We start from the raw sequence: 115,343 nt of genomic DNA, 5'->3' as shown, positions 1-115,343 counted from the left end.
TCTGCAGGCGGCTGCGCAAGCCCTCCACCAAGGACACCGGATAGGGGCCGGCTTGCGCAAAGCCGCTCCAGTTCCGCAAGGCCTCTTCGGCCTCGGCTTGCTGCCTCAGCCTCTGATCGCGTTCCCCCGCAAGATCCAGCTGCCAGGCGTAAGACGCCACCAAGCGTTCCAGCAAGGCGCGGCGAAACAACAGCTCGCCCGGGGTGACGCCGGCCGGCAACTTGTCCAGCTTGATGGTTTCCAATTGATCCAGCGCCTGCTGCGCCTCGGACAGCTTGTCCGCCACGCTGACCGCGGGCGCCGAAGCCGCCGGCTTGGCCGCGGGTTTGGACGCGGCCGGCAAGGCGGCGTAAGCCCCGGCGCAGGACAAGAGCCCGGCAAACAGGCAACAGACGGCAAAGAAGCGGCTCTTCACGCTAGGCATTTCATTGAACAAGCAGTGGACCTTGCCCCGGCGCAGACCGCCGGCGGCAACTCGACGGCGCATTTTCGCACGAATCCGCGCGCGGCACCCAGGCCCAAACCATGCCAAAGGCATTGCCTCGCCTCAGATCACGCCCGCCCCGCGCAGGCGGGCAATGTCCTCGGCGCCGTAGCCTGCCTTCTCCAGCAAGGCGTCGGTGTGCTGGCCCAGCCGGGGCGGCGCCTCGCGATATTGCGGCGGCGTGTCCGACAGTTTGATCGGGCAGGCCACCAGGGGCACGGCCTGGCCGTCCAGACCCGGCAGTTCGATCTGCATCTGACGATGCCGAATTTGCGGATCGGCGAAGGCCTCGTCCACGGTATTGATCGGCCCGCAGGGCACGCCTGCTTGATCCAGCCGCGCCAGCCAGACGTCGCGCGGCTGAGCCAGGAAGCCGGCGGCCAGCAAGGGCACCAGTTCGTCCCGGTGCGCGACGCGCTGCGGATTGCTGGCGAAACGGGAGTCGTCGGCCAGTTCCGGCCGGCCTATCAGCTCGCACACCGAGCGGAACTGGCGGTCGTTGCCGCAGGCCAGGATGAAGTGGCCGTCGCCGGCGCACTTGAACACTTGGTAGGGCACGATATTGGGATGGGCGTTGCCCAGGCGCGGCGGCACCGCGCCGCCCACCAGCCAGTTCATATTGACGTTGGCCAGCATCGCCAGCGCGCAGTCGAACAAGGCCATATCGATATGCTGGCCGCGCCCGCTGCCTTGCCGCGCCCACAAGGCGGCCTGGATCGCGTTGGCTGCGTAGAGCCCGGTGAACAGATCGGTGACCGCCACGCCCACCTTGTGCGGCTCTCCGTCGGCCGGGCCGGTGATGCTCATCAGGCCGGACATGCCCTGCACGATGTAGTCGTAGCCGGCCATCTGCGCGTACGGCCCGTCCTGGCCGAAGCCGGTGACCGAGCAATACACCAGCCGCGGGTTGAGTTCGGCCAGGCTGGCGTAGTCCAGCCCGTATTTGGCCAGCCCGCCCACCTTGTAGTTTTCGATCAGCACGTCGGCGTCGGCGGCCAGCCGGCGGACGATCTCCTGCCCTTCCGGCTTGGCGATGTCCACCGTCAGCGATTTCTTGCCGCGGTTGGCGCACAGAAAATAAGCGGCGGTGCCGTCCGGCAGGCTGGGCGGCGCCCATTGCCGGGTATCGTCGCCGCAACCCGGGCGCTCCACCTTGATCACTTCCGCGCCCAGGTCGGCCAGCAACTGGCCGGTCCACGGCCCCGCCAATACCCTGGACAAATCCAATACCTTGATGCCTTCCAGCGCGCCCGTCATCTGCGTCTCCCGATACATGCAGCCCATCGAAAAAAAGCGGCCCGGCAAGCCGGGCCTCCAAGGACAGACAGGAATAACGGCGCGGCCGGCCTCCCGGCCGCGCCGGCTTATCAGGCAAACGCCTGAATACCGGTCTGGGCTCGGCCCAGAATCAAGGCATGCACATCGTGCGTGCCTTCGTAAGTGTTGACCGCCTCCAGGTTCATCACATGGCGGATCACGTGGAATTCGTCGGCAATGCCGTTGCCGCCGTGCATATCGCGCGACAGCCGGGCGATGTCCAGCGCCTTGCCGCAGTTGTTGCGCTTGATCAGCGAGATCATTTCCGGCGCGGCCTTGCCTTCGTCCATCAGGCGTCCCACGCGCAGCGCCGCGTGCAGGCCCAGGGCGATCTCGGTCTGCATATTGGCCAGTTTCAGCTGGATCAGTTGATTGGCGGCCAGCGGACGGCCGAACTGCTTGCGGTCCAGCGTGTACTGGCGCGCCGCGTGCCAGCAGAATTCGGCGGCGCCCAGCGCGCCCCAGGCGATGCCGTAGCGCGCCTTGTTCAGGCAGCCGAACGGCCCCTTCAAACCCTTGACGCCCGGCAGGATGGCGTCTTCCGGCACCAGCACGTCGTCCATCACGATCTCGCCGGTGATGGAGGCGCGCAGCGAGAACTTGCCGTGGATCTTGGGCGCGGACAGCCCGGCCATGCCCTTCTCCAGCACAAAGCCGCGGATTTCGTCTTCGTCGTCCTTGGCCCAGACCACGAACACATCGGCCTGCGGGCTGTTGGTGATCCACATCTTGCTGCCGTTGAGCAGATAGCCGCCGTCCACTTTGCGCGCCCGCGTCTTCATGCTGGCCGGGTCCGAGCCGGAATCCGGTTCGGTCAGGCCGAAACAGCCCAGCCATTCGCCGCTGGCCAGCCGCGGCAGGTATTTATCCTTCTGCGCGTCCGAGCCGTAAGCCCAGATCGGATGCATCACCAGGCTGGACTGCACGCTCATCGCCGAGCGGTAGCCGGAATCCACCCGCTCCACTTCGCGCGCCACCAGGCCGTAGGCCACGTGGTTGAGGCCGGCGCAGCCATAGCCTTCTATGGTGCAGCCGAGCAGGCCGAGCTCGCCCATCTCGTTGATGATTTCGCGGTCGAAGCGTTCTTCGCGGTTGGCGCTCAACACCCGCGGAAACAACTTGTCCTGACAGTAGTCATGGGCGCTCTGCTGCACCATGCGTTCTTCTTCGCTCAGGCATTCGGCCAAAAGCAAAGGATCGTCCCAGCTGAACGGCGCGCGACTGGAGGGGGCTGCCATAGGTTCTGTCTCCGCGTTACTTGTTCCGCATTGCGGAACTTGGTTTCACATTGCAGAATAGGCTAATCGTCGCCTGGACGGATGTAAAGCGTTTTTGCGAAACTCGACGCCCGCCCCCGGCGCGCAACCCAAGCGGAGGCTCACGAGACAAGATGGATTCAATGGATTTGGAAACGGACAAGGACAGGCTGTTCGTCACCGCGCTGGCGCGCGGACTGGAAGTGCTGGCGGCGTTTCGCCCCGGTGAACTGGCGCTGTCCAATCAGGAGCTGGCCAAACGCACCGGCCTGCCCAAATCAACAGTGTCGCGTTTGAGCTACACTCTGACCCGCCTGGGCTATCTGGCGCAGGACGAAGCCAGCGGCCACTACCGGCTGGGACTGGCGGTGCTGGCCTTGGGCTCCACGGTGCTCGCCAGCTACGACATCCGCCAGATCGCCGGACCGCTGATGCGCGAGTTCGCGCTGGAGCAAGGCCTGTCCATCAGCCTGGCGCTGCGCGACGGCAGCGATATGGTGTATCTGGAAACCTGCCGCAGCCCGGCCCGCATTTCGGTGCAATTGACCGTGGGCTCGCGGGTGCCCTTGGCCACCACCGCCATCGGCCGCGCTTATTACGCCGGCTTGCCGGCGGCGGAGCAGCTCAAGCTGCAAGCGCTGCTGGCCGCGCGCTACGGCGCGGAGTGGCCGGAAATAGGCGCGCGCCTGGAGGAGGCCCGCCAGGCCTATCTGCGCCAGGGTTATTCAGCGTCTTTCGGAGAATACGAACCGGATGTGATGGCCGTGGGCGTACACTTGGCCGTGCCCGGCCAGGCGCCGATGGCCTTGAACGCCAGCGGCCCGGCCTTCGCCTTGAGCGAAGGCGCGATGCGCGAACGCATCGCGCCGGCCTTGAAGGCCTTGCGTCAGCGGCTGGCGCCGCTGGGCTGAGCGCGCGGCTCCGTTCGCCGGGCTCAGGCGGACTGGATGTAATGGACCAGGTGGTTGATCACCTGCTCCTGCTCTTCGATGGTGGCGCGCACCAGGTCGCCGATCGACAACATGCCCATCACGTCGCTGCCTTCCAACACCGGCAGGTGGCGAATGCGCTTTTCCGTCATCAGGCCCATGCAGTCGTCCAACGTCTGGCTGGGCGTCACGTAGACCACGCGGCTGGTCATGATGTCGCGCACCTTGGTGCCGGCCGAGGTGCGGCCCTGCAATACAATGCGCCGCGCGTAGTCTCGCTCGGAGAAGATGCCGACGATGCCGCCCTCCTCCATCACCAGCACCGCGCCGATGTCGTTTTCCGCCATCACCTGCAAGGCCTGGAACACCGTGCTGTCCGGGTTCACGTAGACCAAGGCTCGGTTTGGCTTGCTGTCCAACAACTGTCTTACCGTTTGCATGCATGTCCCCTTTCAAACCGGCAATCCGGCCGTTCCCGTGGCCCCGCCCGCCGCTTGGCGACGCGGACGAGCGCCTACCAATCCACTATAGCGCAGGCTGCGGCGCCTCGGTAAGCGCGCGGCGCCCTGCCGGGGCGGAGTCCCGCCTCAAGCCCGGATCATGGTGCCGACGCCGGCGTCGGTCAGGATCTCCAGCAATAGCGCGTGCGGCACGCGGCCATCGATGATGTGCACCGCGTTGACGCCGTTGCGCGCCGCGTCCAAGGCCGAGCTGATCTTGGGCAGCATGCCGCCGTGTATGGTGCCGTCGGCGAACAAGCCGTCCACCTGCTGCGCCGACAGCCCGGTCAACAGCTTGCCGTTCTTGTCGAGCACGCCCGGAGTATTGGTCATCAGCACCAGTTTTTCCGCGCCCAGGGTCTCCGCCAGCTTGCCGGCCACCAGATCCGCGTTGATGTTGTAGGCCTCGCCGTCTTCGCCAACGCCTATCGGCGCCACCACCGGGATGAAGTCCTGGCTGTCCAGCAAGGACACCAGCGCCGGATCGATGCTGGAGATTTCGCCCACCTGGCCGATGTCGATCTCATCGTCGGTCTCGGACTTCAAATACATCTTGCTGGCGCGAATGAAATGTCCGTCCTTGCCGGTCAGGCCCACGGCCTTGCCGCCGTGCTTGTTGATCAGAGACACGATTTCCTTGTTCACCAGGCCGCCCAGCACCATTTCCACCAGGTCCATGGTGTCCGAATCGGTCACGCGCATACCCTGGATGAACTCGCCCTGCTTGCCAACGCGGTTCAGCAGCTCGTTGATCTGCGGTCCGCCGCCGTGCACCACCACCGGGTTGATGCCCACCAGCTTGAGCAACACCACGTCCTTGGCGAAGCCCTCTTTCAAAGCCGCGTCGGTCATCGCGTTGCCGCCGTACTTGATGACCAGGGTCTTGCCGGCGAAACGGCGGATATAGGGCAGGGCTTCGGCAAGAATCAGGGCTTTTTCTGCTGCGTCGGTCGGCACGGCGTTCTCCATGGTTGCGCCGGCCGTTGCCGGCCGGCGAGATGACGGTTCTGACCCAATGGTCTGATCTGTTGCATTTTAATCAAGCTTGTTAATGAACTGTGATTTATTAATTGCAGAACAACGGCATTATGCAATACAGTCCACATCATTAATGAACCAGAATTCAGCTATATCACCATGGCCCAAGCCCCCGCCTCGCGCTGGCAGCGCAAAAAAGACGCCCGCCCCAGCGAAATCCTGGACGCCGCGCTGGCCCTGTTCGTAGAGAAAGGCTTCAGCGCCACCAAGATGGAAGACATCGCCCGCGCCGCCGGCGTGACCAAGGGCACGCCCTATCTGTACTTCCAGAACAAGGAAGAAATCTTCAAGGCCATGGTCCGCCACCATCTGTCCAGCCGTCTCGGCGCCTTTGTCGAACTGGAGCAGCAACACACCGGCCCGGTGGGCGAGCTGCTGCAGATTCTGCTGCTCAAATGGTGGGACGAAGTGGGCGCCACGCCGGCCGCCGGCCTGTGCAAGCTGGCCATCGCCGAAGCCACCAATTTTCCGGAGCTGGCGCGCTTCTACACCACGGAAGTGATCTCGCCCTGTCTGCGCATGGTCGAGCACATTCTGCGCCGCGGCATGGACAGCGGGGAATTCCGCGTCCTGCCCATCGCCAGCAGCAGCGACGCCCTGCTGGCGCCGCTGGTGATGGCGATGACCTGGGCCCACTCCTTCGCCAAGGTGGTGCCCGATGTCTGCGGCTACTCGCATCAATACTCCCGCGCGCACCTGAGCGAAGCCCTGCAGTTGGTGCTGCAGGGCCTGAAGAATCCTACCTACGAGAATTGACATGAAAACTGCCGCTCATTGCCTCTGGCTGGGCATCGCCAGCCTGACCCTCGCCGCCTGCAGCAAGCCGGAGGCGCCGCCGGAAGCGCCGCGCCCGGTCCGCTACGTGGTGGCCGGCGCCGCCGCCCAGCAGCAGGGCGATAGCTACGCCGGCGAAATCCGCGCCCGCCACGAGACCAATCTGGCCTTCCGCGTGGCCGGCAAGGTGGTGGCCAAGCTGGCCAATAGCGGTGACCGGGTGAAGAAAGGCCAGACGCTGGCGCGGCTGGACCCCAGCGACTACGCGCTGGACCTGTCGGCCAAACAAGCTCAACTGGCCGCCGCGCAGTCCGATCTCGGCCAGCAGGAACTGAATCTGAAACGCTACCGCGAGCTGCTGGCCAAGCAGTTCGTCAGCCAGTCCCAGGTGGACGGCCAGCAAAACGCGGTCAACGCCGCCCGCGCCAAGGTGGACCAGGCCAGGGCCCAGCTGGCGGCCAGCCGCAATCAGACCGGCTACACCAGCCTGGTGGCGGACGCCGACGGCGTGCTGAGCCAGATGGCCGCCGAACCCGGCCTGGTGGTGGCCGCCGGCCAGCCGATGGCGCGTCTGTCCCAGGACGGCCCGCGCGAGGCCGCGATCCAGGTGCCGGAAAACGCGCTGGACAAGGTGCGCCGCGCCGGACAGTTCCAGGTGCGCTTGTGGAACGGCGGCGCGCCGATGACGGGCACGCTGCGCGAACTGGCGGCCGACGCCGACCCGGCCACCCGCACCTATCCGGCGCGCGTCGCCATCGGCGGCGATTCCAGCCGCCTGCAACTGGGGATGACCGCCAGCGTCGCGCTGCCGGACGCCGCCGACGCGCAGATGCGGCTGCCGCTGACCGCGCTGCTGGACGAGCAGGGCAAGCACTATGTCTGGCTGATCGCCGCCAACGGCAAAGTCGCCCGCCGCGCGGTGACGGTCAGCCGCGTCGACGCCGACTCCGCCACCTTGTCCCAGGGCGTGCAAGCGGGCGACAAGATCGTCACCGCCGGCATCCATCTGCTGCGCGACGGCCAGGCCGTGAAACTGTTGGAGCGCTGAGACGGCCATGAAAAAACTGAACCTGTCGGAATGGGCGCTGCGCCACCAGTCGCTGGTGCGCTATTTGATGGTGATGCTGATGCTGGCCGGCGTCTGGGCTTACACCCAGCTGGGCCAGAAGGAAGACCCGGAATTCACCTTCAAGGCCATGCTGGTGCAAGCCTACTGGCCGGGCGCCGGCACGCTGGAAATGGAACAGCAGGTCACCAACAAGCTGGAGGAGAAGCTGCAGGAAATGGGCGAAATCGACTTCGTCCAAAGCTATACCAAGCCCGGCGAGAGCCTGTTGCTGATTTCGGTGCGCGAGGACGTGCCGCCCAAGAACGTGCAGCAGCTCTGGTATCAGGTGCGCAAGAAGATAGGCGATATCCGCGCCACCCTGCCGGCCGACATCCAGGGGCCCTTCTTCAACGACGAGTTCGGCGACACCTTCGGCAATATCTACGCCTTCGCCGGCGACGGCTTCAGCTACGAGGAAGTGCGCCAATACCTGGAGGACGCCAAGCGCGAGATCCTGCGCGTGCCGGACGTGGCCAAGGTCAGCCTGCTGGGCGTGCAGGAGCAGCGCGTCTACGTGGACCTGTCCACCGCCAAGCTGGCTTCGCTGGGCCTGGACACCGGCGCGATCTGGAAAGCCTTGCAACAGCAAAACGCGATGACGCCGTCCGGCGTGTTCGAAACCGCCAGCGACCGCATCTGGGTCCGTCCCACCGGCAACTACGCCAGCGTGGAGGCCATCGCCGCCACCCCGGTCACCGTCAACGGCAAAACCTTCCGCCTCGGCGACATCGCCACGGTCAAACGCGGCTACATCGACCCGCCGCAAAATACCATGCGCTTCAACGGCAAGCCGGTGCTGGGCATGGCCATCACCATGAAGGCCGGCGGCGACGTGCTGCACCTGGGCAAAAACCTGGACGAGGCCATGCGGCAGATCCAGTCCAAGATGCCGGTGGGTCTGGAGATCCACTCGGTATCGGACCAACCCAAGGTGGTCAAGAACGCGGTGAGCGAATTCATGCGTTCTCTGGTGGAGGCGGTGGTCATCGTGCTGGCGGTCAGCTTCTTCAGCCTGGGCCTGCGCACCGGCATCGTGGTGGCGCTGTCCATCCCGCTGGTGCTGGCGATGACCTTTCTGGCGATGTATTTCTTCAACATCGACCTGCAACGCATCTCGCTGGGATCGCTGATCATCGCGCTGGGCCTGCTGGTGGACGACGCCATCATCGCGGTGGAAATGATGGCGCTGAAACTGGAGCAGGGCTGGAGCAAATTCCAGGCCGCCACCTTCGCCTACACCAGCACCGCCTTCCCGATGCTGACCGGCACCCTGATCACCGCCGCCACCTTCCTGCCGGTGGGCATCGCCAAGTCCAACGCCGGCGAATACGTATTCAGCCTGTTCGCCGTGGTGGGCATCGCGCTGGTGCTGTCCTGGATCGTCGCGGTGGTGTTCACCCCCTATCTGGGCTACAAGCTGCTGCCGGAAAACCTGCAACACCACGAGGCGCACGATGTCTACGACAAGCCGTTCTACCGGCGCTTCCGCCGGGTGGTGGAGTGGTGCCTGGAGCGGCGCAAGACCGTGATCGCGCTGACGCTGGCCGCCTTCGTGCTGTCCTTGCTCGCCTTCAAATTGCTGGTGGCCCAGCAATTCTTCCCCTCCTCCAACCGGCCCGAGCTGATGGTGGACATGTGGCTGCCGCGCGGCGCCAGCCATCAGGCCACGGAGCGCGAGGTGGAAAAACTGGAAGCGCTGCTCAAGCGCGACCTGGACATCGTCAGCGTCACCAGCTACGTGGGCAGCGGCAGTCCGCGCTTCTATCTGCCGCTGGATCAGCAGCTGCAGCATCTGAACTACGCGCAGCTGATGTTGATGACCCGCGACGAACATGTGCGCGAAGACGTGAAGAAACGGCTGGAAAAGCTGTTCGACAACGACTTCCCCAATGTCCGCGGCCGGGTGACCCGGCTGGAAAACGGCCCGCCGGTGGGCTACGCGGTGCAATTCCGGGTAATGGGCGAGGACCACGCCAAGGTGCGCGCCATCGCCGCCCAGGTGGAGGCGCTGATGCGCGCGCATCCGTCCACTCGCCAGGTCAACATCAATTGGGGCGAGCAGGTGAAGGCGCTGCGCATCCGCATCGATCAGGACAAGGCGCGCGCGCTCGGCCTGTCCTCGCAGCAATTGTCCCAGCAATTGCAGATGCTGATTTCCGGCGCCGCCGTCACCAGCTTCCGCGAAGGCGACCAGGCCATCGCCATCGTCGCCCGGCTCAATCCGGACGAGCGCAAGAACGTCGCCGGCCTCGGCAATTTGATGATACAAACCGGCAGCGGCCGCTTCGTGCCGGTGTCGCAAATCGGACACATCGAATACCAGCCTGAGGAAAGCATCATCTGGCGGCGCAACCGCCTGCCCGCCATCACCGTGAGCGCGGACCCGGCGGAAGGCGCCCAGGGCGCGGACATCTCCCGGCAGTTGCAGCCCAAGATGCAAGAATTGGAGCGGACGCTGCCGCTGGGCTATCACATCGAAACCGGCGGCAGCATGGAGTCCAGCGCCAAATCGCAAAAAGCCATCGCCGCGGTGGCGCCGCTGATGCTGGTGGTGGTGGTGACCCTGCTGATGTTGCAGTTGCACAGCGTGCAGCGCACCATCATGGTGCTGCTGACCGCGCCGCTGGGCATGATAGGCGTGACGCTGACCCTGATCGCCTTCAGCGCGCCCTTCGGCTTTGTCGCCATGCTGGGGGTGATCGCGCTGTCCGGCATGATCATGCGCAACTCGGTTATCCTAGTCGATCAGATCGAGCACGATATTCGCGACGGCATCGATCCCTGGCATGCGATTGTCGGCTCCACAATTAGACGTTTTAGGCCTATCATGCTGACGGCATTGGCGGCGATCCTGGCGATGATCCCGCTGAGCCGCAGCACGTTCTGGGGACCGATGGCCGTGGCCATCATGGGCGGGCTGCTGGTGGCCACGGTGCTGACCCTGCTGTTCCTGCCGGCGCTGTACGCGCAATGGTTCAAGATACGGCGGCCTCAGGCCTGACGGCGCCTTGCCGCCACACACAAGCACACAAAACAAACCGAGCAAATAAACACCAATGAACAAGACCCGATTCCGCTCGCCCCTGCTGGGCAGCCTGTTGCTGCTGGGCTTCGCCCTGCCGGTCCACGCTTTCGACCTGGTGGAAGCCTGGCGCGCCGCCCGCGACTACAACGCCGACTTCGCCGCCGCGCGCTCCGACCTGGACGCCGGCCGCGAAAAAGCGCCGCAGGGCCGCGCGCTGCTAATGCCCCAGGTCGGCGCCACCGCCAATTACAATTACACCAATCCGATCGCGCCGGCCGGCCAGGGCCGTTACGACTCCACCACCTACGGCGTCAATCTGCAGCAGCCGCTGTTCGACGTGGGCAAATACACCGGCTATCAAAAAGGCAAACTGGCGACGCAGCAGGCGGAAACCAGCTTCAGCGCCGCCGAACAGCAGCTGATCCTGGACACCTCGCAGGCCTATTTCAACGTGCTGCTGGCCAAGGACACCCTGTCCGCCACCAGCGCCAGCAAGAAAACCTTCCAGCAACAACTGGAGCAGGCCAAGACCGCCTTCGAAGTGGGCACCGCCACCATCACCGACACGCACGAGGCCCAGGCAGGCTACGACGGCGCGGTGGCCCAGGAAATCAAGGCGATCAACAGCCTGGAGCTGGCGGAAAACAATCTGCGCCGCGTCACCGGGCTGGACCCCAAGACCATCCAGCCGGTGCTGGACAAACTGCCGCTGGAACTGCCGACCCCGGCCACGCTGGAAGCCTGGATCGGGCTGGCCCTGCGCAACAGCCTGAGCATCAAGACCGCCGAGCAGGCGCTGGAGATCGCCGACAAAAACGTCACCGAGAAAAAGGGCGGCCACCTGCCGGTGATCAGCCTGACCGCCGGCTACAGCGACACCCAGACCCGCGCCCCGATGCAGCAGCCGCACACCCGCGGCAGCAGCATAGGCGTCGGCGTCACCCTGCCCCTGTTCGCCGGCGGCGGCATCAATTCGCAAGTGCGCGAGGCGGCGGCGCAGCTGGAGTCCGCCAAGGACAAGCTGGAAGCCACCCGCCGCCAGGTGCGCGAAGACGTGCGCCGCACCTTCCTCGGCGTCACCAACGGCGCGGCGCTGGTGCGGGCCCAGGAACAGCTGCTGATCTCGGCCAAGAGCAAGGTGGAATCCACCCGCCTGGGCAAGGAGGTCGGCATCCGCACCAATATCGATCTGCTGCAGGCCGAACAGGCTTACTACTCGACGCTGACCAGCCTGGCCACCGCCAAGTACGAGTATCTGATCGCGCGGCTGTCCTTATCCCAGGCCGCCGGCCAGCTGGATAGCGAGGTGCTGGGCAAGGTCAACGCCGTCATCCGCCGTTAAATCCGCTTCTCCGCGGCCATGCCAACCGGCATGGCCGCCGCCTTCTTCCGCTGCTTTCCGCCCCTCTCCCTCCCCCGCTGACGTCCACGCAACAGGTGTTTAATTTTTTAGGGCATGTGTAGCTTTTTGCTAAACACGAACATAGAATGCCTGAGATGGTCAGACAGCAATAATGAAAGCAAAAAACCACGGAGCGGCAACCGGCGCCATGACAGACCGGCCCCGTTCCGACACCGATTCGCGGCGGCCCGTCCGATGCGGCGCCGACCGCACAACGTCGAGGAGAGAGCAGATGAGCAATAAGGATTTGATGCAACGCAAGGCCGACGCCACCCCGCGCGGCGTGGGCGTCATGTGCGGCTTCTTTGCCGAGCGCGCCAAGAATGCCGAAGTCTGGGATACCGACGGCAAACGCTACATCGACTTCGCCGGCGGCATCGGCGTCTTGAACACCGGCCATCTGCACGACAAGGTGCAGGCCGCGGTGGCGGAACAACTGTCCCGCTTCAGCCACACCTGCTATCAAGTCGTTCCCTACGAATCCTATATCCGCCTGACCGAACGGCTGAACCAGCTGACCCCGGGCCAGCACGCCAAGAAAACCGCGCTGTTCACCACCGGCGCCGAAGCGGTGGAAAACGCGGTGAAAGTGGCGCGCGCCGCCACTGGCCGCGCCGGCGTGATCGCCTTCGGCGGTGCCTTCCACGGCCGCACCCTGCTGGGCATGGCGCTGACCGGCAAGGTGGCGCCGTATAAAGTGGGCTTCGGCCCCTTCCCCAGCGACGTCTATCACGCGCCTTATCCCAACGCGCTGCACGGCGTGTCCGTGGAAGACTCCCTGCACGGTCTGGAAAAGCTGTTCAAATACGATGTCGATCCCAAGCGCGTCGCCGCCATCATCTTCGAACCGGTGCAGGGCGAAGGCGGTTTCTACGCCGCGCCCAGCGAATGGGTGGTGCAGCTGCGCAAGATCTGCGACGAACACGGCATCCTGCTGATCGCCGACGAGGTGCAATCCGGCTTCGCCCGCACCGGCAAGCTGTTCGCGATGGAACACTACCCGGTGCAGGCCGACCTGATCACCATGGCCAAATCGCTGGCCGGCGGCTTCCCTCTGTCCGCGCTGACCGGCCGCGCCGAGCTGATGGACGCTCCGGCGCCCGGCGGCCTGGGCGGCACCTATGCCGGCAACCCGCTGGCGGTGGCCGCGGCGCTGGCGGTGATCGACGTCATCGCGGAAGAAAAGCTGCTGGAGCGCGCCAACCGCCTGGGCGAGCTGCTGAAGGAAAAACTGCACGGCCTGAAGAGCGCGGTGCCGCAGATCGCCGAAGTCCGCGGACTGGGCGCGATGCTGGCGGTGGAGTTCAATCAGCCCGGCAGCCCGCAGCCTGATCCGGACTTCGCCAAGAAAGTGCAGACCAAGGCGCTGGAATCCGGCCTGATCCTGCTGACCTGCGGCGTCTACGCCAACGTGGTCCGTTTCCTGTTCCCGCTGACCATAGAAGACGCGGTGTTCGAAGAAGCCCTGGCCAAGCTGGAAGCCGCGCTCAAAGCTTAAGCGCCTGTTCAAAGTCCAAGGCCCGCGCCGCCCGGCGCGGGCCTTATCCGACATCTTCCGCGTTGGAGAGCCGCATGTTGAATTTGAAAGACCCCTCGCTGCTGAAACAGCAGTGCTATGTGAACGGCGCCTGGCTTGACGCCGACAACGGCGAAACCATCCCGGTGAGCAACCCGGCCACCGGCGAAATCATCGCCAGCGTGCCCAAGATGGGCAAGGCCGAAGCTGAGCGCGCCGTGGCCGGCGCGGCCGAGGCCTTCCTCGTCTGGAAACGCAAGCCGGCGAAAGAACGCGCTGCCCTGCTGCGCCGCTGGTTCGATCTGGTGATGGCGAATCAGGACGATCTGGCCGTCATCCTCACCTGCGAACAGGGCAAGCCGCTCTCGGAAGCCAAGGGCGAAATCGCCTACGGCGCGTCCTATATCGAGTGGTACGCCGAAGAAGCCAAGCGCCTGTACGGCGACACCATCCCCTCTCCCGGCGCCGACAAACGCATCCTGGTCAACAAGGAGCCGATAGGCGTGACCGCCGCGATCACGCCGTGGAACTTCCCCAATGCGATGATCACGCGCAAAGCGGCCCCGGCGCTGGCCGCCGGCTGCCCTATGGTGGTGCGCCCGGCCAGCCAGACCCCGCTGTCCGCCTTGGCCCTGGCGGCGCTGGCCGAGCGCGCTGGCATTCCCGCCGGCGTGTTCTCGGTGCTGACCGGCGGCTCCAGCGAAATCGGCGCGGTGCTGACCGGCAGCGACACCGTGAAGAAATTCTCCTTCACCGGCTCCACCGAAGTGGGCCGCAAACTGATCGCCCAATGCGCGGACACCGTCAAGAAAGTGTCGATGGAACTGGGCGGCAACGCGCCCTTCATCGTCTTCGACGACGCCGACCTCGACGCCGCGGTGGAAGGCGCCATCATCTCCAAATACCGCAACGCCGGCCAGACCTGCGTCTGCGCCAACCGGCTGCTGGTACAGGACGGCGTCTACGACGCCTTCGCCGAGAAGTTCGCCGCCGCGGTGGCCAAGCTCAAGGTGGGCAACGGCCTGGAGGCCGGCGTCACCCAGGGCCCGATGATAGACATGAACGCGGTGAGCAAAGTGGAAGAGCACATCGCCGACGCGCTGGCCAAGGGCGGCAAGCTGGTGGCCGGCGGCAAGCGCCACGCGCTGGGCCACAGCTTCTTCGAACCGACGGTGATCACCGACGTCACGCCGCGGATGAAGGTGGCCAAGGAGGAAACCTTCGGCCCGCTGGCGCCGCTGTTCCGCTTCCACAGCGAGACGGAAGCGATCCAGATGGCCAACGACACCGAGTTCGGCCTGGCCAGCTACTTCTACGCCCGCGACATCGGCCGCATCTTCCGCGTGTCCGAGGGCCTGGAATACGGCATGGTGGCGGTCAACACCGGCATCCTGTCCAACGAGGCCGCGCCCTTCGGCGGCGTCAAGCAATCCGGTCTGGGCCGCGAAGGCTCCAAGTACGGCATCGAGGACTATCTGGAAATCAAATACGTGCTGCTGGGCGGCATCGACCAGTAAAACGTCGCGCCAATACAAAACGGGCTGGAAATCCAGCCCGTTTTTTTTGACCACTTCAGCCCTGCACCTAGTGGAACTTGGCCAAGGTCTCCGACAAGGGGATGCCGGCCTCTTTCAGGCATTCCGCCAGATCGCGCCAGGCCTCGTCGCGCTCAGGCGCCACGTCCGGCGTCACCAGCCACGGCGCGTGCGCGGCGGACTCCTCGCGACCGCGCAGGCGGAAGCCCACCTCATAGCCCTGCAATTCCGGCTGGTATTCCGCCACCGCCTCCAATTCCTGCACCCCGCCGGCGCTCGCGGCCAGCAGCGCCGCGGTCACGCCCAGGCGCTTGCGGTTCCAGGCTCGCACGCCGGTCTGCACCGCCTCCCACCAAGGCAGCGGCGCGAACAGCTCGGCCTCGCCGTATTCCATCTCGGCCCCCACCGCCTGCTGCACCAGCGGCATCGCCGCGTCCAGCGCCTTGCGCGCCAGACGGCGCGCCTGCTCCGGCGGCAAAGCGCCGCGCTCCACCAGGAAGGGAATCCAGGCCAGCACCAATTGCGGCTCGTTGGTCTTGCGCGCCGCCTCGTAAGTGGCGCGCGAGGAGTCCGGGTCCAGCGGCGCGAAATCGCAGCCGGCGTCCATCACCGGCGCCAATTGCACCAAGTCCTGGCAGGCGCGCTCGTTCAGCATCTCCAGCGTGAACAAGGTGGGAGAAATCCACAATATCGACTGCTCCGGCACCTCCAGCGCGTCCGCCAACGCCACCTCCAGCCGCTCCAGCTGCGGGAAATGCCACCACACCCCGCCCTGGGCGCGTGAAAACGCGAACGGCAAGGCCCACAGCTCGAACGACACCACGGCGCCGTCCTTGCGCATCACCTCGGGGAAGGCGATCGCGTCGCGCGCGCAATTCACCAGCAACTGCCTCGCGGCCGGCTGGGACAACAGCGCCAACTGCGATTCGGTGAACACCGCCTGATCGCCTGCCGCCAGCGCCATCTGCACCTCGCCCGCCAGCTGCGCCCGGTCCATAGGCTGATCCACCGCGCGCCGCGCCAGTTCCACCAACTGGTTCACCGCGCGGCCGCGCTCCGCCGGCGGCAGCGGCTCGGTGGGGCCGGCGCGCATCTCGCGCGGCACCGGGCCGGCGGCCTCGCGGTCGGCGTAAGCCTTGTGCAGGCGCTGATAAGCCTGCATCGCCTCGTCGCAGATCGCCTGCAACTGGCCCACGGTCGGCATCTCGTCTTCATTGCTGAAGTTGAAGTCGAACAAGCGCAGGCGCAGATTGCAGACATAGACTGTCACATTGTCCGCCTCGTCGAACAGCATGGCGCTGACCAGGCCTTCCCGCTCGCGGCCGGGAAAGTCGGTGTCGTCGTCGCCAAGCAGGCGGCAGACAAAAGCCGGCGTTTCCGTGTGAATCAGGTACTCGGAACCTTCCAGGCCCTGATCGTCGACGGCATCACCAAAAATGAAGCGGTTGGGCAAGAACGGCTCGCCCTTGATGCGGGCATTACGCGGCAGGGATTTCATCTGGCAAGCAAATCTATTCAATAAATCAAACACTCATTGTACCTGCCTAGCGGGGCGGCTTGAAGTCCGCCGGCAAAATCAATCCCCGTCCCGCCATTGCGCCAGCGTCCGGCGCTGCCCGCCCGCCGCGTCGAAGTTGTCCGCGGACAGCCAGGCTTCGAAGCCTTGCCGCAAGGCCGGCCACTCCTGATCCAGGATGGAAAACCAGGCGGTGTCGCGATTGCGCCCCTTGTAGACCATGGCCTGCCGGAACACGCCTTCGAAGCGGAAGCCCAGCCGCTGCGCCGCTCGCTGCGAAGGCAGGTTCAGCGCGTCGCACTTCCACTCATAACGGCGATAGCCCAACTCAAAGGCCTGGCGCATCAACAGATACATCGCTTCCGTCGCCGCCGGCCGACGCTGCAGCAAGGGCGAGAAATTCAGATGCCCGACTTCGATGCAGCCCATGGCCGGATCGATGCGCAGATAGGCGGCCACGCCCAGCGCCTCCCCGCTGACCGCGTCCACGATCGCGTAAAAATGCGGATCGCGCCGCCATTGCTGCTCGGCCAGCCAGCCGTAGTAGTCGGCGTAATCGGCAAACGGCCCGTAACTCAGATAAGTCCAGTTGCGCGCCTCCGCGTCCGCGCCCATCGCCGCGAACAAAGCGGGACCGTGCCGCTCCGCCTGCAACGGCTCCAGCCGGCAGAAGCGTCCCTGCAGATCCGTCTTAGGCGGCCAAGCCGCCTCGCGCCAGTCGGCCACCGGCCATCCCACCGCCTGCCCCAGAGCGTTGGCCTCGCCCGCCTGCGCCATGCCCGTTTCCAACATCGCCTCCCCTTTCAGCATGCGCAGGACACGGCGACGCCGGCGCGCGCCGTGGTCGCATAGCCATCGCGCACCCACCAATCCAGGCCGCCTTGCAGTTCGCGCACATTGAAGCCGAGACGCGCCAGCTTCAAAGCGCCCTTGGTCGACGCGTTGCAGCCTATCCCGTCGCAGAACGACACCAGGACCGCATCCTTGGGCAAATGCGCGGTGCTCGCCTCATCCATGGTCCGGTGCGGCACGGACACGGCGCCGGGCAGGGTTTCCTTGCGGAAGGCCTCTTCCGCGCGGGCGTCGATCAGGACCAGTTTCTCCCCGGCTTGCAAGGCGCTCCAGACATCGGCCGCGTCCATCTCATACGCCAGCTTGGCGGCGTAAAAATCCTGCTGACTCAACATTTTTTTCTCCTGCGGCTCTGGGAATGCTGTTAGCCTAAGCGACAAGTCATACCCCAAACAGTGCCACCATGCAAAATCCGAAGGAACCACTTTGTCCGCCGAGTGGTTGATCGATTTCCTGCGTCAGCGCTTGCAACGCCAGGGCGCCGAAAGTTTGGCGCGCCAGCTCTACCGTTTATTGCGCGAACTGATCCGCGCCGGTCAGCTGGCCGGCGGCGCGCCCTTGCCCGCCAGCCGTGCGCTGGCGGCGGAGCTGGCGCTGGGCCGCAACACCATTCTCAACGCCTACGAGCAACTGGCTGCCGAAGGCTATCTGGAAAGCCGCCACGGCTCCGGCACTTATGTCGCCGCCCTGTTCAGCCCCAGCGCCTCGCCGCCTCAGCGCGCTCCGCAACACCCGGGGCTGTCTCAGCGCGGCCAACGCGTCTCCGGGCAGTGCTCGCTGCCCACCGGGTTGGCTGGCGCCTTCGCCCCCGGCACGCCGGAACTGAAGCAATTCCCCCACGCCCAGTGGCAGCGTTGCCTGCAACACCATATCCAGCGTCCGCAACTGGATCATCTTCATTATCGCCACGACGGCGGCCTGCCCGAGCTCAAGCGTTCCCTCAGCCAATACCTGTATCTATCGCGCTCGGTGCGCTGCCAGCCGGAGCAAATCGTCATCATCCAGGGCGCGCAACAAGGGCTGGAATTACTCGCACGGCTATTGGCCGACCCCGGCGACGCCGCCTGGGTGGAAGACCCCGGCTACAGCGGCGCACAAGCCGCGCTGCGCGCGTCGGAATTGGACATCGTCCCGATCCCGGTCGACGCCCAGGGCATGGCCCCGACGCCCGCACATCAGACCGCGCCGCCGCGCCTGATTTACATCACGCCGTCCCACCAATACCCGACCGGCGTCGTCATGTCGCTGGCGCGGCGGCTCGCGCTGCTGCAATTAGCCAAACAGCACGACAGCTGGATCATCGAAGACGACTACGACAGCGAATTCCGCTACGCCACCCACCCCATCGCCTCCCTGCAAGGCCTGGCCGACAGCGAACGCGTCATTTATCTCGGCACCTTCAGCAAAGTGATGTTTCCGGCGCTGGGCCTGGGCTATCTGATCCTGCCGGAAGAATTGGTGGAACCGTTCCGCCGCGTGCAGGCGCGCTTGTACCGGGAAGGCAATTATCAGGTGCAGGCGGCCTTGGCCGATTTCATCGAACAAGGCCATTTCGCCCGCCACATTAAACATATGCGCGAACTCTACCAACTGCGGCAACAACTGCTGCGCGGCACCCTGCAGCGCGCCTTGGGAGACGCGCTGCCGCTGTCCGCAGGCGAAGCCGGCCTGCACTTGGTCGCGCAACTGCCCGCCGGCTTCGACGAAGAGGAACTCAGCCAGGCCGCCGCCCGGCAGCAACTGTGGCTGCGCCCGCTGGCCAAGCACTTCATCGGACGGCCGGACCGCAGCGGGCTGGTGCTGGGCTACGCAGGCGTGGAGGAACAAGAACTTCACGCCGCAGCGCTCAAGCTGGCGGCGCTATTGGAAACGCGATGGAAATGAAACCGACTTTGCTGGTCAGCGCCTGCCTGCTGGGGCAGCCCGTGCGCTACGACGGCCAGGCCAAACCGCTGGCTGAACGGGACTGGGCGCGATTGCGCCGGGATTTCACCCTGATCTCCGCCTGTCCCGAATGCATGGGCGGGCTGCCCACGCCTAGGCCGGCGGCGGAACTGCGCGGCGGCGACGGCGCGGCCGCCTTGCGCGGCCAGGCCACCGTGGAAACCGCCGCAGGCGAAGACGTCAGCGCCGCCTTTCTGCGCGGCGCCCAGGCATGCCTGCGTCTGGCGCAAGCCCATGGCTGCCGACAAGCGCTGTTGAAAGCCAACAGCCCCTCCTGCGGCACGCGCCGCATCTACGACGGCGAGTTTTCCGGCACGCTCAAGGACGGGGAAGGCGTGGCCGCCAGCCTATTGCGGCAGGCCGGCATCGAGGTCTGTTCGGAGGAAGACATGGCGGGGCTGAGAGCGCCGGCGAGCTGAACGCCGCCGGCCCCCTATCGACGGCGCTTACAGAAACTCGAGGCGGCCGCCGCTCAAATGGTACATGGCGCCGGCGATCTTGATCCGGCCCTCCTTCTCCAGCTTGGCCAGCACATCGCTGCGCTTGCGGATCTGATCAATGGTATGCAGCACATTGCTGCGCGCCACCGCGTCGACAAACTCCGCGTTCTTGCTGCTGCGCTCGCCCTCGTAGCGGGTCTGCGCAATCGCCGGGCGGATGCGCGCCAGCAAGCCGGTCAGATTGCCCAGCTCCACGTGGTCTATCGCCCCCTTGATCGCCCCACAGGCGGTATGCCCCATCACCAGCACCACCTTGGCGCCGGCAACCGCGCAGGCGAACTCCATGCTGCCCAGCAAGTCGTCATTCACCACATTGCCGGCCACCCGCGAATTGAAGGTGTCGCCTATGCCGGCGTCCATCACGATTTCCGCCGGCGCGCGCGAGTCTATGCAGCTGAGCACCACCGCGGCGGGGTATTGCCCCTCGGCGCTGGAACGCTTTTGCGCCAGGTAATCGTGCTGCATCGGCTTGCCGGTACGGAAACGTTCATTGCCCTTGGCCATCTCCGCCAGCACCTGCTCCGGCGTCATCGCGTCCCGCTGCGTCTTGCTCAAAGACGCCGCGTAAGCCACGCCGTTCACGCCCCCGTTGGCGCCGATGGCAAATAGCGCCGCCGCGCCCAGCGCGGTTTTCATCACCGTCCGCCGGCCTATGGTTTCGCCGCAATGGCCTTCCCGACACAGATGCTCGCTCATTCGCGTCCTTTCCTAGTGCAGTGGTATAAAGTTTTTTAATTTTATTCAGTAACTATTTATTTAGATGATCACCGGCGACTTAGTTCATCAAACCCGCAATTAAGACATGGGTATGGCGTTTGCCGCATCAGCACCCAACAACAAGCCAGGAAAAGAGAAGGAAAACGGAAGATAAGGAGAAGCGGCGGCTCCGTCCGGACGCAACAAAGCCTCCCTTTGGGGAGGCTTCCGTGTCGCCGTTCAACAGCACAATGCATAAAGCCCAGCTCGAGTGAGCTGGGCTTTGCAATGGGGCGTCTGGCGGTGTCCTACTTTCACATGGCGAATGCCACACTATCATCGGCGCTAAGGCGTTTCACGGTCCTGTTCGGGATGGGAAGGCGTGGGACCACCTCGCTATGGCCACCAGACATAAACTGGTACAAACTTGAAGAAGCCTAGGTCGATACTCGATCAACCCACATATATTCGGTATTCAATTGTGTCGCACAACCACTATCTCGTCACTCGGTTTCCCAAGCCACTCAAATGATAGGATCAAGCCTCACGAGCAATTAGTATCGGTTAGCTTAACGCCTCACAGCGCTTCCACACCCGACCTATCAACGTCCTGGTCTCGAACGACTCTTCAGGAGGGTCAAGCCCTCAGGGAAGTCTCATCTTCAGGCGAGTTTCCCGCTTAGATGCTTTCAGCGGTTATCTCTTCCGCACTTAGCTACCCGGCAATGCGACTGGCGTCACAACCGGTACACCAGAGGTGCGTCCACTCCGGTCCTCTCGTACTAGGAGCAGCCCCCGTCAAACTTCCAACGCCCACTGCAGATAGGGACCAAACTGTCTCACGACGTTTTGAACCCAGCTCACGTACCACTTTAAATGGCGAACAGCCATACCCTTGGGACCGGCTACAGCCCCAGGATGTGATGAGCCGACATCGAGGTGCCAAACACCGCCGTCGATGTGAACTCTTGGGCGGTATCAGCCTGTTATCCCCGGAGTACCTTTTATCCGTTGAGCGATGGCCCTTCCATTCAGAACCACCGGATCACTATGTCCTGCTTTCGCACCTGCTCGACTTGTCGGTCTCGCAGTTAAGCTACCTTTTGCCATTGCACTATCAGCACGATTTCCGACCGTACCTAGGTAACCTTCGAACTCCTCCGTTACACTTTGGGAGGAGACCGCCCCAGTCAAACTGCCTACCATGCACTGTCCCCAATCCGGATCACGGACCAAGGTTAGAACCTCAAACACACCAGGGTGGTATTTCAAGGACGGCTCCATGAGAACTAGCGTTCCCACTTCATAGCCTCCCACCTATCCTACACAAGTCTGTTCAAAGTCCAATGCAAAGCTACAGTAAAGGTTCACGGGGTCTTTCCGTCTAGCAGCGGGGAGATTGCATCTTCACAAACACTTCAACTTCGCTGAGTCTCAGGAGGAGACAGTGTGGCCATCGTTACGCCATTCGTGCGGGTCGGAACTTACCCGACAAGGAATTTCGCTACCTTAGGACCGTTATAGTTACGGCCGCCGTTTACTGGGGCTTCGATCAAGAGCTTGCACCCCATCACTTAACCTTCCAGCACCGGGCAGGCGTCACACCGTATACGTCCACTTTCGTGTTGGCACAGTGCTGTGTTTTTGTTAAACAGTCGCAGCCACCGATTCTCTGCGACCTCTCAAAGCTCCTCCCGCAGGGGATTCACTCTAAGAGGCATACCTTCTCCCGAAGTTACGGTATCAATTTGCCGAGTTCCTTCTCCTGAGTTCTCTCAAGCGCCTTAGAATTCTCATCCTGCCCACCTGTGTCGGTTTGCGGTACGGTTCTTATGCAGCTGAAGCTTAGTGGCTTTTCCTGGAAGCGTGGTATCAGTCACTTCAGGTCCGTAGACCCTCGTCATCACGTCTCGGCCTTAAGGGGCGGCGGATTTGCCTACCACCCCAGCCTACCGGCTTAAACAGACTATTCCAACAGTCTGATGACCTAACCTTCTCCGTCCCCACATCGCACTGCATAAAAGTACGGGAATTTTAACCCGTTTCCCATCGACTACGCTTTTCAGCCTCGCCTTAGGGGCCGACTCACCCTACGCCGATGAACGTTGCGTAGGAAACCTTGGGCTTTCGGCGAGCGGGCTTTTCACCCGCTTTATCGCTACTCATGTCAGCATTCGCACTTCTGATATCTCCAGCATCCCTTACGAGACACCTTCACAGACCTACAGAACGCTCCCCTACCATCTGCACTTACGTGCAAATCCGCAGCTTCGGTTATCAGTTTGAGCCCCGTTACATCTTCCGCGCAGGACGACTCGACCAGTGAGCTATTACGCTTTCTTTAAATGATGGCTGCTTCTAAGCCAACATCCTGGCTGTCTATGCCTTCCCACCTCGTTTACCACTTAACTGATCATTTGGGACCTTAGCTGGCGGTCTGGGTTGTTTCCCTCTTGACGATGGACGTTAGCACCCACCGTCTGTCTCCCATGCTCGCACTTTCCGGTATTCAGAGTTTGCCATGGTTTGGTAAATCGCAATGACCCCCTAGCCATAACAGTGCTTTACCCCCGGAAGTGATACATGAGGCACTACCTAAATAGTTTTCGGGGAGAACCAGCTATCTCCGAGTTTGTTTAGCCTTTCACCCCTATCCACAGCTCATCCCCTAGTTTTGCAACACTAGTGGGTTCGGACCTCCAGTGCGTGTTACCGCACCTTCATCCTGGCCATGGATAGATCACTCGGTTTCGGGTCTACGCCCAGCAACTAAAGCGCCCTATTCGGACTCGGTTTCCCTACGCCTCCCCTATTCGGTTAAGCTCGCTACTGAACGTAAGTCGCTGACCCATTATACAAAAGGTACGCAGTCACGGAACAAGTCCGCTCCCACTGTTTGTATGCATCCGGTTTCAGGTTCTATTTCACTCCCCTCCCGGGGTTCTTTTCGCCTTTCCCTCACGGTACTGGTTCACTATCGGTCGATCATGAGTATTTAGCCTTGGAGGATGGTCCCCCCATCTTCAGACAGGATTTCTCGTGTCCCGCCCTACTTATCGTACGCCTAGTCCTTGGAATGCGTTTTCGTGTACGGGGCTATCACCCACTATGGCGGTCCTTTCCATGAACCTTCCACTAACACAATCCATAACACGTACAGGCTCTTCCGCGTTCGCTCGCCACTACTAACGGAATCTCGGTTGATTTCTTTTCCTGCAGCTACTTAGATGTTTCAGTTCGCTGCGTTCGCCTCCTCAGACCTATGGATTCAGTCTGGGATCTCCTTGCGGAGGGGTTTCCCCATTCGGACATCGCGGGATCAAAGCTCTATTGCCAGCTCCCCCGCGCTTTTCGCAGGCTTACACGTCCTTCTTCGCCTATGATCGCCAAGGCATCCACCAGATGCACTTAGTCGCTTGACCCTATCATTTCAGTAACCTAGATCACCAAAACAACAAGTGTGTTTGTGCGACGACTACACCGCCCCTTTTGATATGGCGACGTAGCCTAGATACAATCAAATACCCAAGATGACGATCCGTCCGCGTAAAGAGTTAACTCTACGCTTCCTTCTCGCCGTCTTTATATATTCGGCTTCTTCAGTTTGTTAAAGATCAGTGCGTTCAAACAACGCGATCACAGTACTCATCCAAGCACTCTGATCGCGAGACTCAAACTCGCGAATAACCGATAGGCTGTAAGTACTCGATCAACAACCTTCTCTAGAAAGGAGGTGATCCAGCCGCAGGTTCCCCTACGGCTACCTTGTTACGACTTCACCCCAGTCATGAATCCCACCGTGGTAAGCGGCCTCCTTACGGTTAGCCTACCCACTTCTGGTGAAACTCACTCCCATGGTGTGACGGGCGGTGTGTACAAGACCCGGGAACGTATTCACCGCAGCATGCTGATCTGCGATTACTAGCGATTCCGACTTCACGCACTCGAGTTGCAGAGTGCGATCCGGACTACGATCGGTTTTATGAGATTGGCTCCACCTCGCGGCTTCGCGACCCTCTGTACCGACCATTGTATGACGTGTGAAGCCCTGGTCATAAGGGCCATGAGGACTTGACGTCATCCCCACCTTCCTCCGGTTTGTCACCGGCAGTCCCATTAGAGTGCCCAACTTAATGATGGCAACTAATGGCAAGGGTTGCGCTCGTTGCGGGACTTAACCCAACATCTCACGACACGAGCTGACGACAGCCATGCAGCACCTGTGTTAACGCTCCCTTTCGGGCACCACCACATCTCTGCGGCGTTCGTTACATGTCAAGACCAGGTAAGGTTTTTCGCGTTGCATCGAATTAATCCACATCATCCACCGCTTGTGCGGGTCCCCGTCAATTCCTTTGAGTTTTAACCTTGCGGCCGTACTCCCCAGGCGGTCAACTTCTCGCGTTAGCTACGCTACCAAGGATTCAAACCCCCAACAGCTAGTTGACATCGTTTAGGGCGTGGACTACCAGGGTATCTAATCCTGTTTGCTCCCCACGCTTTCGTGCATGAGCGTCAGTGTCATCCCAGGGGGCTGCCTTCGCCATCGGTATTCCTCCGCATCTCTACGCATTTCACTGCTACACGCGGAATTCTACCCCCCTCTGACGCACTCTAGTCGTGCAGTCTCCAATGCCGTTCCCAGGTTAAGCCCGGGGCTTTCACATCAGACTTGCACAACCGCCTGCGCACGCTTTACGCCCAGTAATTCCGATTAACGCTTGCACCCTACGTATTACCGCGGCTGCTGGCACGTAGTTAGCCGGTGCTTATTCTTCCGGTACTCTCAGACCCAGCGGTTATTAACCACTAGGATTTGCTCCCGGACAAAAGTCCTTTACAACCCGAAGGCCTTCTTCAGACACGCGGCATGGCTGGATCAGGCTTGCGCCCATTGTCCAAAATTCCCCACTGCTGCCTCCCGTAGGAGTCTGGGCCGTGTCTCAGTCCCAGTGTGGCGGATCATCCTCTCAGACCCGCTACTGATCGACGCCTTGGTGAGCCTTTACCTCACCAACTAGCTAATCAGACATCGGCTGCTCGTATAACGTGAGGCCTTTCGGTCCCCCACTTTCCCCCTCAGGGCGTATGCGGTATTAATCCGGCTTTCGCCGAGCTATCCCCCATTACACGGTACATTCCGATGCATTACTCACCCGTTCGCCACTCGTCAGCGGTGCAAGCACCCTGTTACCGTTCGACTTGCATGTGTAAAGCATGCCGCCAGCGTTCAATCTGAGCCAGGATCAAACTCTTCAGTTCAATTCCAAGCAAATTTTCTGGCACGCAAGATCAAAGAAACATCGAGACATTTCTCGTCTTGCAGTGCAAGTGTTTGGTCATCGACCGAGCACTTACACCTATCGGTTATTCGTTCTGTTAAAGATCGGTGCAGATCGCTGCGTTTCGTTTCCGTCGCTGCGTTGTCTGCTGAGGAGGCGAACTATACGTCAGACCCCTAAACCCGTCAACACCTTTTGCGAGAAAAACCTCAACAAAAGCGGGCACCGCAGGGCAAACCCTTGATGCGGCAAGCAATATCCGGAAAGGGTATTTGCCGACACGTCTTCCCTACCCCGCCGAACCATGAAAAACGGGCCGGCGCTTCGCCGGCCCGCACGGTTGCGGAGGCCTGAAACCGCTTAATCCTTTCTCACATCCAGCAGTTCTTGCAGCTGATTCAGCGTGGAATCGTCCTTGACCACGTGCAGCAGCCATTCTTCCAAGCTCATCTCGGCCCAGCGCGCCGCGCGTTCGGCCAATAAGGCCACCGGGCTATGCGGTTCGTTGCTGCGGAAGTAACGGGCGACTTCGCTCAACATCTGCACCGCCTCCTGGCGGCTACGGATCTGACCGTTGAAGGCGACGGGCGCCGCCGAAGCGGCGGGGGTGGGCGCGCTATAGCTTTGAGTCACGGCTTTTCTTTCCACGGCGGGTTCGACGGGAGCCGGCGTAACGCCGGCCGGCGCGGTTTGTTGACGGTAGCGCAACACCAGATCCTGGCAGGCGTAGATGCCGTTGCGGATCTCCGCCAGGCTGGGCGCTTCGCCGCCGAAGCGCTGGTCCACTTGCTCGTCCAGCGCTTCATAGCGGCCCAGTGCCTGGACCAGCGCCTCAGCCTGGCTCTGGAACCAGGCGTGGCCGGACAGGTTGGCGCTCTTTTCGAACTCGTCGCCGGAGAGCTTGCCCTCGGCGATGGCCGCGGCCTTGGATTCGGCGTCTTTCAAGCCCAGGTTTTCCACGTCGCGCGATTGCTGCCAGTCGTTCCAGCCGTAAGCGCCGAACTCCGGTTTCAGCAGCGGCACGTTGCGGATGGCCAGGCCCAGTTGCTGATTCAGCCACTCCAGCTTGCCGACGCGCTCGTCCAGATCGTGCGGGTCCAGTTCAGGATAGCCGCTGTCCCAGTATTGGCGCAGCCAGCCTTCCAGCGCGGCCAGGCCCAGGGTCAGGCCGGGAACGCCGTTGGCCTGGACCTGGGCTTCCGCGTACCAGGCCAGCAGTTGCAGGTCTTTGCTGTTCTGACTCAGCGCGTCTTCGCACAGGCGGATGACTTTGGGCCATTCCGCCGTTTTGAGCGTCTGTTCCCAATCGCCTTGGGACAGGCCCGGGTCGTCGCTGCGGCGGGCTTCGCGAATCTGGTCGAAAAGCGTGGAGTAAGCCAGGTCCTCCCCCGCCGGCCAGCCGCCGGGGATGGGGACCAGCAATTGCTGCACTGTTTGTTCGATGTTTTCCATGCTTTGTGGCTTCTATATATAGAGGTGTTGCGATCAGCCCTTGCCGACTTCCGGCATGGTGGAGATCAGCGAGGCGCCGCAGCTGACTTTATGGCCTTCCAGCGCCACCGGCTTGCCGCCGACCACCCAGCTGGGGTCGCCTTCCACGATGGTGCAGTTGACGTGCCCTTGCTGCGGGCAGGTGACGGCGTCGCCCAGACAGGCGACCTGCTTGCCGAACAAGGTGGTGCTGGATGCGGCGCTGACGACTTTGCCGCCATGATCGGTGGGGTCGCCCAATCGGATCACGCGTTTCATGCTGTGGCCTCCTCGCGCGGCGGTCTGGCCATGGCCAGCGCCACATGATCGTTGCTGAATTGAGTAATGAGGGCCGGAGCGGCCAGGCGCGCGCTGTGGCTGACGGCGGCGGCGGCCAGCATGGCGTCGGCGGCGACGCCGACGTCGCCCCACTCCCGCGCCAGATTGCTGGCCTCGTCGATGGGGTGCAGCTCCACCGCGTGGCGGTTCAAGGCGCTGGCGATGGCGGCCAGGCGCACGCCGCCGGCGTCTACGTCGCCGCCGTTGTGCACCAGCCAGCCCAGGCTGGCCGCCTTATCGTTTTCCGGCTTGGCGTCCTCCGGGCTGAACGGGTAGTCCAGCAGCGCGGCGTTGACCAAGGCGTTGTCCAGCACCGGTTGCAGTTGCCGCGTCAGTTGCAAGGCGCGCTCCTGCGGCGCAGCGGCCGCGCTGGACTGGCCCAATTGGGCCAAGACCGGCAGCTCGGCCAGGCCGGCCTGATGACGGGCCGGCACCACGCCCCAACTGCCGCCCGCGCGGCTGAAGTCTTTTTCCCAATAAGGCTGATAAGGATCGGCGCCCTCGGCCACGGCGACGGGGCCCAAATCGGGCTCCGGCAATTGCTCGCGCAGGAACAGCATGACGGCGACGGCTAGGCCCGGCTTGCCCAGCCAGCGCAGACGTTCCGCCGTGGCGGGGTCGCTCTCGTCCAGCTCTTCGCCGCCCCGCGTCAGCAAGGGTGCGTCGGCGCCCAGCATGATCACGCCCGGCAGTTCCGGCTGTTGTTGCAGCAACTGCCGCGCGCGGTCCGCCACCGTGCCGGTGCCGGCGCCCGCCAGGAAGCGCGCTTCCGGCGCCGGCCATTCGCCGTCGTCCAGCGTTTCGGCCATGGCGACCGTCTGCCATTCCTTGACCGCGGCGATCTGTTCGATGCCGGACAGGCTGGGCACCACTTCCATCACCAGCGGCAGCCAGGCCGCGCCGGGCGCGACGGCGTAGAGTTCCTGCAAGGCCTCGGTCACATGCGGCCGCAGTCCTTCCAGCGCCTCGTCGGCGTCAAGGTCGGCCGCGTCCAGGCAGGACCACAGACAGCCGTCCGGCGCTTCCGCCAGCCAGTCCGGCTCGCCATGGGCCGGCACGGCGCGCGCCCACAACCAGCGGCAGTCCACCACGGCCTGGCGTTCGCGCAGCTCGGCCAGATGCCGTTCGCGCGCGGCCTCGCGCGCGGACTGGCGCTCGGCCTCGGCCGCGCTCTCTTGCTCGGCCTCTTCCTGCTTGGCGCGCTTTTCCTTCAGATAGCCCCATAGCTTGACGCCGGCGCTGAGCAACATCGGCGGCCCCAGGTGCAGCAGCAGAATGGCCGACGGGCTGATGCGCTGCCAGCTTTGCGGCAACACCAGCCACAGCAGCCCCCACCAGGCGACGGTGCTGACCCCGAACAGGCCCAACATTTTCCACATGGACGCGTTTCCTCAGCTCAACCGCACTTTGACCTGCTCGCCCTTGAGCGAGACGGCGATCTTCTTCACCGGGCGGCCGGAAGCCATGCGCGCCAGCAGGTCGCTGGAGATCTGCGCCAGCAGGGTGCGGGTCAGGATGGCGTCGGCGTTGCGCGCGCCGCTGTCCACGTCCAGGCAACGCGCCGCCATCTGTTCCGCCAGTTCCTCCGGGAACTCCACTTGCGCGCCGTGGTTGTCGGCGATGCGCTGGCGGATTTTGTTCAGTTTGAGGCCGACGATGGCGCGCAGCACTTCGTCGCTGATCGGCAGATAGGGCACGATGGTCAGGCGGCCGAGGAAGGCCGGCTTGAACACGCTTTGCAAGGTGGGCCGCAAAATCTCCACCAGGTCTTCCGGCGTCGGGTCGCGGGTTTCGCCCTCGACGGTGACGCCGTGCTCGCAGGCGCGCATCACCAGATCAGAGCCGGCGTTGGAGGTCAGCAGGATGATGGTGTTCTTGAAATCGACTTCGCGGCCTTCGCTGTCTTCCAGCAGGCCTTTGTCGAAGACTTGGAAGAACAGTTCCATCACGTCCGGATGGGCTTTCTCCACCTCGTCCAGCAGCAGTACCGAGTAGGGCTTGCGCCGCACCGCCTCGGTCAACACCCCGCCCTCGCCGTAACCGACATAGCCCGGCGGCGAGCCCTTGAGGCCGGAGACGCTGTGCGCTTCCTGGTATTCCGACATATTGATGGTGATCAGATTGCGCTCGCCGCCGTACAAGGCCTCGGCCAACGCCAGCGCGGTTTCGGTCTTGCCCACGCCGGACGGCCCCACCAGCAGGAACACGCCCTTGGGCTTGCCCGGGTCTTCCAGATTGGCCTTGGCGATCTGCACCCGCTCGGCGATCTGCTCCAAGGCGTGATCCTGGCCGATGACGCGCGCGCCCAGCAGCGCAGCCAGCTTCTGCACCTGCTCCAGCTCATTGCTGACCATGCGGCCCAGCGGGATGCCGGTCCAGCCGGAAATCACGTCGGCGATCACGCTCTCGTCCACGCACTCGAAGGCCAGCGGCTGGAGCTTCTGCAGTTCGCGCAGCGCCTTGCGCTTGGTCTGCAACGGGCTGAGCTTCTTGCCCTTGGCCGGCTTGGCCTCGGCCTGCCGCTGTTTGAGCTCGTCGATCTCCGCCACCAGCTTTTGCTGTTCGTCCCAGGCGGCGTGCAGTTTCTCCAGGTCCGCCTGCAGTTCGGCGCGCTGGGCTTCCAGCTCCGCGATGCGTTCGGCGTGGCCTTCTTCGCGCTGCAGCGCGGCCACTTCGCGGTCGATATTGTCTATCAGCACCGACACGTCTTCGATCGGCCCCGGCTTGCCGGCGCGCGACAGCGCCACGCGGGCGCAGGCGGTGTCGAGCACGCTGATGGCCTTGTCCGGCAGCTGGCGGCCGGCGATGTAGCGGCTGGACAGATGCACGGCGGCGGCCACCGCCTCGTTGAGGATTTCCACCTTGTGGTGCTCGGCCATCGCCGGGGTCAGACCGCGCACCATCTGCACGGCGATTTCCGGCGCCGGTTCTTCTACCTTCACCACCTGGAAGCGGCGCGCCAGCGCGGCGTCTTTTTCAAAGTACTTTTTGTACTCGGCCCAGGTGGTGGCGGCGATGGTGCGCAGCTCGCCGCGCGCCAGCGCCGGTTTCAACAGGTTGGCCGCGTCGTTCTGGCCCGCCGCGCCGCCGGCGCCGATCAAGGTGTGGGCCTCGTCGATGAACAGGATGATGGGCACCGGGCTGGCCTTGACCTCGTCTATCACCTGACGCAGGCGGTTTTCAAACTCGCCCTTGACGCTGGCGCCGGCCTGCAACAGGCCCAGGTCCAGGGTGCGCAGGGTGACGCCGGCCAGCACCGGCGGCACTTCGCCGTGCACGATCTTGCGCGCCAGGCCTTCCACCACCGCGGTCTTGCCCACGCCCGGCTCGCCGGTGAGGATGGGGTTGTTCTGCCGGCGACGCATCAGGATGTCTATCATCTGACGGATTTCAACGTCGCGTCCCAGAATGGGGTCGATCTTGCCGGCCTTGGCCTGGGCAGTCAGGTCTATCGTGTATTTGTCCAGCGCCGGGCTGCCGCGCTTGCCGGCCGCGGGCGCGGCCATCGTCGGCTCCGCGCCGGCTTCGGCGGCCGGCGCGTTGGCCGAGGCCTCGCCGCCGTGCTGACGCAAGGCGGCGTAAGCGCCCTGCAGGCGGCCGGCGTCCTGGCGCGCCAGCGCGGCGGAGCCGGACTGCAACGCGCCGCGCAGCGCCTCGTCCTGCCACAGCGCCAGCAGCAGGTCCAGGGTGGACACATCGTCCTGCCCCTGTTCCGCGCTGGCCAGCAGCCAGGCTTTTTCCAGCCACTTGGGCAGCCAGCCGGACAGCACCGGATTGCGGGTATTGCCGCTGCGGAAGGCGTCCAGCGCGGCTTCCAGCTCGCGCTCGATGCGCGGCAGGTCCGCGCCCAGCGCGTGCAGCGCCGCCAGCGCGGCGTTGTTGTCCTGGTCGAACATCGCCAGCAGCGCGTGTTCGATCTCGATTTCGAAATGCGTGCGCGCCAGCGCGCGGCTGGCCGCCTGCTCAATCGCCTGGCGGGCGGTGGGGGTCAGCCTGTCGATCAGGGCTTTCAGGGATACGGACATATCGTTCCAATACGCTCAAAATGAAAAGTCGATTCCGCTCGCGCCGCTCAATGCAGCAGCGCGTAGCGCATGTCTTCAGGATCTTGCTTCTGCGGGCCCAGCCAGCAATTGCCGCCCAGGCGCAGGTCCGCCGGGCCGCCCAGCTGCGCCGCCGGCACGTCGCGCTTGTCCAGCACCAGGCTGACGTCGGCCGCCAGATTGTGGCCGACGGCGAATTGCAGCAGCGCCTGCAAGGCCTGCGCGCCGGGGCCGCCGGGCAGCAGGGCTTCGAACTGGGCGCGGCGCATGCTGCCCAAGCGCAGCTGCAGCTTGGTCTGACGGTCCCAAACCCGGGCGCCGGCGAACAAGGACACGCCCAGCTCGCTCTCGCTGTCGCCAAGCCGGCTTTGCTCCGCAGCCGGCACCTGCATCCACTGGCCGATGAATTGCTCCAATGCGGCGTCCACGCCGAAAAAGCCCTGGATCAGCGTTTCCAGCGCCTGCGCCGACAAGGGCTTCTGGCTGAGCAGGCCGGCGTAATAGATGAACAGGTTTTCGTCCAGGCTCGCGTCCGGCCCCATCTGCTTGCGCAGCTGGGACAGGCCCAGGCCGCCCAGGTCCAGCAGATTGCGGGTGAAACCGTCGCGCTCGCCGGCCTCCACTTCCAGCCAATAGCGGTATTTGCGCCAGGCGCCGAAGAACAAGGCGGTAGCGCGATGGCTGAAGATGTCCAGGAAGGCGTGCAGCGATCCGTCCTTGTACTGCTGGCGGCGCTCCAGCAGCAGCTCGGTATAACTGGTGGGCAAGGCGCCGCTGGGCCCGGTCAGCCCGATGAAGCTGACCGTCATCTCGTCGGTGGCGTCCAGCTGCTCCGGCTCCTTGGCCGGCTGATAACGACACAGCTCGCTGGGCGGGAAGGACAGCGAGGCCAGCGAGCGGAAGCGCAAGCTGGCCGGCAGCCGGCCGCGGCGCTCGCCGCGCTTGCGCGCGGACAGGCCCAGGATGCGCACCGCCTGGAAAAAACCGAACTGGCTGGCGTCGCGCGCCAGCTCCAGTTTCAGATCACGAGGGCTTCGCCGGCTCGGGCTGGCCATGAGGCTACCTCCTCGTCTTGTTGAACCGCATGCACCCGCAGGCGGGTGAAACTATTAGGCGCGCAATACAGCGCGAAGAAACGCTCCAGCACCGCGGCGAACAGATAAACGCTGCCGCCGACGTAGTAATCCGGGTCCAGCGTCAGGCGGATTTCGCTGCCGCGGACAAAGCCGCTGAAATCGCGGCCGGACACGCGGGTCACCGCCGGCTGGCTTTCTATCCCCACCACGCCCTGGATCTGGCGCACGTTCACCGGGGAATCGGTCAGGTTGTACAAGGCCAGCATTTCCTGCAAGGCGGCGCAGCCGGAATCCACGATGGACATGTAGTTAAGCGACAGATGCGACACCAGCCGCCACTGCACCGCGCGCCCCAGCGGGCAACGCTGGCTGGCGCTGGGCTTGCGCAACAGGCGCACGCGCTTGACCACGGAATGGCCCGGCAGCGAGAAATCCGTCCGCTGGGTGGACTGGCTGCCGCCAAAGGGAATCTGCTCCGGCAGATCACGGTTGCTGCACAGCAGTTCCAGGCTCAGCACCTCGGTGGCCGGCCGCACCGCGTTGAACTCCAGGTCCGCCAGGTGCAGCTCCAGATCCGTGCCCTTGTCGCTCTGGCGCGGCGAGGGCTCCCGGCTGGCGTGCCAATAAAAGCGCGGCGTCTTTTTTTCGCTGCCGTGGCGTATCGCGTAGAAGGACGGCACTTCCTCGCTGCTTTCGCCGTCGCCGGATTTCTCCACCCTCACCACGCGCTTGATCTGGATCGCCTCGTAAGCCTGCTGCTTGCGCGCGTCCACCAGCACCGGGTAACTGGCTTTCTGGTGGGTGACGCGGATGGGCTCGCCCGGCTGGGTGAACAGGTTGACAATGGGCGTGCAGCCCAGCTTCATGTGCTGGGCCTGCAACTGGGTCTGCAGCCGGTTGTGACGCTCGCTGTCCGGGTATTCGTCCAGCAAGATCCGCAGCACCAGCTTGTCGCCGTCCAGCCGCGCCACCGCCTTGTCCAAGCGCAGCAGATCGACGAAGAGGAATTTGTCCGGATAGCAGAAGTATTCGGTCAGCAGCCGGTAGCCCATGAAGGAGCGTTCGTCGTAGTCCAGCAGACCTTCCTCGCGGCCGAAACCCACCGCCCGCAGGCTGTCCGCCGGCAGCTTGCGCGTGCGGGCCGGGTCTTCGCTGCCGTCGCCCACGCTGACGCTCAGGACATTGGACAGCAGCATTTCGTACAGCAGATGCATCAGCGCCGGCTCGCCGTCCAGGAAGAAGCGCAGCGATTGCAGGCCGATGGCGTTGAGCGCTAGGCCGCCGTGAGTATGGAACTCCAGCGTCAGCACCGCCGCCGCGTCCGGCGCCAGCTGGCGCAGATAGGGCGAGCCGCTGGTCAGCTCCAGCTTGGCCTCGGTCAGCGACAGCGGATACAGGTCCACCGGATAGGCGCTGCGGAATTTGCACACCACGCCCTGCATCGCCGGCGCGTGCACCGGCTGGCCGCGCTCCACCCGGTAGCGCTTGGCGATTTCCGGCCGCTGCGGATCGCATTCGAACTGCACGATGGTGGCGGAAGGAATCGGCTGCAGATAATGCGGGTAGAGCACATTGAGGAAGCTGGCCGCCACCTCCGGATATTCGTCGTCCAGCTTCTTGTGGATGCGCGCGGCCAGGAAGGCGAAGGACTCGATCAGCCGCTCGGTGTGCGGGTCTTCGCACTGGTCGCCTTCCATTTGCAGACGGCCGGCGATCTTGGGATAGCGGCGCGCGAACTCGCCGGACAGCTGGCGCAGGTGTCCGAGTTCGCGTTCGTAATACGGCAATAAGGATTCAAGCATTAAGGCTCACGTCACATCTATTGTTGTCCGGTTGCGCCGGCGGGCTGGCCGCCGGCGGGAAACCGCTACTTCTTGGTTTTGAAATACTTTTCCAGGTCATGGTTCAGCGGCTCGCGCAGCAGCAAACCGCCATCCTCGCCCAGGCCGAAGATCAAGGAGGGAATCGCCGGCCGGCTCAGCCCCAGGTCGTCGACGGCGATGGCCAGCAGGCGGTCCGCGCGGCGCGCGGCCGGCACCTCCAGCCAGGTCCAGGCATCGGCGCTGCCCTGACGCCGCAAGGCCACGCGGGTCCAGTCGTCGGCCTTGCCGTCCCAATCCAGGATCGCATCGCCGCTGGCCTGGCTGACCGCCTGTCCCAGCGTTTTGCCCGCCGCCTCGAAGCGGACCTCGATGCCGGCCGCCCCGCCCACGCGCGGCTGGCCGACGATGGCGATCAATTGCCGCGCCGTGGCCGGCTGACGCACATTCATTTCCGCATCCGACATCAGGCGGTACTTGGGCGCCTGAGCAGGCAATTGCGCCTCCACCGTCACCAGGCCGTTGCTCACCCGCCAACGGCCCTCCAGATAATAAGCGCGGCTGGCCAACAAGGACCAGGAAGCCTGGCCGTCAGCCTGCAAAGCCAGCTCGGACTCCGTCCGGCTCTCCATCCGATAATGCCCGGCCAATTGCGCCGCCGTCAGCGGACGGTCCAATTTGCGGTAGCGCAACGCGGAGCGCACCGGAATCTCAGGGGCCGGCTTGGGCATCGTCAAGCCGCCGTCCGCCTGGATCTCCAGCTCCGCCTGGCGGAACAGGGGCTGCACCGCGTCGGCGTTGCTCAGCTCGAAACCGGCCGCCCGCTCCGTCCTGCCGGCGGCGTCCACCTCGAACCACTGCCAAGCTTGCCCGGATCCGGCCAGGCGCAGGCCCACCTTGCGCCACGCTCCCCATGCCTTAGGCTGCCAGGCGATCAGATAGCCCGGCGTCCGGGTGGCCTCGGCCTCCACTTGCCGGCCTTGATCGTCTTCCAGCAGGGCCTCCGTTCCCGCCACGCCCATGCGGCCGGCCGCCAGCACCGCCACCGTCATCATCGCCTCGTCGTAGCGGTCCGCAGCCATGAAGCGGCCGGAGGCATAGGGCAATTGCCGGTAGGCCGGCGCTTCGCCGCCTGCCGCCGCGCGCAGGACGATCCGTCCCCGCCCGCGCGTCCAATCGCCGCGCACCGTGCGCGCGCCGCTGCCCTTGATGAACCATTCAAACTGGCCCGAAGGCAGCAGAACCAGGCTGCTGGGCAACCAGTCCTCGTCGGCCGGCACATAGGTGCCGGCCGCCTTGTCCGGCGCGGCGGCCTGCACCGGCGCGCAGAGGCAGCCCAAAAGCAAAGCGGCGCAAACCCGCCAGGCTCGCTTGTTCATTCTTGAAACCCTCTCGCCATGAAGTCGATGCGCCGGGCTCAATGCCGGCCTCCCCCAATACGCTCGCCCCGCCGTTCCTCGGCCTGGCGTTGCTGCTCGCGCCGGATCTCCTGCGCTCGCGGCGCCTGGCAGATCGGCTTCTTATTGCTGTTGCCGTCGGTGAAGAACACCGTGCGGTAACGCAGATAAGTGCCGTGAGGTTCGCGCTTGCCCAGCGCGTAATGCATGAACCAGGCGCGGGAGTCGTGCACATGCTCGTCGTACAGCGCCATCAGCTTCTCGTCCTTGACCACCGCCGGGTACAAATCATTGCCATCCTCCCGCAGCATGACCAGTTCCGCCTGGCAATCGTCGCTGAACGGGCGGGACAAGCCGGTGAAGAAGGTGGCGAAGCCGCCAATCAGGTTGAAGGACAGCGAGGTTCGGCCCATGTAATCGTCGGCGAAGTCCTTGGCCCCTTCCCGCAACTGGGTCTGATCCATCACCGGCTCGTACTGCTTATTGAGGTTAGGTTTGAAACCCTCCGAAACCTGGCTCGCGTCCGCCTCTTTTCCCTTAGGCTTCAGCGTCACCCCGGTGGCAACGCCTTTGCGGCGCTGCGCCTTCCACTCCGACTCCTGCGCGTTCACCAGCCACTTGGGCGTGTCCTGGGAGTTTTTGTAAAACTCGGCGTTGCGATAACCCGGCCCGCCTTTCTCGTCGACGCCGCCTGCGTAACGGGCGATGCGCCAGGCGGTGATCTGCGCGGTCTGCCACTGCAGCAGGTCTTCCAGCGACGCGCCGCTGCCGGCATGCTGACGCCAGGCTTCGAAGCGTTGGATTAACTCCTCGTTATAAATAAACAAGCGGCTTGTCACATCGCTCATAAAGCGCCAGGGCTCGCGCCCCTCCAGCATGGCCAATTGCTCCGCATTGGCATCCTTCAGCAAGGCCTTATCTGCCTGCAAGGGCGCTCCTGCATCAAAAGCTAGCCGATACATATGCAGCAAGGGCAGTTGCGACAACAGCATGCCCTGCCCCTCGCGCGCCTTGCCCTGATCCTTGGGCGGATAACCGCCGCCCACATCGCTATGCATGCCGGGGTAGACCCATTCACCCAACACGCAGCCGGGATAACTGCGGTTGGCGATGGCCACCGAGTCCAGCGGAAAGCACAGCCGCTGCTCGTGCGCGCTGACCAGATGCGCGCAGCGCTTCAGATAGCCTGCCTCCGGCGGTAGCTTCATCGTGCCGTCGGCCCAGCCCATATGGCCTTCCGCCCCCGGCGCCAGCTCAGTCAGCCCCACCGAGGCCACGGTGTCGAACAGGCCGAGAAACTCCACCGCGACGGGGATGCCGCACAGCGTGCCGACCTCGACGTCCATTAATTCGCGCAGCCGCCACAGGAAGGAGCGCGCCTCGGCCGCGCCGCGCGAGAAGCCATAGATGTACAACTTGATGCGCAGGATTTCCGGCTTGTAGTCGGCTTCGCGCTTGGCGACAATCGGCGCCAACACTTTCTGCATCACCGCGCGGCGTTGCGCCAACGTGGTGCTGCTGCGTTTTTTGACGCCTTTGTCGTCTTCCTCATAGGTGTACTGCATGTCTTTGATTAATTGGAGAGCCGTGGCGTCGGACATTACCGGATCCCCCATCGCCACCTGCAATGCGCTGACGATTCGAGTAATCCCCCACAGAATGCGGTCTTCGCCCCCCGAGGCAAAACTCAAGCCACTGCTGCTAGGCTTATCCTCGCCGATTTCCTTGAATACTGTTCCAACACCTTGAATATAAAAGCTGTAATACCCCCACTCGTTGCCTTCACCATTACCAATAGACGCATTGAAAAGACGACGTACATTGCTGCTATTCACCGGATCGGCTTTGTCATCCGAAGGGCCATGATTATTGGTGCCATCAAAAAACAGGCTGGTATGTAGCACCTGTACACAAGGTGATGGTTGTCCCTCCTGCCTCGCTAGGCATTTGGCAAGGTCGACATCACGCTGCTGTTCACTTCTCCGCTGTATGACGCTTTGCAAATTGGTGGGCAGGTAACCCTCTCGCGGAAATCCCGGAGCAATTATTGCTGGCATTGCTGTCTCCCTCCCAAGCGTCTCACTACTTCTTGCCTCCACTCGGAAGAGGTTTTATTGCGCAAGTTGCTAAATACTTTCTGACGCTGGCCACAATCAATCACTGGATATACCTCATCGCAAGGCATGAACACCAACGATAAACCACAAGTATTTTCATAACGTGGAATAGAGATTGTTACCTTACGGTTGATATAATTCGCCTCGTGTCTCTCAAACCACTTAGAACCTTCGGCAGTGATAGAACCATACTTTCCTCTTGGCGGAGGCTTTTCTCCTCCCGGATTCACCCCTGGGCTAGGATCTTTCACCCACTCGATTGTTGCCGTCATACCTGGCTGCCACTTTTCCGGTAAATTGATGCAGCACTCCTCGCCACCAGAACCGCCAATTGCTTGGCCATTAAAGCTGGCGCGTACAATTTCCGCCTTTGGCATCGCGTTTACCACCCGCGCGCCAGCGCCTATAGTTTTGGACTGCGCCATGCTTTGACATCCAAGCAGGCTCAGGGTCAAGAACAGCCATGCACTAATAGAGAACCATTTCATCGTTTTCACCCTCAATGCTAAATTCCGATTTGCCGTTCCATTCCAAAACCATCGCCTGACAGGAACTGGCTCTAGCCGGGAATCATCCACCTCCCGAACACGTCTGCCGACCACCCAGCCGACGGATCATCTCCGGATAACGGTCTTCACGACCACGCAAGCCGCCCAACACCCGGCCCTGCTCCGCCGAATCAATCAGCGGATACACCTCATCGCAAGGCAGGAACACCAGAACCAGGGAAGACACTTTTTCATACTTGGGCACCGCCATCGTCACCTTGCGGCGAACATAATTCGCTTCATGCTCTTTCATCCAACGCTGCCACTCCGGCGGCGTCGTCCCGTCGGGATTCCAAGGCGGCGCACGTCGCCCATCAGGATTAAGCTCCGGACTCGGATCCTTCACCCACTCTATCGTCGCCGTCATGCCCGGCCGCCATTGCTCCGGCAGGCTGACACAGCACTCCTCGCCTCCACCACCGCCCATGCCCTGGCCATTGAAGCTGGCATGCACAATCGACGTGCCCACCACGGTATTCACCACTCGCGCGCCGGCGCCTAGGGTTTTGGGCCGCTCCATGCTCCGGCACCCGGCCAGGGCCAGGGCCAGCAGCAGCAAACCAATCGTTAAAGCGATCCTCGTCATGGTTTTATCCTCCATGCGGAAATACGGATTGACTCAGTCACACTGCCAACACGCCAAACGCACATGGCCAAGCCCGTCGAATTCATCTGCCTGCCGCACAGACCTTCCCTGCCCCCAAACGGCGAATGACTTCATCGTCCCACTCCGACGAAGCCAGCCCTCTCAGACCGCCAAACGCCCGGCCCTGCTCCGCCGAATCAATCAACGGATACACCTCGTCGCAAGGCAGGAACACCAGAACCAAGGAAGAGACGGTTTCATACCTGGGCACCGCCGTCGTCACCTTGCGGCGAACATAGTTCGCTTGATGCTCTTTCATCCAACGCTGCCACTCCGGCGGCGTCGTCCCATCCGGACTCCAAGGCGGCGCACGTCGCCCATCAGGATTAAGCTCCGGACTCGGATCCTTCACCCACTCTATCGTCGCCGTCATGCCCGGCCGCCATTGCTCCGGCAGGCTGACACAGCACTCCTCGCCTCCACCACCGCCCATGCTCTGGCCGTTAAAGCTGGCGCGCACAATCGACGTGCCCGCCACGGTATTCACCACTCGCGCGCCAGCGCCTAGGGTTTTGGGCGGCGCGATGTTCTGGCAAGCCGCCAGCCCCAAAGCCAAGACGCCACAAGCGCCCCACGCCAGCCATGGCATGTGCACCGCAGCCATCTCGCCACGGTTTGGCACTCGCATCACCATCCACCCTTGCCGGATTCCGCCGGCGCGTCGCAGCGCATGCGACCGCCCAGGCGTCGCGCCAGCTCCTGCCGCCACTCTGCCGAGGTTTTCTCCCGCAAACCGCTAAACACTTGCTGGCGCTGCCGGCAGTCAATCAGCGGATACACCTCATCGCAAGGCAAAAACACCAGGGACAAACCACAAGTATCCTCATAGGCCGGCACGGGGAGCGTAAGCCGATGGCGGACATAGTTAGCCTGGTGTTCCTTCAGCCAGTGGCGCCACTCCGGCGGCGTCGTTCCATCCAGATTCCAAGACGGCGCACGCCGCCCTCCTGGATTTACCCCAGGACTAGGATCCTTCACCCACTCTATCGTCGCCGTCATGCCCGGCCGCCACTGCGCCGGCAGGCTGATGCAACACTCTTCGCCGCCGGAACCGCCTATGGCCTGACCGTTAAAACTGGCATGCACAATCTCGGCGCCGGCCATGGTATTCACCACCCGCGCGCCGACGCCTATGGTTTTGGGCGATGTCGTGCAGCCGGACAGGAGCAGCAAAATCAGCCACCCGCAAAAACGCGCCCAGGCCGCGGCCATGCTCACGCCGGCTCTCTCAAGCGGCGCTCGATCAAGGGCTGGCGTTCCGGCTCCGACCACAGCTTGGCCCGGTCCGCCGCCCGGTGCGCCGCCGCCAGCCGCGCCATCAGTTCTTCCTGCGAGCTCAGCCCGTACATCGACGGCGTCAGCAGATGATCCTGACGCCAGCTTTCCGCCTGGTGCCAGACCATCAATTCGTCAATCTGCGACGGCGACAGGCTCAGGGTCTCCTCCTCCCACTGCGGCCAACTCCGCATCACGTCGACATCCGGCTCCAGACAGCGGGCGTTACCGTCACGGTCCAGCCAATGCCATTGCAAGGCCGGCTCCAACAGGAAACGCCGCTGCGCCGGCTCCAGCGCCTCGCTGACCGCGGCGAACACGCGCGGATCGTTGAAACGCAGCACGCCCTGTTGTCGGCCCTGGTCCCAAGAGGCTTGCAGACAGGCGCTCAGCCGCTCAGCCAAGGCGTCGAAATCCCAATCGCCCAACAGGGCCAGCAAGCGCGGCTCGCCCTGCCATTTATCCAGCTGCCGCGTCCATTTTTCCAATCCAGCCGGGGAGTGCAGCGGCAAACGCAGCAAGGCCGGCCCTTCGTCGGCGGCCTCGGCGTGCGGGGTCTCCAGCAAGAGGCTGCGCGGCATATGCATGGCAGGGGCGCGGCTCTGCCAAGCGTCGCCGATATCGCCCTGATCCACGATGAAGTCCAGCCACTCCAGCTCCGCCTGCCGCGCTTGCTCCAACAGCCGTTCCAGCCACGCGGCCGAAGAAGGTTTGGTCAACAGCACCGCCGGGCTCATTTAGCCGCCACCAAGGGATTGGCCTGCTTGAAGCCTTGCGCCATGCAGGTCTTGCAGACGGTGTTGGGGAAGCGCGGGAACGGCGGGGTCATGCTGGCCGGCCCGCTCCAATCGTGGCTTCCGCCCTTGAAGCTGACGGTGCCGGGCGCGTGCAGCTCTATCTTGCCGTCCTTGATCCGCACATAAGCGCCGCCGCTGGTCAGCAGAATCTCCTTCTTGCCGTTCCACAGCTGCTGGCCCTTGATGGCGGTGATCTTGACGTCCTGATCGCCGGTGACCTCGATGCTGTCGCTCTGCGCCTGCATCTGGATCTTGCCCTTGGCGGCGATCAGCTTCAGCGCGATCTGATCCTTGACCCCGGCCACGAACAGGCTGATGTGCTGGCCCACATTGTGCAGCCAGCGCCGGCCCGAGGTTTGGTTGGTGTCGCGCTGCGCCACCAGATCCAGATTGGTCCCCGCCGTCACGGTCTGGCTTTGCTGGCTCAAGCTGGCGATGCCGGCCGGCGCGGACAGCACGATTAGCGGTTGCTGGCCGGCTTGGTCCTTGGCGGTTTTGCCGTCCTTGTCGGTGTTGCTGCCAGCTTCCCAGGCTTTCAAGGCCGCGGCCTGGTGTTGCAGATGGCCTTCGGTTTTCTTGGCGGCTTTGGCGTTGTCCGCGCCAATTTCTTCCGGCCCGGTTTCCATGGTGTCGGCTTGTTGGCCGGTGGCGGTGTCGCCCAGGCTTTGGCTCAGGGCCAGGGCCGCGTCCAACTGGCTTTGCGCCTGTTCGCGCGCCAGCTGTTTGCCGGACGCGCCGTTCTGCGCTTCGGCGCTCAGCAGCAGGCCGTGGCCGGCGCGGATGGCGCCGTGGCTGTCGGTGCGCAGTTCGAAGCCGTCGCCGCGCGGCTCGGCCTTGCCGTTGCTGCGCGGCTGGGTGAGGAAGCCTTGGTTGAGTTGGGTTTTGCCCGGCTCGCTTGATAGCTTGGCGCGGACTTCGCCCGGCGTGTCGTCGAACAGCAGTTCGTTGTATTGGCCGCCCTGGTGTTCTTTGGACTTGATGCCGGACAGGGTTTTGTTGGCCGGCAAGGCGCCGGCGCCGCTGAAGTCCGGCGTCGGGTGGCTGCCGTTGTAGAGCACGCCGGTGATCACCGGGCGGTCGATATCGCCTTCGATGAAGTCGACCAAGACTTCCTGGCCGATGCGCGGGATGAATTGGTGGCCCCAGCCGGCGCCGGCGCTGGGCATGACCACGCGCAGCCAGCAGGAGGATTTGTCGTCCATCCCCGCGCCTATGCTCGGGTGTTCGTCCGGCCGCTGCCAGTGGAATTGCACCTTGATGCGGCCGTGCTGGTCGGTGTGGACTTCCTCGCCTTGCGGTCCCACCACGGTGGCGGTCTGTACGCCACGGGACTTGGGCTTGGCCAGTTCGGTGTGGGCATAGGCCGGGGTCAGCGGCACGCCGCGACGCTGGGCGTCGAAGTCGGCGCGGAAGGGTTGGGCTTCCTCGGCTTTTGCCAGCGCTTTGAGGTCCGCCGGCAGGTTGTTGCGCGCGCTTAAGGCTTGGCGGGTGACGACGAATTCGCGCTGTTCGCTGCTGTCGCCGTCGTGGGCCGGATGGTCGTCCAGGCGGAACCATTGGCCGGCGGCCAGGCCGCGCACCGAACCGCCGCCGCTGAACTGCTTGGCGTTGAGGTCATGCGCTTGCTGGCGCAGCTGGGCGTAGTGGCTGAGCTGGTCGGCGTCGCCGGCGTAGTACAGCGATTGCGGGTCGTAGTCGTGCAAGGAGGATTGCAGCGCCTTGCCGTTCTGCCCCTGGTCGATGCGGCTGTCGTCGCCGCTGTGCTGGGTCTGCACCGGCTGGTAGTCGAAGCTGGCCAAAGCCACCGCGCCGGGCACGATCTGGCGTTGGGCATTCCACTCGGTCAGGCCGTCTTCGGCTTCGGTGGCGTCGCTGCGGTGGAAACGCACCCGCTCGACGCCGGCCGGCGGCAGGCTGTAGGGGTCGTCGAAGGCGACCAAGCGCACTTGTGGCGTGTCGCCGTCCAGGTGATCGAAACGCCAGGCGTAACCCTCTTCGTGCAGCAGGCGCACGATGAAGTCGTAATCGCTCTCGCGGTATTGCAGACAGTAGCTGCGCGGCGACGCCGGGCCGGTCTTGAAGTCCTGGGCCTGGACGCGGGCGAACACCGGATTGGCCTGCTGATGCTCGCTCAGAATCTGCGTGACGATGTCCGGCACCGACTGGTCCTGGAACACCCGCGAGCTGACGCGATGACGCAGCAGCGCGAACGGCGGCTCTATGGTCAGCTGGTAGCGGCTGAAGCCGCCGTCCGAGCCCAGACACTCGGCCTTGGACACCACGCCGCAGCGCAGGCTCTCCGCGCCGGCGGCGTCCAGGATGCCGAGCCGGGCCGGCAGGCCGAGCAGGCTCTTGAGTTCGATCTTGCCGTCCGGAGACAAACAGCTCAGCTGGTAGGCGTAAGACCGGGACACGCCTTCTTCGCCGGCCAGGCTCAGCGGCAGCAGTTGCTCGGCCGCCACGCTGCCGTCGCCCAGGCTGAGGGTGAGTAGGCGCTGGTCCTGGTTGAAGGCGGAGGCGAAGCTGGCGAGCAGGGTGCTGGGGTCCATGGCGTTAACCTGATTCAAATCGACTGCGCAATTGGCGAGTCCTTAAGCAAACCGTGCGCGGCCGCGCCGGGTTTGCTTAAGCACCCGAAAACGCCCGGCCGCCCGCTTGCGCTGGGCGGCCCGGCGCCGAGATTCAGTTGGCGATCAGACGCACCGCGTGCAGCTGACGCTCGGTGTCGTAACGCACGGTGATTTTATTGGCCGGCACGCCGGCGTCGCTCAGGAACTGCTTGACGGCGATGGCGCGGGTTTGCGCCGCGGCGCGGGCATTGCCGATGTCGCCGCGGTAGCAGTGGCCGCGCACCAGGATGGATTTGGCGGTCTTGAGCTTGGGCAGCAGCAGTTGCAGTTGAGCCTCGCCCACCGGGGACAGTTTGGGGCTCATTTTTTCAAACGGGATCAGGTTGGGGTCTATGGCCATATTGGCGGCCACGGCCTTGTCCAGCGCGGCCTTCTCTTCCGCCGCCTTGATCACGGCGGGGTCGTTGGAGGCTTGTTGAGCGTTAGGATTGGTCTTGCAGCCCACCAGCGACAGGGCGAGCGCGGCGACCATCAGCAAACGTTTCATAGCATTACTTCCCGGATTGACTTTGACATGGGTAAAGGACATCCCGGAGCCCGCCGCGGCCAATCGGCGCGCGGCGGCCCCCGGGGTGCCTTAGAGTCTGTTCAAAGCCCGGCGGTCACGAGCGAAACAGGGCGAAAACAGCGGAAGAAACGGACTGGCCCTAGGGCGCATGAGCATTCCGAAGCGGTACTCGCCGTGCAAGGTCTCGCGCACGCCGCGGACATTGAACAGATTCTTGCAACCCGCCCAGGGCAGTGGGCGGGTTGGCACTTCTTCGCTACTGAGACTTAGGCGATCGCTTTGTTGGCGGTCAGGTCCCAGCCGGAGCTGACGTTACCGCCGCCGGCGCCGTCAGCGCGTTTCTGCTGGGTGTAGGTCCACTTGATCTTGCCGTAAGTGAAGCTCACTTTTTCGCTGGGGAAGCCGTTGTCGTTGGCGGAACCGTGCGGCTCAACCTTGGCGATCAGGACTTGCTCCATCTTGATCTCCATGTACTTCACCTTGTCGCCACCGGCACGGCACAGTTCGATGGTGATTTCCTTGATGTGCTGGCCCTTGCAGCAGGCTTCGTAGATCTTCGGGCTGGCTTTGTCCAGGAAGTGGGTGATTTCGTAAGCGGCGTGGTTCACGCGCTCGGCGGTGGCGCCGCCGGCGGAGCTGGCGGTAGCCTGGGCCGGCTGTTCCAGTTTGTGGGCAAAGGACTGGATTTCGATCCAGTCTTTGTGCTTGTCGTCGCTGCTTTCGCCAGGAATACCGTCAATTTTCAGGAATGCATCAAAAGCCATTTACTTCTCCTTAGAACAAAGGTCAAAAATTGGAGGCGAGCCCTCCCATTCCAAAAGACGCCCGCGCCCGCCGCCGCGCCGGAACCCGGCGGACGCGCGCAGGCTCTCCAGCCTTAACCCGCCGGCTGCGGCAGCTCCGCCACCAGACGCAGGGAAATGGTCAGTTCATCCAGCTGGAAATGCGGCCGCAGGAAGGCGGCGGCGCGATAGACGCCCGGTTTGCCCGGCACTTCCACCACGTCGACGCGCGCTTCGCGCAGCGGGTATTTGGCTTTGGCTTCCTGGCTGGCGGAGTCGTCCAGCAGCACGTATTGCGCCAGCCAGGTGTTCAGGAAGTCCTGCACGTTCTGGCGCGAGGCGAAGCTGCCGATTTTGTCGCGCATGATGGATTTCATGTAATGCGCGATGCGCGACACCGCGAAGATGTAGGGCAGCTGGGTGGACAAACGTGCGTTGGCGTTGGCCGAATCGGTGTTGTAGGTCTTGGCCTTCTGCACCGATTGACCGCCGAAGAAGGCCGCGTAGTCAGTGTTCTTGCAGTGCACCAGCGAGATGAAGCCCAGATCGGACAGCAGTTTTTCGGTGCGGTCGGTAATCGCCACTTCGGTGGGGCACTTGAGCGCCACTTCGCCGTCGTCGGTCTTGAAGGTGTGGGCCGGCAGGCCTTCCACCAGGCCGCCGCCTTCCACGCCGCGGATGGCCGCCAGCCAGCCGTATTGGGCGAAGGCGGAGGTCAGGCGCGCGGCGTAGGCGTAGGAGGCGTTGGTCCACAGGTATTTTTCGTGGGTGCTGCCGTCCACGTTTTCCTCAAAGTCGAATTCCTCCACCGGTACGTTGTCGCGGCCGTAGGGCAGACGGCCCAGCACATGCGGCAAGACCAGGCCGACGTAGCGGGAGTCTTCGGATTCGCGGAAGGATTTCCACTTGGCGTATTCGACGGTGTCGAAAATCTTGGCCAGATCGCGCGGCTTGCCCACGTCGGTGAAGCTCTCCAGGCCGAACAGGCCGGAGGAAGCGGCGGTGATCAGCGGCGCGTGCGCGGAGGCGGCCACGTGGGACAGTTCGTCCAGCAGGTAGAAGTCTTCCGGGTGGCGGGTGAATTCGTAATCGCCCACCAGGCCGGCGTAAGGCGCGCCGCCGAAGGTGCCGTATTCTTCTTCGTAGATCTTCTTGAACAGCGCGCTCTGGTCGAACTCCGGCGCCGCCTTGAAGTCCTTGACCAGGTCTTTCTTGGAGGCGTTGAGCACCTTGATCTTGAGCATGGTGCTGGTTTCGGACTCCATCACCAGGTATTTCAGGCCGCGCCAGGAGGCTTCCAGCTTCTGGAAGTCGTTGTGGTGCATGATCTCGTTCAGTTGCGAGGAGATCAGCGCGTCGATCTCGGCGATGCGCGCGTCTATGCTGGCGGACAGATCACGCGATACGCTGACGCTGCCTTCCAGCACCTGGTCGACCAGTTCGCCGATCAGGTCGCGGGTGTGGCCCTTCTCGTTGTCGTTGGTGGCGACGCGGCTTTGCTCGATGATGGAGTCGAGCAGGCTGCCTGCCGCCGCCGGGGCTGCGGCCGCGCCGGCCTCAAGTTGTTGTTCTGCGCTCATCTATCACTCTCCCGCTTTGTCCGGATGCGCGGCCTGGCTGATCGCCTTCAGCTTTTCCGTATCGCGCACCACTTCGTCCAGCAATTCTTCCAGCTTGTCGTTGCCCGCCATCTTGTTGCGCAGATCGGCCAGGCGCTTGCGCGCGTCCAGCAGCTTTTTCAGCGGCTCGACCTGATCCACCACGTTCTGCGGCTCGAAATCCGCCAGTTCGTCGAAGTTCAGCTCCATCGCCAGCTGGCTGCCGTCTTCTTTCAGCTTGTTGTCCACCTTGATGGCCAGGCGCGGCGCCATGCCCTTGAGCACTTCGTCGAAGTTGTCGCGGTCGATCTGAACGAACTTGCGTTCCTTCATCTTGGGCAGCGGCTCCTTGCTGTGGCCGGAGTAATCCCCCAGCACGCCCAGCACGAAGGGCAGTTCCTTGGTTTCGATGGCGTCGCCGATTTCAACGTCGTAGGTGATCTGCACGCGCGGCGGGCGTACCCGCGACAGTTTTTTCTGTGTGCTTTCTTTGGCCATGATGGTTCTCTCTCAAGTTCACAAAGCTCTGATTGGAGCGGCTTCGGCGAATGTCGCCGGCCGCTCCGGTGTTACGCCACTACTCAGGCCACGCTGCGCGACAGGCTGGACGCCACCTCGCGCAGCTGCGCCACCGAAATGGACGGATCGTTCAGCCTCCGCCCCAGGATGTAAGCCGCTTCGGCGTAGGCCTGGTGGTTGCGCCACGGCGCGTGCGGCTCGGCCACGTCGACGATGAAGCGGGCGTCCAACTGCCCTCCCCAGCACTGTGCGACGATCTGTTCGTTCAAATCTCCCGGCAGCAAGGCCAGGAAGCGGCCTTCCGGCCGCTGAATCAGCAGGCATTGCTCCGCCTGTCCCGCCTGGCCGGCGGTGGCCGCCTGGTACAACGACAGCCAGGTGGCCGCGGCCAGCATGTCTTCGCCGTCGCGGTCCGGCAGCGGCAGCAGATAGGTTTGCGCCGTCAGGCTGCCCTGGAACTTGCGCAGCAGCTGATGATGGAAGGTGAAGGCCAGCAGCACCGTCTCCAGATCCGGCAGCCCGCGGCCGCTCAACAACCGGCTCAGATGGGAGGCCGGCGTCACGCTCAGATGCCGTTCCAGCAACTGCTGGGCCAGATCCAGATCCGCCACGGAGGAAATGCCGAACAAGGACTGCTCCTCCAGGAACTGGCGGCAGGCCAACATTTCCACCGCGTTGTCGATGGCGCTGCTCAATTGCTCCTTAAGGCCGGAGAAGAACAGTTCGTTGGCCAGCATCAGCACCGACAACGGAGGCAAGGCCGCGTCGCAAGGCATCAGCGAAGCCGCCACCAGCGGGTAATTGCGGCCGCTTTCGTCGCGGCTGGGCTGCATCACGCCCAGCGACAGCCACATCTGGTCGCGGCTGCGCAGCACGAAGCTGGTGCCCGGCATCGCGCGGTAGCGCTCCACCGCCTCCGGGCCGGATTCCAGCCCGCCCAGGCTTTGCGCCAGCAGCTGGTCCAGCTGGGTGGCCGCCGGGTGGGTGGCGTTGACGCGGACGAAATCGCCGCGGCGCGGCAATTTGCCGAAAATGCAGAATTGCGGAGGCGTTTCCTGCGCCCGCTTGAAATTGAACGCCATGACTATGTGTCTCCCTTAAAGCGTCACGCGCTCAGGCAAGGTCAGCTTGTACAGCTTGTTCAGTTGCAGCGGATTGACGCCGCCAACCATGCGGAAATTGAATTTCACCGTCTGCGCCTCGCCGTCGGCCTTGCGCAGGTTCCAGGTGAGCTGGGCGGAGTCCGGGCTGTCCTGGCTGACCTTGGCGCTGGAGAGCAAACGCATCAGGCCCATGCGGCCCGGCTGGTTGCCCACCACGCTGCTGGCCCCGCTGTAGGACACCACCTGGATGCGGGCGCCGGCGTTCTGGCCGTTGCCCGGCCAGGTGAACGGCTGCCAGGCCTGCGGGCCGTTGCGGTAGCGCAGTTCCTGGCCGTCCACCTCGAACACGATTTCGGACAGGCCCGGCGTCGGCGTCGGCTGCAGTTCGAAGCGGGTGTTCTCGCCGTCTTGCAACTGGGCGTTGGCCAGCGCGGACAGGCTGCTGACGCTGGACAGGAAGGCCGGGTTGAACTTGACCCCCATATTGCCCCAGGCGCGCGGCACCAATTGGTCGCCCTTCTTCTGCACCAGGCCGTTCAGGTATTTGTTGATGAATTTGTCCAGCGTGCCGTCGTTGGCTTTGACGAAGCGGCTGATCTCCGCCACCGAGGCGCTGTTGCTGGAATCCGCGAACGGGTATTTGCCGGCCAGCTGCTTCCACTGCGGCAGCACTTCATTGGCCCAGGCCTGGTTGATGTCGTTGGCCACCGGTCCCAGCAAGGCGTTGTAGGACTGGGTCAGCGGACGCACCAGCATGGGCCGCACCATCTCGCCGGTTTCCGGCGTGACCTGGCTGAGCAGGGTGTTGTCGACGAAGGAGGCGGTGTCGCCCAGCTCCGAGCCGGAACCGCCCAGGGTCGCCTGCAAGGCGGCGCGCGCCTGCGGGCCGGGCTCGTCTGTGCTGGAGATCGCCGCCAGCTTGGCTTTCAGCTTGGCCAGCTGATCCAGATAGGCGTTGATCGGCGGATTGTCGCCCTTGACCAGTTGGGCGACGCCGGCGAACTGGCGGCCCACTTCGCCGTACAGCTTGGCCTTGTCCGCCTGGGCCGGCGCGCTGCCGCCCTTGAGGAATTCCGCGGTTTTTTCCAGCATCGACTGCTTGGCGTTTTCCAGCGAGCGGTTCAGCTCGGACGGGTTGTCCCAGGCCGTCTCCATCGCCGCGCGCGCCAGCACCAGCTTGATAGGCGAGCTTTGCTTGTCGGACAGCCGCGCCATCGCGGAGGCGGACTGAGCCGGGTTGCTGAAGTCGCGGGTGGTGACGCCGATCAGGAATTTCTTCCAGGCGGCGGCGTATTGGCCGCGGTACAGGGCTTCCAGCGCGGCGCGGTTTTTCTCCACGTCGCCGTCCCGGCCCAGATTGTCCTGAGAGGACGAGGCCAGTACCCAGTCGTCGCTGCGGATTTCGCCCTTGCTGGCTTCGTCGATCGCGGCTTTGACGTAGCCGTTCCAGGCTTCGCGGGTGTAAGCCCCCTCCACCATCTGGCTGCCGGCCATCACGTCCAGGTCGCGGTTGTCCAGGATCCGCGCCACGGTCAGCGGCGCGAAGCGGGTGTTGGCGCGGGCCTTGATCTCATTGAACACCCGCTCCTGAGCGGACAGGCGCTTGAAGGAGCCGCGCAACACCTCGCGCGCCTCGCCCACCACCTTGGCGTTGTTGTCGATCAGCGGCAGATCCGCTTCCTTGATCTGGCTGACGTAGAAGGCTACCAGCTTCTCGGCCACCGCCATCACCTCTTCCACCGAATACTGGCCGCGCTGGCTTTCCAGGTAAGGCCGCCAGTAGCGCGGCAGCTGGTCGATCAGATGCGCTTCGTCCATGCGCTTCTGCTCGTGCAGCATCAGATAGGTTTTCAAGGCGTTGTAGCTGGCGTCCAACTGCTGCGGATTGCGTTGCGCAGCGGCGGTCTCGCCTTGCGCGGCGGAAGCTTCCAGCTTGGCCGTGGTGGCGCGTTGCGGCCAATCCAGCGCGCTCAAGTTGATATTGGGCAGGCCGCCGCGCGGCGCGTGCTTTTTAGGCTTGGGCTTGAACGGCGCCGGAGCCGGCGCGGCCGGCTTGGGCGGTTCGCTCACCACCGGAGCGGGCGCGGGCGTAGGCGCGGGCGCTTCCGGCTTCAGGGCCACCAGCGTGGTTTCCAGATTGCGCTGCACCGGGCGCAGCATCGCTTCCTTCAGGCCGGCGAAGTACTCGCGGCGCAGTTGCGGCTCCAGCTCCTTGCCCTGGTACAGACCCAGGCCCACTTGCCACGGCGCGCCGTTCTTGCGGTAGGACTGCAATTCCTCCAGGCGCTTCTGCAGGATCTGCAGCGAACGCAGCTTGTCGTACAGCTGCCCGCTAGCGGCCAGCTTTTGCGCCTGCGCGCGCTCGGCCTTCACCTCGTCCAGCAAATGCTGGTTGCCGATGAAGGACCAGGTCCAGAAGCTGGCCAGCGCGGCCAGCGACAACACTCCGGCGGCCATGCCGAACAGACGCCAGCGGCTGCCGCTGGGCTTGGTCTGCCGGGAGATCAGGTGTTGATCCTGGAACAGCACATCGCGGAACAGATTGCGCAGGAAGTAGCTGTAAGACGCCGGCGCCTGCTTCATCTCCTGGCCGCCCTGGCTCAGGTCGAACTGGCCTTGCACGCGATTGGCGGCCACGATGCGCGGCACGCCCTCTTGCAGGGCGCTGGAGAAATAGAAACCGCGCAGCAAAGGCCGCGCGTGGTAAGGGTCTTCTTCGTGTAGCAGTTTGACGAACTTGACCACCGCCTCTTTCAGGCCGTGGAATTCGATGGGGAAGGCGAAATGGGCCGGCTTGACCTGATCGCCGCGGTACTGGATCAGTTTTTCCTCGCCGGCCTGCACCAGGCCGCGGTACAGGAGCTCGAACTGCTGGCCGGTCACATTGGCCACGTCGAAGCCCGTGCCCTGGTCCGCGCTCAGCGTCGCGCCCCAGACCCTGGCGCGGTCCTCGTCGCTGGCGTCCTGGAAGAACTGGGCGAAACCGCCCAAGAGGTCCAGCTTGGTGAACACCAGATAAATGGGCACCAAGAGGCCGAAGGTGTTGCAGACCTCGTGAATGCGCTCGCGGATCTGGCGCGCGTACAGGGTGAAGCCTTCGCTATGGTGCTGCGCCAGCTCCGGCAGGCTGATGGCGATCAAGATGCCGTTGACCGGCGCCTTGGCCCGGTGTTTTTTCAGCAGCTTGAGGAATTCCAGCCACTCCACCCTATCTTCGCTCTGGGTGGCGTAGCGGCCGGCGGTGTCCAGCAGTACGCCCTCGGTGGAGAAGAACCAGTCGCAGTTGCGGGTGCCGCCCACGCCCTGGATGCCGCTCTTGTCGCTGAAGGGGAAGGTCAGGCCGGACTGCAGGATGGCCGAGCTTTTGCCCGCCGCCGGGTGGCCGATGATCATGTACCACGGCAGCTCGTACAAGGCGGCGCTGCCGCTGGCGCTGCCCAGCTTGGATTTCTTCAGGGTGTCGATCGCCCCCAGCAGCCGCTGGCGCAGCAGGGTGACCTCGGCGCGCTTGTCGGAGCTGGCGTTGATGACCGCCTCGTCCGCCTGCTTGCGCAGCATGCGCTCAAGCAGGCCGCCGGCGCGGCGCGCCAATACCTGGCCCACCAGCAGGGTCAGCACCCAAAACAACATGACGCCGATAATCCAGCCCAAACGGGCCTCCAGCGACTCCAAGCCCAACCACGGCCCCAGGAACCAGATCAAAGCGATCAGGATCAGGAACCCGATTGCCGAAGCCACTTTGGCGTGACGCAGCCAACCTTTCATAAACACCCACCACCTTCTTTTAAACCGTTATTTTTTGAGCAGGGACTTCAGCGAGCCTGAGCGCTCGATATGCCCGAAGTCCTTGAAGCTCCAGTTGCCGCCCCAAGTCAGGCCGGCCGCCGTCGCCTCTTCCCCCAGCGCGTTGTAAGCCTGCATCGCCCAGGGATCGCGTTCCGATATCACTACCTTGCCTTCGCGGATCGGCGCCAAATCCACCGCCAGGCCGTATTGATGCTTGCTCTGTCCGCCTTTAGCCTTGGTCACCAGCGTGGCCTGCCCGGCCAGCGAGTCCTGGCGCTCCGGGCTGCGATAGCCTTCCAGCAGCACCATGGGGAAGCCCCTGGCCTTCATTTTTTCCATCACCCGCAGCACCACCTGCACAAACTCCGGATTCAGCTTGCTCCAGTCCCGGTCCGCATGGCCCAAGCTTGGGCGCTCCGCTATGACGTTGACAAAAGCTTCCGGCGGAAGCGGCGGCGGGGGCACCAGTTTTTCTTCCAACAGCGTTTGCTTAATTCTTATGCCCTGCGCATATTCTGCCGCTTCGAACTCGGGACTGCGATGAAAACGATTCAATTTCAGCGTGATCGCCACCGCCAGCGCCACCAGCAACAGCGACACCACCGGCAGCCACACCCGCCAGTAACGCGCGGCGGCGCTGGGCGCCCGGCGCGACGCACGCAAAAAAGCGGCGCTCACCGCCCGCTTTTCAGTCAGTGTTTCCGGCCCTGCGGCCATGGCTCCGGCCAAAGCCTCCGCCCCAGGCAGAACAGGCTTTGGCGAGCGGCTCCCTTCCAAGATGCGGGGCTGTCCCAAGAAGAATTTCCAGCCCAGCCAGGACAGGAGCAAAACGATGCCAAGCACCAGGATCGGCAAGATATAGTTCAAATGCATTTTGACGCGAGACGATAAATGACATTACAATTTAAATCAATAGCTTGAGCTACCCGATCTCTGATTTTAACCGCCGTATGCAAATCAATTTGCGACGGAGCATGCATTCCAATTAAACCAAAAATTTGGGATACTTTCGATAGCAGATAGTCACAAATCCAATCGTTAGGAACCGCCGTCATGATGAAAAAACGCCCCAGCTGGCAACGGGCCCGCGCCCTATTTTACGCCATCGCCATAGCCTCTCTGACCGCTTGTTCCAGCACCAAGACCATCGACATCAAAGCGGAAGGCAGCCCGTCGCTAAACCGCGACGCCAAAGGCAAACCGCTGTCCGTGGTGGTGCATGTCTACCAGCTCAAAAACCAGCAGGCTTTCAACCGCCTGACCATGGAGGCCCTGTCCAGCGGCAAGCCTGAATCAGAACTGCTGGGCGACAGTCTGATCAACAGCAAAGAACTGACCTTTTTGCCAGGTGGTAAAGTGACGCTAGAAGACGTCACCATTGAAAAAGACGCTCAGTTCATCGGCGTCGTCGGCTTTTTCCGCCGTCCGGACGCCCACTTCTGGCGCCTGTTGTACGACGCCGACGCCGTCCGCAGCAAAGACCTGAGCTTCCGCGCCGCCGATTGCCACCTGGAAGCCATCAAACCCAAAGCGTTGACCCTGCCCGGCCAGCCCGCGTCCGCCAAGGCGGATTGCGCCGGCAGCCGAAACTGAAGCCTGCCGCGGCGCCGGGCCGACGCTGAAAATTAACAAACTCTTTTGCATGACAAGGGCGCCGCTCTTGCTGCAAAATGTCGCGCATTTTAGCGATCGTGTACACAGTTTGAACAGGGTGTTATTACCGGATGCGGGCCGTTCCGGCCATGACGTGGCTCAAAGCCCATGCGCTTCTTCGCCCGCGGCGGCCAGGCCCGGCTGACAAGCCGATGAATTTCCAGGCGCAATTGAGATTGAAGTAGATTTCCAGACAAGGTGTATCAGTAATGCAACAAGCCAAACGAGTGCTCTGGGGCGAAGGCATGTTCCTGCGCCCGCAGCACTTTCAACAGCAAACCCTCTTGCTGGAGCAGCACGTCGCCGCGCGGCAGCAACTGAGCCAACGCCACGGCTGGGGCCTGCAACACATCGTCTTGGACGAGCAGGCGCTCAAGGGCGGCACCGTCCGCATCGACGGGCTGTCCATCCTGTTCCGGGACGGCACGCTGTTCCAGGCGCCGGCCAGCGCGCCGCTGCCGCTGTCCCGCGATCTGAACACCTTGCCGCAAGCCGGCATCAAGACCACGCTTTACGCCTGTCTCGCCCATATGCAGCCCTACGGCGGCAACACCCGCAACGGCGAGCTCATGTCCCGCCCCACTCGCTTCCAAAGCGCCAGCGCGGAAGTGGCCGATCTCTACACCCAGGCGCTGGACGCCAATCTGTCCACGCTGGAGCTTGACGTGCGGCTGATGATTGAGGAAGAGAACCGCGACGGCTACGACGCCATTCCGCTGTGCCGGCTGGAAAAGGACGCCACCGGCCAATGGGGCCTGGGCGGCGGCTTCATTCCTCCGCTGGCCACGGTGGAAGGCTCGCGCGAGGTCAGCCACATGCTGCGCCGCCTGCTGGACATCCTGCTGGTCAAGAACCAGGCGCTGTCCGGCGGCCAGCGCGAACGCGCCAAGAACGTGATGGAGTACAGCTCCAGCGACATCAGCTCCTTCTGGTTGCTGCACACCGTCAACCGCAACTTCGCCAAGCTGCGCCACCTGTCGCTGTCCAGCCCGCTGCATCCGGAAGAGCTGTATCTGGCGCTGGCCGAATTCTGCGGCGAGCTGCAGACCTTCTCCACCCATTACACCCTGTCCGACATCCCGGCCTATCGCCACGACGACCTGCACGCCGTGCTGGCCGCGTTGGACACGCAGATCCGAGAACTGCTGGAAACCGTGATCTCTTCGCGTTACGCCATCATCCCGCTGCATTCGCCCAAGCCGTCCTTCTACATCGGCCGGCTGGAAAGCGACCGCCTGCTGGAGAACGTCGATTACTACCTGTCGGTGCAGAGCGAACTGCCGGCCAGCCAGATCATCGACAGCGTGCCGCTGAAGATGAAGATCGGCGCGCCGGACGACGTGGAAAAAATCCTCAACTCCGCCATGCGCGGCGTGGCGCTCAGCCATGCGGCGCAAACTCCGTCCGCCATTCCGGTGCGCGTGGGCAACCACTATTTCGCGCTGGAGCCGCACGGCGAGATCTTCGGCCGCATGCTGCAATCGCGCAGCATCTGCATCTATATGCCGCAGACGCTCTCCAACCTGACGCTTGAACTGATCGCCGTATTCCGCTGAGGCCGCCATGAACCAAACCGCCGCAACTCTACAAGAACGCCCGCTGGCCGTAGCCTCCGCCTCGGCGCCCACCCTGCGCGAAATGCTGGAAGACGGCATCTACCTGCTGTTCCTGCTCCGGGACGGCAACGCCCCCAGCAGCGCGGTGGAGTTCAACCGCCGCGTCGACCAGTTTCTGAACCAGTACGAGCGCAACGCGCGCAACTTCGGCAAGGACCAGAACGCCATCAACCACTCCAAGTACGCGTTTTGCGCCTTGATGGACGAGATCATTCTGTCCTCCGAGTTCGACATCCGCGACGAATGGGAGCGCATGCCGCTGCAACTGCGGCTGTTTGGCGAGCATCTGGCCGGCGAAGGCTTCTTCAACCGCCTGGAACAACTGCGTCTGGACCCGGCCGCCCATATCGAGCCGCTGGAAGTGTTCTACACCTGCCTGTTGCTGGGCTTCCAAGGCAAATACCTGCTGGAAGGCCAGGAAAAGCTGGGCTACCTGACCCACAAGCTGGGCCAGGAAATCCAGCAAGTGCGCGGCGGCAAGGCCGAGTTCGCGCCCAACTGGCAGCTGCCGCAACGCTTCCAGGCCTTTGTCCGCCATGAACTGCCGCTGTGGCTGTACTTCGCCCTGCTGGCGGTGGTGGGCGCCGGCATCTTCGTCGCCTACCGCTGGCTGCTGTCCAACCAGCTCCAATCCATTTTCGGCCTGTAAGCCATGCACAGCAGCCGCCACGCCCAGATCCTGCCGTCGGTGCTGGACCGGCTGCTGGACGACCAGCCGGACAACAGCCACGGCGCGGAAACCATGTTGTACGAACTGCCGCAGATCAAGCGCTCGCTGGCGCGGGATCTGGAAGCGCTGCTGAACACCCGGCTCGCGCCCTTGCAAGAACTGTTCGACATGTACCCGCAGGCCCACGACAGCATGTTGAGCTTCGGCATTCCGGACCTGTCCGGCATCAGCCTGCTCAATCCGCAAGACCGGGAACTGCTGCGCGAGCAACTGCGCCGCGCCATCGAAGTGCACGAGCCGCGGCTGTCCCGCGTGCGGGTGAACCTGGACGCGCCGCGCGAGATGGAGCGCCATCTGCGCTTCCGCGTCGACGCGGTGCTGAAAGTGCATCCGCACCGGCCGCCGGTCACCTTCGACGCCACCCTGCAACTCTCCTCCAACGTTTACAAGGTACAAGGCTGACCCAGCCTGACAGCGCCCCATGGACCCCAGCACCCTGCTCGCCAGCTTCGCCTCCGCCTTCAACCAGGACCAGCGCCTGCTCACCCTCAGCCTGGGCGACGGCAGCGTGGCGGCCGAGCAATTGCTGCCGCTGAGCTTGGCCGGCGAAGAAGGCGTGTCCCGGTCTTACGCCTACCAGCTCACCTGTCTGTCTCCGGACGGCAAGATCGAACTCAAGAGCCTGCTCGGCCTGCCGGCCCGGCTCGGCATCCTCGACGCCGCCGGCGCGGAGAGCCTGCGCTGCGGCGTGGTGTCCAAGGCCGAGTGCCTGGGCTCGGACGGCGGTTTCAGCCGCTACCAGCTGACCATTGAGCCGCCGTTCGCGCTGCTGCGCCACCGCATAAGCTCGCGGGTGTTCCAGGATCAATCGGTGCCGGACATCGTCACGCAGATCCTGAGCGAGCATCAGCAGGCCAATCCGGTGTTCGCCCGCGTCCAGGCCCAGGACTTCAAGACCGGCCCGGCGTCGCCGCGCAGCTACTGTCTGCAATACCGCGAGAGCGATTACGACTTCATCGTGCGCCTGCTGCACGAAGAGGGTTACGCCTGGCGTTTCGATCACCTGGACGGCGACACGCCACAAGTGCGCTTGGTCGCCTTCGACGACCCCTACAGCCTGCCGCCGGCCGGCGTCGAGCGGGTGCGTTTCCACCGCAGCGACGCCACCGAGGCCGAGGACGGCCTGACCGAGTGGAATGCCCAGCGCCAGATCGTGCCCGGCGCGGTGGCTTTGGCCAGCTTCGATTACCAGCCGGTGCAGACCCAGCACAGCGGCGACGACAGCCGCATCGATCAGGGCCAGAACGGCAAGGCGCTGCAATCCTCCTTGCACGACTACGACCCGCAATCGCTGTACTACGCCGGCGACGCCGACCAGCTCAGCCACTACGCCCAGCTGCGCCAGCAAGCGCATGACCTGAACGCCAAGCAATTCAGCGGCGGCGGCAGCGTGCGCGGCCTGGCCGCCGGCCAGTGGTTTCGCCTGGACGACCACCCGGCCCACGACGGCGACAGCAGCGAACAGCGCGAATTCGTCGTCACCCGCCAAGCCTTAAGCGCGCGCAACAACCTGCCGGCCGACCTCAAAGCGCTGGCAAAAGCCGAGGACGCCCAACCCTTCCGCGCCGACTTCGACGCCCAGCGCCGCGGCGTGCCGCTGACCCCGGCCTACGCCCACACCGAACTGGCCAAGCCCAAGTCTCGTGGCGTACAGACCGCCACCGTGGTGGGACCGCAAGGCGAAGAAGTCCACACCGACCAGCACGGCCGCATCAAGGTGCAATTCCACTGGCAGCGGCCGGACGAACACCCGAGCATTGGCGCGGGGATGGACGACAAATCCTCCTGCTGGCTGCGCGTGGTCATGCCCAGCGCCGGTGCCGGCTGGGGCCACCAATTCATCCCGCGCATCGGCCAGGAAGTGCTGGTCGACTTCATCGAAGGCGATATCGACCGCCCGGTGATCACCGGCGTGCTCTACAACGGCAGCCACCCCCCGCCGGATTTCAGCGGCGCGGGCGCCTTGCCGGCCAACAAAACCCTGTCCGGCATCAAATCCAAGGAACACCAGGGCGGCCAGTACAACGAACTGCTGTTCGACGACACCCCGGGCGAAGTCAGAGCCAAACTCAGCTCCGAACCCGGCAAAACCCAACTCAACCAAGGCTTCCTCACCCAGCCGCGCAGCAACGGCAAGGCCGAGCCGCGCGGCGACGGCTTCGAACTGCGCACCGACAACCACGGCGCTATCCGCGCCGGCCACGGCCTGCTGCTGTCCACCGAAGCGCAGAACGGCGCGTCCGGCAAACAACTGGCGCGCGAACAGGCGCAAAGCCAGCTGGATGCGGCCTTGGCCCTGAGCCAAAGCCTGGGCGACACCGCCAGCGGCCAGCAGGCCGATACCATGGAAACCGGGCCGGAAGAAATTGGCGCGGACAACGCCAAAGCCGCCAAGAAAACCGAAGGCCATCTGCAACATCAAGCCGCGGCCTTGAAAGCCTGGGAAGCCGGCTCCAACACCGACAAGGACGGCAAAACCGCAAAAGACCAAGCCGGTCAGCAGCCGCTAATCGTGCTGTCCGCGCCGGCCGGCATCGCCAGCCTGAGCCAGCAAAGCCAGACCGTGGCGGCGGGGACCAATCTGAACCTGGTGGCGCAGCGGGACAGCAACCAAACCTCCGGCCGGCGCTGGATCCACAATGTGGGCCAGCACATCAGCCTGTTCGTGGCCGGGGTCAAGGACCAGATTGCGCTGAAGCTGATTGCCGCCAAGGGCAAGATCCAGATGCAGGCGCAGAGCGACAGCATCGAGGTCACCGCGGACAAGGATGTGACCGTCACCGCCTGCAAGGGCAAGGTGGAAATCGCCGCCGGCCAGGAAATCCTGCTCACCAGCGGCGGCGGCTATATCCGGCTCAAAGGCGGCAATATCGAAGTGCACTGCCCGGGCGAAGTCAGCGTCAAGGGCGCCAGCCACGCGCTCACCGGCCCGGCCAGCCTCAGCACGCCCACCCCCACCTTCAACAAGCCGGGCATGGGCAATCTGCAAGTGATTCACGATTTCGCCAACGGCTACTCCATGGACCAGGGCAAATTCGTGCTCACCGACGCGCTGGGCGTCAAGCACAGCGGCGTGCTGGACGCCGCCGGCAAGGCCATGGTCAACGGCCTGCCCACCGGGCCGGCGCAAGTACAATTCCTGGGCCGTCCGCACAAGAGCGAGGCGGACATCTTCCCCTTTGTGCCGCAGCCGGAAGCGGCGCTGCAAAAAATGGGCGCCGCGGTGCAACAGCAGGCCATGAGCCAGCTGGGCAGCCTGGTGGGCAAGGCGCTGCCTCCCGGCGCCGCCGGCCTGGCGCAAAACCTGGCCCAGGCCAAAGGCGCCGTGGACCAGGCCAAAGCCATGGCCTCCCAAGCCCAGGCCGCGCTGCAGCAAGCGCGCGACATCAAACAACTTGCCTCCGGCGCGTCCCTCCCCTCCGCCGCCGGCATGATCAAGAATATCGTTTAAGAGCCCTCCTCCGACATGAGCACCGCAGCCCAAGCCAAACCCGTCGCCGTAATCAACGGCACGCCGCAAAACGCAGCCCAGGTCATCCAGCAAACCGGCAAGACCTTCGATCAATGGCTGCAAAGCATCAGCGACGGGCATCTGTCGGTGGACAGCCTCAAGACCATAGGCAGCGCGGTGCCCATTGTCGGCAACCTGATCTCGGTGGGCGACGTCATCGTCGACCTGATGGAGATGTCGGAAAAGAGCAAGAAAAAACAGGAAGTCGACGTCTTCGACTGGCTGTTTCTGGGCGTGGACCTGGTGGGCGTGGTGCCGGCCGCAGGCGGCCTGTTCAAAATGGGCGCGCGCCCCACGCTGAAGCTGTGCGCCAGCAGCGTGCGCCGCGCCGGCGGCGACTGGCTGAAAATGGAGCTGTCCGCCTCGCTGACCCAAAAAGTGGCCAATATGTTGCCGGCCGACTTCCGCAATATGCCGGACCAATGGGTCAAGCACGTAGACAGCAAAATGCAGAGCACGCTGGAAACCTGCGGCGGCAAAGGCAAGGTCATCATCTCGGACCTGGCCAATCTGCTGATCAGCCTGGGCTCCGGCAACTTCAGCGGCTACGTCAAACAGCACGTGCCGCAAGCGCCGGTCAAATACCATCTGGAGAAAACCAATAAGCAAGGCTTCTGGGCATCGGTGGGCGCGGAACTGGACGCGCTGAACCGCGCCGCCGCCAGCGCCAAGAAAGAAGCCGCCGCCGGCATGACCGTGGCCGCGGCCAAAGGCATAGACATGGCGCTGAAAGGCAGCGCCGCCGCCCGCATGATGCTGAGCCTGGGCCGCACCCTGCTGGCCTGGGCCGGCCAGCTCACCGCCAAGCTGCTGTCCATGTACTCCAGCCACCTGAAGCCCTTGCTGAACAAATTGCTGGCAGCCTTCCTCAAGCACCTGCCCAAGAAGGCCGCCGCGGTGGCCAACAAAGTCACCAACAAGGCCAAGAAAGGCACCCAGCAGCTTTATCAGGAGGTCACCAGCCGCTTCAAGGGCAAGATCAAGCCGCCGCCCAAATGCGCCTGCGCCGCCTCGCCCAACAGCATCGGCTACGTGCTGGGCGAAGAATCGCTGCAACATACCGACTTCAGCCTGCCCGGCGTGCTGCCCATCATCTGGACCCGGCAATATCGCTCCAATTTCGACGGCAACGACGCCCGCGGCGACTTGGGCGCACGCTGGGGCGTGGCTTACGGCGCGCGCTTCGACATCGAAGGCGAAGCGCTGAAGCTCCACGACGACAGCTGCCGCACGCTGGACTACCCCTTGCTGCCGGTGGGCGAATCCCTGAAGGACGAGCTGGAAGGCTTCACCCTCAGCCGCCTGTCCGACACCCTGATCTCCCAGACCTACGGCCACGACCTGGTGCAACTATACGAACGCCACGGCGACAGCTTCCGCCTGGCGCTGATCAAGGACCGCGCCGGCAACAGCATCGCGATGAACTTCCGCGACGGCCGGCTGATCCAGCTGCTCAGCAGCGCCGGCTACGTGGCGGACCTCAGCCACGACGCGCGCGGCCGCATTGTCCGCATCAGCCTGCAAAACCCGGAAACCGGCCTACCGCTGCGCACGCTGGCGCAATACCAATACGACGACGCCGGCCCGCTGGCCGCGGACGCCGGCGACCTGTTGGCCGCCAGCGATGAAAACGGTCAAAGCTGGAGCTACCAGTACCAGCACCACCTGCTGACCCGCTACACCGACCGCACCGGCCGCGGCATCCATCTGGAGTGGGACGGCAAGCACCTGGACGCGCGCGCCGTGCGCGAATACGCCGACGACGGCAGCCAGGACATCCGCCTGGCCTGGGACGACAATATCGACCTCACCTACGTCACCGACGCCTACGGCCGCACCACCGAGTACTACTTCGACGACAAGGGCTACAACTACCGCATCATCTACCCGGACCACAAGGAAGAATGGTTCGACTACGACGCCCAGAAAAACCTGGTCAACCACATCTACCCGGACGGCTCGCAAGACAGCTTCTCCTACGACGACAAGAGTAATCTGGTATTGCACGAGCGCCGCGACGGCAGCGAAGTGGCCTTCGCCTACGACGCCCAGGACAATCTGGTGGAGATCACCGATCCGCTGGGCGAAAAATGGCTGCGCGCCTATGACGACAAGGGCCAGCTGATCGAGGAAACCGATCCGCTGGGCCACAAAACCAAATACGCCTACAACGAGCAGGGCCTGCCGGTGGCCATCACCGACGCCAAGGGCGGCAAGAAGCAGATTGCCTACCGCCCGGACGGCCTGCTGCAGAGCTATACCGACTGCTCCGGCAGCGCCACCCAATGGCAGTACGACGAACGCGGCCGCTCGCAGCTGATCATCGACGCCATGGGCAGCGCCACCCGCTACCAATACGCGGCCAACGGCACGCTGCAGGCCATCGTCCTACCGGACGGCCAGGCCACGCAATTGGAGCACGACGCCGAAGCGCGCCTGCTCAAACTCACCGACCCGCTGGGCCGCGCCACCCATTACGACTACGACAAAGCCGGCCGGCTTCAGACCCGCACCGACGCCAACGGCCACAGCCTGGCCTACAAATACGACAAGCTGGGCCGGCTGACCGCGCTGCGCAATGAAAACCACCGCCAGTATCTGTTCGAATACGATGCCGGCGGCCAGCTGATTTCGGAAACCGGCTTTGACGGCAGTCCCACCCGCTACCACTACAACGCCGCCGGCCAGCTGGAAAAACAACAGGAAGGCGATGTCGCCACCCTCTACCGTTACGACGGCGCCGGCCGCCTTATCGAACGCAGCGCGCCGGGCAGCCTGGAAAGCTTCGGCTACGACCCCGCCGGCCGGCTGTACCAGGCCAAGAACCGCTACGCCAGCCTGCGCTGGATTTACGACCCGATGGGCAATGTCATAGAAGAACACCACGGCTACAGCGTGGCCGGCGTCAAGGAAACCTACCGCTGGCAGCATGAGCATGACCCGCTGGGCAACCGCGTCGCCAGCGTGCGCCCGGACGGCCGCCGCGTGGACATCCTCAGCTACGGCAGCGGCCACGTGCACGGCCTGCTGTTCGGCCAGCGCGACATCGTCAACCTGGAGCGCGACAAACTGCACCGCGAAACCCAGCGCGTGCTGGGCAATGCGCTGCAACAGCATCAGAGCTACGACAAGGCCGGCCGCCTGGCCAGTCAGCGGCTGATGGGCTCCACCCAGTGGAACCGCCAATATCAGTACGACGTCGCCGGCCAGCTCACCGGCATCGCGGACAGCCGCGCCGGCCAGCTCAACTACCGCTACGACCCGGTGGGCCGCCTGCTGGAAGCCGCCACCCCCAAGGGCGTGGAAAGCTTCCGCTTCGACCCGGCCGGCAACCTGCTGGACAACACCCCGGCCGCCGACGGCCACCAGGACAACAGCCTGCTGGGCAACCTGCTCAGCCAATATGCCGGCCGCCACTACCGCTACGACAGCCGCGGCAACCTGGTGGAAAAACGCGTCAACGGCGCGCTCACCAAGCTGGAGTGGGACAGCCACAACCGCCTGTCCCGCCTGACCGCGCCGGACGGCCAGAACACCGACTACCACTACGACCCGCTGGGCCGCCGCATCGCCAAAACCCAGGCCGGCCAGACCACACTTTACGGCTGGGACGGCGACGTGCTGGCCTTTGAAACCCGCGACGAACAAGCGGTGCATTATCTGTTTGAACCGGACAGCTTCGTGCCGCTGGCCCAAGTCCACACCGAAGCCGTGCGCGGCGTCAAAGTGCCGCGCTGGAGCCAGCACCGCCCCTATGACTCGGACCTGGACCCGCTGCGCAAACCGGCGCCGGAACCCAGCGAACCGACTGCGGTGTACTACTACCATACCGACCACCTGGGCACCCCGCAGGCGCTGACCGACGAACAAGGCGCGCTGGCGCTGGAGATGGACTACCAGGCCTGGGGGCAAGCGCGTGAAATCATCGCCGACGCCGCCAACAAGGCCGGCATCCGCAACCCCTTCCGTTTCCAGGGCCAGTACCAGGATGAAGAGTCCGGGCTGCACTACAACCGCCATCGCTACTATGATCCGGAGATCGGGCGGTTTATTTCGCGGGATCCGATTGGGTTGATGGGTGGAATAAATACTCACAGTTACGCACCGAACCCAACTCAGTGGATTGACCCTACAGGTCTGACTCGTAAGTCTTGTCCCGATGCACTAGAAGAGGCGAAAAAAGCTTCAGAAAAACTTAGGACAGCTGGGGGAAGGTTGCCAACAGCAACATGTGCGGTCGTAAATAGAAGAACAGGGAAAGTATACATTGGAACCAGCGGAGTCCGGCCAACAAACATTGACTCTAGACTAGGCGCATCTTTACCTAAAAATAGCCTAGAACTTTGGCCTGCAAATAACTGTGCCGAGGTCGACGCAGCGAATCAGGCACTAAAAGATGGATCATCCAGACATGATCTAGAAATGGCAACGGTAAGAACAAAAGATAGTAGTCCAATGCCATGCTGCGCAAACTGCTCAGTCACTTTCAAATATGACAAAGTAAAAACAGGAAAAAAACAATGACCTATGAATTTACACCAGAAATAGAAGCTAAGCTTATAGAGTATGGATGGCACCCTTCCAGGTTTACAAACAACTCAAAAACTCTTTCCATTTGGAAAAATGAGGGCTACGATATTTTTCAAGAAGGATTAAACTTCATAAATAGTTTCAACGGAATAATCTTAAAACACTCTTCTCGTAGTGGAGAGTTTGAAGATGAGTCATGCTTCGATGGGGCCTTAGCCGCCGAAGGCTTCGATCGTCTATGGGCAATAGAAGTATACGAGCCTATCATCGGCAAGAAGCTACTACCAATAGGCCAAGGGTACTCTAGACATCTAACTTACCTAATTTCTGAAGATGGTGCCATCTATGGAGGATATGATGATTTTCTTTGCCAAATTGGCATCAATGCTATCAAAGCAATTGAGAATATTATTCTCAACCACGAATTCACCGTCCTCAACAGCTGAATACAACCAGCCTCAACGCCCCCACCACACCATAGTTAATTAATTTTAAACATAGCCTCAACTAATACCTCAAGCCTCAAAAAGCAATCAAAATAATAAAATTAACATAAAGACTGGATTGAAAGTAGCATCTGGATGCAAAATCAAACGCAGGCATCACCGACTTGGAGACCATATACAAAACCACCTTACTGCTCTCCGACTTGGCAAGGAACATTGCCGTTTAAATACAACAAACATCATAAATACTAATTGATTCAAATCACAATCCAAAGAACCTACTCAAACAGTCGCCAGTTGCGCCTAACGCGGAGGCCCTTCAACTATTGACATGCCAATTCACATAATTTACTCAGCAGCCGATCGCGAAGAAGCCCCTGCAAAGCCCGATGAAAATCAATGGTTTACATTAATAAAAAATGAAGATCAGCTCGAGACTGATGCAGATAACAACCCGTGGAACAATCGTCCTGCAATTATAAAGAAGCGATACGAACCACTTGATGATTGCGTCGCGTCAATCAGACCTGCTAGGTCCCTTGATCCTATCGACCAAAAAGAACATCAAAAAGGGTTATATTTTATAGAAATCTCAAGCAACACTCAAAATAAATCCTATAGCTCAAGAAAACTATACCAATGGAAGAATGCCATAGAAATAATAGGGAAATTTGAAGGCTTATCTTTTCAAACTGCCGAACGTGTCTGGAAGGTAAAAAAGTTATAACCCCCTTTTTACCTTGGCTAATAACTTTGAAAGCCTCTTCTCGCACGTAAAAACCACTCAACTTGGTTTTTTAAAATTCAATTCGGAAAGCTTGTTTGTCGCAGGTACAAAAGCATAATAGCTTGGTTCACACTGGGATATGCAAACATCAAAGTGCCGCGTTGGAGCCAGCACCGCCCCTATGACTCGGACTTGGACCCGCTGCGCAAACCGGCGCCGGAACCCAGCGAACCGACTGCGGTGTACTACTACCATACCGACCACCTGGGCACCCCGCAGGCGCTGACCGACGAACAAGGCGCGCTAGCGCTGGAGATGGACTACCAAGCCTGGGGGCAAGCGCGCGAAATCATCGCCGACGCCGCTAGCAAGGCCGGCATCCGCAACCCCTTCCGTTTCCAGGGCCAGTATCAGGACCAAGAGTCTGGGCTGCACTACAACCGCCACCGCTACTATGATCCGGAGATCGGGCGCTTTATTTCGCGGGATCCGATTGGGTTATTTGGTGGGATAAATACTCATAACTACGCCTCCAACCCAATCCAATGGGTTGATCCTAAAGGTCTGACGACTTGCCCAATTAAGGGAGGGGTTGCAACGATCCGACAATACGACACGGGGTCTAGAACACGACATTACACAGTGGAAGTTAGTGGCAAGGGTAGCTTACACACTCACCAAGTTATAACAAGTGAAAACCACTCTATCAACGATAGCTGAACATAACTCTCTAGCTGGACTACCTGTAGTACATACCACTCAAATCGAAGTTCCTGATGCTGCAGCTGCTCAGCAGTATCAAAAAGAACAAATCCATAAAGAACTTGGCCCTTATAGTGAACGAGCAAACAGTTGCGTAGACCATATATCAAATGTTCTTCGAGCAGGGGGAGTAAATTTTCCGGAGGGCCCCGGAGGCCAAGCAAAATTTCTTGCAAAAAAAGGCTTCAAACTTAAAGTCAGGTAAAATATGTCTCTTATTAATTGCACACAGCACGGCTGGTCTGGCACTGAAAATGTCAGCGCAAGAGCGGCCGACGCCATAACAAAAAAAACACTCGAAAAAATAATATATTCAAGTATTCTTTTTGAAGAAATCGAGTTCCCTCTTGTTGTTACTGAGGGAGAAATGATACATGGAACAACTTTTTCATCCTCTCAAGTTGAAATAACAGACGAAAGCACATTAAATCAGATACTGGAAACATTAAAACCAATGTGCTACAAATGCGTCGAAAGTTATATGGCATTATCCAGTTAATTTCAAATACAAAACCACCAAATTTGCGAATCATTCAAATCAAAACTGGCTGGCAATTAAAGTCAGATCAGCCAGCAGCCAATACCAAGGTAAAAAACTGTCCACCGAGACACTTTGTCGGCGCCGACCGACAAACAAGGCGCGCAGGCGGTGGAAATCGACCACCATGCAACCACCGCCACTACTCTGACTCAGAGATTTAATAGTTTGTTTCATGGGACCCAGTTGGTTTTCAACCTTAACTTTAACACCAAGATTGGAGAAAATTGTCCTCCTTGACACCTTATAGCAATGACACGCAAATGGTATAGCCCAATCTATTAGCTTCAAAAACCCAGACTGCTGCGAGACAAAAATTGACTCCTTCTGAATTCACCGCCAATTTTCTGGAAAAGATGCTTAACTGGGAAGAGTGGCATTATGCAGAAAAGAGAAAGCCAGAGTCTGAAACAGACAATGAGTTCATTAAAAAAACCGACCAAGAATCCAGATTCAAGCTAGAGCTTATTCTGCGGCCATTTTTAACTGAGTCTGCCTTCAGTAAAATTGGACAGGAAAAGCTAGAAACATTAGGAGTTGGAAGACCTCGCCTCTACGATCAGGAAATCATCTCCTGCACTGAAAGCACCTCTTTAAAGTTTGAAATTATTTCTAAAAACAGAAAAAAACAAAACAGCTATTCAAAGTATATTGTTTTGCAAAAAGAAGACACTTACAAGATTGACCAGGCATACCAAAGCATTGATGGGGAAAATTGGAAGAAAAAGAATTCCATATGACCTCATGGATAATTGACACCTAAAGACAAATAGCCAAGCCAGTAAGCTGACATAGGAACGGGTACTTACCACACACATCGGTTAGTACAAAGAAAGCCGTTCCACCATAGACCAATGCAATAAATCGAATAAAGCTCAAACCTCAGAAAAGCCAAAGCCCCATCCGGGGCTTTGGTCGTTTGGAAGGGTTAAGCCAGTTCCTGCATTTGCATCGTGGTCTGTTGCAAACGGCGGGCGAAGGGCTCCAGCAGGCAATACAGCTGCTCGCACTCCAGCGTGTCCAAGTTGGGTTGGTCCAGCATGGCCACCAGCGCGCTCAAGGCATGGCTGACCTGGCCGAGCTCCAGGCAGATCAGTTGGGCGCTGTGATGGAAGCGCTCGTCGTATTCGTCAAGCTGCGGCAACAGCGGGTCAATCGGGTGTAGTGAGGGATTTTGCCGACGCAAGCTTTTCAGCAGGGACAGCAAAGTTGACAGCGATGGGCTGTGGAGGGTTTGAGTGGCGCTAGTCATGGCAACTCCTTCTTGAGCTTTATGCCCGCCCTCCGACGCTAAGCGGAGGCGGCGGGGACATGGCAGGATTAGCGTTACCGGCAAGAAGGATCCGGCGCGTGCAAGCACGCTCCCACCATGACCCGCCTGAGAGTAGACGCATCTATGGTGTGTCCGGACATGAGATGCCGCATGTGCGGCTGTCCGCCTTCTTGCCTCGGAACGCTAATTCCGGTGCTGATGCACAGCACGGCCGGATTATCACGTGCTTGGGGCTGGGAGGCAAGACGCTGTCGCCTTCTGCGGCATCCCCTTGGCCGATGCTGAATCTATGCGTGCCGTCAACGTGCTGTGTAGTAAGCAACATTAGGCCAACCGTTCAGACTCCGGCCTACTGCACAAACCCGCAACGGTGCACTACTATCACTCAGACCAACGCGGCCCCAAGCACTCAATGGAAGTCAAAAGACATGACAAAGCCACTTAATCAAGATGAAGTCTTGAGAGTATTTTCATTAGTTGAAAAAATTCACGAATTATTTCATCAGCCAGACAATTACTCTTTGGAAAATTTTTATAAATTTGGCGAGGAAAACTACTCAGAAATTCACGAGGCGTACTATAAGATCATTTGGAACTGGCTATCCGAAGAAAACCAAAACAAAATAATAGAGACTCAGTAAGCCGCTCTCTTAACACTCGATCGTTGGGCATATCATTTCATGCCCACAAGGAAGATGACCTACCAGACATGGGGCCAGACGTGGAAAATCTATCCTTGTACGGAAACGAGGCCCGCCCCATCTTCAGGGCTAGAATCGGCACCTAGCCGGCACGACAAGGCTGGCCGCTTTGGCGTAATACACTCCCTCCACTTGAGCTGTGTTCGCCAGCCCCTCCCCCATCTGTCACACCAGCATGAAGTCTGCTACGCTGCCTATCCATTTCGACTCTGCGTCCTGCAGGATTTCATCATGCTCAAGTTTGATGTTCTGATCATCGGCAGCGGTCTGGCCGGGATGACCTTGGCCTTGCACCTGGCGGAAAGCCGCAAGGTGGGCCTGATTACCAAGCGCGATTTGCTGGAAGGCAGTTCCACTTACGCTCAGGGCGGCATCGCCGCGGTGCTGGACACCGAGGATTCGGTGGAGGAACACATCCGCGATACGCTGATTGCCGGCGCAGGGCTGTGCAATGAGGAGACCACGCGCTTCATCGTCGAGCATTCCAAGGAAGCCATTGATTGGCTGATTGCGCTGGGCGTGCCCTTCACCAAGGATGAAACCCACCGCACCGGTTATCACCTGACCCGCGAGGGCGGCCACAGCCACCGCCGCATCATCCACGCCGCGGACGCCACCGGCGCGGCGGTGACCAGCACGCTGGGGCAGAAGATCAAGGCCCACCCCAATATCACGGAGCTGGAAGAGCATATCGCCATCGATCTGATCACCTCCCGCAAGCTGGGCCTGCCCGGCAACCGTGCCTACGGGGTGTACGCGCTGGACAAGCTGGCGGATCAGGTGGTGACCATCGCCGCCAAGCACACCATCCTGGCCTCCGGCGGCGCCGGCAAGGTTTATCTGTACACCACCAACCCGGACACCGCCACCGGCGACGGCATCGCCATGGGCTGGCGCGCCGGCTGCCGGGTGGGGAATATGGAATTCATGCAGTTCCACCCCACTTGCCTGTATCACCCGCACAGCAAGTCCTTCCTGATCACCGAGGCGGTGCGCGGCGAGGGGGGCATCCTGAAGCTGCCGGACGGCACCCGCTTTATGCCGGAGCACGATCCGCGCGCCGAGCTGGCGCCGCGCGACGTGGTGGCGCGCGCCATCGACTTCGAGATGAAGAAGCACGGCCTGGATTGTGTCTACCTGGACATTTCCTACAAGCCGGCCCATTTCATCCGCGAGCATTTCCCCAATATCTACGCCCATTGCCTGGAGCTGGGCATAGACATCACCCAACAGCCCATCCCGGTGGTGCCGGCGGTGCATTTCACCTGCGGCGGCCTGGTTACGGACCTGACCGGCCACACCGATGTGGACGCGCTGTACGCGGTGGGCGAAGTGGCCTGCACCGGCCTGCACGGGGCCAACCGGCTGGCCAGCAATTCCTTGCTGGAATGTCTGGTGATAGGCAAGGCGGCGGCGGCGGACATCCTGGCCGCGCCGGAGATCAAGCTGCCCAAGATCCCGGACTGGGACGACAGCCAGGTGACGGACCCGGACGAGGAGGTGGTGATTTCCCACAACTGGGACGAGCTGCGCCGGGCGATGTGGGACTATGTGGGCATTGTGCGCACCAATAAGCGGCTGATGCGGGCGCAAAACCGCATCCGCCTGCTGTCCGAGGAGATCAACGAGTATTACCGCCATTTCCACGTCAGCAACGATCTGATCGAGCTGCGCAATCTGGTGCAGACCTCGGAGCTGATCGTGCGTTCGGCGCTGCTGCGCAAGGAGAGCCGCGGCCTGCATTACAGCCGCGACTATCCGGAGAAGCTGGAGCTGGCGCAGGAGACCATCCTGACGCCGGACGGGCCGGCGCAGGCCGATGGAGCATGAGCGGCAGTTAGTGGCTTTGCTGCGCGGGCAGCCGTGGCTGATGGAGGCGCTTGGCGCTGGGCGCGCCTTGGGCCTGTCCTCCTGGGCCATCGGTGCCGGAGCCATCCGCAGCCTGGTTTGGGACCGGCTGTGCGGCCATGCACGGCCCACACCTGTCCCGGACATAGATCTGGTTTACTTTGATCCCGCGGACTTAAGCCCAAAGCGCGATCATCAGTTGGAAGCCCAATTGCGCACTGCGCAGCCAAGCTTGAACTGGGAAGTCTGCAATCAGGCGGCGGTGCACCTCTGGCGCGAACAGGAGCCGGGCCGCCCCTTGCCGCCATTACAAAGCCTGGCGGACGGGGTGGCTAGTTGGCCGGAAACCGCCACTTCCGTGGCGGCCTGGCTGGATGAGGAAGACCGCGTGCGGATTCTGGCTCCCTGCGGTCTGGACGATTTGATGAACGGCGTGTTGCGCCATAATCCCAGGCATGGCAACGCCGCCGTGTTTGAGCGCAGGCTGATGGACAAGCAGTTTTTGCAGCGCTGGCCAGCGCTGCGGCGGCTCCCCGCCCGGGACTACACGCCGCCCAAGTAATCCATCTTGCCCAGCGCCACGCCGTTGTGGCGCAGGATGGCGTAGGCGGCGGTGAGGTGGAAGTAGAAGTTGGGCAGCACAAAGCCCAGCAGATAGTTCTGTCCGCTGAAGCGGATCTCGTCGCCGCGCACTTTCAGCACCACTTCCCGCGTCTCGCTGCCGTCGATCTGCGCGGCGTTAAAACCCTGCAAAAACGCCACGGTCTTGGCGATGCGCTGTTGCAAATCGGCAAAGCTGGCTTCGTCGTCGGCGTAGCTGGGCACGTCGACGCCCGCCAGCCGCGCGGCGCAGCCTTTGGCGCTGTCGCTGGCGATCTGCACCTGGCGCGTCAGCGCGAACATGTCCGGCGCCAGCCGGGCGTTCAGCAACACGTCCGGCGCGATGTTGCGCGCGGCGGCGTCGGCGGCGGCCTTGTCCAGGATGGCGGACAGATTGTTCAGGCCCCGGATCAGCGCCGGGACGGAGGCTTGGTACATGGAAACGGACATGGCGGGCTCCTGTCGGATGCGGTAAGGCGGGCGCGGCGGACATTCCGGCGCGCCGCCACAGCATAAGCCAATCCGCCGCCGGGAAACAGACGCGAGCCCGGCAGCGGCTTATTCAAAACGGGCCTTCACCGCCCCCATCCGCCGCCTGCCCTCTCTGTCCCATGCGGAGGCAGGGCTCTCACTTGGCCAGCGGCAGGGTGAACCAGAACGCGCAGCCGCCGGCCACGGTGCTGTTGGCGCCGAATTCACCGCGGTGGAATTCAACGATGGAGCGGCAGATGTTCAGGCCTATGCCCATGCCTTCCGGCTTGGTGGAGTAGAACGGGGTGAACAGATTGCTCTTCATCGCCTCGGACAGGCCGGGGCCGTTGTCCACCACTTCCACCCGCCAGAAGGCGGTGCCGATGGAGGTGCGCACTTTGACCCGCGGCCGCTTGGTCTGCGCTTCCTGCATCGCTTCAATGGCGTTTTTCATCAGATTGAGCAGCACTTGCTCGATCAGCACCGGGTCCATGTCCAGCAGGCAGCCTGCCGGGTCTTGTTCCACCTGCAGCTTGACCCCGGCTTTGACCGCCAGGCCTTCCGCCAGGCCGACGGCGCGCAGTACCACCGGCCCCGGTTCCACGCGCTGCAATTGCGGCTCGTGCTTTTTGACGAAGGCGCGGATGCTGCTGACGATCTGGGCGGCGCGCTTGGCCTGTCCGGCGATTTCCTGAATCGCTTCGCGCACGCCGGCCGGCAGTTCCAGTTCCGCCGGCAGCCGGCGGCTGACGCCGGCGGCGTAGGTGTTGATGGCGGTCAGCGGCTGGTTCAGTTCATGCGCTAGCGTGGAGGCCATTTCGCCCATGGCGATCAAGCGCGAGGTGTTTTGCAGCCGTTCCTGCTGCGCCAGTTCCCGCCCTTCGCGCGCCTTGTCTTCGCTAACGTCGGCCAGGATGGCCAGCCAGGCGGATTCGCCGTTCACCCAGTCGATGCGGCGGCGGTGCATCTGGAACCAGCTGCCGCCGCCGTCGGTGGTGAATTCCAGGCCGTACTCGTCTTGTTCCGGCTGTTCCTGCAGGCCGGGCAGCAGCACGCAGCAGGGGCCGTCCGGCTCCACCGTCAGCCATAGCCGGGCAAACGCCGGATTGGCGTACAACAGCAGACCGCCGCTTTCTTCCATCACGCAGACGCCGGCCACCAGGCCGTTGAGCACGGTGAGGAAGCGCTGATGGGAGGCGTTGAGCGCCAGCCGCTGCCGCTTGCGCTCGGTGATGTCGAACAGGGACGCGATCCAGCCGCGCTGGCTGCCGTCGGCTTCCACCAGCGGGGTGGCGTAGAGCCGCACTTCGATGAATTCGCCGTCCTTGCGCGCAAAGCGCAGTTCGAAGCCCTCTTCCGGCTGGCGGTTGTCGCGCACCGCGGCGATCGCCGCGGTCATGGCAGCGTGGTCGTCCTCCGGCCAGAACGGATGCGGCGGCGCCTGACCCACCAGTTCGTCCGCGCCGAAGCCCAGCATGTCGCAGAAGGCTCGGTTCACGCGCACGATGCGCCCTTCGTCCTCCAAAGCCACCAGGCCGCTTTTCATGCAGTCTTCTATCGCCTGGCGCAAGGACACTTCCTTGGCCAGCGCCTGTTCCGCGTGCGCGCGTTCGCGCACGTGGCGGCGGATGCGCCAGGCGGCGTACAAGAGCGCGCTGACCAGCAGCGCGATCAGGCCGGACAACACCGGCAGGGTCAGCCCCAGGCCGGCGCGGTAGCTGGTCGCGTGCAGATAGAGGCCGTAGCCGGGGGGATCGAAGCTGGTCTGATGCGAGAGGGTGCCGGGACGCTCCGCCGGATCGAACTTGCTGGCCAGGATTTTGCCGCTCAAATCCTGGATGCTGATGTAGTTCTTGGAGGCGATCCACCACGGCACCTGGTTGAACAACAGCAGGTCCATCTGGTAGGCCAGCCTCAGCCCGCCCAGGGGTTTGCCATCGTGGACGATGGGCACGGCCAGATCGAAGCGGTATTTGCCGTCGCCGCCCTGATAGGGTTCGCCGTAACTGGGCCGCAGCAGGCGGTTGGCGCGCCACAGCGCGTCGAAGGTTTCTCCGGTCAGCACGCTGCCGTCGCGACGGGTGCCGTGCTGGTCGCGCACAATCTTGCCGTCCACGTCCACCTGCTCGATGCTCAGCAGTTCCGGGTTGCCCCGCAGGTAAAACGCGGCTTGCCGGGCAAAGCGCTGGCTGTCGATATTGCCGTCCTCGATTTCCCGGCCCAGATTTTCAGCCCATTCCTGCTGCCCTTCCAGATACATGCGCAAGGACTGCTCCAGCCACAGCACTTCCTGGATCAGATTGTCTTGCTGCTCGTCGCGCCAGTCCCGGTAAACCAGGTAGAACAGGCTGCCCAGCGCCAACAGCAGGGCCAGCAACAGCGCGCCGGCGCTGAGCCAGAGCATGCCGGGGGAACGGCGCGACAATAAATTTTTTATCTGCATGGCATTCTAGGGAAAGCCCTAATGCGGAAGTCCCTAATAGTTGAAAGAAATAGGAAATCCTACTTTACACGGAACAAGCAGACTGTCCACAAGGACAGCGCATAAGGAAAAACCGCCCACGGCGCCGGCCAAATCGCTTTTGCCGGCCATAAAATGCCAAGGGATTGGTGGATTCCATACAACACTATACAAGTACGATGGAGATAGAGAATGAAACTGAAGACTGCCGCCGTGGCCCTCTGCGCCGCGTTCGCCTTGTCCGGCGTTGCCAACGCCGCCGGCGAGATCCTCATCAAATTCAGCCATGTGGTGTCTCCGGACACCCCCAAGGGCAAAGCCGCCGAATATTTCAAGAAACTGGCTGAGGAGCGCACCAAGGGCAAGGTCAAGGTGCAAGTGTATCCCAACAGCCAGTTGTACAAGGACAAGGAAGAACTGGAGGCGCTGCAGCTGGGCGCGGTGCAGATGCTGGCGCCCAGCCTGGCCAAGTTCGGCCCGCTGGGGGTCAAGGAGTTCGAGGTCTTCGATCTGCCCTATCTGTTCGACAATTACGACCAGGTCAACAAAGTGATGCACGGCCCCATCGGCAAGCAGTTGCTGGGCAAGCTGGAGGGAAAGGGCATCAAGGGCCTGGCCTATTGGGACAACGGCTTCAAGAACTTCTCCGCCAACAAACCCATCCGCACCCCGGCCGACCTCAAGGGCCTGAAGATCCGCATCCAGTCGTCCAAGGTGCTGGAAGAGGAAATGCGCACCCTGGGCGCGCTGCCGCAAGTGATGGCTTTCTCCGAGGTGTATCAGGCGCTGCAGACCGGCGTGGTGGACGGCACCGAGCTGGAAGCGTCCAATCTGTACACCAGCAAGGCCTATGAGGTGCAAAAACAGCTGACGCTGACCCAGCACGGCTTCCTCGGCTACGCCGTCATCGTCAACAAGAAGTTCTGGGACGGCCTGCCGGCCGACGTGCGCGCCCAGCTGGACAGCGCGATCCGCGATGCGTCCACCTACGCCAACGATATCGCGAAGAAGGAAAACGAACGCGCGCTGGCCGGCATCAAGGCTTCCGGCAAAACCCAGATCTACACCCCCACTCCGCAGGAACGCAGCGCCTTCAAGAAGGCGTTGGCGCCGGTCCACGCCAAGATGGCCGGCCGCATTGGCCAGGATCTGCTAAACCAGATCTATAAAGAAACCGGTTTCAATCCGGCCAAATAAAGCCAGCCCGGTTCAAGAGCATGCCCTCAAGCATGCTCTTGTTCCATGCGGAGACAGATATGTTGAAATTCCTCGATCACCTTGAGGAGTGGATGATCGCCTGCCTGATGGGGGCGGCCACCCTCATCACCTTTACCGCGGTGCTGCACCGCTACGGTTCGGGCATCGCCACTCTGCAACCGCTGCTCGCCCACATCAATATGTCCTGGGCGCAGGAGCTGACCATTTACCTCTTCGTCTGGATGGCCAAGTTCGGCGCCGCTTACGGCGTGCGCACCGGCATCCATGTTGGCGTGGATGTGCTGATCAACCGGCTCAGCGACAAACGACGCGGACGTTTCATCGTCTTCGGCCTGCTGGCCGGCGCGCTGTTCACCGGCACCGTCGCCGTCATGGGCGCGGATTTCGTCTGGGACATCGCCCACACCGATCAAACCTCGCCGGATCTGGAGGCGCCGATGTGGCTGGTCTACCTGGCCATTCCCTGTGGTTCTTCGCTGATGTGCTTCCGCTTCCTGCAAGTGGCCTGGAATTTCCTCAGGACCGGCTCGCTGCCCAAGCATGACCACGGCCATGTGGACGGCCTGGACGGCGACGAGCAGCTGGACAATATGCACCCCCACGATATGCATCACGGAGGCCGCCCATGAGCGCCTTGATCATTTTCGGCCTGTTGATGCTGCTGATGCTGACCGGCATGCCGATTTCCATCTCCCTGGGCCTGACGGTGCTGACCTTCCTGTTCACCATGACGGATGTGCCGGTCACCTCGGTGGCGCTGAAGCTGTTCACCGGCATCGAGAAGTTTGAAATCATGGCCATCCCCTTCTTCATCCTGGCCGGCAACTTCCTGATGCACGGCGGCGTGGCCAAACGGATGATCCGCTTCGCCACCACGCTGGTGGGCCACTGGTACGGCGGCCTGGGTCTGGCCGGCGTGGTGTCCTGCGCGCTGTTCGCCGCCATCACCGGCTCATCTGTCGCCACCGTGGTGGCGGTGGGCTCCATCATTCTGCCGGCCATGGTCAAGCAGGGCTATCCGCAGCGCTTCGGCGCCGGCGTGATCACCACTTCCGGCGCGCTGGGCATTCTGTTTCCGCCGTCGATCAATCTGGTGATGTACAGCATCGCCACCGCCGGCATGGATGTCACCGGCCCCAACGGCATGAGCGTCAGCACCGCCTCGGTGGGCCAGCTGTTCATGGCGGGCGTGCTGCCCGGCCTGTGCCTGTCCCTGCTGCTGGGCCTGACCACCTGGTTCCGCGCCAAGAAGTTCGACTACCCGCGCCTGCCCCGCGCCGGCTGGGGCGAACGTTGGCAGGCTTTCCGCGACAGCGTCTGGGGCCTGTTGTTGATCGCGCTGGTGATAGGCGGCATTTACAGCGGCATCTTCACGCCCACCGAGGCGGCGGCGATGGCGGCGGTGTACGCCTTCGTGATCGCGGTCTTCGTCTACAAGGACATGGGGCTGAAGGATGTGCCCAAGGTCTTGCTGAACGCGGCGTCCATGAGTTCCATGCTGCTCTACATCATCACCAACGCGGTGCTGTTCTCCTTCCTGCTGGCGTCCGAGCAGATTCCGCAGGCGATGGCGGCCTGGATGACCGGCCAGGGCCTGGGCATCGTCGCCTTCTTGCTGCTGACCAATATCCTGCTACTGGCGGCCGGCAATTTCATGGACCCGTCCGCCATCGTGCTGATCATGGCCCCCATCCTCTATCCGGTGGCGGTGAAACTGGGCGTCAATCCCATCCACTTCGGCATTCTGATCGCGGTGAACATGGAAGTGGGCATGTGCCACCCGCCGGTAGGATTGAACCTTTACGTGGCTTCCGGGATCACCAAGATGGGCATCACCGAACTAACGGTGGCGGTCTGGCCCTGGTTGCTGACCATGCTGGGCTTCCTGGTGGCCGTCACCTACATTCCGGAGATCTCGCTGTGGCTGCCGCGCGCGCTGGGCATGGTGAATTAGCATCCGCCTGACAGGCGTGAAAACGCGATGGCATGCGCCATCGCGTTTTTTGTCCGACAAGGCGATAGCCCCGCCCGCCCTTAAGCCCGTATAATGTGTAGTTACTCTCTTACACCAACCAACCACCTAAAGATCAACCTCAGGAGTCCCAGAGAATGGACGAGCAATTGCGCCAGAGCGCACTGGAATACCACCAGTACCCCAACCCGGGCAAAATCCAGGTTGCCCCGACCAAGCCTCTCACCACCCAACGCGATCTCGCCCTGGCCTACTCCCCCGGAGTGGCGGCCGCCTGCGACGCCATCGTGGAAGATCCGCTGAACGCCTACAAATACACCGCGCGCGGCAATCTGGTGGCGGTGATCTCCAACGGCACCGCGGTGCTGGGCCTGGGCAATATCGGCGCGCTGGCCGGCAAGCCGGTGATGGAAGGCAAGGGCGTGCTGTTCAAGAAGTTCGCCGGCATCGATGTGTTCGACATCGAGGTCAACGAGCTGGATCCGGACAAGCTGGTGGACATCATCTGTTCGCTGGAACCCACTTTCGGCGGCATCAACCTGGAAGACATCAAGGCGCCCGAGTGCTTCTACATCGAGAAGAAGTGCCGCGAACGCATGAACATTCCGGTGTTCCATGACGACCAGCACGGCACCGCCATCGTGGCCGCCGCCGCGGTGCTCAACGGCCTGCGCCTGGTGGAGAAGGACATCGCGCAAGTGCGCGTGGTAGCCTCCGGCGCCGGCGCCGCCGCCATCGCCTGCCTGGACCTGCTGGTGGCGCTGGGCGTGAACCGCGACAACATCACCGTCTGCGACTCCAAGGGCGTGATCTACGAAGGCCGCGACGAGAAACTGGACGACTCCAAGAAACGCTACGCGATCAAGGACAACGGCCAACGCAAGCTGGCCGACGCCATGGCCGGCGCCGACATCTTCATGGGCCTGTCCGGTCCCAAGCTGGTGTCCCAGGACATGGTCAAATCCATGGCCCGCTCGCCGCTGATCCTGGCCATGGCCAACCCGGAACCGGAAATCCTGCCGCCGCTGGTGAAGGAAGTGCGCCCGGACGCCATCATCGGCACCGGCCGTTCGGACTATCCGAACCAGGTCAACAACGTGCTGTGCTTCCCCTTCATCTTCCGCGGCGCGCTGGACGTGGGCGCCACCACCATCAATGAAGAGATGAAGCTGGCCACGGTGCGCGCCATCGCCGACCTGGCGCTGGCCGAGCAAAACGACGTGGTGGCCACCGCCTACGGCGACCAGGAACTGTCCTTCGGCCCGGAATACGTGATTCCGAAACCGTTCGACCCGCGTCTGATCGTCAAGATCGCCCCCGCCGTGGCCAAGGCCGCGATGGATTCCGGCGTGGCCACTCGCCCGATCCAGGACTTCGACGCCTACGCCGATCAACTGGCCCAGTTCGTGTACAAGACCAATCTGTTCATGAAGCCGGTGTTCGCCCAGGCCAAGAAAGACCAGAAGCGCGTGGTGCTGACCGAGGGCGAAGACGAGCGCGTGCTGCACGCCACTCAGGAAATCGTCACCCAAGGCCTGGCCAAGCCCATCCTGATCGGCCGCCCCAGCGTCATCGACATGCGCATCCAGAAGCTGGGCCTGAAACTGGTGGCCGGCAAGGACTTCGAGATCGTCAACAACGAATCCGATCCGCGCTTCGCCGAGTACTGGAAAGAGTACTACCAGCTGACCAAGCGCAAGGGCGTGTCCCAGGAGCAGGCTCGCCGTCGCGTGATCGGCAACACCACGCTGATCGGCGCAATGATGGTGCGCCGCGGCGACGCCGACGCGATGATCTGCGGCACCTACGGGCCGTACCGCCAGCACTTCGACATCGTTGAAACCGTGCTCGGCTACAACAACCCGGAGCAAGTGGCCGGCGCGATGAACGCGTTGATCCTGCCCACCGGCAACATCTTCATCGCCGACACCTACGTCAACGCCGACCCGAGCGCCGAGCAACTGGCCAGCATCACCCGCATGGCCAGCGAATCGATCAAGCGCTTCGGCATTGCGCCCAAGGCCGCGCTGCTGTCCAACTCCAGCTTCGGCACGCTGAACAGCGCCTCGGCGCAGAAGATGCGCGCCGCCTTCGACCAGATCCGCTCGGCGCAGCCGGATCTGGAAATCGACGGCGAAATGCAGGGCGACGCCGCGTTGGTGGAAAGCATCCGCAACCAGGCCATGCCGGACAGCACGCTGAAAGGCTCGGCCAATCTGTTGATCATGCCGAATGTGGAAGCCGCCAACATCAGCTACAACCTGTTGCGCGTTTCCGCCTCCGACGGCGTGACCATCGGCCCCATCCTGATGGGCATGAGCAAGCCGGCTCACATCCTGACCCCGATCGCTTCGGTGCGCCGCATCGTCAATATGGTGGCCCTGGCCGCCGTGGACGCGCAGAACAGCAAGTAAGCGTTTGCCTGGCATTTAAGGCATATACTGAACGGGCAAGCACAGCTTGCCCGTTTTTTCTTCGCCAAGGGAGCCGCCCATGAGCAACGAATTCAACCCCAACGACCCCTTCTCCCTATTCCGCCAGTTCTGGCAAACCGCCACGCCGCCGGGCATGCAGCCCTTTCTGCCGCCGATGAGCGAGGAGGAGATCGAGCGCAAGCTGGCGGAATTGCGCGTGGTGGAAAGCTGGCTGACCATGAATATGGGCATGCTGAGCATGCAGATCAAAGCCCTGGAAATGCAGAAGTCCGCGCTGCACTCAATGCGGCCTAAAGACCCGCCGCACAATTGAAACCGCCCCCGCCCCGATGCGGCCGCGCTCAAGTTTGCTTGGCGCGCAAACAACGCTACACTCTACCGTCCGGCCGCGGATCTTCCTGGCAGAAGCCCGCGGTCGCCATGTCTCAAGGTGATGAACGGGACGGCTCGCCCTCCCCTTTCCCATAACAATTAACGACCACTTTTCCGCGGACTCCATGCGTTTCTCCACTCCTTACGCCGCGCAGCCCGCAGATTCCGGCCTGCCTTCCATCCCCGTCTGGCTGTTCTTGCTCATCGCCGTTGCCTGGCTGCTGCCCGGCCTGGTGGGTCATGAGCCCTGGAAGCCGGACGAAGCCTACACCTTCGGCCTGATCCGCCATATCGCTCAGACCGGCGACTGGATCGTGCCGACGCTGGCCGGCGAGCCCTTCATGGAAAAGCCGCCGCTGTTCTTCATCAGCGCCGCCTTCACCATGCAATTGTTCAGCGGCTGGCTCAGCGCGCCGGACGCCGCGCGGCTGGCCGCCGGCGGCTGGATGGCGCTGGCCCTGGCCGGCACCGCCGTCTCTGCCGGCGCCTTGTACGGCCGCCGCGCCGCCGCCTGGGGCGCCTTGCTGCTGCTGGGCTGCCTGGGCCTGCCGATGCGCGCCCATCAAATGATCACGGACACCGCCCTGTTGGCCGGCGTGGCCTGGGGGCTGGCCGGACTGGTGCTGCTGCGCCGACGCGCCTTGCTCGGCGGCGCGCTGCTGGGCCTGGGCGGCGGCGTCGCCTTCTTGAGCAAGGGCCTGCTCGGCCCCGGCTGCCTGGGCCTGACCGCCTTGTTGCTGCCGCTGCACCCGGATTACCGCAACCGCCGTTACGCCGGCGGCCTGCTGCTGGCCGCGTTGATCGGCCTGCCGCTGGCCGCGCTGTGGGGCTTGAGCCTGTACTTGCGCGACCCGGCCTTGTTCCAGCTGTGGTTCAAAGTGAACAACTTCGGCCGCTTCGACGGCAGCGCCCATCTGGGCCCCAAGGCGCCGCGCCTGTTCTACGGCCGCACCCTGCCCTGGTACGGCATCCCGGTCTTGCCGCTGGCCTTGTGGGGGCTGTGGCGCGGCCGCCGACAATGGACCCACGCCTGGCCGGCGGCGCCGGCGCTGCTCTGGCTGGTGACGCTGACCGTCTTGTCGCTGGCGGGCGACGCCCGCGAACTCTATGCGATGCCCTTGCTGCTGCCGCTGGCGCTGCTGGCCATCGCCGGTTTGCGCGCCGGCGAATCCCATCGCGGCTGGCGCGCGCTGTCCGGCTTCAGCCTATTTCTCTGCCTGGCGCTTGGAGCCTTCGTGCTCGCCGTCGCCTGGGTACTTTCCACCGGCGAACCGGCACAATGGTCCCGTCACCTGCTGCACCGCAAGTTCACCGATTGGCACCCGCAGTGGCATCCATGGACCTGGCTGGCCTTCGGCCTGATCGCCGGCGGCGCGGCCTGGCTATGGCGACGCTTTCCGGCCGATACCGCACCCGGCTTCGCCTGGCGCTGGAGCCTGACCATCGTACTGTTGTGGGGCGGCCTGGCCACGCTGTGGCTGCCGGCGCTGGATCACGGCATGCGCTACCGCGAAACCTTCGCCCCGCTGCGCCCTGTCCTGGCCGACATCGGCCGGCAAGGCGAATGCGTCGCCAGCGTCGGCCTGGGCGAACCCCAACGCGCGCTGCTGGACTACTACGCCGATTACCGCACGCTGCGGCTGGAAAGCACGTCGCAAGCCAAAGACTGCCGCTGGTTGCTGGTCCAGTCTCTTCACGACCAGCTGCCGGCCTTTCTCCGCGGTCTGACGCCGATGGCGAGCTTCCAGCGTCCGGGCGACCCGAAGGAACGCTTCCGCCTGTATCGGCTGGAACAACCTCTGGGCCAGCTGTTGGATACGGGAAAATAATTACAATGTATTTAATTTCAGACGAAATCGTCACAATTCGTCACAATTTGCCCCATATTCATTAACAATCACAGCGCCGCGATAACGTAGCCTTAACCCTTTTTTTCTTGAGGTTATGGTATGTCGGCGCTGAACGCGGTGGATTTATTCTGGTCTCTGGCCAGCGGGCGCTTCTCCCGCAAGGACGGATTCGACGAAGGGAAGAATCGCTGCAAATTCGCGCTGCGCGGACTGCTGACCCTACCCTGGACGCTGCGCTGGCTGGACAGCTGGGGCCAACCCGCGCTGCGCCGCCATCTGCAGGCCAATCCGCGGCTGGCCTGCAAGCTGCACCGCCCTTATCTGTACCGCGCTCTTGGCCCAAGCGGCAAGCTGGCGGCTCTGCGCGAACACTATCAGACGCTGGCGACGCGGGTGTCTCCCGCCGCCTACCGCAGCCTGCTCAGCGACGCCGGTCTGCCGCTGGCCGCGCTGCTCGGCAAAAACGAGGCCGCGATCACGGCGGTGCTGACGCACCGCCACAGCTTCGACAAAGAAGGCGAGTTGTCCTTGCAGATCTGCTCGGAGGAAGGGATCGCCATCGCCACGCTGACCTTCACCATCACCCGCCATCAAGGCGAAACCGCCATCATCATCGGCGGCCTGCAAGGCCCGCGCAAACCCCATGGAGCGGAAGCCGTGCACCAGCTCACCAAGCAAAGCCACGGCCTGTTTCCCAAGCGTTTGGCCGTTGAGGCCTTGGTCGCGCTGGCCCAGGAAATAGGCGCCAACCAGGTGCTGGCCGTCAGCAAATGGCAGCATATCTACAGCTCCTGGCGCTATCGCCGCCAGTTCTTCGCCGATTACGACAGCTTCTGGGACACCTTCGACGCCCAGCCCACCGCTTGCAAGCGCTTCTTCAGCCTGCCGCTGCAACTGCCGCGCAAGCCCCTGAGCGAGATCGCCAGCAAGAAACGCGCGGAATATCAGCGCCGCTACGCCTTGCTGGACGAACTGGCCAGCCAGAGCCGCAGCGCCGTCACGCGCCGGGCCGCCGCAAACTGAAAGCCGTCTTAGCGCGGCTGAACTCGTCGCCGCCCAGCTTGCCCACCAAGTCCAGGGCCTTGCTCGCCACGCGGCCGTCCCGCCACGCCTCGTCCGCCACATGCACGTGGCGCACCTCGCCCAACACCAGATTGCCGGCGCCCGCGCCTTCGCCCAGCGCCAGGCACTGGCTCAGCACACATTCGAAACGCAGCGGCGCCTGTTCCACGCCCGGCGCCCTTACCTGCCGGCTGCGCGCCTTGCTCACGCCGGCCAGATCGAACTCGTCCACCTCCGGTGCATAAGGGCCGCAGCTGAGGTTCATCGCCTCCGCCAAGCGCTCCGGCACCACATTAACGACGAACTCGCCGGTGGCGCGGATATTGGCCAGGGTATCCTTCTCGCCGCCGCTGGCCGGCGTCAGAATGCTCAGCGCCAGCACCGGCGGCTTCACGCTGGCCACGGTGAAGAAGGAAAACGGCGCCAGATTGGCCACGCCCCGCAAGTCCTGAGTGCTGACCCAGGCGATGGGCCGGGGCTGCACGCTGCCCACCAGCAAAGGGTAGACCGCCTCCGGCGGCAAGCTCTTGATGTCGCAGTCCATGGGGATTCCTCCTAGATGCCATCATTCTAATGCTGCATAGCAACAAAATACCAGCGCCGCCAATTGCGCCCGGCGATGGTGTCGCAACCGCTCGGCAGGTAAAATGACGCGATGAACTCACCTCGTTTTATCCATCTGCGTCTCCATTCGGAGTTCTCCATCACCGACGGCATCGTACGCCTGGATGACGCCATCAAGCGCGCCATCAAGGACAATATGCCCGCGGTGGGCATGTCCGATCTGATGAACATCTTCGGCATGGTCAAGTTCTACAAGGGCTGCCGGGACAAAGGCGTCAAGCCCATCGTGTCCTGCGATGTCTGGCTGGAAAACGAGGATGACCGCGACAAACCCTATCGCCTGATGCTGACGGTGAAGAACCGCCAGGGCTACGGGCGCTTGTGCGAACTGCTGGCCGACGCCTACACCCACAATCAGTACCGCGGCCGCGCCGAACTCAAGCGCGCCTGGCTGGAAAACGGCGACAACAGCGGCCTGATCTGCCTGTCCGGCGCCCACATGGGCGACGTGGGCCAGGCCCTGCTGATGGGCCAGCGCGACGAGGCGCGCCGCCGCGCCGAATATTGGGAGAGCTGCTTCCCGGACAGCTTCTACCTGGAGTTGCAACGCCTGAACAACCCGCAGGTGGAGCACGCGCTGCAAGCCTCGCTGTGGCTGGCCGGCGAGACCGGCCTGCCGGTGGTGGCCACCCACCCCATCCAGTTCATGGACCCGGACGACTTCAAGGCCCACGAGGCCCGCGTCTGCATCGCCGAGGGCTTCACCCTGGGCGACAAGCGCCGGCCGCGCAGCTTCGAGGAAAACCAATACTTCCTGTCCACGGAGCAGATGCTGGAACGCTTCGCCGACATCCCCGAGGCGCTGGAAAACTCGGTGGAAATCGCCCGCCGCTGCAATATCAGCGTGCAACTGGGCAAGAACTACCTGCCGCAATTCCCGACGCCGGACGGCATGACGCTGGACGACTACCTGGTGCATCTATCCCAGGAAGGACTGGAAGAACGGCTGGCCAAGCTCTATCCCGATCCGGAAACGCGCGCCCAAGAGCGGCCGCGCTACGACGAGCGCTTGAAGATCGAGTGCGACACCATCATCCAGATGGGCTTCCCCGGCTACTTCCTGATCGTGGCGGACTTCATCAACTGGGCCAAGAACAACGGCTGCCCGGTGGGTCCCGGCCGCGGCTCCGGCGCCGGCTCGCTGGTGGCCTACAGCATCGGCATCACCGACATCGACCCGCTGGCCTACGCGCTGCTGTTCGAACGCTTCCTCAACCCCGAGCGGGTCTCCATGCCCGACTTCGACATCGACTTCTGCCAGGACAACCGCTACCGCGTGATCGAATACGTGCGCCAGAAATACGGCGCCGAAGCGGTGTCGCAGATCGCCACCTTCGGCACCATGGCGGCCAAGGCCGTGGTGCGCGACGTCGGCCGGGTGCTGGACCTGCCGTATATGTTCTGCGACGGCATCTCCAAACTGATTCCCGCCGCGCCCGGCAAGCAATACTCGCTGGACGACGCGGTGGAAATGGAGCCAGTGCTGCGCGAGCGGCTGGAAAACGAGGAGGAACTGCGCGAGCTGTGGGAGTTGGCCAAGAAACTGGAAGGCCTGACCCGCAACATCGGCATGCACGCCGGCGGCGTCTTGATCGCGCCGGGCAAGATCACCGACTTCTGCCCGATGTACCAGGCCAGCGGCGACGGCTCGGTGCCGGTGTCCATGCTGGACAAGGACGATGTGGAAAAAGTGGGCCTGGTGAAGTTCGACTTCCTCGGCCTGCGCAACCTGACGATTATCGAACTGGCCGTCGGCTACATCAAAGACCTGGACCCCAGCTTCGACACCGACCTCAATCTGCTCGAGTTCACCGACGCCGCCGCCTACAAAGTGCTGCAGCAGGCCAATACCACCGCCGTCTTCCAGCTTGAATCGGACGGCATGAAGCGGCTGCTGGAAAAACTGAAGCCCGACCGTTTCGAAGACATCATCGCTGTGCTGGCCCTGTACCGTCCGGGCCCGCTCGGCTCCGGCATGGTGGACGACTTCATCCTGCGCAAGGCCGGCAAGCAAGAGGTCGACTACTACCACCCGGACCTGCAGGCCTGCCTGGACCCGACCTACGGCGTGATCGTCTACCAGGAACAGGTGATGCAGATCTCGCAGATCATCGGCGGCTACACCCTGGGCGGCGCCGACATGCTGCGCCGGGCGATGGGCAAGAAAAAGCCGGAGGAAATGGCCGAGCACCGCGGCAAGATCGCTCAGGGCGCCGCCACCAAGGGCTACGACCCCAAGCTCGCCGAAATGCTGTTCGACCTGATGGCCAAGTTCGCCGAGTACGGCTTCAACAAGTCGCACACCGCTGCCTACGCCGTGGTCTCCTATCAGACCGCCTGGCTCAAGGCCCACCACACCGCGGCCTTCATGGCGGCCACCATGTCCTCGGAATTGGACAACACTGACCAGCTCAAGGTGTTCTACGACGACAGCGTGGACGGCAAAAACGGCCTGATCTTCCTGCCGCCCGACGTCAACCAGAGCTACTACCGCTTCGTGCCGGTGGACCGCAAGCACATCCGCTACGCGCTGGGCGCGATCAAGGGCACCGGCGAAGCCGCCGTCGACCACATCGTCGCGATCCGCGCCGAGTCCGGGCCGTTCAAGGACTTGTTCGACTTCTGCAGCCGCACCGACAAGAAAATCGTCAACAAGCGCGTGATCGAAGCGCTGATCCGCGCCGGCGCCTTCGACAGCATAGAGCCCAACCGCGCCAAGCTGTTCGGCAACGTCGGGCTGGCGATGGACGCCGCCGAACAGGAGCACGCCAACGCCAATCAGGGCGGCTTGTTCGACATGTTCGGCGACGACGTCGCCCCCAGCGTGGAAATGGTCGAGATCAAGCCGTGGAGCGACGCGGTCAAGCTGGCGGAAGAAAAGCTGGCCATCGGCTTCTACCTGTCCGGCCACCCTTTCGCCGCCTACGCCAAGGAAATCCGCGGCTTCATCAAGACCCCGCTATCCCGGCTCAGCCCGCGCAAGGAGCCCCAGTTGCTGGCCGGCTTCGTCACCGGCATCCGCGTCAAAGTGGGCAACCGCGGCAAAATGGCCTTCGTGCAGCTGGACGACGGCAGCACCAAATTGGAAGTCAGCCTGTTCGCGGAAAGCTTCGAAGCCAACCGCAGCCGCTTGAAAGACGACGTGGTGCTGGTGATAGAAGGCAAGGTCAGCGAGGACAACTTCTCCGGCGGCCTGCGCATCATCGCAGACAAAGTCTATGAGCTGGGCGAGGCGCGCAGCCGCTACGCGCGCAGCCTGTCGCTGAAACTGGCCGGCAAGGTGGACGTCAGCAAACTCAAGGCCCAGCTGCACCCGTTCCGCAGCGAAGACGCCGGCTGCCCGGTGCGCATCCATTACAACAACGGCGCGGCCAGCGGCGACCTAATGCTGCCCCCGCCCTGGGGCGTCCGGCTGGACGACGGGCTGTTGCTGGCGCTGCAGGACTGGCTGGGCAACGACAAGGTCAAAGTGATGTGGTGAGCCGCCGCGCTCCCGCCAAGCCGCGCCCAGCGCGGCTTTTTTCTTGCCCCGCGCTTTGCAAGCGCCGGGCATTGCAGTAGGCTTGCCCGCTCAAACGCACCACAGAAGAGGATGTTTTCAGATGACGGCACGCCCGGCGCAACTCCAAGACGTCGCCCCGGTCTTCCAGATCGAGCAAGCGGTATTCGGCCACCACGTCTACCCGGACTTTTTCTTCCGCCAGGCCCACGACCTGTGGCCGGACCTGTTCTTCGTCGCGCCGGGCGCGCAAGACGGGGCACTGGGCGGCTACATCATCGGCGCGCCGGGCAGCGGGCAAGGCGAATTCTGGATCATGTCGCTGGCGGTCCACGAGCATTGCCGCGGACAAGGCGTAGGCAAGCAACTGCTGCAGGCCTTGCTGCAGGCGCTGCGGGCGCGCCAGGCCAGCCACGCGAAACTGACGGTCCACCCCGACAACCCCGCAGTCAGGCTGTACCAGCAGCTTGGCTTTGTCGTCGTCGAACATCAGCCTCATTACTTCGGCGACAACGATCCGCGCCTGGTCATGCGCGCGGATTTCTAGCCGTCCAGACGCAACAAAGCCTCCCTTTGGGGAGGCTTGCTTCTAGTGCCGTCCGGCAGCGCAATGCATAAAGCCCAGCTCGAGTGAGCTGGGCTTTGCAATGGGGCGTCTGGCGGTGTCCTACTTTCACATGGCGAATGCCACACTATCATCGGCGCTAAGGCGTTTCACGGTCCTGTTCGGGATGGGAAGGCGTGGGACCACCTCGCTATGGCCACCAGACATAAACTGGTACAAACTTGAAGAAGCCTAGGTCGATACTCGATCAACCCACATATATTCGGTATTCAATTGTGTCGCACAACCACTATCTCGTCACTCGGTTTCCCAAGCCACTCAAATGATAGGATCAAGCCTCACGAGCAATTAGTATCGGTTAGCTTAACGCCTCACAGCGCTTCCACACCCGACCTATCAACGTCCTGGTCTCGAACGACTCTTCAGGAGGGTCAAGCCCTCAGGGAAGTCTCATCTTCAGGCGAGTTTCCCGCTTAGATGCTTTCAGCGGTTATCTCTTCCGCACTTAGCTACCCGGCAATGCGACTGGCGTCACAACCGGTACACCAGAGGTGCGTCCACTCCGGTCCTCTCGTACTAGGAGCAGCCCCCGTCAAACTTCCAACGCCCACTGCAGATAGGGACCAAACTGTCTCACGACGTTTTGAACCCAGCTCACGTACCACTTTAAATGGCGAACAGCCATACCCTTGGGACCGGCTACAGCCCCAGGATGTGATGAGCCGACATCGAGGTGCCAAACACCGCCGTCGATGTGAACTCTTGGGCGGTATCAGCCTGTTATCCCCGGAGTACCTTTTATCCGTTGAGCGATGGCCCTTCCATTCAGAACCACCGGATCACTATGTCCTGCTTTCGCACCTGCTCGACTTGTCGGTCTCGCAGTTAAGCTACCTTTTGCCATTGCACTATCAGCACGATTTCCGACCGTACCTAGGTAACCTTCGAACTCCTCCGTTACACTTTGGGAGGAGACCGCCCCAGTCAAACTGCCTACCATGCACTGTCCCCAATCCGGATCACGGACCAAGGTTAGAACCTCAAACACACCAGGGTGGTATTTCAAGGACGGCTCCATGAGAACTAGCGTTCCCACTTCATAGCCTCCCACCTATCCTACACAAGTCTGTTCAAAGTCCAATGCAAAGCTACAGTAAAGGTTCACGGGGTCTTTCCGTCTAGCAGCGGGGAGATTGCATCTTCACAAACACTTCAACTTCGCTGAGTCTCAGGAGGAGACAGTGTGGCCATCGTTACGCCATTCGTGCGGGTCGGAACTTACCCGACAAGGAATTTCGCTACCTTAGGACCGTTATAGTTACGGCCGCCGTTTACTGGGGCTTCGATCAAGAGCTTGCACCCCATCACTTAACCTTCCAGCACCGGGCAGGCGTCACACCGTATACGTCCACTTTCGTGTTGGCACAGTGCTGTGTTTTTGTTAAACAGTCGCAGCCACCGATTCTCTGCGACCTCTCAAAGCTCCTCCCGCAGGGGATTCACTCTAAGAGGCATACCTTCTCCCGAAGTTACGGTATCAATTTGCCGAGTTCCTTCTCCTGAGTTCTCTCAAGCGCCTTAGAATTCTCATCCTGCCCACCTGTGTCGGTTTGCGGTACGGTTCTTATGCAGCTGAAGCTTAGTGGCTTTTCCTGGAAGCGTGGTATCAGTCACTTCAGGTCCGTAGACCCTCGTCATCACGTCTCGGCCTTAAGGGGCGGCGGATTTGCCTACCACCCCAGCCTACCGGCTTAAACAGACTATTCCAACAGTCTGATGACCTAACCTTCTCCGTCCCCACATCGCACTGCATAAAAGTACGGGAATTTTAACCCGTTTCCCATCGACTACGCTTTTCAGCCTCGCCTTAGGGGCCGACTCACCCTACGCCGATGAACGTTGCGTAGGAAACCTTGGGCTTTCGGCGAGCGGGCTTTTCACCCGCTTTATCGCTACTCATGTCAGCATTCGCACTTCTGATATCTCCAGCATCCCTTACGAGACACCTTCACAGACCTACAGAACGCTCCCCTACCATCTGCACTTACGTGCAAATCCGCAGCTTCGGTTATCAGTTTGAGCCCCGTTACATCTTCCGCGCAGGACGACTCGACCAGTGAGCTATTACGCTTTCTTTAAATGATGGCTGCTTCTAAGCCAACATCCTGGCTGTCTATGCCTTCCCACCTCGTTTACCACTTAACTGATCATTTGGGACCTTAGCTGGCGGTCTGGGTTGTTTCCCTCTTGACGATGGACGTTAGCACCCACCGTCTGTCTCCCATGCTCGCACTTTCCGGTATTCAGAGTTTGCCATGGTTTGGTAAATCGCAATGACCCCCTAGCCATAACAGTGCTTTACCCCCGGAAGTGATACATGAGGCACTACCTAAATAGTTTTCGGGGAGAACCAGCTATCTCCGAGTTTGTTTAGCCTTTCACCCCTATCCACAGCTCATCCCCTAGTTTTGCAACACTAGTGGGTTCGGACCTCCAGTGCGTGTTACCGCACCTTCATCCTGGCCATGGATAGATCACTCGGTTTCGGGTCTACGCCCAGCAACTAAAGCGCCCTATTCGGACTCGGTTTCCCTACGCCTCCCCTATTCGGTTAAGCTCGCTACTGAACGTAAGTCGCTGACCCATTATACAAAAGGTACGCAGTCACGGAACAAGTCCGCTCCCACTGTTTGTATGCATCCGGTTTCAGGTTCTATTTCACTCCCCTCCCGGGGTTCTTTTCGCCTTTCCCTCACGGTACTGGTTCACTATCGGTCGATCATGAGTATTTAGCCTTGGAGGATGGTCCCCCCATCTTCAGACAGGATTTCTCGTGTCCCGCCCTACTTATCGTACGCCTAGTCCTTGGAATGCGTTTTCGTGTACGGGGCTATCACCCACTATGGCGGTCCTTTCCATGAACCTTCCACTAACACAATCCATAACACGTACAGGCTCTTCCGCGTTCGCTCGCCACTACTAACGGAATCTCGGTTGATTTCTTTTCCTGCAGCTACTTAGATGTTTCAGTTCGCTGCGTTCGCCTCCTCAGACCTATGGATTCAGTCTGGGATCTCCTTGCGGAGGGGTTTCCCCATTCGGACATCGCGGGATCAAAGCTCTATTGCCAGCTCCCCCGCGCTTTTCGCAGGCTTACACGTCCTTCTTCGCCTATGATCGCCAAGGCATCCACCAGATGCACTTAGTCGCTTGACCCTATCATTTCAGTAACCTAGATCACCAAAACAACAAGTGTGTTTGTGCGACGACTACACCGCCCCTTTTGATATGGCGACGTAGCCTAGATACAATCAAATACCCAAGATGACGATCCGTCCGCGTAAAGAGTTAACTCTACGCTTCCTTCTCGCCGTCTTTATATATTCGGCTTCTTCAGTTTGTTAAAGATCGGGCGTTAAAAATACAACGCAAACACAATCAAGCTATCTTGCAAACTCGCTTGTGTTTGAGTTGTGGTGGAGGATGACGGGATCGAACCGACGACCCCCTGCTTGCAAAGCAGGTGCTCTCCCAACTGAGCTAATCCCCCTCTAAACCTGAAATGCCGCGTTGAAACGCGCCTCGTGTGCATCAGCACACTTCGCCGCCTTTCGCCTTGCCTTTCAGCTTTATTTGTGCGGCCGGATTACTCCGACAACAGAAATTCTGGTGGGTCTGGTTGGACTCGAACCAACGACCCCCGCCTTATCAAGACGGTGCTCTAACCAGCTGAGCTACAAACCCATTTCTTGTTCAGCCATCGCTGGCTGACGCCCTTAACTACAAATAACCGATAGGCTGTAAGTACTCGATCAACAACCTTCTCTAGAAAGGAGGTGATCCAGCCGCAGGTTCCCCTACGGCTACCTTGTTACGACTTCACCCCAGTCATGAATCCCACCGTGGTAAGCGGCCTCCTTACGGTTAGCCTACCCACTTCTGGTGAAACTCACTCCCATGGTGTGACGGGCGGTGTGTACAAGACCCGGGAACGTATTCACCGCAGCATGCTGATCTGCGATTACTAGCGATTCCGACTTCACGCACTCGAGTTGCAGAGTGCGATCCGGACTACGATCGGTTTTATGAGATTGGCTCCACCTCGCGGCTTCGCGACCCTCTGTACCGACCATTGTATGACGTGTGAAGCCCTGGTCATAAGGGCCATGAGGACTTGACGTCATCCCCACCTTCCTCCGGTTTGTCACCGGCAGTCCCATTAGAGTGCCCAACTTAATGATGGCAACTAATGGCAAGGGTTGCGCTCGTTGCGGGACTTAACCCAACATCTCACGACACGAGCTGACGACAGCCATGCAGCACCTGTGTTAACGCTCCCTTTCGGGCACCACCACATCTCTGCGGCGTTCGTTACATGTCAAGACCAGGTAAGGTTTTTCGCGTTGCATCGAATTAATCCACATCATCCACCGCTTGTGCGGGTCCCCGTCAATTCCTTTGAGTTTTAACCTTGCGGCCGTACTCCCCAGGCGGTCAACTTCTCGCGTTAGCTACGCTACCAAGGATTCAAACCCCCAACAGCTAGTTGACATCGTTTAGGGCGTGGACTACCAGGGTATCTAATCCTGTTTGCTCCCCACGCTTTCGTGCATGAGCGTCAGTGTCATCCCAGGGGGCTGCCTTCGCCATCGGTATTCCTCCGCATCTCTACGCATTTCACTGCTACACGCGGAATTCTACCCCCCTCTGACGCACTCTAGTCGTGCAGTCTCCAATGCCGTTCCCAGGTTAAGCCCGGGGCTTTCACATCAGACTTGCACAACCGCCTGCGCACGCTTTACGCCCAGTAATTCCGATTAACGCTTGCACCCTACGTATTACCGCGGCTGCTGGCACGTAGTTAGCCGGTGCTTATTCTTCCGGTACTCTCAGACCCAGCGGTTATTAACCACTAGGATTTGCTCCCGGACAAAAGTCCTTTACAACCCGAAGGCCTTCTTCAGACACGCGGCATGGCTGGATCAGGCTTGCGCCCATTGTCCAAAATTCCCCACTGCTGCCTCCCGTAGGAGTCTGGGCCGTGTCTCAGTCCCAGTGTGGCGGATCATCCTCTCAGACCCGCTACTGATCGACGCCTTGGTGAGCCTTTACCTCACCAACTAGCTAATCAGACATCGGCTGCTCGTATAACGTGAGGCCTTTCGGTCCCCCACTTTCCCCCTCAGGGCGTATGCGGTATTAATCCGGCTTTCGCCGAGCTATCCCCCATTACACGGTACATTCCGATGCATTACTCACCCGTTCGCCACTCGTCAGCGGTGCAAGCACCCTGTTACCGTTCGACTTGCATGTGTAAAGCATGCCGCCAGCGTTCAATCTGAGCCAGGATCAAACTCTTCAGTTCAATTCCAAGCAAATTTTCTGGCACGCAAGATCAAAGAAACATCGAGACATTTCTCGTCTTGCAGTGCAAGTGTTTGGTCATCGACCGAGCACTTACACCTATCGGTTATTCGTTCTGTTAAAGATCGGTGCAGGTCGCTGCGTTTCGTTTCCGCCGCTGCGTTGTCTGCTGAGGAGGCGAACTATACGTCAGACCCCTAAACCCGTCAACACCTTTCGTGAAAGATTTTTGACAAAAGAGGCCTCTCGCAAGCTATCCCCATGATTTATATTGAATCATCCATATGAAGAATTTCAGCGTAGCCGCCATGCACTGGTAGGGACTGTCGTTTCCGGATTGAAAAAACGATAATTCCCCTCCTCGTCCGCCCTTCTAGAAGCACAATCATGCGCAACAAAACCTGGATTTTCGACCTGGACGACACGCTGCACCACGCCAGCGGCGGCATCTTCGCCCATATCAGCCACGCGATGTCCGCTTATATGATGAAACATCTGCAAGTGGACGCGGTGGAAGCCCGCTTGCTGCGCGAGCGCTATTGGGCGCAATACGGCGCCACCATGCATGGGCTGGTCACCCACCACGGCATCGACCCTCATGACTTCCTATTGGAAACCCATAAGCTGGAAGAACTGGAGCAATGGCTGTTCGCCGAGCACAATCTGGCGGAATCGCTGAACGCGCTGCCGGGCCGCAAGCTGATCTTCTCCAATGGCCCGCACCATTATGTGCAAGGCATTTTGCAGCGCTTGGCGATAGAGCGGCACTTCCACTCTATATATGGCGTCGAGCAAGTGGACTACGTGCCCAAGCCGCATGTGGGCGCCTTCCGTAAAGTTCTGGCGCAAGAGCGGCTGGATCCGCGGCACTGCATCATGGTGGAGGACTCGCTGCCCAATCTGCTGACGGCGAAGAAGCTGGGCATGAAAACGGTCTGGGTCAGCAAGCAGGTGCGGCGGCCTGCGCATGTGGACATCCGCATCGCCTCCATCGGCGAGCTGGCGCGCCGTCGCTGGGACTGAAATAAAAAAAGGCCGGAATCCCGGCCTTTTCCTATATAGCGTATCCCGCTTACTTCAGCTTGATCTCGGACCACACCTTGTTCAGCTCGCGACGGTCCTTGGCGTTCAAGTCCTTCAGCTGTTGCAGGCGCGGCAGTTCGCCGGCGGTCGGGAAGATCGCATGCACCTTGGTCAGTTCCGGTTTGACGAACTTGCCGGCGGCGGCGTTGGGATTGCCCGATCCCATCTCGTTGGTCAGACCGGAGGCGTTCTTGCCGTCCAGCATGAAGTTGATGAATTTGTAAGCCAGGTCCTTGCGCGGCGCGTCCTTCAACACCACGAAGTTGTCCAGCGACAGGGTGTTGCCTTCTTTCTGCAAGCCGAAATTGACGCCGAACTTGCGGCCGGCCTTCTTGGCGTCCTGCTGCGCCTGGTACATATCGTTGGAATAGCCCAGCGCGACATAGATGTTGCCTACGGTCAGTTCCTTGATATAGCTCTGGTTGTTGAAGGCGGCCCAGTAGGGCTTGGCCTTCAGGATCACGTCACGCGCCGCCTTCCAGTCCGCCGGATTGGTGGAGTTGGCCGGCTTGCCCAGATACATCAAGGCGGCGGACACCAGCTCGCGCTGAGAGTCCAGCACGGTGATCTTGCCCTTGAGCTTGGCCAATACGGCCGGATCGAAGATCAGCGCCCAGCTATTGGCCTTGTCCAGCAAGCCCAGTTCTTTCAGCTTGGTTTCGTTGTAGCCCAGCAGCGTGGTGGTGAAGGCGTAGGGGACCGAGTACTGGTTGCCCTTGTCGAAGAAGCTGTTCAGATAGCCGGCGTTCAGGTTCTTGAAGTTGGGCAGCTGTTTTTTGTCCAGCGGCTGCGCCTTGCCCTGCTTGATCAGCGCTTCCACCGCGAAGCCGGTCGGCACCACGATGTCGTAACCCTTGGCGCCGGCAGCCAGCTTGGCCAGCATTTCTTCGTTGTCGCCGTAGAAGTCTTGCACCAGCTTGCACTTGCAGTAAGCCTCGAAGCTCTTGGCAGTGCTTTCCGACAGGTAGTTGTTCCAGTTGTAGAGGTGCAATTCTTCCGCTGCGTACGCTTGTGCAGATACGGCCAGGGCAAGCGTCACCAGGACTTTTTTCATTGCGTTTTTCCTTCTATTCGCACGAGTGCGTTGCGACTACATGAAAAACCGGCCGGCTCCCTTGTTGCCTGGCCGGGGCCCTACTACTTAAACAGGCTCTCAGCCATTGGCCCGCAACGCGCTGGGCGACACGCGCGAAGCAATGACGATCAGCACCAGGGTCAACAGCATCAGCAAGCTGGAAACGGCGTTCACTTCCGGCGTCACCGCGATCTTGATCATCGAGTAAATCTCCAGCGGCAGCATGCTGGCGCCTGCGCCGGCGGTGAAGAAGGTGATCACGAAGTCGTCGATGGACAAGGTAAAGGCCATCAGGGCACCGGCGATGATGCCCGGCTTGATCACCGGCAGGGTGATCAGACGGAAGGCCTGGAACGGCGTCGCCCCCAGATCGCGCGCCGCTTCCACCAGGCTGTCGTCCATGCCCTGCATCCGCGCCCGCACCACGATGGCGACGAAGCCGATGCAGAAGGCGACGTGGGACAGCAGGATGGTGATCATGCCCAGTTCCAGAATGCCGATCAGCTGGTTGACGATGACGAAGAAGATCACCAGCGACACCCCCATCAGCAGTTCCGGGATGGCGATGGGCGTCAGCACCAGGAAGGGCAGCAAGCGCAGCTTGTAGCGATGCATGGCGATGCCGGCCAAGGTGCCCAGCACGGTGGCGCAGGCGCTGGCGATGATGCCTATGATCAGCGAGTTGGCCGCCGCGCTCAGCATCTTCTCGTTGTGGAACAGTTTGTCGTACCACTTGAGGGTGAAACCCACCCATTCCGCGTTGAGCCTGGAATCGTTGAACGAGTACAGCACCACGATCACCAGCGGCAGATAGAGGAAGAGATAGGTCAGCAGCGCCGACGCCCACAACCAGCGGGATTGTTTCTTAGCCACGTTTCTTGCCTCCTCTGCCCACCATCGCGCCCAAGGCCGCGATCAACAACACTCCGCCGGTCAGCATGATGGACAGCACCGAACCGAACGGCCAGTCGCGGGTATCCAGTATCTGCTGCTTGATCAGGTTGCCGATCATGATGGAGTCGGTGCCGCCCAGGATGTCCGGAATGGCGAACATGCCCAGCGCCGGGATGAACACCAGCGCGGAGCCGGCGAACACGCCGGGCAGGCTCAGCGGCCAGGTCACGCGCCAGAAGCGTTGCCAGGCGTTGGCGCCAAGATCCTGCGCCGCGTCCAGCAAGGCCATGTCGTGTTTTTCCAGATTGGCGTACAACGGCAACACCATGAAGGGCAGGTGCACATAGACCAGGCCGACGATGACGGCGAACGGGGTGAACAGCAGACGCACCGGTTCAAAACCCAGCGAGGTCACCACCACGTTCAGCATTTTGGTGAACGCCGATTGCGGCCCCAGGATGATCATCCAGGCGTAGATGCGGATCAGGAAGTTGGACCAGAACGGCAGGATCACCAGCAGCAGCATCAGGTCGCGGTATTTCTTGCCGGAGCGGGCGATCAGCCAGGCCAGCGGATAGGCCATCAACAGGCAAACCACGGTGGTGATCCCCGCGTAGCCGGCGGACTTGATGAACAGCTCGATGTAGAGCGGCTCTTCCACCAAGCGGCGGAAGTTGTCCAGCGTCAGGTCCCAGACCAGCTTGCCTTCCTCGAGGTAGTACATCGGCGCGAGGCCGCCGTAATCGCCCGGATTGCGGAAAGCCGCCACCACCATGATCAGCGACGGCACCAGGAAAAACAGGATCAGGTAGACCAGCGGCGGCCACGACAGCGCCCACTTGCCGAATCGATCTCGAATCGCCATGCGCGTTTACTCCGTCAGGAAGCTGCCGGCGTCGAAGCGCCAGGCCAGTTCCACGATGTCGTTGTCGTCAAAGAATTTGGCGACGCCCGGAATGCTGTTGGGCAGCATCGCCTCCACCATCACGCCCTCGCCCACTTCCACCACGTAGAGCGTAACGTCGCCCAGGTACAGGCAATCGTGAACGCGGCCTTTGAAATAGGCTTCGTCGTCATGGGCCGGCAGGCTCTTGTCCAGCTTGACCTTTTCCGGACGCAACGCCAGCCAGCCGGTCTGCCCTTCGCGCACATCCGGCACGGTCAGGCAGCGCACTTCGCCGCAGCCCTTCAAGTCCACCAGCATGGTGTCGCCGTCCACGCGCTTGACCTTGCCTTCCAGCACATTGCACTGGCCGAGGAAGTCCGCGACGAAGCGGTTCTTGGGCTTGCTGTAAATGGTTTCCGGCGCGTCCAGCTGTTCCACCTGGCCGTGGCTCATCACCGCGATGCGGTGGCTGAGCGCCAGCGCTTCGCCCTGGTCGTGGGTGACGTAGACGAAGGTGATGCCCACTTCTTTTTGCAGATTGATCAGTTCCAGCTGCATTTCTTCGCGCAGCTTGGCGTCCAGCGCGGACAGCGGTTCGTCCAGCAGCAGCAGCCGCGGACGGTCCACCAGCGCTCGGGCGATGGCCACGCGCTGACGCTGGCCGCCGGACATCTCGTGCGGGTAGCGGTCGCCAAACTGGGTCAGACGCACGTCTTCCAGCAATTCGTCCACCTGGGAAGCGATCTTGGCCTTGTCCCACTTGGCCATTTTGAGCGGGAAGGCGATGTTCTCGCGCACCGTCATGTGCGGGAACAAGGCATAGCTTTGAAACACGGTGTGCACCGGACGTTTTTCCGGCTGCACCTGCGACATGTCCTGACCGTCCAGCAGGATCTGGCCGGAATCCGGCTGCTCGAAGCCGGCCAGCATGCGCAGCAAGGTGGTCTTGCCGCAACCGGAGGGCCCGAGCAGGGTGAAGAACTCGCCTGCCTCTACCGACAGGCTGACATTGTTGACCGCCGTGTAGTCGCCGAAGCGCTTGACGACATTTTTGATTTCAAGGAGAGCCATTGTCTTCCCCGCCCAAGAAAAAGGGCGCCAGTTTAACAAAAAAGATAAAGCTGGGGCCGTTGAAATCCCTTGAAAATTCAAGACCTCAGCGCATTTTTTCCATTGTGCGAACCGGGCGTTCGGGCCGGGCCGGTAAGTTGCTATTTTCTCAGCAGAAAACCGCGCGCCGCACGCTGGGTTTTCGGTGCGGCGCAACATGGTTCCAATTCAAATAATTGATGCTTTTTGACAACAACTGTCGGCATCTCGCCGTCTACGCGCCGCCAAACAGCGCTTACCACTGCCCTTCATTGAAGAAGCGGCGGTAGCGCTCCACCCAGTTCGAGATATCGAAACCGTTGGCCTGCAGCCAATCGTGGTTGTAATAGCTGCCCTGGTAGCGGTTGCCGTCGTCGCAGATCAAGGTGACGATGGAGCCGCTGCGGCCCTGGCTGCGCATCTGGCCCACCAGTTCGCAAACACCGTAGAAATTGGTGCCGGTGGAACCGCCGCAGCGGCGTCCCAGCACTTCCTCCAGGAAGTGGATGGCGGCGTAGCTGGCGACGTTGGGCACCCGGATCACATTGTCGATGACTGTGGGAATGAAGGAGGGTTCCACCCGAGGCCGGCCTATGCCTTCCACGCCGGAGCCGCCTTCGCAGCGGCAGTCCATGCTTCCGGTATGAAAACAGTCGTAGAACACCGAGTTTTCCGGGTCCACCACGCAGACCTTGGTCGGCAGTTTCTGGTAGCGCACATAGCGGCCGAAAGTGGCCGAGGTGCCGCCGGTGCCGGCGCCGCATACGATCCAGTCCGGCACCGGATTCGGCTCATAGGCCATTTGGGTGAAAATGGTATCGGCGATATTATTGTTGCCGCGCCAGTCGGTGGCGCGTTCGGCATAGGTGAACTGGTCCATGTAATGGCCGTTCAACTCTTCCGCCAGGCGTTTGGATTCGTCGTAAATGGTGGCGGGATCGTCCACCAGGTGGCTGCGGCCGCCGTAGAATTCGATCGCACGGATCTTTTCCTGCGAGGTGCTCTTGGGCATCACCGCGATGAAGGGCAGGCCCAGCAAGCGGGAAAAATAGGCCTCGGACACCGCGGTGCTGCCGCTGGAAGCCTCGATGATGGTGCTGCCTTCGCGTATCCAGCCATTGCACAAGCCGTATAGAAACAGCGAGCGCGCCAGCCGGTGCTTGAGGCTGCCGGTGGGATGGGTGGATTCGTCCTTGAAATAGAGCTGTATCTCCGGCGCGCCGGGGATGGGCAGCGGGATCAAATGGGTGTCGCTGGAGCGATTGAAATCGGCCTCTATCTTGCGCACCGCCTGGGCAACCCAATCAGTCATCTTGCTTCTCCAGTGTCGGAAAGTTCTCAATCGGCCATTCTAACGCGACAAGCAAGAAAAAAACGCCCCGTAGGGCGTTTTGGATTCAAAGCGGCGAGCCGATCAGAACTTGGTGCCGAAGCCGATGCCGAATACCCACGGGTCGATCTTCAGTTCGCCCAGTTTGGCGCCGCCCAGCTGATCCGCGGTCACGTCGGTCTTGATCCAGATTTTCTTGACGTCCAGGTTGACGAACCAGTTCTTGTTGATCGCGTAGTCCGCGCCCAGTTGCAGCGCCGGACCCCAGCTGTTTTTCTTCACGCTCAGATCTGTCGCACTACCTGCTTTCAGGCCTTCATTGTAGAAACGGGTGTAGTTGATGCCGGCGCCCACATAGGGACGGAAGGTGGCGTCAGGAGCGAAGTGGTATTGCAGGGTCAAGGTCGGCGGCAACACCGATACCTTGCCGACGGAACCGAAGGTGTTGGTGGTGACTTCGTGACGGGTGGTGCCCAGAATCAGCTCGGCGCCGATATTGTTGGTGATCATGTAGGTGAAGTCGACCTCAGGCGCCCAGCTGTCCTTGGCGTCGACATTCAAACCCGACACTACGCCAGAGTTGCTCCAGCTGGCGTCGGGGTTGACATTGATCACGCGGAAGCGCGCCAGGATGTCGCCTTGAGCGGCGAAGGCGCTAGCGGAAACCAGGCCGATCATTGCGGCGAGAGCGAGCTTTTTCATATTGGGTTCTCCTGTCATGTTTGGTCGAATGCAGGCCTGGCGCTTGCCGCCATCGTTGACTTTGACTGCGGGCAGCAGTAGCGTTCGGCGTCCGGTGGCAGATTATCCAAGCACCTAATATCAAACTTTGCGCCAGATCATGAGATGGTCATGAAATATGCAGATTTACGGGAGTTTGTCTCCCAATTGGAACAACAAGGCCTGCTGAAACGAATTGCGGCCCCGGTCTCCCCGCATCTGGAGATGACCGAGATCGGCGACAGGGTACTGAAAGCCGGCGGTCCCGCGCTGCTGTTCGAACAGGCAGTCAAGGACGGCAAACGCTTCGATTACCCGGTACTGGCCAATCTGTTCGGCACGCCCGAGCGCGTGGCGCTGGGCATGGGCGCCGCCGATGTGATGCAGTTGCGCGAGATCGGCAAGACCCTGGCCTACCTGAAAGAACCGGAGCCGCCCAAGGGCTTGAAAGACGCCTGGGACAAGCTGCCCTTGCTGAAGCAATTGCTGTCGATGGCGCCTAAGGTGGTCGGCAAGGCGCCGTGCCAGCAAATCGTATGGGAAGGCGCGGAAGTCGATCTGGAGCGCTTGCCTATCCAGCACTGCTGGCCCGGCGACGTGGCGCCGCTGATCACCTGGGGCCTGACCGTGACCCGCGGCCCCAACAAGAAACGCCAGAACCTGGGCATCTATCGCCAACAGCTGATAGGCCGCAACCGCGTCATCATGCGCTGGCTGGCCCACCGCGGCGGCGCGCTGGATTACCGCGAATTCTGCCAACAGCATCCCGGCGAGCCTTACCCGGTGGCGGTGGTGCTGGGCTGCGACCCGGCCACTATCCTGGGCGCGGTGACGCCGGTGCCGGACACCCTGTCCGAATACCAGTTCGCCGGCCTGCTGCGCGGCAGCCGCACCGAGCTCACCAAATGCCTGGGTTCGGATCTGCAAGTGCCGGCGCGCGCCGAAATCGTGCTGGAAGGCCATATCCATCCGGACGACACCGCGATGGAAGGCCCTTACGGCGACCACACCGGCTATTACAACGAGCAGGACCGCTTCCCGGTGCTGACCGTGGACCGCGTCACCCTGCGCGAAAACGCGATCTACCACAGCACCTACACCGGCAAGCCGCCGGACGAGCCGGCGGTGCTGGGCGTGGCGCTGAACGAGGTCTTCGTGCCCATTCTGCAAAAGCAGTTTCCGGAAATCGTCGATTTCTACCTGCCGCCGGAAGGCTGCAGCTACCGGATGGCGGTGGTCAGTATCAAGAAGCAATACCCCGGCCACGCCAAGCGGGTGATGATGGGATGCTGGAGCTTCCTGCGCCAGTTCATGTACACCAAGTTCATCGTGGTGGTGGACGACGACGTCAACACCCGGGACTGGAAGGAAGTGATCTGGGCGATCACCACGCGCATGGACCCGGTGCGCGACACCACCTTGATCGAACATACGCCTATAGATTATCTGGACTTCGCCAGCCCGGTGTCCGGCCTGGGCGGCAAGATGGGCCTGGACGCCACCAACAAGATGCCGGGCGAAACCAACCGCGAGTGGGGCGTGCCCATCGTGATGGACCAGGCAGTCAAACAGCGCGTAGACGCGATGTGGCTACAATTAGGGCTGTAAACCCTCCCCCATCCACCCCGGCCTACAAGCACGTCGGGGTGGATCGCGCCATGCCTTCGCCAACCCCTCCCCACGCAGGGCCTTAGAACCTGCTTACGATCTGCCCGTGTCGACGATACGGCGTTGAAACCGCCTTCGAAGTGCTCATGCACCGCCAATGCATTCCGCTTTCTCAGCCGTTTTCGCTTTAGTTCGCCAGATCGTAAACACGTTCTTAGAACGTCCCCTCAATTGCCCCCCGGCATCGGATGCTCCTGACAGATAGGGCAGCTGTCTTTTTTGATTAATATATTTATATTTCTGCCTTAACTGAGAAAGCCTCTGCAACGATCTCGAGATGGCGCGCTGGCCGCCACAGGAGAGCAGCATGAAGAGTTGCCCGACAATCCAAGGATTGAAGCTGGATCAAAGCAGCCTGCAAGCTCTGGAGCAAATCGAACTCAAGCTGAGAGGCCTCCGACTCGCCGCCAGCCTCACCAGTATTGGCGTGATAAGCAATATCTTTTATCGCAGCAGCCCACTACAAGCGGCCTATAACATCCACGCAACAGACTGGCAGCTGTTCGCACAGAGCACGGCGGCTTGGCCGAGGATTATGCAGAAGGCGGTAACACGCATTGCGGAAGAAGAGCACTGGAATCATCAGCATGACCGGAAGCAAGCTCAATTCTGGGAGGCTGTGGCGTATGGCTGCAAACCTTAAAAACACATGGCCGGCTTGGGCTCTACTGATTAGCAACCTGTTCTGGCTAACGCCAAGCCAAGCACAATCGCCTGCCCAAGAAGATCTAACCTCATTTGCCATACGACGCCTGGCTCAAGCCGTGATCGACTATAGCGCTCAGATCCAATATTGCCGGCAACAAGAGATCGTGTTGCCTCCGGACACCTTCGCCGGATTAGAAATGTCCAGGGATGAGCAGATCGCTGCGCTTGCCTATTTCCGTAATAAAAATGACAGGACATGCCTTGGGCAAGTTGAAGAGGAGTTTTTGCAAGCCACCCTGCTAGCCCGGGAGGCAAAACTACCGGCTTATTCGGCCAAGGACGACCCCGGAGCTGAGCAGATTCTCACCGCGCTGCTATCCAGAACGCTTGCGCTAAAACGAGAGCGACCTTACTTACGTCTCGCGCCAGCACTGCGCCGCCAGTTGGAAGCGCTGCCGGTACTACAACATAACTTTGATCCATTCCAATCCATACGCAGCCTAGGCTTGTCAAACGCTGACATCGACGATGACTGAAACCATTTGACATACTCGACCACTTTCCTACTGAGCCCCTTATTGAAAGCGCCCGGCATCATCAGAGGCCGGCCGCTGTTTGATCGCTCAACGCGGCTCAAGCACTTCCGCCTGCAGCAGCACGGCCTCGCGCCCCAGCAGCGGATGGGCTTTGAACGGCCCGGCCCGATAGCGGATGCGCGAACCGGTCCGCTGCTTCAACGCGGCCACTTCCGCGGCCCCCAGGCCCTGGCCGTCGGCAGCGGGCTGGATGACGAAGGTGCCTCCATCCCCCTTTTCCACCCCCAAGCGCACCAGCGGCGGCGCGCCGACGGCGACCAGGGTGCCCTCCTCCCACGGCGGCAGCGACATCGCGCCGGCGCCGGCGCAAAGGCCGAGCCACAGCAGCAGCCCGCGCATCATGGCTTGAGCAGGATCAGATGGCTGTTGGCCGGCACCGTCACCCGCGCCACGCCGCGCGACAGCGGCAGGCTCTGCTTATAGGTTTCCGCCGTCGCCAACGCGCTCCAGCCGATTTCCTGCGCCTGGAAGGGCACCGCCGGCAACAACAAACTCTTGCCGTTCGGGAAATACTGGTTGGCCGGCAGGCTCAGCGTCTTGGCCGGGAAGCCGTAACCGCTGGCCGGATTGCCGCCCAGCGCCAGCGTGGTGTTGAGACGCAGCATCAGGCTGCTGTAATCGCCGGCCCCCGCCGCGCGCAAACCGTCGTTCAAGGCCGCTTCGCCGGTATTGGCGCCGGTCACCCACGGCTTCATCACGCCCGCGCCGAACTGATGCAGCATCTGCATGCCCGCCGCCAGCGCTTTCGGGTAGCAGGTGTAATTCGACGCCGCCACGCTCCAGCCCTTCAAATTGCAAGCCGGCCGGCGCAGAAAGCTTTCGAAATCGCCGCCGCGGCGCAGGTCCGGATGGGAGTTGGCGTCGCTGCCGCGACCGCCGGTGAAGGTGTCCGCCGATACCAGATAGCCCATGGTCTGGGCTGCCAGCTCGTTTTCCCATACCGTGGGCTGACCAGAACCCGGCGGTTTGCGCAGGATCTTGTTGTAGGCGTAGAGCACATGCAGGTATTCGTGCGCCAGCGTGGACAGGGCCAGGCTGGGGCCATTGCCCTTCATATTCCAGTTGCGGCCCGGATCGGCCTGGGCGAAGGTGTCCAAGTCCACGAAGGTGGCCAAGGCCTGATTGCTCTTGCCCACCACGTCTCGGCACTCTTGGTCGCCGCCGCACATGGCCGGCGCGGCCGACGCCAGCAAGGCGTTGGTCCAGCGCACATAGCCGAGCAAGCGGCCGCCGCCGGTCTGATTCGGATCGTTCAGCCGGCTCAGCACCAGGTGCACGTCCTTGGTGTCGCCGGGCAGCGCCAGCGCGCGCCAGCCCGGATCGATGTCATTGCCCCAGGGCTCGCTGACGACCGAGGCTTCCAAGGGATAGACGCTGTTGGCGAAGCGCTCGGCCAGCGCGTCGGCCTGATCGCTGCCCACGCTGACGTCCAGCCCGTCCTGCGCCCAGACGTAAACCTTGCCGCCGCCGTTGGGCAAATCGCGCATGGCTTGCAGGCTGGTGGCGCTATCGCCGTCCATATCGTGCCAGACCCGTTTGTCGCCAATCGCGTAGCTGGCCGCCTGCAAGCTGGCCTGCTCCGCCAGCAGCCGGTGCGAACCGGCGCCACGCAGCGACAAGGCGCCGGAGCGGGCCGACGCGCCAACCGCGGCCATCACCGCCTGGCTCTCCGCCTCCAAGCGTTCCGCGGCGGCGTCCGACCCGCCGCGCAGGCCGGAAGCGGCCAGCTTGGCCTGGCCCGAAGTGTCTCCGGAGCTGATGCGCGACACCACCATCTGCCAGGCGGCGCTCAAGGGCTTGCCGCTGATAGACACCGTTTGCGCCTGCGCGCCGGTATTGGTGTACTGGTAGACGGAGCCGGACTGCGCCCTGCCGGCCGAGGCCGGCAAGCGGCACACATTGCCCGAGCACGTCAGCGCCGCCACTTCCGCGCCGTCCGTCGCCAGCATCCTGCCAGATGCCGACGTTCCGACGCTGGAACCGCCGCTGCCGGCGTTACCGCCGCCGCCACCGCCGCCGCATGCGCTCAGCAACGCGGACATCACGGACACAGCCAATATTGTTTTTGTGCTTTTCATCCCTGTAGTCATCCATTTCATGTATTGAGAATGAGAAAAAATACTAATTCCATTCCAATGGCAATGACTACGGCAAATAATTACCTTTTTATATGATATTTGTTTAGTTAGAGTGACAGAAACCTACGCGCAGCCGGCGGAGCGCAAAGCCGGCAAGCCTGCTATCATCGCCAGGTCTTTGAATAAGGAGCAGTCATGTCCCTGCGCAACCCCAATTCCCCGCACCGCCTGAGCCGTCTGAAAACCCGCCAACGCAAGAAAATGCGCGTAGGCGAATTCCGCGAGCTGGGCTTTCATCTGATCTCCATGCTGCACGACGGCGCGGATTCCGAGGCGCTGCTGGACGCCTGGCTAATCCAGGTGGACGAGGCCGGCATCAGCTTCGGCGGCCATTTCGACGGCGCCGGCAAGCTGGAAGGCGTGGCCTTCCCGGTGGGCGAGGTCAAGATCAGCGACGAGTTGCGCCTGCAACTGCTGTCCTGGCTGCAAGCCCGCGCCGAAGTGAAATCGGTGGAAGGCGGCGAATTGATCGATCTGTGGCACAGCCGCTGATCCCTTTACGTCCGACGTGAAAAAACCGGCTTGTCGCCGGTTTTTTTTATGCCTGGACGCTTCGAGCCGCGGACGCGATCAGGACAGCTTGCGGAACACCCGGTAGCCGATATAGAGCCAGGTTTCCCTGGCCAGGAAGCGGGACCAGCTGGACAGCGTGCGGTAGCGGCTGGATTGCGTGGGCGCGGGATAGGCGGTCAGGCCGATGTCGGTGGCCATCAGCACCGAGCGGCGCATATGCAGCGGATCGCTGACCAAGAGGAAGGAGCGGATGCCGAACTGGCTGCTCAATTCGCGCGCGTTTTCCAGGTTTTGCCAAGTGGTGCGCGACTGGTTTTCCGCCAGCATCGCCGTCATCGGCACGCCTTGCTTGGCGGCGAAGTCGCGGCCGACGTCGGCTTCGGACGGATAACCCGGTTCCGGCGTGCCGCCGGTGAACACAATCCAGCGCACCTTGCCGGACTTGTACAATTTGACTGCGTGATTGATGCGCTCGCGGAACACCGGCGACGGGCGCTTGCCCCAGGCCGCCGCCCCCAACACCAGCGCCGCGTCGGCTTGCGGTTCGTTTGCGCTGCCGCCGAAATCGACGATGCTCCAGGCCACGTAGCTGAAGCCCAGCACCACCAGCAAAATCGCCAGCACAAAGCCTTTCAACATCAAACGCAAGTAGAGCATGGGTACCGCAAGTGAAGGGTGGAACGCCGATTGTACCCGCAAACCGGATGCAAGCGGCAAGGCCGCGCGCTCCGCGCCTACTTCTCCAATTCCCAAATCGCCGCCTGCAGGGACTCCATCCGCGCAGCAAGCGCCAGCTGCGCGTCGTCCAGCGCCTTGTTGTAAATGTCTCTGCCGATTTTGTCGGCGACGAAGTCCAACAGGAATTGCGCGTCGAACTGCCCCAGCTCGATGCCGAACTGGTCTTGCGCGTACTGTTGCAATTGCGGAGCCAGCGTTTGCAGTTGAGCGGGGGTCAACAAGGAATGATTGGCCATGGCGTGCCGCCCTGTGCGATGGAAAGCCGCGATTATGGCGGCTATTCGCCGATGCTGGAAGCGGTTTCCCCGCGCATGGCTAAAGGGACAGCGCCCGTCCCCATTGCAACAGGCCCGCCCGCCACTGGCGCTGGCCGTTCAATTGCCAGGCCAGCAGCCGGTCGCCGGCCTCGCCGCGCCAGAGGGGATGCGCCCGCATCTGGCTGAGCAAGGCCTCCGCCGCCTGGCTGTCGTCAAAGCATAGCGCCAGCCAGTCCGACCCCGCGCGCGTCAACACGCGGCGCAGCTTGTCCGGCCACACCGTGGCGCCGTGAAAACAGCCCGAGCGCAGCCATTGCCGCCGGACGCGCCACTGTTCGGCGCCCAGCGCGCACAGGCCGCGCGGAAACTCCAGACCCCACCATAGCGCAGCGTGCATTCGTCGCCCTTTCATTGTGCATTGCACAATTTTTTATACCTGCATTCCGCGCCCACCGCAAGCGCGGCCGGCCCCGATAAAAAAACAGGCCGCGCAAGGCGGCCTGATCAAGTTGAAACGCTCACAACGATAAGTCAGACAAGGGAAAGCAATTACACGGTCACCCAGCGCGGCCGGGTCAGCTCTTCCGGCTTCAGCAGCAGATCCAGCTGCTCGCGGCTCAGCAAGCCTTGCTCCAGCACGATGTCGGCGACGCTGGCGCCGGTGGCGTGGGCCTGGGCTGCCACATTGGTGGCCGCGGCGTAGCCGATGACGGGATTGAGCGCGGTCACCAGGCCGATGGAGTTCTCCACGCTGGCGTGCAGGCGCTCGCGGTTGGCGGTGATGCCCGTGACGCAGTTGTCGGTCAGCGTGGCGCAGGCGGCCGCCAGGTGGCCCATGCTGCGGAACAGGCTGTAAGCAATCACCGGCTCGAAGGCGTTCAATTGCAGCTGCCCGGCCTCCGCCGCCATGGTGATGGTGACGTCGTTGCCTATCACCTCGTAAGCCACCTGGCTCACCACCTCGGGAATCACCGGATTGACCTTGCCCGGCATGATGGAGGAACCGGCCTGGCGCGCCGGCAGATTGATCTCGCCGAAACCGGCGCGCGGGCCGGAGGACAGCAGGCGCAAATCATTGCAGCTCTTGGACAATTTGACCGCGATACGCTTGAGCACGCCGGACAACTGCACGAAGGCGCCGCAGTCCTGGGTGGCTTCGATCAGATTGGGCGCGGTCAGCAGGGTGTGGCCGCTGAGCTCGGACAGATGCAGACAAGCCAGGCGCGCGTAATCCGGATGCGCGGTAATGCCGGTGCCGATGGCGGTGGCGCCCAGATTGATTTCCAGCATCAGCGCGCTGGCTTCCATCAAGCGCTGCTCGTCTTCCTGCAGCATCACCGCGTAAGTCATGAACTCCTGGCCCAGCGTCATCGGCACCGCGTCCTGCAGCTGGGTGCGCCCCATCTTCAGGTAGTCCTTGAACTCGTCGGCCTTGGCGGCGAAGGCCTCGCGCAACGTCGCCATCCGGGTCAGCAGCTTGTTGGCGCCCCAGAACGCCGCCAAACGCAAGGCGGTCGGGTAAACGTCGTTGGTGCTTTGACACAGATTGACGTGTTCATTGGGATGCAGGTACTGGTACTCGCCCTTGGCGTGGCCCATCAGTTCCAGCGCGCGGTTGGCGATGACCTCGTTGGCGTTCATATTGGTCGAGGTGCCGGCTCCGCCCTGGATCGCATCCACCACGAACTGCTCATGCCAGCGGCCGGCGCGGATTTCCTCGCAGGCGGCGATGATGGCCTGGGCGACAGGCCCCGGCAGCAAGCCCAGATCGCGGTTGGCCTGAGCCGCGGCCTGCTTGATGCAGGCCAGCGCGCGGATCAGATCGCCGTAGCCGGCGATGCTCTGGCCGGTGATGGGAAAGTTTTCGACTGCGCGCAAGGTGTGCACGCCCCAATAAACGTCGGCGGGCACTTCACGATCGCCTAGCAGATCATGTTCTATGCGGGTCGTCATGGATGCTTCTCCTGATGCGGATGACGCCACGCGCTCGCGTGGCTTGAAGCTGCGCACTCTATGCCATGCCGCGGCGGCTGGCCAATTCGAAATGCCGATAGGGTCATGCGGGAAATGCATAACCTTGGCGGGGCGCGCGCGTTTCCCGGCGCCCCCGCTCAGCAGGCCGGGTATTGATGCGTCAGATAGTCCCAGAAGGCCTTCAAGGCCGGGCGCTGTCGCTTCTGATCGATGTAGAGCCGGATCTCCATCTCCACCTGCCAGGACTCGTCGCCGGCGGCCGCCAACAAGCCCTCCTGCGCCTCCCGGCGCGCCGAGCTTTCCGGCAGGAAGGCCAGGCCGTGCCCTTCCAGCACCATGTGCTTGAGCCCTTCCGCCATATCGGTTTCATAGCGCAGCGCCAGCTTGGCCGGCTGCGGCGCGGACTCCAGAATCAAGTCGCTCATCAGCCGGAAATAGGCGTTGCTGGCGTAGCCGAGAAAGGGCAAGGGCTGCTGCGCGCTGCCGGGCAGTTGGTAGCGCGGCCGGCCGGCTTCCGCGATCGAGAACGGCCTCAGCCGCTCGACGCCCAGCTTCAGCCCCTGATAGCGGGCGTCGGTCAGTTCCACCGGTTGCTTGGGATGGTGGTAGCACATCAATAGATCGCTGCCGCCTTCCACGAAGGCCAGCAGCGCGTCGTGCACATTGCTGGCCTGCAGCCTACAGGGCAAAGCGCCGTAACCGCGCTGCGCCTGGGACAGCCATTTGGGAAAGAAGGAGAAGGACAGGGTGTGCGGCACCGCGAACTCCAGCGTGCCCGCGGCCAAGGGCTGCAAGCCGCGCAGCAAGGCGCGGCTGGTGTTGAGCTGGGACAGCATGGCCACCGCCTGCTCGCGGAACAGCGCGCCGGCCTCGGTCAGCCGCGTCGGATAGGTGGTACGATCAATCAGACCGGCCCCCAACCAGCTCTCCAGCGATTTGATCCGCCGCGAGAACGCCGGCTGGGTCAGGTGGCGCAGTTCCGCCGCGCGGGTAAAGCTGCCGGTTTCCGCCAGCACCAGGAAGTCTTCAAGCCACCGAGTTTCCATCGCGCGCTTCCGCCAGAGTGATCAGGAGCTGGGATAGTAGCCTAAACGCGGCCCAAGAATCTGTTCACGATCCGCCGCGCCGCCTGAAACCCGACACGGAGAGCGCCGTCTCCAAGCCGGCGATGTTGACCTGTTGCAAACCCAAAGTCATAAACCGCGGTAGAATGACGCAACTACCTGGCACCATCCGCATGCATATTACTCACTTCATCTGGCAGAAGCTGCTGGGCATGGCGCCCGGCGAGATCCAGAGCGGCGATACGCTCTGGCTGCTGAGCCCTCGCCAGCACATGCCCTTGCTGGCGCAGCGACGCGCGCTGATGCTGGTCAACCGCTGCCGGCTGTTCGCCATCCTGTTTTCCGCGCTGACGCCGGCCTGGGCCTTGATCGACTTGCTGACCCTGCCCTATCCGCTGTCCCTGCAATTGGCGGCCCTGCGCCTGCTGGTGTCCGTCGCCTTCGTCGCGCTGGCGGTCTGGCAGCCTATGGACGGCCGCCTGCGCTCGGCCTATCGCGGCATCGCGCTCTTGTTCGCCATCCCCACCCTGTTCTACATCGCCTCCCACCTCTTGCTGCGTCGCTACCATCTGGAAGGCTTGTCCGCCGCCATCGGCGCCGGCTACGCCTTCCTGCCCTTCGTGCTGCTGGCCGGGCTGGCCATTTTCCCGCTGACCCTGCTGGAAAGCCTGGCTTTCGCCAGCCCGGCGCTGTTCGGCTTCGTGCTGACCAGCCTGCTGGACCTGAACGGCGACAATCTGCCCGGTTTCGGCGGGGAATTCTGGCTGCTGTCCTTGCTGGCCGGCGTCTCCGCCATTGCCGGCATCAGCCAGCTGGCCTTCATCATCGTTCTGGTCCACCAGGCGATACGCGATCCGTTGACCGGGGTCTTCTCGCGCCGCAGCGGCGAGGAAATGCTGGGCCTGCTGGAATTGCAGGCTCAGCGCAGCCGGCAGCCGCTGAGCCTGGCCTTCATCGATCTGGACCACTTCAAGGCGATCAACGACCACTACGGCCACCTGGCCGGCGACCAGGTCTTGCGTCATTTCGCCGAGCTGATGGAAGGCAGGCTGCGACGCAGCGACGTGCTGGTGCGCTGGGGCGGCGAGGAGTTCGTGCTGCTGATGCCCGGCGCGCAGTTGGCCCACGCCGCCCAGGTCATCGCCCGCCTGCGCGCCCAGGGCCTGGGCGAGCGGCCGGAAGGCCATGCGCTGACCGCCAGCATCGGCGTGGCGGAGTTGTTTCAAGACGGCAGCGCCGACTGGCGAGCCTTGGTGGATTTGGCCGATACCCGCATGTACCGCGCCAAGCAGACCGGGCGCAATCGGGTAGTGATCTCCGGCTGAAGCTTTACCCGCCGGGCGACTTTCCTTATCGTGGGCGGCATGACCGTTCTGACCGCCCCGCTCCTTCCCCGCTCCCGCGGCGTCGCCGCCGCGCTGCTGCTCAGCCTGTTGGCCCATGGCGCGCTGCTGTGGCTGAGCAAACCCGGCGGCCGCCCGGACGCCGCCGCGGCCCCGCCGCTGCGGATACAACTGCGTCCGCCGGCGCCGGCCGTCGTCCCGCCGCCGACGCGCCCCGCCGCGCCCGAACCCTCTGCCCGAAAACCGGCCGCTGCCCCGCGGCATTCAAACGCGGCGACGCACATCGCGGCCGCCGGCCCCGGCAAACGCAGCGTCCCAAGCGGGCGCGACGCTTCGGCGCCCGCCACGGCCTTGACCTTGGGTGGCCTGCGGCAGCAAGTGCGCGAACAAGCCGCCGCCGCGCCGGAAAAAATCGCCCCGCTGCCGGCCGACCCCGCCAAAACGAAATTGGCCCGCTCGATCGAGCGGGCCGAAAAACTGGATTGCAAAACGCGTTACGCCGGGCTGGGCCTCTTGGCCATCCCGGTGCTGGCGGTGCAGAGCGCGCGCGAGGACGGCTGCAAATGGTGAGCCGCCCCCGGCTTCCTCAAGAGGCCGCGTTCGCCCGCGTCACCCAGTCCTGAGTGGCGTCGGCGGCGCGGAACTCGCGCACGGCCTGTTGCAGCAAAGCAAACGCCGTCGGCGCGTCCAGCCGCCCGCAGGCCTCGTCCATGCTCGCCAACAGATCCCGCATCTCCGCGTCCGACAAGCAGTATTCCTGAGCGCGCATGATGCGTTCGTGATCGGTGGCCAGCACGTTGTCGCCGATCAGCAACTCCTCGTACAGCTTTTCCCCCGGCCGCAGGCCGGTGATGCGGATTTCGATGTCGCCGCCGGGACGGGCCGCGTCCTTCAGCTCCAGACCGGACAGATGCACCATGCGCCGCGCCAGATCGATAATGCGCACCGGCTGCCCCATGTCCAGCACGAACACGTCGCCGCCGTCGCCCATCGCGCCGGCCTGGATCACCAGTTGCGCCGCCTCCGGAATGGTCATGAAGTAGCGGGTGATGTCGGCGTGGGTCAGCGTGATCGGTCCTCCGGCCTTGATCTGGGCGCGGAACAGCGGCACCACCGATCCGGAGCTGCCCAGCACATTGCCGAAGCGCACCATCACGAAGCGGGTGGCGCTGCCGCGCGCGTGCCGGGTCTGCAGCGTCAGTTCCGCCATGCGCTTGGTGGCGCCCATCACATTGGTGGGGCGCACCGCCTTGTCGGTGGAGATCAGCACGAAGGTGTCCACGCCGCAATCCTCGGCCGCGCGCGCGGTGGTGTCGGTGCCGAACACATTGTTGACGATGCCGGCCACCGGATTGTGCTCCACCATGGGCACATGCTTGTAGGCGGCGGCGTGATAGACGGTGTCCACCTTGAAGGCCCGCATCACCTGGGCCAGCCGCTGGTAGTCGGTGACCGAGCCCAGCACCGGGGTGCGCGCCGGCGCCGCGGCGGCGCGGCCCAGTTCCTGGTCTATCGCGTACAGCGCGTATTCGGACTGCTCGAACAGGATGATACGCGCCGGCTCGTTCTTGGCGATCTGGCGCACCAGTTCCGAGCCGATGGAACCGCCGGCGCCGGTGACCATCACCACCTTGCCGCGGATATTGCGCGCCAGCAGTTCGGGCTTGGGCGGCACCGGGTCGCGGCCCAGCAGGTCTTCGATCTCGACCTCTTTCAGCTCCTCCACCCGCGCCTCGCCGGACACCAGGTCCGCCATGCCCGGCAGCCGCTTGATCGGCACCCGCAGCAGTTCCAGAGTTTCCAGTATCTCGCGCTGGCGGCTGCGGCTGACCGAGGGCATCGCCAAGAGAATGCATTTAGCCTCCAGGTCCTTGACCAGCTGCGGCAGATCCCGCGGCGGATGCACCGCCACGCCGCGGAAGGTGCGGCGATGCAGTTCGGGGCTGTCGTCGACGAAGGCCATTGGCCGATATTCGCGGCCGGCCTGCAGGGCCAGCATCAGTTGCACGCCGGCATGGCCGGCGCCGTAGATGATCACGTGCTCGCGCGGCGCGTCCACCGCGTCGATGCGGCGCACCAGGCCGCGCAGCAGAAAGCGGCTGCCGCCGATATAGGCCATGGCGAACACCCAGAAGATGATCACCGAGGTGCGCGGCATCGCCCAGATGTGAGCCATCTGCAGCACCGCCTGCAACACCAGCACCGACAAGGTCACGCCGGAGAACACGGTCAGGATGATCTTGTCGTCCAGATATTTGAGCACCGCGCGGTACAGGCCCAGCTTGATGAAGATGGGGATGGCCCACAGCGGCGGCACAATGAAGATCCACAAATGCGGGTTGAGCTTGGGATCCCAGTATCCGCCCAGGCGCAGGAAGACCGCGCTCCACAGCGCCAGCGGCAGCAGCAGCGCGTCCATCAGCGCCAGCATCGCCATCTTGTTGTGGCGGGAGAAGGCGAGCAGTTTTTCAAACATGGTCATTCTTTCGCGTCCGACGGCCGTTGATACAGCGCGTCCGGACAACATTCCTCATTATCTTGGCCGTCGCCCAGGCTCAGCAGCGCGAAGCCGTGCGCCTCGTAGAAGCGGCGCGCGCCCGCATTGGCCTGGAACACCCACAGCCGGCAGGCCGACGCCGGCGGCGTCAGCACCCGATCCAGCAAAGCCGCGCCCACCCCGACACCGCGATGCTCGGCGCCGACATAAAGCTGATCCAGCCATAACACGCCGTCTTGCAGCGATGCGGCGGCGAAGCCGGCGATATCGCCATGCCGCTCCGCCAGCCAGACATCGCCCGCCGGCAGCAGCGCATTGGCGAACCAGGCCTGCACCGCCGCATCACTATGCGTCAGCGGCGCGTAGCTCATCTCACGGCGGCAGGCCAGATAAATGTCCGTTAAAGCGACGGCATCGCCGGGTTCGGCCAAGCGGATGGAAATCGTCATCGGCTGACGATCTTCATCAGCGTGGCGACGATGATGCGGATATCCTCCGCCAGACTGTGGCTTTCGGCATAGCGCACGTAATAGGCCAGTTTTTCCGGCAACACCTGCTCGATGTAGGCGCGCTCCGGGTCCTCGGCCCGACCCAGGATTTCATTCTCGTCTATCATCTTGATCGACGCCCAATCGGTGATGCCGGGGCGCACCGACAATACGATGTCGCGGACTTCATCCGGATAGTGGGCGACGTATTTGGGCACCTCCGGCCGCGGGCCGACCAAGCTCATATCGCCGAACAACACATCGATCAACTGCGGCAGTTCGTCCAGCTTGGTCTTGCGCAGCAAGCGCCCGGCGCCGGTGACGCGCGCGTCCGCGCCCACGGTCAGCTGGCCGTGGCGCTCGGTGTCCACTTGCATGGTGCGGAATTTGTGGATGCGGAACAGCGTGCCATTCCGCCCTACCCGCACCTGGCGGAAAAACACCGGCCCCGGCGAATCCAGCTTCACCCACAGCGCCACCGCAAGCAGCGGCAGCGCCAGTGCGGCCAGGCCCAGGCCCGCGGCGACGATGTCGAAGCCGCGCTTCAGCAGCCGCGAACCGTGGCAACGCGGACGGCAGCACGGCGGCAGCAAGCCGCCGCTGTCTGAACCCCGCTCGCTCATGCGCTCAGGATCTCGCGCACCGCGGCGATCACCCGGCTTTGGTCATCGTCCGTCATCCGGGTGTACAGCGGCAGGGTCACTTCGGCCTCGAAGGCGGCGTCGGTCACCGGGAACTGTTCGCGCGTCAGCTGATAGCCGTCGCGCCACACCGGCTGACGATGCAGCGGGATGAAGTGCACCGAACAACCGATGCCCTTTTCCGCCATCCGGGCGATGAAGTCGTCGCGGCTGACGCCGGCCTCCGGCTTGATGCGCACCGGATACAGATGCCAGGCGTGGTTGCTGCCCGCGTCCTTCGGCCGCGCCGGCAGGATCAGCGGCAGGTCGGCCAGCTCGCGGTCGAAACGCTGGGCCATCGCCTCGCGCAATTCCTGGAAGCGGCGGATCTTCTTCAACTGATGAATGCCCATCGCCGCGGCGGTGTCCGGCATATTGTATTTGAAGCCCGGGGCCACCACTTCGTAGAACCAGGCAGGGGTCTTGGACACATAGCGGTCGAAGGCGTCGCGGCTGATGCCGTGCAGACGCATCACCTTGCAGCGCGCGATGATGTCCTTGTTCTTGGACACCACCATGCCGCCCTCGCCGGTGGTCATGGTCTTGTTGGCGTAGAAGCTGAACACGGTGACGTCGGAGTCCAGGGTCCCCACCAGCTTGCCCTTGTAATAAGTGGGCAACGCATGGGCGGCGTCTTCAACGACCTTCAGCCCGTGCTCGCGGGCAATGGCGATGATCTCGTCCATCTCGCAGGCGAGGCCGGCGA

Annotated in this window: 89 protein-coding genes, 2 tRNA genes and 6 rRNA genes (2 of these 97 cut by a window edge); 37 read left to right on the top strand and 60 right to left on the bottom strand. The window is 62.4% G+C overall.

Features of this window, described 5'->3' with window-relative positions:
* The 3 genes from JC616_RS03650 to JC616_RS03640 all read right to left on the bottom strand — a co-directional run.
* Nucleotides 1–487, bottom strand: partial view of a mechanosensitive ion channel domain-containing protein gene (locus JC616_RS03650; protein WP_227106767.1) — the 5' portion only. The gene continues 1,898 nt to the left of window position 1, outside the view; 487 of the gene's 2,385 nt are visible here — the first part of the coding sequence; it begins with the start codon at nucleotides 485–487; its stop codon lies beyond the left edge, outside the window.
* Between the two features lie 60 nt (nucleotides 488–547).
* Nucleotides 548–1,741: a CaiB/BaiF CoA transferase family protein gene (locus tag JC616_RS03645; protein WP_227106765.1), complete on the bottom strand. Its 1,194-nt coding sequence runs from the start codon at nucleotides 1,739–1,741 to the stop codon at nucleotides 548–550.
* 110 nt (nucleotides 1,742–1,851) lie between these two features.
* Nucleotides 1,852–3,039, bottom strand: a complete 1,188-nt coding sequence (locus tag JC616_RS03640) for an acyl-CoA dehydrogenase (RefSeq protein WP_227106762.1) — start codon at nucleotides 3,037–3,039, stop codon at nucleotides 1,852–1,854.
* Nucleotides 3,040–3,200: 161 nt separating this feature from the next.
* Here JC616_RS03640 and JC616_RS03635 point away from each other — a divergent pair, with 161 nt between their 5' ends.
* Complete coding sequence (locus tag JC616_RS03635) at nucleotides 3,201–3,968, top strand: IclR family transcriptional regulator (RefSeq protein ID WP_227106760.1); 768 nt, start codon at nucleotides 3,201–3,203, stop codon at nucleotides 3,966–3,968.
* Nucleotides 3,969–3,991: 23 nt separating this feature from the next.
* On the opposite strand, the gene JC616_RS03630 is transcribed toward JC616_RS03635, so the two are convergent.
* Together JC616_RS03630 and argB are read right to left on the bottom strand one after the other, a co-directional pair.
* Entirely contained in the window at nucleotides 3,992–4,426 is a 435-nt protein-coding gene (locus JC616_RS03630; protein ID WP_048414414.1) for a CBS domain-containing protein, read from the bottom strand.
* Nucleotides 4,427–4,573: 147 nt separating this feature from the next.
* The gene (gene argB, locus JC616_RS03625) at nucleotides 4,574–5,455 is read right to left on the bottom strand and encodes an acetylglutamate kinase (RefSeq protein ID WP_107798050.1); all 882 of its coding nucleotides are present in this window, start codon (nucleotides 5,453–5,455) and stop codon (nucleotides 4,574–4,576) included.
* 168 nt (nucleotides 5,456–5,623) lie between these two features.
* On the opposite strand from argB, the gene JC616_RS03620 reads away from it, so the two are divergent.
* The 6 genes from JC616_RS03620 to gabD all read left to right on the top strand — a co-directional run bounded on the left by JC616_RS03620 (nucleotide 5,624) and on the right by gabD (nucleotide 14,866).
* Nucleotides 5,624–6,280, top strand: a complete 657-nt coding sequence (locus JC616_RS03620) for a TetR/AcrR family transcriptional regulator (RefSeq protein WP_107798049.1) — start codon at nucleotides 5,624–5,626, stop codon at nucleotides 6,278–6,280.
* Nucleotide 6,281: 1 nt separating this feature from the next.
* Complete coding sequence (locus JC616_RS03615; RefSeq protein ID WP_227106758.1) at nucleotides 6,282–7,346, top strand: efflux RND transporter periplasmic adaptor subunit; 1,065 nt, start codon at nucleotides 6,282–6,284, stop codon at nucleotides 7,344–7,346.
* A 7-nt stretch (nucleotides 7,347–7,353) separates the two neighbouring features.
* Nucleotides 7,354–10,407, top strand: coding sequence for an efflux RND transporter permease subunit (locus JC616_RS03610; RefSeq protein WP_227106756.1), 3,054 nt, complete (start codon nucleotides 7,354–7,356; stop codon nucleotides 10,405–10,407).
* Nucleotides 10,408–10,462: 55 nt separating this feature from the next.
* Nucleotides 10,463–11,773 carry a TolC family outer membrane protein gene (locus JC616_RS03605; protein WP_227106754.1) on the top strand — a complete coding sequence of 437 codons (1,311 nt, stop codon included), beginning with the start codon at nucleotides 10,463–10,465 and terminating at the stop codon, nucleotides 11,771–11,773.
* 292 nt (nucleotides 11,774–12,065) lie between these two features.
* Nucleotides 12,066–13,331 (top strand): 4-aminobutyrate--2-oxoglutarate transaminase, encoded by a 1,266-nt coding sequence (gabT, locus tag JC616_RS03600; protein ID WP_107798045.1) that lies wholly within the window; start codon nucleotides 12,066–12,068, stop codon nucleotides 13,329–13,331.
* A 74-nt stretch (nucleotides 13,332–13,405) separates the two neighbouring features.
* Entirely contained in the window at nucleotides 13,406–14,866 is a 1,461-nt protein-coding gene (gene gabD, locus JC616_RS03595) for an NADP-dependent succinate-semialdehyde dehydrogenase (RefSeq protein WP_253315084.1), read from the top strand.
* 67 nt (nucleotides 14,867–14,933) lie between these two features.
* On the opposite strand, the gene JC616_RS03590 is transcribed toward gabD, so the two are convergent.
* The 3 genes from JC616_RS03590 to JC616_RS03580 all read right to left on the bottom strand — a co-directional run bounded on the left by JC616_RS03590 (nucleotide 14,934) and on the right by JC616_RS03580 (nucleotide 17,587).
* Nucleotides 14,934–16,382, bottom strand: coding sequence for a hypothetical protein (locus JC616_RS03590; RefSeq protein ID WP_107798043.1), 1,449 nt, complete (start codon nucleotides 16,380–16,382; stop codon nucleotides 14,934–14,936).
* Nucleotides 16,383–16,460: 78 nt separating this feature from the next.
* Nucleotides 16,461–17,192 carry a GNAT family N-acetyltransferase gene (locus JC616_RS03585; protein ID WP_227106752.1) on the bottom strand — a complete coding sequence of 244 codons (732 nt, stop codon included), beginning with the start codon at nucleotides 17,190–17,192 and terminating at the stop codon, nucleotides 16,461–16,463.
* Nucleotides 17,193–17,203: 11 nt separating this feature from the next.
* Complete coding sequence (locus tag JC616_RS03580) at nucleotides 17,204–17,587, bottom strand: rhodanese-like domain-containing protein (RefSeq protein WP_107798042.1); 384 nt, start codon at nucleotides 17,585–17,587, stop codon at nucleotides 17,204–17,206.
* A 91-nt stretch (nucleotides 17,588–17,678) separates the two neighbouring features.
* Here JC616_RS03580 and pdxR point away from each other — a divergent pair, with 91 nt between their 5' ends.
* Nucleotides 17,679–19,136 (top strand): MocR-like pyridoxine biosynthesis transcription factor PdxR, encoded by a 1,458-nt coding sequence (gene pdxR, locus JC616_RS03575; RefSeq protein WP_227106750.1) that lies wholly within the window; start codon nucleotides 17,679–17,681, stop codon nucleotides 19,134–19,136.
* A complete protein-coding gene (locus tag JC616_RS03570) occupies nucleotides 19,133–19,615 on the top strand; it encodes a DUF523 domain-containing protein (RefSeq protein ID WP_227106748.1) in 483 nt (160 codons plus the stop codon). Before pdxR ends, JC616_RS03570 begins: the two co-directional genes overlap by 4 nt.
* Before the next feature lie 27 nt (nucleotides 19,616–19,642).
* Here the strand turns inward: JC616_RS03570 and JC616_RS03565 are convergent, their stop codons facing one another.
* The 25 genes from JC616_RS03565 to JC616_RS03445 form a co-directional block, all read right to left on the bottom strand.
* A complete protein-coding gene (locus JC616_RS03565) occupies nucleotides 19,643–20,392 on the bottom strand; it encodes a carbonic anhydrase family protein (RefSeq protein ID WP_107798039.1) in 750 nt (249 codons plus the stop codon).
* A 295-nt stretch (nucleotides 20,393–20,687) separates the two neighbouring features.
* Nucleotides 20,688–20,802, bottom strand: a 5S ribosomal RNA gene (rrf, locus tag JC616_RS03560).
* A gap of 123 nt (nucleotides 20,803–20,925) precedes the next feature.
* A 23S ribosomal RNA gene (locus tag JC616_RS03555) occupies nucleotides 20,926–23,814 on the bottom strand.
* A gap of 304 nt (nucleotides 23,815–24,118) precedes the next feature.
* Nucleotides 24,119–25,654: ribosomal RNA gene (locus JC616_RS03550) — 16S ribosomal RNA — on the bottom strand.
* The 16S, 23S and 5S rRNA genes sit together here, the layout of an rRNA operon.
* A 380-nt stretch (nucleotides 25,655–26,034) precedes the next feature.
* On the bottom strand, nucleotides 26,035–27,126 hold the full coding sequence (tssA, locus tag JC616_RS03545; RefSeq protein WP_107798038.1) for a type VI secretion system protein TssA: 1,092 nt from the start codon (nucleotides 27,124–27,126) through the stop codon (nucleotides 26,035–26,037).
* A gap of 33 nt (nucleotides 27,127–27,159) precedes the next feature.
* Entirely contained in the window at nucleotides 27,160–27,423 is a 264-nt protein-coding gene (locus JC616_RS03540; RefSeq protein WP_043641377.1) for a PAAR domain-containing protein, read from the bottom strand.
* Nucleotides 27,420–28,862, bottom strand: coding sequence for a hypothetical protein (locus tag JC616_RS03535; protein ID WP_227106746.1), 1,443 nt, complete (start codon nucleotides 28,860–28,862; stop codon nucleotides 27,420–27,422). The genes JC616_RS03540 and JC616_RS03535 overlap by 4 nt, the downstream gene beginning before the upstream one ends.
* Nucleotides 28,863–28,874: 12 nt before the next feature.
* Nucleotides 28,875–31,508, bottom strand: coding sequence for a type VI secretion system ATPase TssH (gene tssH / locus JC616_RS03530; protein WP_227106744.1), 2,634 nt, complete (start codon nucleotides 31,506–31,508; stop codon nucleotides 28,875–28,877).
* A 47-nt stretch (nucleotides 31,509–31,555) separates the two neighbouring features.
* On the bottom strand, nucleotides 31,556–32,581 hold the full coding sequence (gene tssG / locus JC616_RS03525) for a type VI secretion system baseplate subunit TssG (RefSeq protein WP_107798035.1): 1,026 nt from the start codon (nucleotides 32,579–32,581) through the stop codon (nucleotides 31,556–31,558).
* Nucleotides 32,545–34,404, bottom strand: a complete 1,860-nt coding sequence (gene tssF / locus JC616_RS03520) for a type VI secretion system baseplate subunit TssF (protein ID WP_227106742.1) — start codon at nucleotides 34,402–34,404, stop codon at nucleotides 32,545–32,547. Before tssF ends, tssG begins: the two co-directional genes overlap by 37 nt.
* Before the next feature lie 65 nt (nucleotides 34,405–34,469).
* On the bottom strand, nucleotides 34,470–35,801 hold the full coding sequence (locus tag JC616_RS03515; protein WP_227106740.1) for a hypothetical protein: 1,332 nt from the start codon (nucleotides 35,799–35,801) through the stop codon (nucleotides 34,470–34,472).
* A 38-nt stretch (nucleotides 35,802–35,839) separates the two neighbouring features.
* Entirely contained in the window at nucleotides 35,840–37,876 is a 2,037-nt protein-coding gene (locus JC616_RS03510; RefSeq protein ID WP_227106738.1) for a T6SS phospholipase effector Tle1-like catalytic domain-containing protein, read from the bottom strand.
* Nucleotides 37,864–38,424, bottom strand: coding sequence for a DUF3304 domain-containing protein (locus tag JC616_RS03505; RefSeq protein ID WP_227106736.1), 561 nt, complete (start codon nucleotides 38,422–38,424; stop codon nucleotides 37,864–37,866). Before JC616_RS03505 ends, JC616_RS03510 begins: the two co-directional genes overlap by 13 nt.
* Nucleotides 38,425–38,506: 82 nt before the next feature.
* A complete protein-coding gene (locus JC616_RS03500) occupies nucleotides 38,507–39,070 on the bottom strand; it encodes a DUF3304 domain-containing protein (RefSeq protein WP_227106734.1) in 564 nt (187 codons plus the stop codon).
* Between the two features lie 82 nt (nucleotides 39,071–39,152).
* Nucleotides 39,153–39,764 (bottom strand): DUF3304 domain-containing protein, encoded by a 612-nt coding sequence (locus JC616_RS03495; protein WP_227106732.1) that lies wholly within the window; start codon nucleotides 39,762–39,764, stop codon nucleotides 39,153–39,155.
* Nucleotides 39,758–40,342 carry a DUF3304 domain-containing protein gene (locus tag JC616_RS03490; RefSeq protein WP_227108528.1) on the bottom strand — a complete coding sequence of 195 codons (585 nt, stop codon included), beginning with the start codon at nucleotides 40,340–40,342 and terminating at the stop codon, nucleotides 39,758–39,760. The genes JC616_RS03495 and JC616_RS03490 overlap by 7 nt, the downstream gene beginning before the upstream one ends.
* 2 nt (nucleotides 40,343–40,344) lie before the next feature.
* On the bottom strand, nucleotides 40,345–41,130 hold the full coding sequence (locus JC616_RS03485) for a DUF4123 domain-containing protein (protein WP_227106730.1): 786 nt from the start codon (nucleotides 41,128–41,130) through the stop codon (nucleotides 40,345–40,347).
* 8 nt (nucleotides 41,131–41,138) lie between these two features.
* Nucleotides 41,139–43,751 carry a type VI secretion system Vgr family protein gene (locus JC616_RS03480; protein WP_227106728.1) on the bottom strand — a complete coding sequence of 871 codons (2,613 nt, stop codon included), beginning with the start codon at nucleotides 43,749–43,751 and terminating at the stop codon, nucleotides 41,139–41,141.
* 133 nt (nucleotides 43,752–43,884) lie between these two features.
* Nucleotides 43,885–44,319: an OmpA family protein gene (locus JC616_RS03475; RefSeq protein WP_158274210.1), complete on the bottom strand. Its 435-nt coding sequence runs from the start codon at nucleotides 44,317–44,319 to the stop codon at nucleotides 43,885–43,887.
* Between the two features lie 287 nt (nucleotides 44,320–44,606).
* On the bottom strand, nucleotides 44,607–45,104 hold the full coding sequence (locus JC616_RS03470; protein ID WP_043640831.1) for an Hcp family type VI secretion system effector: 498 nt from the start codon (nucleotides 45,102–45,104) through the stop codon (nucleotides 44,607–44,609).
* A gap of 113 nt (nucleotides 45,105–45,217) precedes the next feature.
* Nucleotides 45,218–46,702 (bottom strand): type VI secretion system contractile sheath large subunit, encoded by a 1,485-nt coding sequence (tssC, locus tag JC616_RS03465; protein WP_107798026.1) that lies wholly within the window; start codon nucleotides 46,700–46,702, stop codon nucleotides 45,218–45,220.
* Between the two features lie 3 nt (nucleotides 46,703–46,705).
* The gene (gene tssB, locus JC616_RS03460; RefSeq protein ID WP_227106726.1) at nucleotides 46,706–47,218 is read right to left on the bottom strand and encodes a type VI secretion system contractile sheath small subunit; all 513 of its coding nucleotides are present in this window, start codon (nucleotides 47,216–47,218) and stop codon (nucleotides 46,706–46,708) included.
* Nucleotides 47,219–47,301: 83 nt separating this feature from the next.
* Nucleotides 47,302–48,321, bottom strand: coding sequence for a type VI secretion system-associated protein TagF (gene tagF, locus JC616_RS03455; RefSeq protein ID WP_107798024.1), 1,020 nt, complete (start codon nucleotides 48,319–48,321; stop codon nucleotides 47,302–47,304).
* 15 nt (nucleotides 48,322–48,336) lie between these two features.
* Nucleotides 48,337–52,107, bottom strand: a complete 3,771-nt coding sequence (gene tssM, locus JC616_RS03450) for a type VI secretion system membrane subunit TssM (RefSeq protein WP_227106724.1) — start codon at nucleotides 52,105–52,107, stop codon at nucleotides 48,337–48,339.
* Nucleotides 52,108–52,134: 27 nt separating this feature from the next.
* Nucleotides 52,135–52,995: a M15 family metallopeptidase gene (locus JC616_RS03445; RefSeq protein WP_227106722.1), complete on the bottom strand. Its 861-nt coding sequence runs from the start codon at nucleotides 52,993–52,995 to the stop codon at nucleotides 52,135–52,137.
* Between the two features lie 186 nt (nucleotides 52,996–53,181).
* Here JC616_RS03445 and tssJ point away from each other — a divergent pair, with 186 nt between their 5' ends.
* The 9 genes from tssJ (at nucleotide 53,182) to JC616_RS03400 (ending at nucleotide 66,061) form a co-directional block, all read left to right on the top strand.
* A complete protein-coding gene (tssJ, locus tag JC616_RS03440; RefSeq protein ID WP_107798022.1) occupies nucleotides 53,182–53,721 on the top strand; it encodes a type VI secretion system lipoprotein TssJ in 540 nt (179 codons plus the stop codon).
* Between the two features lie 269 nt (nucleotides 53,722–53,990).
* Nucleotides 53,991–55,337 carry a type VI secretion system baseplate subunit TssK gene (gene tssK / locus JC616_RS03435; RefSeq protein ID WP_227106720.1) on the top strand — a complete coding sequence of 449 codons (1,347 nt, stop codon included), beginning with the start codon at nucleotides 53,991–53,993 and terminating at the stop codon, nucleotides 55,335–55,337.
* 7 nt (nucleotides 55,338–55,344) lie between these two features.
* Entirely contained in the window at nucleotides 55,345–56,046 is a 702-nt protein-coding gene (gene icmH, locus JC616_RS03430; RefSeq protein WP_081548565.1) for a type IVB secretion system protein IcmH/DotU, read from the top strand.
* Nucleotides 56,047–56,049: 3 nt separating this feature from the next.
* Complete coding sequence (gene tssE / locus JC616_RS03425) at nucleotides 56,050–56,529, top strand: type VI secretion system baseplate subunit TssE (protein WP_227106718.1); 480 nt, start codon at nucleotides 56,050–56,052, stop codon at nucleotides 56,527–56,529.
* A 19-nt stretch (nucleotides 56,530–56,548) separates the two neighbouring features.
* Nucleotides 56,549–59,578, top strand: a complete 3,030-nt coding sequence (locus tag JC616_RS03420; RefSeq protein ID WP_227106715.1) for a type VI secretion system Vgr family protein — start codon at nucleotides 56,549–56,551, stop codon at nucleotides 59,576–59,578.
* Between the two features lie 15 nt (nucleotides 59,579–59,593).
* Nucleotides 59,594–64,162, top strand: coding sequence for an RHS repeat-associated core domain-containing protein (locus JC616_RS03415; protein ID WP_227106713.1), 4,569 nt, complete (start codon nucleotides 59,594–59,596; stop codon nucleotides 64,160–64,162).
* Complete coding sequence (locus tag JC616_RS03410; protein ID WP_227106711.1) at nucleotides 64,159–64,614, top strand: SUKH-3 domain-containing protein; 456 nt, start codon at nucleotides 64,159–64,161, stop codon at nucleotides 64,612–64,614. The genes JC616_RS03415 and JC616_RS03410 overlap by 4 nt, the downstream gene beginning before the upstream one ends.
* Nucleotides 64,615–64,945: 331 nt before the next feature.
* Nucleotides 64,946–65,341, top strand: coding sequence for a hypothetical protein (locus JC616_RS03405; RefSeq protein ID WP_227106709.1), 396 nt, complete (start codon nucleotides 64,946–64,948; stop codon nucleotides 65,339–65,341).
* A 192-nt stretch (nucleotides 65,342–65,533) separates the two neighbouring features.
* Nucleotides 65,534–66,061, top strand: coding sequence for an RHS repeat-associated core domain-containing protein (locus JC616_RS03400; protein WP_227106707.1), 528 nt, complete (start codon nucleotides 65,534–65,536; stop codon nucleotides 66,059–66,061).
* Nucleotides 66,062–66,641: 580 nt separating this feature from the next.
* Here JC616_RS03400 and JC616_RS03395 read toward each other — a convergent pair.
* Nucleotides 66,642–66,818: a hypothetical protein gene (locus JC616_RS03395; RefSeq protein WP_227106704.1), complete on the bottom strand. Its 177-nt coding sequence runs from the start codon at nucleotides 66,816–66,818 to the stop codon at nucleotides 66,642–66,644.
* A gap of 140 nt (nucleotides 66,819–66,958) precedes the next feature.
* Here JC616_RS03395 and JC616_RS03390 point away from each other — a divergent pair, with 140 nt between their 5' ends.
* Nucleotides 66,959–67,381, top strand: coding sequence for an NTF2 fold immunity protein (locus JC616_RS03390; protein ID WP_227106702.1), 423 nt, complete (start codon nucleotides 66,959–66,961; stop codon nucleotides 67,379–67,381).
* A 188-nt stretch (nucleotides 67,382–67,569) separates the two neighbouring features.
* On the opposite strand, the gene JC616_RS03385 is transcribed toward JC616_RS03390, so the two are convergent.
* Nucleotides 67,570–67,893, bottom strand: a complete 324-nt coding sequence (locus JC616_RS03385; protein WP_227106700.1) for a hypothetical protein — start codon at nucleotides 67,891–67,893, stop codon at nucleotides 67,570–67,572.
* Between the two features lie 953 nt (nucleotides 67,894–68,846).
* On the opposite strand from JC616_RS03385, the gene nadB reads away from it, so the two are divergent.
* The gene (nadB, locus tag JC616_RS03380; RefSeq protein ID WP_227106698.1) at nucleotides 68,847–70,445 is read left to right on the top strand and encodes an L-aspartate oxidase; all 1,599 of its coding nucleotides are present in this window, start codon (nucleotides 68,847–68,849) and stop codon (nucleotides 70,443–70,445) included.
* Nucleotides 70,435–71,025, top strand: coding sequence for a nucleotidyltransferase family protein (locus JC616_RS03375; protein ID WP_319792919.1), 591 nt, complete (start codon nucleotides 70,435–70,437; stop codon nucleotides 71,023–71,025). The genes nadB and JC616_RS03375 overlap by 11 nt, the downstream gene beginning before the upstream one ends.
* Here JC616_RS03375 and JC616_RS03370 read toward each other — a convergent pair.
* Entirely contained in the window at nucleotides 71,007–71,513 is a 507-nt protein-coding gene (locus JC616_RS03370) for a DUF1993 domain-containing protein (RefSeq protein WP_081548533.1), read from the bottom strand. The two genes, JC616_RS03375 and JC616_RS03370, sit on opposite strands and share 19 nt — an antisense overlap.
* Nucleotides 71,514–71,691: 178 nt before the next feature.
* Nucleotides 71,692–73,977 carry a PAS domain S-box protein gene (locus JC616_RS03365; RefSeq protein WP_227106696.1) on the bottom strand — a complete coding sequence of 762 codons (2,286 nt, stop codon included), beginning with the start codon at nucleotides 73,975–73,977 and terminating at the stop codon, nucleotides 71,692–71,694.
* A gap of 210 nt (nucleotides 73,978–74,187) precedes the next feature.
* Here JC616_RS03365 and JC616_RS03360 point away from each other — a divergent pair, with 210 nt between their 5' ends.
* The 7 genes from JC616_RS03360 to JC616_RS03330 all read left to right on the top strand — a co-directional run bounded on the left by JC616_RS03360 (nucleotide 74,188) and on the right by JC616_RS03330 (nucleotide 82,865).
* Nucleotides 74,188–75,192, top strand: coding sequence for a TRAP transporter substrate-binding protein (locus JC616_RS03360; RefSeq protein WP_107800818.1), 1,005 nt, complete (start codon nucleotides 74,188–74,190; stop codon nucleotides 75,190–75,192).
* Between the two features lie 59 nt (nucleotides 75,193–75,251).
* Complete coding sequence (locus JC616_RS03355) at nucleotides 75,252–75,842, top strand: TRAP transporter small permease (RefSeq protein ID WP_107800819.1); 591 nt, start codon at nucleotides 75,252–75,254, stop codon at nucleotides 75,840–75,842.
* A complete protein-coding gene (locus JC616_RS03350) occupies nucleotides 75,839–77,167 on the top strand; it encodes a TRAP transporter large permease (protein ID WP_081548523.1) in 1,329 nt (442 codons plus the stop codon). The genes JC616_RS03355 and JC616_RS03350 overlap by 4 nt, the downstream gene beginning before the upstream one ends.
* Before the next feature lie 155 nt (nucleotides 77,168–77,322).
* A complete protein-coding gene (locus tag JC616_RS03345) occupies nucleotides 77,323–79,599 on the top strand; it encodes an NADP-dependent malic enzyme (RefSeq protein WP_107800820.1) in 2,277 nt (758 codons plus the stop codon).
* 79 nt (nucleotides 79,600–79,678) lie between these two features.
* Entirely contained in the window at nucleotides 79,679–79,933 is a 255-nt protein-coding gene (locus JC616_RS03340) for a PhaM family polyhydroxyalkanoate granule multifunctional regulatory protein (RefSeq protein ID WP_107800821.1), read from the top strand.
* 184 nt (nucleotides 79,934–80,117) lie between these two features.
* Nucleotides 80,118–81,821: an ArnT family glycosyltransferase gene (locus tag JC616_RS03335; protein WP_227106694.1), complete on the top strand. Its 1,704-nt coding sequence runs from the start codon at nucleotides 80,118–80,120 to the stop codon at nucleotides 81,819–81,821.
* A 120-nt stretch (nucleotides 81,822–81,941) separates the two neighbouring features.
* On the top strand, nucleotides 81,942–82,865 hold the full coding sequence (locus tag JC616_RS03330; protein ID WP_227106692.1) for a VirK/YbjX family protein: 924 nt from the start codon (nucleotides 81,942–81,944) through the stop codon (nucleotides 82,863–82,865).
* Here the strand turns inward: JC616_RS03330 and JC616_RS03325 are convergent.
* Nucleotides 82,840–83,448, bottom strand: coding sequence for a flavin reductase family protein (locus tag JC616_RS03325; protein WP_227106691.1), 609 nt, complete (start codon nucleotides 83,446–83,448; stop codon nucleotides 82,840–82,842). The genes JC616_RS03330 and JC616_RS03325 overlap by 26 nt on opposite strands.
* 111 nt (nucleotides 83,449–83,559) lie before the next feature.
* Here JC616_RS03325 and dnaE point away from each other — a divergent pair, with 111 nt between their 5' ends.
* Together dnaE and JC616_RS03315 are read left to right on the top strand one after the other, a co-directional pair.
* Entirely contained in the window at nucleotides 83,560–87,009 is a 3,450-nt protein-coding gene (gene dnaE, locus JC616_RS03320) for a DNA polymerase III subunit alpha (RefSeq protein ID WP_227106689.1), read from the top strand.
* 121 nt (nucleotides 87,010–87,130) lie between these two features.
* Nucleotides 87,131–87,574: a GNAT family N-acetyltransferase gene (locus JC616_RS03315; RefSeq protein WP_107800826.1), complete on the top strand. Its 444-nt coding sequence runs from the start codon at nucleotides 87,131–87,133 to the stop codon at nucleotides 87,572–87,574.
* A 107-nt stretch (nucleotides 87,575–87,681) separates the two neighbouring features.
* On the opposite strand, the gene rrf (JC616_RS03310) is transcribed toward JC616_RS03315, so the two are convergent.
* From rrf (JC616_RS03310) to JC616_RS03290, 5 genes are all read right to left on the bottom strand, one after another.
* Nucleotides 87,682–87,796 (bottom strand): 5S ribosomal RNA (gene rrf, locus JC616_RS03310).
* A 123-nt stretch (nucleotides 87,797–87,919) separates the two neighbouring features.
* Nucleotides 87,920–90,808: ribosomal RNA gene (locus JC616_RS03305) — 23S ribosomal RNA — on the bottom strand.
* A gap of 258 nt (nucleotides 90,809–91,066) precedes the next feature.
* Nucleotides 91,067–91,142: transfer RNA gene (locus JC616_RS03300), tRNA-Ala, on the bottom strand.
* A 117-nt stretch (nucleotides 91,143–91,259) separates the two neighbouring features.
* Nucleotides 91,260–91,336, bottom strand: a tRNA-Ile gene (locus JC616_RS03295).
* 85 nt (nucleotides 91,337–91,421) lie between these two features.
* Nucleotides 91,422–92,957, bottom strand: a 16S ribosomal RNA gene (locus JC616_RS03290).
* A gap of 386 nt (nucleotides 92,958–93,343) precedes the next feature.
* On the opposite strand from JC616_RS03290, the gene JC616_RS03285 reads away from it, so the two are divergent.
* Nucleotides 93,344–93,979: a pyrimidine 5'-nucleotidase gene (locus tag JC616_RS03285; protein WP_227106687.1), complete on the top strand. Its 636-nt coding sequence runs from the start codon at nucleotides 93,344–93,346 to the stop codon at nucleotides 93,977–93,979.
* A 49-nt stretch (nucleotides 93,980–94,028) separates the two neighbouring features.
* Here the strand turns inward: JC616_RS03285 and JC616_RS03280 are convergent, their stop codons facing one another.
* The 6 genes from JC616_RS03280 to JC616_RS03255 all read right to left on the bottom strand — a co-directional run bounded on the left by JC616_RS03280 (nucleotide 94,029) and on the right by JC616_RS03255 (nucleotide 100,015).
* Nucleotides 94,029–95,093, bottom strand: a complete 1,065-nt coding sequence (locus tag JC616_RS03280; RefSeq protein WP_107798018.1) for an ABC transporter substrate-binding protein — start codon at nucleotides 95,091–95,093, stop codon at nucleotides 94,029–94,031.
* A 99-nt stretch (nucleotides 95,094–95,192) separates the two neighbouring features.
* Nucleotides 95,193–95,987, bottom strand: coding sequence for an ABC transporter permease (locus tag JC616_RS03275; RefSeq protein WP_227106685.1), 795 nt, complete (start codon nucleotides 95,985–95,987; stop codon nucleotides 95,193–95,195).
* Nucleotides 95,980–96,873, bottom strand: coding sequence for an ABC transporter permease (locus JC616_RS03270; protein ID WP_227106683.1), 894 nt, complete (start codon nucleotides 96,871–96,873; stop codon nucleotides 95,980–95,982). Before JC616_RS03270 ends, JC616_RS03275 begins: the two co-directional genes overlap by 8 nt.
* 6 nt (nucleotides 96,874–96,879) lie before the next feature.
* On the bottom strand, nucleotides 96,880–97,965 hold the full coding sequence (locus tag JC616_RS03265; RefSeq protein ID WP_107798016.1) for an ABC transporter ATP-binding protein: 1,086 nt from the start codon (nucleotides 97,963–97,965) through the stop codon (nucleotides 96,880–96,882).
* Between the two features lie 274 nt (nucleotides 97,966–98,239).
* Nucleotides 98,240–99,295, bottom strand: coding sequence for a PLP-dependent cysteine synthase family protein (locus tag JC616_RS03260; RefSeq protein WP_227106682.1), 1,056 nt, complete (start codon nucleotides 99,293–99,295; stop codon nucleotides 98,240–98,242).
* A 102-nt stretch (nucleotides 99,296–99,397) separates the two neighbouring features.
* Nucleotides 99,398–100,015, bottom strand: a complete 618-nt coding sequence (locus JC616_RS03255; RefSeq protein WP_107798014.1) for an OmpW/AlkL family protein — start codon at nucleotides 100,013–100,015, stop codon at nucleotides 99,398–99,400.
* A gap of 150 nt (nucleotides 100,016–100,165) precedes the next feature.
* Between JC616_RS03255 and ubiD the strand changes: the two genes are divergently transcribed.
* The 3 genes from ubiD to JC616_RS03240 all read left to right on the top strand — a co-directional run bounded on the left by ubiD (nucleotide 100,166) and on the right by JC616_RS03240 (nucleotide 102,885).
* Nucleotides 100,166–101,641, top strand: coding sequence for a 4-hydroxy-3-polyprenylbenzoate decarboxylase (ubiD, locus tag JC616_RS03250; protein ID WP_227106681.1), 1,476 nt, complete (start codon nucleotides 100,166–100,168; stop codon nucleotides 101,639–101,641).
* 367 nt (nucleotides 101,642–102,008) lie between these two features.
* Nucleotides 102,009–102,344: a hypothetical protein gene (locus JC616_RS03245; protein WP_227106680.1), complete on the top strand. Its 336-nt coding sequence runs from the start codon at nucleotides 102,009–102,011 to the stop codon at nucleotides 102,342–102,344.
* Nucleotides 102,289–102,885 carry a hypothetical protein gene (locus JC616_RS03240; RefSeq protein ID WP_227106679.1) on the top strand — a complete coding sequence of 199 codons (597 nt, stop codon included), beginning with the start codon at nucleotides 102,289–102,291 and terminating at the stop codon, nucleotides 102,883–102,885. Before JC616_RS03245 ends, JC616_RS03240 begins: the two co-directional genes overlap by 56 nt.
* An 87-nt stretch (nucleotides 102,886–102,972) precedes the next feature.
* Here the strand turns inward: JC616_RS03240 and JC616_RS03235 are convergent, their stop codons facing one another.
* Nucleotides 102,973–103,287: a hypothetical protein gene (locus JC616_RS03235; RefSeq protein ID WP_227106678.1), complete on the bottom strand. Its 315-nt coding sequence runs from the start codon at nucleotides 103,285–103,287 to the stop codon at nucleotides 102,973–102,975.
* Nucleotides 103,284–104,894 (bottom strand): M30 family metallopeptidase, encoded by a 1,611-nt coding sequence (locus tag JC616_RS03230; RefSeq protein WP_227106677.1) that lies wholly within the window; start codon nucleotides 104,892–104,894, stop codon nucleotides 103,284–103,286. Before JC616_RS03230 ends, JC616_RS03235 begins: the two co-directional genes overlap by 4 nt.
* Before the next feature lie 324 nt (nucleotides 104,895–105,218).
* Between JC616_RS03230 and JC616_RS03225 the strand changes: the two genes are divergently transcribed.
* Nucleotides 105,219–105,575 carry a 50S ribosome-binding protein YggL gene (locus JC616_RS03225; protein WP_107798008.1) on the top strand — a complete coding sequence of 119 codons (357 nt, stop codon included), beginning with the start codon at nucleotides 105,219–105,221 and terminating at the stop codon, nucleotides 105,573–105,575.
* Between the two features lie 78 nt (nucleotides 105,576–105,653).
* Here JC616_RS03225 and JC616_RS03220 read toward each other — a convergent pair whose 3' ends face one another.
* The 5 genes from JC616_RS03220 to JC616_RS03200 form a co-directional block, all read right to left on the bottom strand.
* The gene (locus JC616_RS03220) at nucleotides 105,654–106,253 is read right to left on the bottom strand and encodes a YdcF family protein (protein ID WP_019103655.1); all 600 of its coding nucleotides are present in this window, start codon (nucleotides 106,251–106,253) and stop codon (nucleotides 105,654–105,656) included.
* A 77-nt stretch (nucleotides 106,254–106,330) separates the two neighbouring features.
* Nucleotides 106,331–106,570 (bottom strand): DUF2164 domain-containing protein, encoded by a 240-nt coding sequence (locus tag JC616_RS03215; protein WP_107798007.1) that lies wholly within the window; start codon nucleotides 106,568–106,570, stop codon nucleotides 106,331–106,333.
* Between the two features lie 79 nt (nucleotides 106,571–106,649).
* Nucleotides 106,650–106,988, bottom strand: a complete 339-nt coding sequence (locus JC616_RS03210) for a hypothetical protein (protein WP_227106675.1) — start codon at nucleotides 106,986–106,988, stop codon at nucleotides 106,650–106,652.
* A 152-nt stretch (nucleotides 106,989–107,140) separates the two neighbouring features.
* A complete protein-coding gene (aspA, locus tag JC616_RS03205; RefSeq protein ID WP_107798005.1) occupies nucleotides 107,141–108,544 on the bottom strand; it encodes an aspartate ammonia-lyase in 1,404 nt (467 codons plus the stop codon).
* Nucleotides 108,545–108,702: 158 nt separating this feature from the next.
* Complete coding sequence (locus JC616_RS03200; RefSeq protein WP_107798004.1) at nucleotides 108,703–109,611, bottom strand: LysR family transcriptional regulator; 909 nt, start codon at nucleotides 109,609–109,611, stop codon at nucleotides 108,703–108,705.
* Nucleotides 109,612–109,775: 164 nt separating this feature from the next.
* Between JC616_RS03200 and JC616_RS03195 the strand changes: the two genes are divergently transcribed.
* Nucleotides 109,776–110,954 carry a GGDEF domain-containing protein gene (locus JC616_RS03195; RefSeq protein WP_227106673.1) on the top strand — a complete coding sequence of 393 codons (1,179 nt, stop codon included), beginning with the start codon at nucleotides 109,776–109,778 and terminating at the stop codon, nucleotides 110,952–110,954.
* Between the two features lie 39 nt (nucleotides 110,955–110,993).
* On the top strand, nucleotides 110,994–111,542 hold the full coding sequence (locus tag JC616_RS03190; RefSeq protein ID WP_227106671.1) for a hypothetical protein: 549 nt from the start codon (nucleotides 110,994–110,996) through the stop codon (nucleotides 111,540–111,542).
* 16 nt (nucleotides 111,543–111,558) lie between these two features.
* Here the strand turns inward: JC616_RS03190 and JC616_RS03185 are convergent, their stop codons facing one another.
* The 4 genes in view from JC616_RS03185 to JC616_RS03170 are tightly spaced (at most 2 nt apart) and all read right to left on the bottom strand, a layout consistent with a single transcriptional unit that may run on beyond the window.
* A complete protein-coding gene (locus JC616_RS03185) occupies nucleotides 111,559–113,448 on the bottom strand; it encodes a polysaccharide biosynthesis protein (RefSeq protein WP_227106669.1) in 1,890 nt (629 codons plus the stop codon).
* Nucleotides 113,449–113,450: 2 nt separating this feature from the next.
* On the bottom strand, nucleotides 113,451–113,918 hold the full coding sequence (locus tag JC616_RS03180; protein WP_227106667.1) for a GNAT family N-acetyltransferase: 468 nt from the start codon (nucleotides 113,916–113,918) through the stop codon (nucleotides 113,451–113,453).
* On the bottom strand, nucleotides 113,915–114,580 hold the full coding sequence (locus JC616_RS03175) for a sugar transferase (protein WP_319792918.1): 666 nt from the start codon (nucleotides 114,578–114,580) through the stop codon (nucleotides 113,915–113,917). The genes JC616_RS03180 and JC616_RS03175 overlap by 4 nt, the downstream gene beginning before the upstream one ends.
* On the bottom strand, nucleotides 114,577–115,343 hold the 3' portion of the coding sequence (locus JC616_RS03170) for a DegT/DnrJ/EryC1/StrS family aminotransferase (protein WP_227106665.1). Its footprint extends 397 nt past the window's final position; only the last 767 of its 1,164 coding nucleotides appear in the window; the start codon falls outside the window, past its right edge — the gene reads right to left on this strand; its stop codon occupies nucleotides 114,577–114,579. Before JC616_RS03170 ends, JC616_RS03175 begins: the two co-directional genes overlap by 4 nt.

The sequence above is a fragment of the Chromobacterium rhizoryzae genome (genome assembly GCF_020544465.1).
Taxonomy (GTDB): domain Bacteria; phylum Pseudomonadota; class Gammaproteobacteria; order Burkholderiales; family Chromobacteriaceae; genus Chromobacterium.
Note: the sequence above shows the minus strand (reverse complement) of the source record. Positions and strands in the feature narration are given on the sequence as shown.

What these genes read in the sequence shown, in the direction of transcription:
- JC616_RS03375 (WP_319792919.1), top strand. Translation starts at nt 70,435, where the DNA reads ATGGAGCATGAGCGGCAGTTAGTGGCTTTGCTGCGCGGGCAGCCGTGG.
- JC616_RS03200 (WP_107798004.1), bottom strand. Translation starts at nt 109,611, where the DNA reads ATGGAAACTCGGTGGCTTGAAGACTTCCTGGTGCTGGCGGAAACCGGC.
- JC616_RS03480 (WP_227106728.1), bottom strand. Translation starts at nt 43,751, where the DNA reads ATGGACCCCAGCACCCTGCTCGCCAGCTTCGCCTCCGCCTTCAACCAG.
- JC616_RS03220 (WP_019103655.1), bottom strand. Translation starts at nt 106,253, where the DNA reads ATGCTCTACTTGCGTTTGATGTTGAAAGGCTTTGTGCTGGCGATTTTG.
- JC616_RS03615 (WP_227106758.1), top strand. Translation starts at nt 6,282, where the DNA reads ATGAAAACTGCCGCTCATTGCCTCTGGCTGGGCATCGCCAGCCTGACC.
- JC616_RS03565 (WP_107798039.1), bottom strand. Translation starts at nt 20,392, where the DNA reads ATGAGCGAGCATCTGTGTCGGGAAGGCCATTGCGGCGAAACCATAGGC.
- gabD (WP_253315084.1), top strand. Translation starts at nt 13,406, where the DNA reads ATGTTGAATTTGAAAGACCCCTCGCTGCTGAAACAGCAGTGCTATGTG.
- JC616_RS03635 (WP_227106760.1), top strand. Translation starts at nt 3,201, where the DNA reads ATGGATTTGGAAACGGACAAGGACAGGCTGTTCGTCACCGCGCTGGCG.
- tssH (WP_227106744.1), bottom strand. Translation starts at nt 31,508, where the DNA reads ATGTCCGTATCCCTGAAAGCCCTGATCGACAGGCTGACCCCCACCGCC.
- JC616_RS03510 (WP_227106738.1), bottom strand. Translation starts at nt 37,876, where the DNA reads ATGCCAGCAATAATTGCTCCGGGATTTCCGCGAGAGGGTTACCTGCCC.
- JC616_RS03580 (WP_107798042.1), bottom strand. Translation starts at nt 17,587, where the DNA reads ATGTTGAGTCAGCAGGATTTTTACGCCGCCAAGCTGGCGTATGAGATG.
- JC616_RS03500 (WP_227106734.1), bottom strand. Translation starts at nt 39,070, where the DNA reads ATGACGAGGATCGCTTTAACGATTGGTTTGCTGCTGCTGGCCCTGGCC.
- argB (WP_107798050.1), bottom strand. Translation starts at nt 5,455, where the DNA reads ATGGAGAACGCCGTGCCGACCGACGCAGCAGAAAAAGCCCTGATTCTT.
- tssM (WP_227106724.1), bottom strand. Translation starts at nt 52,107, where the DNA reads ATGAAAGGTTGGCTGCGTCACGCCAAAGTGGCTTCGGCAATCGGGTTC.
- JC616_RS03345 (WP_107800820.1), top strand. Translation starts at nt 77,323, where the DNA reads ATGGACGAGCAATTGCGCCAGAGCGCACTGGAATACCACCAGTACCCC.
- JC616_RS03475 (WP_158274210.1), bottom strand. Translation starts at nt 44,319, where the DNA reads ATGAAACGTTTGCTGATGGTCGCCGCGCTCGCCCTGTCGCTGGTGGGC.
- tssA (WP_107798038.1), bottom strand. Translation starts at nt 27,126, where the DNA reads ATGGAAAACATCGAACAAACAGTGCAGCAATTGCTGGTCCCCATCCCC.
- tssC (WP_107798026.1), bottom strand. Translation starts at nt 46,702, where the DNA reads ATGAGCGCAGAACAACAACTTGAGGCCGGCGCGGCCGCAGCCCCGGCG.
- JC616_RS03215 (WP_107798007.1), bottom strand. Translation starts at nt 106,570, where the DNA reads ATGGCCAATCATTCCTTGTTGACCCCCGCTCAACTGCAAACGCTGGCT.
- JC616_RS03340 (WP_107800821.1), top strand. Translation starts at nt 79,679, where the DNA reads ATGAGCAACGAATTCAACCCCAACGACCCCTTCTCCCTATTCCGCCAG.
- JC616_RS03325 (WP_227106691.1), bottom strand. Translation starts at nt 83,448, where the DNA reads ATGGACTGCGACATCAAGAGCTTGCCGCCGGAGGCGGTCTACCCTTTG.
- JC616_RS03365 (WP_227106696.1), bottom strand. Translation starts at nt 73,977, where the DNA reads ATGCAGATAAAAAATTTATTGTCGCGCCGTTCCCCCGGCATGCTCTGG.
- JC616_RS03230 (WP_227106677.1), bottom strand. Translation starts at nt 104,894, where the DNA reads ATGCTGGCGACGGACGGCGCGGAAGTGGCGGCGCTGACGTGCTCGGGC.
- JC616_RS03415 (WP_227106713.1), top strand. Translation starts at nt 59,594, where the DNA reads ATGAGCACCGCAGCCCAAGCCAAACCCGTCGCCGTAATCAACGGCACG.
- JC616_RS03370 (WP_081548533.1), bottom strand. Translation starts at nt 71,513, where the DNA reads ATGTCCGTTTCCATGTACCAAGCCTCCGTCCCGGCGCTGATCCGGGGC.
- JC616_RS03195 (WP_227106673.1), top strand. Translation starts at nt 109,776, where the DNA reads ATGACGCAACTACCTGGCACCATCCGCATGCATATTACTCACTTCATC.
- JC616_RS03180 (WP_227106667.1), bottom strand. Translation starts at nt 113,918, where the DNA reads ATGACGATTTCCATCCGCTTGGCCGAACCCGGCGATGCCGTCGCTTTA.
- JC616_RS03245 (WP_227106680.1), top strand. Translation starts at nt 102,009, where the DNA reads ATGAAGAGTTGCCCGACAATCCAAGGATTGAAGCTGGATCAAAGCAGC.
- JC616_RS03605 (WP_227106754.1), top strand. Translation starts at nt 10,463, where the DNA reads ATGAACAAGACCCGATTCCGCTCGCCCCTGCTGGGCAGCCTGTTGCTG.
- JC616_RS03315 (WP_107800826.1), top strand. Translation starts at nt 87,131, where the DNA reads ATGACGGCACGCCCGGCGCAACTCCAAGACGTCGCCCCGGTCTTCCAG.
- ubiD (WP_227106681.1), top strand. Translation starts at nt 100,166, where the DNA reads ATGAAATATGCAGATTTACGGGAGTTTGTCTCCCAATTGGAACAACAA.
- JC616_RS03265 (WP_107798016.1), bottom strand. Translation starts at nt 97,965, where the DNA reads ATGGCTCTCCTTGAAATCAAAAATGTCGTCAAGCGCTTCGGCGACTAC.
- JC616_RS03405 (WP_227106709.1), top strand. Translation starts at nt 64,946, where the DNA reads ATGCCAATTCACATAATTTACTCAGCAGCCGATCGCGAAGAAGCCCCT.
- JC616_RS03585 (WP_227106752.1), bottom strand. Translation starts at nt 17,192, where the DNA reads ATGTTGGAAACGGGCATGGCGCAGGCGGGCGAGGCCAACGCTCTGGGG.
- JC616_RS03420 (WP_227106715.1), top strand. Translation starts at nt 56,549, where the DNA reads ATGGACCCCAGCACCCTGCTCGCCAGCTTCGCCTCCGCCTTCAACCAG.
- JC616_RS03235 (WP_227106678.1), bottom strand. Translation starts at nt 103,287, where the DNA reads ATGATGCGCGGGCTGCTGCTGTGGCTCGGCCTTTGCGCCGGCGCCGGC.
- JC616_RS03620 (WP_107798049.1), top strand. Translation starts at nt 5,624, where the DNA reads ATGGCCCAAGCCCCCGCCTCGCGCTGGCAGCGCAAAAAAGACGCCCGC.
- tssB (WP_227106726.1), bottom strand. Translation starts at nt 47,218, where the DNA reads ATGGCCAAAGAAAGCACACAGAAAAAACTGTCGCGGGTACGCCCGCCG.
- JC616_RS03360 (WP_107800818.1), top strand. Translation starts at nt 74,188, where the DNA reads ATGAAACTGAAGACTGCCGCCGTGGCCCTCTGCGCCGCGTTCGCCTTG.
- JC616_RS03495 (WP_227106732.1), bottom strand. Translation starts at nt 39,764, where the DNA reads ATGGTGATGCGAGTGCCAAACCGTGGCGAGATGGCTGCGGTGCACATG.
- aspA (WP_107798005.1), bottom strand. Translation starts at nt 108,544, where the DNA reads ATGACGACCCGCATAGAACATGATCTGCTAGGCGATCGTGAAGTGCCC.
- tssE (WP_227106718.1), top strand. Translation starts at nt 56,050, where the DNA reads ATGCACAGCAGCCGCCACGCCCAGATCCTGCCGTCGGTGCTGGACCGG.
- JC616_RS03280 (WP_107798018.1), bottom strand. Translation starts at nt 95,093, where the DNA reads ATGAAAAAAGTCCTGGTGACGCTTGCCCTGGCCGTATCTGCACAAGCG.
- JC616_RS03185 (WP_227106669.1), bottom strand. Translation starts at nt 113,448, where the DNA reads ATGTTTGAAAAACTGCTCGCCTTCTCCCGCCACAACAAGATGGCGATG.
- JC616_RS03535 (WP_227106746.1), bottom strand. Translation starts at nt 28,862, where the DNA reads ATGTGGAAAATGTTGGGCCTGTTCGGGGTCAGCACCGTCGCCTGGTGG.
- JC616_RS03470 (WP_043640831.1), bottom strand. Translation starts at nt 45,104, where the DNA reads ATGGCTTTTGATGCATTCCTGAAAATTGACGGTATTCCTGGCGAAAGC.
- tagF (WP_107798024.1), bottom strand. Translation starts at nt 48,321, where the DNA reads ATGGCGTTCAATTTCAAGCGGGCGCAGGAAACGCCTCCGCAATTCTGC.
- JC616_RS03255 (WP_107798014.1), bottom strand. Translation starts at nt 100,015, where the DNA reads ATGAAAAAGCTCGCTCTCGCCGCAATGATCGGCCTGGTTTCCGCTAGC.
- JC616_RS03350 (WP_081548523.1), top strand. Translation starts at nt 75,839, where the DNA reads ATGAGCGCCTTGATCATTTTCGGCCTGTTGATGCTGCTGATGCTGACC.
- JC616_RS03335 (WP_227106694.1), top strand. Translation starts at nt 80,118, where the DNA reads ATGCGTTTCTCCACTCCTTACGCCGCGCAGCCCGCAGATTCCGGCCTG.
- JC616_RS03490 (WP_227108528.1), bottom strand. Translation starts at nt 40,342, where the DNA reads ATGGCCGCGGCCTGGGCGCGTTTTTGCGGGTGGCTGATTTTGCTGCTC.
- JC616_RS03355 (WP_107800819.1), top strand. Translation starts at nt 75,252, where the DNA reads ATGTTGAAATTCCTCGATCACCTTGAGGAGTGGATGATCGCCTGCCTG.
- JC616_RS03505 (WP_227106736.1), bottom strand. Translation starts at nt 38,424, where the DNA reads ATGAAATGGTTCTCTATTAGTGCATGGCTGTTCTTGACCCTGAGCCTG.
- JC616_RS03385 (WP_227106700.1), bottom strand. Translation starts at nt 67,893, where the DNA reads ATGACTAGCGCCACTCAAACCCTCCACAGCCCATCGCTGTCAACTTTG.
- JC616_RS03175 (WP_319792918.1), bottom strand. Translation starts at nt 114,580, where the DNA reads ATGAGCGAGCGGGGTTCAGACAGCGGCGGCTTGCTGCCGCCGTGCTGC.
- gabT (WP_107798045.1), top strand. Translation starts at nt 12,066, where the DNA reads ATGAGCAATAAGGATTTGATGCAACGCAAGGCCGACGCCACCCCGCGC.
- tssG (WP_107798035.1), bottom strand. Translation starts at nt 32,581, where the DNA reads ATGGCCAGCCCGAGCCGGCGAAGCCCTCGTGATCTGAAACTGGAGCTG.
- JC616_RS03270 (WP_227106683.1), bottom strand. Translation starts at nt 96,873, where the DNA reads ATGGCGATTCGAGATCGATTCGGCAAGTGGGCGCTGTCGTGGCCGCCG.
- JC616_RS03570 (WP_227106748.1), top strand. Translation starts at nt 19,133, where the DNA reads ATGAAACCGACTTTGCTGGTCAGCGCCTGCCTGCTGGGGCAGCCCGTG.
- JC616_RS03515 (WP_227106740.1), bottom strand. Translation starts at nt 35,801, where the DNA reads ATGAACAAGCGAGCCTGGCGGGTTTGCGCCGCTTTGCTTTTGGGCTGC.
- JC616_RS03330 (WP_227106692.1), top strand. Translation starts at nt 81,942, where the DNA reads ATGTCGGCGCTGAACGCGGTGGATTTATTCTGGTCTCTGGCCAGCGGG.
- nadB (WP_227106698.1), top strand. Translation starts at nt 68,847, where the DNA reads ATGCTCAAGTTTGATGTTCTGATCATCGGCAGCGGTCTGGCCGGGATG.
- JC616_RS03190 (WP_227106671.1), top strand. Translation starts at nt 110,994, where the DNA reads ATGACCGTTCTGACCGCCCCGCTCCTTCCCCGCTCCCGCGGCGTCGCC.
- JC616_RS03540 (WP_043641377.1), bottom strand. Translation starts at nt 27,423, where the DNA reads ATGAAACGCGTGATCCGATTGGGCGACCCCACCGATCATGGCGGCAAA.
- dnaE (WP_227106689.1), top strand. Translation starts at nt 83,560, where the DNA reads ATGAACTCACCTCGTTTTATCCATCTGCGTCTCCATTCGGAGTTCTCC.
- JC616_RS03640 (WP_227106762.1), bottom strand. Translation starts at nt 3,039, where the DNA reads ATGGCAGCCCCCTCCAGTCGCGCGCCGTTCAGCTGGGACGATCCTTTG.
- tssF (WP_227106742.1), bottom strand. Translation starts at nt 34,404, where the DNA reads ATGCTTGAATCCTTATTGCCGTATTACGAACGCGAACTCGGACACCTG.
- JC616_RS03260 (WP_227106682.1), bottom strand. Translation starts at nt 99,295, where the DNA reads ATGACTGATTGGGTTGCCCAGGCGGTGCGCAAGATAGAGGCCGATTTC.
- JC616_RS03395 (WP_227106704.1), bottom strand. Translation starts at nt 66,818, where the DNA reads ATGAAACAAACTATTAAATCTCTGAGTCAGAGTAGTGGCGGTGGTTGC.
- tssK (WP_227106720.1), top strand. Translation starts at nt 53,991, where the DNA reads ATGCAACAAGCCAAACGAGTGCTCTGGGGCGAAGGCATGTTCCTGCGC.
- JC616_RS03590 (WP_107798043.1), bottom strand. Translation starts at nt 16,382, where the DNA reads ATGAAATCCCTGCCGCGTAATGCCCGCATCAAGGGCGAGCCGTTCTTG.
- tssJ (WP_107798022.1), top strand. Translation starts at nt 53,182, where the DNA reads ATGATGAAAAAACGCCCCAGCTGGCAACGGGCCCGCGCCCTATTTTAC.
- JC616_RS03630 (WP_048414414.1), bottom strand. Translation starts at nt 4,426, where the DNA reads ATGCAAACGGTAAGACAGTTGTTGGACAGCAAGCCAAACCGAGCCTTG.
- JC616_RS03645 (WP_227106765.1), bottom strand. Translation starts at nt 1,741, where the DNA reads ATGACGGGCGCGCTGGAAGGCATCAAGGTATTGGATTTGTCCAGGGTA.
- JC616_RS03410 (WP_227106711.1), top strand. Translation starts at nt 64,159, where the DNA reads ATGACCTATGAATTTACACCAGAAATAGAAGCTAAGCTTATAGAGTAT.
- JC616_RS03285 (WP_227106687.1), top strand. Translation starts at nt 93,344, where the DNA reads ATGCGCAACAAAACCTGGATTTTCGACCTGGACGACACGCTGCACCAC.
- JC616_RS03240 (WP_227106679.1), top strand. Translation starts at nt 102,289, where the DNA reads ATGACCGGAAGCAAGCTCAATTCTGGGAGGCTGTGGCGTATGGCTGCA.
- JC616_RS03225 (WP_107798008.1), top strand. Translation starts at nt 105,219, where the DNA reads ATGTCCCTGCGCAACCCCAATTCCCCGCACCGCCTGAGCCGTCTGAAA.
- JC616_RS03210 (WP_227106675.1), bottom strand. Translation starts at nt 106,988, where the DNA reads ATGCACGCTGCGCTATGGTGGGGTCTGGAGTTTCCGCGCGGCCTGTGC.
- JC616_RS03610 (WP_227106756.1), top strand. Translation starts at nt 7,354, where the DNA reads ATGAAAAAACTGAACCTGTCGGAATGGGCGCTGCGCCACCAGTCGCTG.
- icmH (WP_081548565.1), top strand. Translation starts at nt 55,345, where the DNA reads ATGAACCAAACCGCCGCAACTCTACAAGAACGCCCGCTGGCCGTAGCC.